The 108,268-nt window shown below is 69.0% G+C and carries 86 protein-coding genes and 20 pseudogenes; 53 read left to right on the top strand and 53 right to left on the bottom strand.

The window, feature by feature from the left end; translation table 11 throughout:
* The 5 genes and pseudogenes from ACIPSA_RS42540 to ACIPSA_RS42520 all read left to right on the top strand — a co-directional run.
* Positions 1-493: pseudogene (locus tag ACIPSA_RS42540) on the top strand (transposase family protein); the annotation flags it as partial.
* A 76-nt stretch (positions 494-569) separates the two neighbouring features.
* Positions 570-836, top strand: coding sequence for a hypothetical protein (locus ACIPSA_RS42535; protein WP_402645285.1), 267 nt, complete (start codon positions 570-572; stop codon positions 834-836).
* A gap of 336 nt (positions 837-1,172) precedes the next feature.
* Positions 1,173-2,222: an NADP-dependent oxidoreductase gene (locus tag ACIPSA_RS42530; RefSeq protein WP_402645283.1), complete on the top strand. Its 1,050-nt coding sequence runs from the start codon at positions 1,173-1,175 to the stop codon at positions 2,220-2,222.
* 46 nt (positions 2,223-2,268) lie between these two features.
* Positions 2,269-2,661: a MerR family transcriptional regulator gene (locus tag ACIPSA_RS42525; RefSeq protein ID WP_402645280.1), complete on the top strand. Its 393-nt coding sequence runs from the start codon at positions 2,269-2,271 to the stop codon at positions 2,659-2,661.
* A 603-nt stretch (positions 2,662-3,264) separates the two neighbouring features.
* On the top strand, positions 3,265-3,789 hold the full coding sequence (locus tag ACIPSA_RS42520; protein WP_402645279.1) for a hypothetical protein: 525 nt from the start codon (positions 3,265-3,267) through the stop codon (positions 3,787-3,789).
* Positions 3,790-3,808: 19 nt separating this feature from the next.
* Here ACIPSA_RS42520 and ACIPSA_RS42515 read toward each other — a convergent pair whose 3' ends face one another.
* Complete coding sequence (locus tag ACIPSA_RS42515) at positions 3,809-4,696, bottom strand: hypothetical protein (RefSeq protein ID WP_402645277.1); 888 nt, start codon at positions 4,694-4,696, stop codon at positions 3,809-3,811.
* Positions 4,697-5,136: 440 nt separating this feature from the next.
* Between ACIPSA_RS42515 and ACIPSA_RS42510 the strand changes: the two genes are divergently transcribed.
* The 4 genes and pseudogenes from ACIPSA_RS42510 to ACIPSA_RS42495 all read left to right on the top strand — a co-directional run bounded on the left by ACIPSA_RS42510 (position 5,137) and on the right by ACIPSA_RS42495 (position 7,022).
* Positions 5,137-5,418: a hypothetical protein gene (locus ACIPSA_RS42510; protein ID WP_402645274.1), complete on the top strand. Its 282-nt coding sequence runs from the start codon at positions 5,137-5,139 to the stop codon at positions 5,416-5,418.
* 352 nt (positions 5,419-5,770) lie between these two features.
* Positions 5,771-6,277 (top strand): annotated as a pseudogene (locus ACIPSA_RS42505) (DUF4238 domain-containing protein); the annotation flags it as partial.
* Positions 6,274-6,843: a transposase family protein gene (locus tag ACIPSA_RS42500; RefSeq protein WP_402645271.1), complete on the top strand. Its 570-nt coding sequence runs from the start codon at positions 6,274-6,276 to the stop codon at positions 6,841-6,843. The pseudogene ACIPSA_RS42505 and the gene ACIPSA_RS42500, both read left to right, overlap by 4 nt.
* Entirely contained in the window at positions 6,726-7,022 is a 297-nt protein-coding gene (locus ACIPSA_RS42495; protein ID WP_402645268.1) for a transposase family protein, read from the top strand. Before ACIPSA_RS42500 ends, ACIPSA_RS42495 begins: the two co-directional genes overlap by 118 nt.
* Here ACIPSA_RS42495 and ACIPSA_RS42490 read toward each other — a convergent pair.
* Positions 6,997-7,365, bottom strand: a complete 369-nt coding sequence (locus tag ACIPSA_RS42490) for a VOC family protein (protein WP_402645265.1) — start codon at positions 7,363-7,365, stop codon at positions 6,997-6,999. The two genes, ACIPSA_RS42495 and ACIPSA_RS42490, sit on opposite strands and share 26 nt — an antisense overlap.
* Positions 7,366-7,854: 489 nt before the next feature.
* Entirely contained in the window at positions 7,855-8,028 is a 174-nt protein-coding gene (locus ACIPSA_RS42485; protein ID WP_402645263.1) for a hypothetical protein, read from the bottom strand.
* Positions 8,029-8,247: 219 nt separating this feature from the next.
* On the opposite strand from ACIPSA_RS42485, the pseudogene ACIPSA_RS42480 reads away from it, so the two are divergent.
* The 7 genes and pseudogenes from ACIPSA_RS42480 to ACIPSA_RS42450 all read left to right on the top strand — a co-directional run.
* Positions 8,248-8,995 (top strand): annotated as a pseudogene (locus tag ACIPSA_RS42480) (MFS transporter); the annotation flags it as partial.
* A gap of 161 nt (positions 8,996-9,156) precedes the next feature.
* Positions 9,157-10,449 (top strand): ABC transporter substrate-binding protein, encoded by a 1,293-nt coding sequence (locus tag ACIPSA_RS42475; protein ID WP_402645261.1) that lies wholly within the window; start codon positions 9,157-9,159, stop codon positions 10,447-10,449.
* A complete protein-coding gene (locus ACIPSA_RS42470; RefSeq protein WP_402645258.1) occupies positions 10,446-11,414 on the top strand; it encodes a carbohydrate ABC transporter permease in 969 nt (322 codons plus the stop codon). The genes ACIPSA_RS42475 and ACIPSA_RS42470 overlap by 4 nt, the downstream gene beginning before the upstream one ends.
* Positions 11,411-12,235: a carbohydrate ABC transporter permease gene (locus ACIPSA_RS42465; RefSeq protein WP_402645257.1), complete on the top strand. Its 825-nt coding sequence runs from the start codon at positions 11,411-11,413 to the stop codon at positions 12,233-12,235. Before ACIPSA_RS42470 ends, ACIPSA_RS42465 begins: the two co-directional genes overlap by 4 nt.
* Positions 12,236-12,246: 11 nt before the next feature.
* Positions 12,247-14,496, top strand: a complete 2,250-nt coding sequence (gene yicI / locus ACIPSA_RS42460) for an alpha-xylosidase (RefSeq protein WP_402645255.1) — start codon at positions 12,247-12,249, stop codon at positions 14,494-14,496.
* Positions 14,496-15,506 carry a LacI family DNA-binding transcriptional regulator gene (locus tag ACIPSA_RS42455; RefSeq protein WP_402645252.1) on the top strand — a complete coding sequence of 337 codons (1,011 nt, stop codon included), beginning with the start codon at positions 14,496-14,498 and terminating at the stop codon, positions 15,504-15,506. The genes yicI and ACIPSA_RS42455 overlap by 1 nt, the downstream gene beginning before the upstream one ends.
* 42 nt (positions 15,507-15,548) lie before the next feature.
* Positions 15,549-18,449 carry a glycoside hydrolase family 3 C-terminal domain-containing protein gene (locus ACIPSA_RS42450; protein ID WP_402645250.1) on the top strand — a complete coding sequence of 967 codons (2,901 nt, stop codon included), beginning with the start codon at positions 15,549-15,551 and terminating at the stop codon, positions 18,447-18,449.
* A 451-nt stretch (positions 18,450-18,900) separates the two neighbouring features.
* Here ACIPSA_RS42450 and ACIPSA_RS42445 read toward each other — a convergent pair.
* The 5 genes and pseudogenes from ACIPSA_RS42445 to ACIPSA_RS42425 form a co-directional block, all read right to left on the bottom strand.
* Positions 18,901-20,055 (bottom strand): annotated as a pseudogene (locus ACIPSA_RS42445) (alginate lyase family protein); the annotation flags it as partial.
* Positions 20,035-20,916 (bottom strand): annotated as a pseudogene (locus ACIPSA_RS42440) (ISL3 family transposase); the annotation flags it as partial. The pseudogenes ACIPSA_RS42445 and ACIPSA_RS42440, both read right to left, overlap by 21 nt.
* 178 nt (positions 20,917-21,094) lie before the next feature.
* Positions 21,095-21,730: a hypothetical protein gene (locus tag ACIPSA_RS42435; protein ID WP_402645247.1), complete on the bottom strand. Its 636-nt coding sequence runs from the start codon at positions 21,728-21,730 to the stop codon at positions 21,095-21,097.
* 1,417 nt (positions 21,731-23,147) lie between these two features.
* Positions 23,148-23,339 (bottom strand): annotated as a pseudogene (locus ACIPSA_RS42430) (transposase); the annotation flags it as partial.
* A gap of 192 nt (positions 23,340-23,531) precedes the next feature.
* A pseudogene (locus ACIPSA_RS42425) lies at positions 23,532-24,284 on the bottom strand (NADP-dependent oxidoreductase); the annotation flags it as partial.
* A gap of 1,108 nt (positions 24,285-25,392) precedes the next feature.
* Here ACIPSA_RS42425 and ACIPSA_RS42420 point away from each other — a divergent pair.
* A complete protein-coding gene (locus ACIPSA_RS42420) occupies positions 25,393-25,809 on the top strand; it encodes a peptidoglycan-binding protein (RefSeq protein ID WP_402645244.1) in 417 nt (138 codons plus the stop codon).
* Between the two features lie 498 nt (positions 25,810-26,307).
* Here ACIPSA_RS42420 and ACIPSA_RS42415 read toward each other — a convergent pair whose 3' ends face one another.
* The 3 genes and pseudogenes from ACIPSA_RS42415 to ACIPSA_RS42405 all read right to left on the bottom strand — a co-directional run bounded on the left by ACIPSA_RS42415 (position 26,308) and on the right by ACIPSA_RS42405 (position 27,552).
* A complete protein-coding gene (locus tag ACIPSA_RS42415; protein ID WP_402645242.1) occupies positions 26,308-26,481 on the bottom strand; it encodes a hypothetical protein in 174 nt (57 codons plus the stop codon).
* A gap of 27 nt (positions 26,482-26,508) precedes the next feature.
* A pseudogene (locus tag ACIPSA_RS42410) lies at positions 26,509-26,864 on the bottom strand (PRC-barrel domain-containing protein).
* A 454-nt stretch (positions 26,865-27,318) separates the two neighbouring features.
* A complete protein-coding gene (locus tag ACIPSA_RS42405) occupies positions 27,319-27,552 on the bottom strand; it encodes a hypothetical protein (RefSeq protein ID WP_402645239.1) in 234 nt (77 codons plus the stop codon).
* Between the two features lie 330 nt (positions 27,553-27,882).
* Here ACIPSA_RS42405 and ACIPSA_RS42400 point away from each other — a divergent pair, with 330 nt between their 5' ends.
* The 4 genes and pseudogenes from ACIPSA_RS42400 to ACIPSA_RS42385 all read left to right on the top strand — a co-directional run bounded on the left by ACIPSA_RS42400 (position 27,883) and on the right by ACIPSA_RS42385 (position 30,201).
* Entirely contained in the window at positions 27,883-28,380 is a 498-nt protein-coding gene (locus ACIPSA_RS42400; RefSeq protein WP_402645236.1) for a hypothetical protein, read from the top strand.
* Positions 28,381-28,572: 192 nt separating this feature from the next.
* Positions 28,573-29,274, top strand: a pseudogene (locus ACIPSA_RS42395) (DDE-type integrase/transposase/recombinase); the annotation flags it as partial.
* Between the two features lie 310 nt (positions 29,275-29,584).
* Positions 29,585-29,929, top strand: a complete 345-nt coding sequence (locus ACIPSA_RS42390; protein WP_402645316.1) for a Mu transposase C-terminal domain-containing protein — start codon at positions 29,585-29,587, stop codon at positions 29,927-29,929.
* The gene (locus ACIPSA_RS42385) at positions 29,926-30,201 is read left to right on the top strand and encodes a hypothetical protein (protein ID WP_402645319.1); all 276 of its coding nucleotides are present in this window, start codon (positions 29,926-29,928) and stop codon (positions 30,199-30,201) included. Before ACIPSA_RS42390 ends, ACIPSA_RS42385 begins: the two co-directional genes overlap by 4 nt.
* 145 nt (positions 30,202-30,346) lie before the next feature.
* Here ACIPSA_RS42385 and ACIPSA_RS42380 read toward each other — a convergent pair.
* From ACIPSA_RS42380 to ACIPSA_RS42370, 3 genes and pseudogenes are all read right to left on the bottom strand, one after another.
* Positions 30,347-30,658: pseudogene (locus ACIPSA_RS42380) on the bottom strand (transposase); the annotation flags it as partial.
* A gap of 121 nt (positions 30,659-30,779) precedes the next feature.
* Positions 30,780-32,624, bottom strand: coding sequence for a caspase family protein (locus ACIPSA_RS42375; RefSeq protein WP_402645233.1), 1,845 nt, complete (start codon positions 32,622-32,624; stop codon positions 30,780-30,782).
* Positions 32,608-32,961 (bottom strand): hypothetical protein, encoded by a 354-nt coding sequence (locus ACIPSA_RS42370; RefSeq protein ID WP_402645231.1) that lies wholly within the window; start codon positions 32,959-32,961, stop codon positions 32,608-32,610. Before ACIPSA_RS42370 ends, ACIPSA_RS42375 begins: the two co-directional genes overlap by 17 nt.
* A 350-nt stretch (positions 32,962-33,311) precedes the next feature.
* On the opposite strand from ACIPSA_RS42370, the pseudogene ACIPSA_RS42365 reads away from it, so the two are divergent.
* From ACIPSA_RS42365 to ACIPSA_RS42340, 6 genes and pseudogenes are all read left to right on the top strand, one after another.
* Positions 33,312-33,479, top strand: a pseudogene (locus ACIPSA_RS42365) (IS6 family transposase); the annotation flags it as partial.
* Positions 33,480-33,483: 4 nt separating this feature from the next.
* Positions 33,484-34,005 (top strand): annotated as a pseudogene (locus ACIPSA_RS42360) (WYL domain-containing protein); the annotation flags it as partial.
* Positions 33,965-34,966: an NAD(P)H-dependent glycerol-3-phosphate dehydrogenase gene (locus tag ACIPSA_RS42355; RefSeq protein ID WP_402645229.1), complete on the top strand. Its 1,002-nt coding sequence runs from the start codon at positions 33,965-33,967 to the stop codon at positions 34,964-34,966. The pseudogene ACIPSA_RS42360 and the gene ACIPSA_RS42355, both read left to right, overlap by 41 nt.
* A 48-nt stretch (positions 34,967-35,014) precedes the next feature.
* Positions 35,015-35,368 carry a hypothetical protein gene (locus ACIPSA_RS42350; RefSeq protein WP_402645226.1) on the top strand — a complete coding sequence of 118 codons (354 nt, stop codon included), beginning with the start codon at positions 35,015-35,017 and terminating at the stop codon, positions 35,366-35,368.
* Positions 35,355-35,996 carry a hypothetical protein gene (locus ACIPSA_RS42345; protein ID WP_402645223.1) on the top strand — a complete coding sequence of 214 codons (642 nt, stop codon included), beginning with the start codon at positions 35,355-35,357 and terminating at the stop codon, positions 35,994-35,996. The genes ACIPSA_RS42350 and ACIPSA_RS42345 overlap by 14 nt, the downstream gene beginning before the upstream one ends.
* A gap of 9 nt (positions 35,997-36,005) precedes the next feature.
* Positions 36,006-36,221, top strand: coding sequence for a hypothetical protein (locus tag ACIPSA_RS42340; RefSeq protein WP_402645220.1), 216 nt, complete (start codon positions 36,006-36,008; stop codon positions 36,219-36,221).
* Between the two features lie 25 nt (positions 36,222-36,246).
* Here the strand turns inward: ACIPSA_RS42340 and ACIPSA_RS42335 are convergent, their stop codons facing one another.
* The 8 genes from ACIPSA_RS42335 to ACIPSA_RS42300 all read right to left on the bottom strand — a co-directional run bounded on the left by ACIPSA_RS42335 (position 36,247) and on the right by ACIPSA_RS42300 (position 47,038).
* Positions 36,247-36,951 carry a transposase family protein gene (locus ACIPSA_RS42335; RefSeq protein ID WP_402645217.1) on the bottom strand — a complete coding sequence of 235 codons (705 nt, stop codon included), beginning with the start codon at positions 36,949-36,951 and terminating at the stop codon, positions 36,247-36,249.
* Between the two features lie 1,380 nt (positions 36,952-38,331).
* Positions 38,332-38,622 carry a hypothetical protein gene (locus tag ACIPSA_RS42330; RefSeq protein WP_402645214.1) on the bottom strand — a complete coding sequence of 97 codons (291 nt, stop codon included), beginning with the start codon at positions 38,620-38,622 and terminating at the stop codon, positions 38,332-38,334.
* 449 nt (positions 38,623-39,071) lie between these two features.
* Positions 39,072-40,922 carry an RICIN domain-containing protein gene (locus ACIPSA_RS42325; protein WP_402645212.1) on the bottom strand — a complete coding sequence of 617 codons (1,851 nt, stop codon included), beginning with the start codon at positions 40,920-40,922 and terminating at the stop codon, positions 39,072-39,074.
* Between the two features lie 74 nt (positions 40,923-40,996).
* Entirely contained in the window at positions 40,997-42,733 is a 1,737-nt protein-coding gene (locus ACIPSA_RS42320; protein ID WP_402645209.1) for an amylo-alpha-1,6-glucosidase, read from the bottom strand.
* A gap of 87 nt (positions 42,734-42,820) precedes the next feature.
* Complete coding sequence (locus ACIPSA_RS42315; protein WP_402645207.1) at positions 42,821-43,645, bottom strand: carbohydrate ABC transporter permease; 825 nt, start codon at positions 43,643-43,645, stop codon at positions 42,821-42,823.
* Positions 43,642-44,622, bottom strand: coding sequence for a carbohydrate ABC transporter permease (locus ACIPSA_RS42310; protein WP_402645205.1), 981 nt, complete (start codon positions 44,620-44,622; stop codon positions 43,642-43,644). Before ACIPSA_RS42310 ends, ACIPSA_RS42315 begins: the two co-directional genes overlap by 4 nt.
* 19 nt (positions 44,623-44,641) lie before the next feature.
* Positions 44,642-45,889, bottom strand: coding sequence for an extracellular solute-binding protein (locus ACIPSA_RS42305; RefSeq protein ID WP_402645203.1), 1,248 nt, complete (start codon positions 45,887-45,889; stop codon positions 44,642-44,644).
* A 135-nt stretch (positions 45,890-46,024) separates the two neighbouring features.
* Positions 46,025-47,038: a LacI family DNA-binding transcriptional regulator gene (locus tag ACIPSA_RS42300; RefSeq protein WP_402645201.1), complete on the bottom strand. Its 1,014-nt coding sequence runs from the start codon at positions 47,036-47,038 to the stop codon at positions 46,025-46,027.
* Between the two features lie 408 nt (positions 47,039-47,446).
* Between ACIPSA_RS42300 and ACIPSA_RS42295 the strand changes: the two are divergent.
* The 3 genes and pseudogenes from ACIPSA_RS42295 to ACIPSA_RS42285 all read left to right on the top strand — a co-directional run.
* A pseudogene (locus ACIPSA_RS42295) lies at positions 47,447-48,589 on the top strand (LamG-like jellyroll fold domain-containing protein); the annotation flags it as partial.
* A gap of 153 nt (positions 48,590-48,742) precedes the next feature.
* Positions 48,743-48,904, top strand: a pseudogene (locus ACIPSA_RS42290) (Tn3 family transposase); the annotation flags it as partial.
* A gap of 13 nt (positions 48,905-48,917) precedes the next feature.
* Complete coding sequence (locus ACIPSA_RS42285) at positions 48,918-49,232, top strand: Tn3 family transposase (protein WP_402645313.1); 315 nt, start codon at positions 48,918-48,920, stop codon at positions 49,230-49,232.
* A gap of 156 nt (positions 49,233-49,388) precedes the next feature.
* Here the strand turns inward: ACIPSA_RS42285 and ACIPSA_RS42280 are convergent, their stop codons facing one another.
* Positions 49,389-49,823 (bottom strand): MarR family winged helix-turn-helix transcriptional regulator, encoded by a 435-nt coding sequence (locus tag ACIPSA_RS42280; protein WP_402645310.1) that lies wholly within the window; start codon positions 49,821-49,823, stop codon positions 49,389-49,391.
* Positions 49,824-49,891: 68 nt separating this feature from the next.
* Here ACIPSA_RS42280 and ACIPSA_RS42275 point away from each other — a divergent pair, with 68 nt between their 5' ends.
* The 4 genes from ACIPSA_RS42275 (at position 49,892) to ACIPSA_RS42260 (ending at position 52,933) form a co-directional block, all read left to right on the top strand.
* On the top strand, positions 49,892-50,680 hold the full coding sequence (locus ACIPSA_RS42275) for an oxidoreductase (RefSeq protein WP_402645198.1): 789 nt from the start codon (positions 49,892-49,894) through the stop codon (positions 50,678-50,680).
* 72 nt (positions 50,681-50,752) lie between these two features.
* The gene (locus tag ACIPSA_RS42270) at positions 50,753-51,208 is read left to right on the top strand and encodes an SRPBCC family protein (RefSeq protein ID WP_402645195.1); all 456 of its coding nucleotides are present in this window, start codon (positions 50,753-50,755) and stop codon (positions 51,206-51,208) included.
* Between the two features lie 93 nt (positions 51,209-51,301).
* Positions 51,302-52,192 carry an MBL fold metallo-hydrolase gene (locus tag ACIPSA_RS42265; protein ID WP_402645192.1) on the top strand — a complete coding sequence of 297 codons (891 nt, stop codon included), beginning with the start codon at positions 51,302-51,304 and terminating at the stop codon, positions 52,190-52,192.
* Positions 52,193-52,408: 216 nt separating this feature from the next.
* The gene (locus ACIPSA_RS42260; protein ID WP_402645190.1) at positions 52,409-52,933 is read left to right on the top strand and encodes a hypothetical protein; all 525 of its coding nucleotides are present in this window, start codon (positions 52,409-52,411) and stop codon (positions 52,931-52,933) included.
* On the opposite strand, the gene ACIPSA_RS42255 is transcribed toward ACIPSA_RS42260, so the two are convergent.
* The 4 genes and pseudogenes from ACIPSA_RS42255 to ACIPSA_RS42240 form a co-directional block, all read right to left on the bottom strand.
* Positions 52,845-53,759: an ATP-binding protein gene (locus ACIPSA_RS42255; protein ID WP_402645307.1), complete on the bottom strand. Its 915-nt coding sequence runs from the start codon at positions 53,757-53,759 to the stop codon at positions 52,845-52,847. The genes ACIPSA_RS42260 and ACIPSA_RS42255 overlap by 89 nt on opposite strands.
* 52 nt (positions 53,760-53,811) lie before the next feature.
* Positions 53,812-54,489: a response regulator gene (locus tag ACIPSA_RS42250; protein WP_402645187.1), complete on the bottom strand. Its 678-nt coding sequence runs from the start codon at positions 54,487-54,489 to the stop codon at positions 53,812-53,814.
* Between the two features lie 12 nt (positions 54,490-54,501).
* Positions 54,502-55,290, bottom strand: a complete 789-nt coding sequence (locus ACIPSA_RS42245; protein ID WP_402645185.1) for a hypothetical protein — start codon at positions 55,288-55,290, stop codon at positions 54,502-54,504.
* Positions 55,287-55,415: pseudogene (locus ACIPSA_RS42240) on the bottom strand (IS5/IS1182 family transposase); the annotation flags it as partial. The pseudogene ACIPSA_RS42240 and the gene ACIPSA_RS42245, both read right to left, overlap by 4 nt.
* 118 nt (positions 55,416-55,533) lie before the next feature.
* On the opposite strand from ACIPSA_RS42240, the pseudogene ACIPSA_RS42235 reads away from it, so the two are divergent.
* From ACIPSA_RS42235 to ACIPSA_RS42225, 3 genes and pseudogenes are all read left to right on the top strand, one after another.
* Positions 55,534-55,933: pseudogene (locus ACIPSA_RS42235) on the top strand (helix-turn-helix domain-containing protein); the annotation flags it as partial.
* A gap of 99 nt (positions 55,934-56,032) precedes the next feature.
* Complete coding sequence (locus tag ACIPSA_RS42230) at positions 56,033-57,253, top strand: NAD(P)/FAD-dependent oxidoreductase (protein ID WP_402645305.1); 1,221 nt, start codon at positions 56,033-56,035, stop codon at positions 57,251-57,253.
* A gap of 10 nt (positions 57,254-57,263) precedes the next feature.
* Positions 57,264-58,202: a sigma-70 family RNA polymerase sigma factor gene (locus ACIPSA_RS42225; RefSeq protein ID WP_402645183.1), complete on the top strand. Its 939-nt coding sequence runs from the start codon at positions 57,264-57,266 to the stop codon at positions 58,200-58,202.
* Here ACIPSA_RS42225 and ACIPSA_RS42220 read toward each other — a convergent pair.
* Positions 58,189-58,533: a hypothetical protein gene (locus ACIPSA_RS42220; RefSeq protein WP_402645180.1), complete on the bottom strand. Its 345-nt coding sequence runs from the start codon at positions 58,531-58,533 to the stop codon at positions 58,189-58,191. The two genes, ACIPSA_RS42225 and ACIPSA_RS42220, sit on opposite strands and share 14 nt — an antisense overlap.
* A 111-nt stretch (positions 58,534-58,644) precedes the next feature.
* The gene (locus tag ACIPSA_RS42215) at positions 58,645-59,157 is read right to left on the bottom strand and encodes a carbonic anhydrase (RefSeq protein WP_402645178.1); all 513 of its coding nucleotides are present in this window, start codon (positions 59,155-59,157) and stop codon (positions 58,645-58,647) included.
* A 172-nt stretch (positions 59,158-59,329) separates the two neighbouring features.
* On the opposite strand from ACIPSA_RS42215, the gene ACIPSA_RS42210 reads away from it, so the two are divergent.
* Positions 59,330-59,701, top strand: a complete 372-nt coding sequence (locus ACIPSA_RS42210) for a tetratricopeptide repeat protein (RefSeq protein WP_402645302.1) — start codon at positions 59,330-59,332, stop codon at positions 59,699-59,701.
* Positions 59,702-59,824: 123 nt separating this feature from the next.
* Positions 59,825-60,466, top strand: a complete 642-nt coding sequence (locus ACIPSA_RS42205) for a transposase family protein (RefSeq protein WP_402645175.1) — start codon at positions 59,825-59,827, stop codon at positions 60,464-60,466.
* Here ACIPSA_RS42205 and ACIPSA_RS42200 read toward each other — a convergent pair.
* Genes ACIPSA_RS42200 through ACIPSA_RS42180 form a run of 5 tightly spaced genes read right to left on the bottom strand, consistent with a single transcriptional unit; the run spans position 60,448 to position 64,444 of the window.
* The gene (locus ACIPSA_RS42200) at positions 60,448-60,858 is read right to left on the bottom strand and encodes an LLM class flavin-dependent oxidoreductase (protein WP_402645173.1); all 411 of its coding nucleotides are present in this window, start codon (positions 60,856-60,858) and stop codon (positions 60,448-60,450) included. The two genes, ACIPSA_RS42205 and ACIPSA_RS42200, sit on opposite strands and share 19 nt — an antisense overlap.
* The gene (locus ACIPSA_RS42195) at positions 60,855-62,060 is read right to left on the bottom strand and encodes a flavin-containing monooxygenase (RefSeq protein ID WP_402645171.1); all 1,206 of its coding nucleotides are present in this window, start codon (positions 62,058-62,060) and stop codon (positions 60,855-60,857) included. The genes ACIPSA_RS42200 and ACIPSA_RS42195 overlap by 4 nt, the downstream gene beginning before the upstream one ends.
* Positions 62,050-62,778 carry a CE1759 family FMN reductase gene (locus ACIPSA_RS42190; RefSeq protein WP_402645169.1) on the bottom strand — a complete coding sequence of 243 codons (729 nt, stop codon included), beginning with the start codon at positions 62,776-62,778 and terminating at the stop codon, positions 62,050-62,052. Before ACIPSA_RS42190 ends, ACIPSA_RS42195 begins: the two co-directional genes overlap by 11 nt.
* Positions 62,775-63,257: a MarR family winged helix-turn-helix transcriptional regulator gene (locus tag ACIPSA_RS42185; protein ID WP_402645166.1), complete on the bottom strand. Its 483-nt coding sequence runs from the start codon at positions 63,255-63,257 to the stop codon at positions 62,775-62,777. Before ACIPSA_RS42185 ends, ACIPSA_RS42190 begins: the two co-directional genes overlap by 4 nt.
* On the bottom strand, positions 63,257-64,444 hold the full coding sequence (locus ACIPSA_RS42180) for a CE1758 family FMN-dependent luciferase-like monooxygenase (protein ID WP_402645163.1): 1,188 nt from the start codon (positions 64,442-64,444) through the stop codon (positions 63,257-63,259). The genes ACIPSA_RS42185 and ACIPSA_RS42180 overlap by 1 nt, the downstream gene beginning before the upstream one ends.
* A 665-nt stretch (positions 64,445-65,109) precedes the next feature.
* On the opposite strand from ACIPSA_RS42180, the gene ACIPSA_RS42175 reads away from it, so the two are divergent.
* Together ACIPSA_RS42175 and ACIPSA_RS42170 are read left to right on the top strand one after the other, a co-directional pair.
* On the top strand, positions 65,110-65,979 hold the full coding sequence (locus ACIPSA_RS42175; protein WP_402645160.1) for a hypothetical protein: 870 nt from the start codon (positions 65,110-65,112) through the stop codon (positions 65,977-65,979).
* 713 nt (positions 65,980-66,692) lie between these two features.
* Positions 66,693-68,087 carry a M1 family metallopeptidase gene (locus ACIPSA_RS42170; protein WP_402645158.1) on the top strand — a complete coding sequence of 465 codons (1,395 nt, stop codon included), beginning with the start codon at positions 66,693-66,695 and terminating at the stop codon, positions 68,085-68,087.
* 24 nt (positions 68,088-68,111) lie between these two features.
* Here the strand turns inward: ACIPSA_RS42170 and ACIPSA_RS42165 are convergent.
* Both ACIPSA_RS42165 and ACIPSA_RS42160 read right to left on the bottom strand, forming a co-directional pair.
* A pseudogene (locus ACIPSA_RS42165) lies at positions 68,112-68,491 on the bottom strand (transposase); the annotation flags it as partial.
* 159 nt (positions 68,492-68,650) lie between these two features.
* The gene (locus ACIPSA_RS42160; protein ID WP_402645156.1) at positions 68,651-72,436 is read right to left on the bottom strand and encodes a hypothetical protein; all 3,786 of its coding nucleotides are present in this window, start codon (positions 72,434-72,436) and stop codon (positions 68,651-68,653) included.
* 451 nt (positions 72,437-72,887) lie between these two features.
* On the opposite strand from ACIPSA_RS42160, the gene ACIPSA_RS42155 reads away from it, so the two are divergent.
* Together ACIPSA_RS42155 and ACIPSA_RS42150 are read left to right on the top strand one after the other, a co-directional pair.
* Positions 72,888-73,463, top strand: a complete 576-nt coding sequence (locus ACIPSA_RS42155; RefSeq protein ID WP_402645154.1) for a hypothetical protein — start codon at positions 72,888-72,890, stop codon at positions 73,461-73,463.
* Positions 73,464-73,746: 283 nt separating this feature from the next.
* Positions 73,747-74,193, top strand: a complete 447-nt coding sequence (locus ACIPSA_RS42150; RefSeq protein WP_402645151.1) for a hypothetical protein — start codon at positions 73,747-73,749, stop codon at positions 74,191-74,193.
* 63 nt (positions 74,194-74,256) lie between these two features.
* Here the strand turns inward: ACIPSA_RS42150 and ACIPSA_RS42145 are convergent, their stop codons facing one another.
* Together ACIPSA_RS42145 and ACIPSA_RS42140 are read right to left on the bottom strand one after the other, a co-directional pair.
* Complete coding sequence (locus ACIPSA_RS42145; protein WP_402645149.1) at positions 74,257-75,246, bottom strand: helix-turn-helix domain-containing protein; 990 nt, start codon at positions 75,244-75,246, stop codon at positions 74,257-74,259.
* Between the two features lie 360 nt (positions 75,247-75,606).
* Complete coding sequence (locus tag ACIPSA_RS42140) at positions 75,607-75,930, bottom strand: hypothetical protein (protein ID WP_402645147.1); 324 nt, start codon at positions 75,928-75,930, stop codon at positions 75,607-75,609.
* Between the two features lie 670 nt (positions 75,931-76,600).
* Here ACIPSA_RS42140 and ACIPSA_RS42135 point away from each other — a divergent pair.
* Positions 76,601-76,753 (top strand): annotated as a pseudogene (locus tag ACIPSA_RS42135) (winged helix-turn-helix transcriptional regulator); the annotation flags it as partial.
* A gap of 424 nt (positions 76,754-77,177) precedes the next feature.
* On the opposite strand, the gene ACIPSA_RS42130 reads toward ACIPSA_RS42135, so the two are convergent.
* Positions 77,178-77,345 carry a hypothetical protein gene (locus ACIPSA_RS42130; protein ID WP_402645145.1) on the bottom strand — a complete coding sequence of 56 codons (168 nt, stop codon included), beginning with the start codon at positions 77,343-77,345 and terminating at the stop codon, positions 77,178-77,180.
* 230 nt (positions 77,346-77,575) lie between these two features.
* Between ACIPSA_RS42130 and ACIPSA_RS42125 the strand changes: the two genes are divergently transcribed.
* Positions 77,576-78,685 carry an FAD-dependent oxidoreductase gene (locus ACIPSA_RS42125; RefSeq protein WP_402645143.1) on the top strand — a complete coding sequence of 370 codons (1,110 nt, stop codon included), beginning with the start codon at positions 77,576-77,578 and terminating at the stop codon, positions 78,683-78,685.
* Positions 78,686-78,996: 311 nt separating this feature from the next.
* Here the strand turns inward: ACIPSA_RS42125 and ACIPSA_RS42120 are convergent, their stop codons facing one another.
* From ACIPSA_RS42120 to ACIPSA_RS42110, 3 genes are all read right to left on the bottom strand, one after another.
* Positions 78,997-80,490 carry a tryptophan 7-halogenase gene (locus ACIPSA_RS42120; RefSeq protein ID WP_402645140.1) on the bottom strand — a complete coding sequence of 498 codons (1,494 nt, stop codon included), beginning with the start codon at positions 80,488-80,490 and terminating at the stop codon, positions 78,997-78,999.
* Positions 80,491-80,521: 31 nt separating this feature from the next.
* Positions 80,522-88,456: an SDR family NAD(P)-dependent oxidoreductase gene (locus ACIPSA_RS42115; RefSeq protein ID WP_402645139.1), complete on the bottom strand. Its 7,935-nt coding sequence runs from the start codon at positions 88,454-88,456 to the stop codon at positions 80,522-80,524.
* Between the two features lie 143 nt (positions 88,457-88,599).
* Positions 88,600-89,208, bottom strand: a complete 609-nt coding sequence (locus tag ACIPSA_RS42110) for a hypothetical protein (protein WP_402645137.1) — start codon at positions 89,206-89,208, stop codon at positions 88,600-88,602.
* 111 nt (positions 89,209-89,319) lie between these two features.
* On the opposite strand from ACIPSA_RS42110, the gene ACIPSA_RS42105 reads away from it, so the two are divergent.
* The gene (locus tag ACIPSA_RS42105; protein ID WP_402645134.1) at positions 89,320-90,219 is read left to right on the top strand and encodes an NAD-dependent protein deacetylase; all 900 of its coding nucleotides are present in this window, start codon (positions 89,320-89,322) and stop codon (positions 90,217-90,219) included.
* Between the two features lie 440 nt (positions 90,220-90,659).
* Here ACIPSA_RS42105 and ACIPSA_RS42100 read toward each other — a convergent pair whose 3' ends face one another.
* Positions 90,660-91,571: an SDR family oxidoreductase gene (locus tag ACIPSA_RS42100; protein WP_402645131.1), complete on the bottom strand. Its 912-nt coding sequence runs from the start codon at positions 91,569-91,571 to the stop codon at positions 90,660-90,662.
* 122 nt (positions 91,572-91,693) lie between these two features.
* Here ACIPSA_RS42100 and ACIPSA_RS42095 point away from each other — a divergent pair, with 122 nt between their 5' ends.
* The gene (locus ACIPSA_RS42095; protein WP_402645128.1) at positions 91,694-92,281 is read left to right on the top strand and encodes a TetR family transcriptional regulator; all 588 of its coding nucleotides are present in this window, start codon (positions 91,694-91,696) and stop codon (positions 92,279-92,281) included.
* Between the two features lie 295 nt (positions 92,282-92,576).
* On the opposite strand, the gene ACIPSA_RS42090 is transcribed toward ACIPSA_RS42095, so the two are convergent.
* The 4 genes from ACIPSA_RS42090 to ACIPSA_RS42075 all read right to left on the bottom strand — a co-directional run bounded on the left by ACIPSA_RS42090 (position 92,577) and on the right by ACIPSA_RS42075 (position 96,504).
* Positions 92,577-93,023, bottom strand: a complete 447-nt coding sequence (locus ACIPSA_RS42090) for a hypothetical protein (protein WP_402645125.1) — start codon at positions 93,021-93,023, stop codon at positions 92,577-92,579.
* Between the two features lie 540 nt (positions 93,024-93,563).
* Entirely contained in the window at positions 93,564-94,013 is a 450-nt protein-coding gene (locus ACIPSA_RS42085; protein WP_402645122.1) for a hypothetical protein, read from the bottom strand.
* The gene (locus tag ACIPSA_RS42080; RefSeq protein WP_402645119.1) at positions 94,010-94,567 is read right to left on the bottom strand and encodes a SigE family RNA polymerase sigma factor; all 558 of its coding nucleotides are present in this window, start codon (positions 94,565-94,567) and stop codon (positions 94,010-94,012) included. The genes ACIPSA_RS42085 and ACIPSA_RS42080 overlap by 4 nt, the downstream gene beginning before the upstream one ends.
* The gene (locus tag ACIPSA_RS42075) at positions 94,567-96,504 is read right to left on the bottom strand and encodes a Xaa-Pro dipeptidyl-peptidase (RefSeq protein WP_402645116.1); all 1,938 of its coding nucleotides are present in this window, start codon (positions 96,502-96,504) and stop codon (positions 94,567-94,569) included. The genes ACIPSA_RS42080 and ACIPSA_RS42075 overlap by 1 nt, the downstream gene beginning before the upstream one ends.
* A 445-nt stretch (positions 96,505-96,949) precedes the next feature.
* Between ACIPSA_RS42075 and ACIPSA_RS42070 the strand changes: the two genes are divergently transcribed.
* Positions 96,950-97,522, top strand: a complete 573-nt coding sequence (locus ACIPSA_RS42070) for a YceI family protein (protein WP_402645114.1) — start codon at positions 96,950-96,952, stop codon at positions 97,520-97,522.
* 168 nt (positions 97,523-97,690) lie between these two features.
* Here the strand turns inward: ACIPSA_RS42070 and ACIPSA_RS42065 are convergent, their stop codons facing one another.
* Complete coding sequence (locus tag ACIPSA_RS42065) at positions 97,691-98,290, bottom strand: TetR/AcrR family transcriptional regulator (RefSeq protein WP_402645111.1); 600 nt, start codon at positions 98,288-98,290, stop codon at positions 97,691-97,693.
* Positions 98,291-98,504: 214 nt separating this feature from the next.
* On the opposite strand from ACIPSA_RS42065, the gene ACIPSA_RS42060 reads away from it, so the two are divergent.
* The 4 genes and pseudogenes from ACIPSA_RS42060 to ACIPSA_RS42045 all read left to right on the top strand — a co-directional run bounded on the left by ACIPSA_RS42060 (position 98,505) and on the right by ACIPSA_RS42045 (position 102,261).
* On the top strand, positions 98,505-99,476 hold the full coding sequence (locus tag ACIPSA_RS42060) for an NAD(P)H-quinone oxidoreductase (protein ID WP_402645108.1): 972 nt from the start codon (positions 98,505-98,507) through the stop codon (positions 99,474-99,476).
* Positions 99,477-99,980: 504 nt separating this feature from the next.
* Positions 99,981-100,691 carry a type 1 glutamine amidotransferase domain-containing protein gene (locus tag ACIPSA_RS42055; protein WP_402645106.1) on the top strand — a complete coding sequence of 237 codons (711 nt, stop codon included), beginning with the start codon at positions 99,981-99,983 and terminating at the stop codon, positions 100,689-100,691.
* Positions 100,692-100,834: 143 nt separating this feature from the next.
* A pseudogene (locus tag ACIPSA_RS42050) lies at positions 100,835-101,344 on the top strand (transposase); the annotation flags it as partial.
* Positions 101,345-101,997: 653 nt separating this feature from the next.
* Positions 101,998-102,261, top strand: a complete 264-nt coding sequence (locus ACIPSA_RS42045) for a hypothetical protein (RefSeq protein ID WP_402645103.1) — start codon at positions 101,998-102,000, stop codon at positions 102,259-102,261.
* Between the two features lie 113 nt (positions 102,262-102,374).
* Here the strand turns inward: ACIPSA_RS42045 and ACIPSA_RS42040 are convergent, their stop codons facing one another.
* From ACIPSA_RS42040 to ACIPSA_RS42025, 4 genes and pseudogenes are all read right to left on the bottom strand, one after another.
* Positions 102,375-102,647, bottom strand: a complete 273-nt coding sequence (locus ACIPSA_RS42040; protein ID WP_402645101.1) for a hypothetical protein — start codon at positions 102,645-102,647, stop codon at positions 102,375-102,377.
* A 6-nt stretch (positions 102,648-102,653) separates the two neighbouring features.
* Positions 102,654-102,929, bottom strand: a complete 276-nt coding sequence (locus ACIPSA_RS42035; RefSeq protein ID WP_402645099.1) for a hypothetical protein — start codon at positions 102,927-102,929, stop codon at positions 102,654-102,656.
* Positions 102,926-103,678 carry a hypothetical protein gene (locus ACIPSA_RS42030; RefSeq protein WP_402645096.1) on the bottom strand — a complete coding sequence of 251 codons (753 nt, stop codon included), beginning with the start codon at positions 103,676-103,678 and terminating at the stop codon, positions 102,926-102,928. The genes ACIPSA_RS42035 and ACIPSA_RS42030 overlap by 4 nt, the downstream gene beginning before the upstream one ends.
* Before the next feature lie 527 nt (positions 103,679-104,205).
* Positions 104,206-104,621, bottom strand: a pseudogene (locus tag ACIPSA_RS42025) (erythromycin esterase family protein); the annotation flags it as partial.
* Here ACIPSA_RS42025 and ACIPSA_RS42020 point away from each other — a divergent pair.
* Positions 104,562-104,852: a TOBE domain-containing protein gene (locus ACIPSA_RS42020; protein ID WP_402645094.1), complete on the top strand. Its 291-nt coding sequence runs from the start codon at positions 104,562-104,564 to the stop codon at positions 104,850-104,852. The pseudogene ACIPSA_RS42025 and the gene ACIPSA_RS42020 overlap by 60 nt on opposite strands.
* 349 nt (positions 104,853-105,201) lie before the next feature.
* Here the strand turns inward: ACIPSA_RS42020 and ACIPSA_RS42015 are convergent, their stop codons facing one another.
* Positions 105,202-108,033, bottom strand: a complete 2,832-nt coding sequence (locus ACIPSA_RS42015) for a lectin (protein ID WP_402645091.1) — start codon at positions 108,031-108,033, stop codon at positions 105,202-105,204.
* Between the last annotated feature and the right edge of the window lie 235 nt (positions 108,034-108,268).

Raw genomic sequence — 108,268 nt, 5'->3', positions numbered from 1 at the left:
TCAGGCTGCCCTCAGCTTCAACCGCCCTGCTGCGACAGGACGATGGCGGTGGTCTTTCACCTCCGCTCGAACAACAAGCGCCTCACGGCGCACACTCCGGGAAACACAAGCGGCACGGCATGAACGTGCAGGTTCTTGCCGATCCCTTCGGGCGTCTGATCTGGGCGTCTGCGGCGCTGCCCGGCTCGACCCACGATCTGACCGCCGCCCGCAACCACGGGATCATCGACGCGCTTGCCGCCGCGGGATTGAAATGCTGGGCAGAAAAGGGGTACCAGGGCGTCGGCCGGTCCGTCCGAGTCCCGTTCCGGGGCGCCGCCTCAAGCCATGGAAGCGGCGCCACAACACCACCCACGCCAAGATCCGCTGCCTCGGCGAGCGCGCCATGGCCACTCTCAAGAGTTGGCGCCTGCTGCGCAAAATCCGCTGCAGCACCAACCGGATCACCAACATCGTGAAGGCTGTCCTCGTCCTCCGCCACACCTCAACGTGAGGTTGGAATAGGCTCACTGTCCACATGGTGCCGACGACATAGACCCTCGCCGATCCGGTGTTGCGGAACTCCACATGTGCCGGAACGTGAAGCGCGGTACCGTCCGCACCTGCGTGGCGGCGCCGTGGCCGCCTTCGTTGAACACCCGTCCCCGTGGGGCGTGGCCGGCATCCTGCACAACCCCAAGACCCTCACCGCACTCCCGTCCAGGGAAGACGAGGACCTCGACCACGTGCCCTACGGTCACCCAGGCCTGCGCTGGATCATCGCCGCGCGGGATGTCATCTCCCTGCACGGCTGTACCCCCGTTTTCCTCGACGAACTCATGACCCTCGCAACATAAGGCCCGTCAGCGATCCGGCGTTCCTTGCGGCCCGGATCGTCGGCGTCACAATCCCCGGCGCGGGCGGCAACTTGCACCCTCCTCTTGTGGGGCGAGTTGTCCCCGCGCCGCGCCACCTACTCCTACGACCGTGCAAGGAGCCACCCCCGTGAATGCCATCCTGCCCGCCTTCGTCGTCCGGTTGCTTCAGCAGGGCCCCAGACAGTTGACCGTCGAAGTTGTGGCCGGAGTCGCGTCACCATGCGAGGGATAGCCGGCGATCGCCGGTCGGCGCCGAGGTCTCAGCGGTGGGACGGGTTGACCTTCACGCATGGGTCAATGCCTAGCGTCGACGGTATGAAGTCCTTTGAGACGAGCGCAACGTTGCCCGCCTTTTCCAGCCTGCCCAGTACAGCTCTGGAGGTCCGACTCGCCGCCCGGCCCGTTGGGCGCCCGGCCCGCGACCACTTCGAGATTGTCGAGGTTGGCGTCCCGGCCCCCGCGCCGGGCCAGGTGCTGGTTCGCAACCTGTTCATGTCGCTCGATCCCGGCATGCTCATGTTGATCGCGGGCGGGTCCGCGCTGCCGATGCCAACCTATGAGGTGGGCGAGGTGCTGTACGGGGACGCGCTCGGCGAGGTGGTCGCCTCGGCAGACCCGTCGCTGGGCGAGGGAGAGCTGGTGATGCATCGGCTCGGCTGGCGGGAGTACGCCGCTGCCGAGGCCGGTGCATTCCGGCGAGTGGACAAGGCGGCCTACCCCACTCCTTCCATGCACCTGGGGTTCGGCCTGGTCGCCTACACAGGGCTCATGGACGCGGCAAGGCTGCGACCAGGTGACACCGTTTTCGTCTCCAGCGCGGCAGGGGCCACCGGGAGCATGGCAGGCCAGATCGCCCGGCTCAAGGGAGCCAGCCGGGTGATCGGCAGCGCTGGCTCGGCTGACAAGGTGGCCCACGTGACCGGCAAGCTCGGGTTCGATGCGGCCTTCGACTACCACGACGGCCCAGTGCTCGACCGACTGCGCGAAGCGGCCCCGGACGGCATCGACGTCTACTTCGACAACGTCGGAGGCGAGCAGTTGCGCGCCGCCATCGAGGTCATGAAGGTGCACGGCCGTGTCGCGGTCTGCGGAGCCCTGAACCGGCAGAGCACCGCCCGCCCCGACGAGGGCCCCGGTGACCTGCTGAGTGTCCTGGGCAAACGCCTGACCATCCGCGGCTTCACCCTGTGGGACCACCTGGACCGGGCCGCGGAGTTCGGCGAACAGTTTCGCGACTGGCTGCGCGAGGGATCCATCGTCTACGACGAGACAGTGATCAACGGGCTGGAGAGCGCACCCGAGGCACTCCTCGATCTCGTCCGCGGCCGGTACACCGGGAAGACCGTGGTCCGCCTCAGGAGTTGACCACAAGGTATACGTCATACCTGACAACCAGCCCGAAGGAGGCCACGTGTTGATCGGTGAACTGGCCACACAGACGGGGACCACGACCCGCGCCCTGCGCTACTACGAGGAGCAGGGCCTACTGGAGTCCGACCGGACAACCTCGGGCTACCGCGACTACGGCCCGCACGCGGTGACCAGGGTCCGAAACGTCCGTAACCTGCTCGCCTCAGGGTTCACCGTCGAAAACGTCAAGTCCTTCGTGCGCTATCTCGACACCGATCTGCCCGAGGTCTTCGCATACTCGCCCTTGTGCGCCGACGGCTACGTCGTCGGCGCACAACGGGTGGCCGAACTGGAGGAGAAGATCACAGCTCTGACACGGCTGCGCGACATCCTCGTTCATCGGATGCCCTGGTTGGCGACGCCCAGTGATATGCCGCAGAGAGAGGCCGCCTGAACCAGCATCCCCCTGACTGCTGCTGACCTGACTCAGGAGCGGTCTGTCCACGGGTGGGGAATCAAGGCGAGCATGTCTGTACGTCGGATGAGCGAGGGTTGGGGAAATTCAAAGAGCGCCAACACCTGCGCACGGCTCTTGCGGCTGTGGACATGTTTCCCCTGAGAAACCGTCTTCCCCCGGCCCCACACCGGCACCCACGGTGTGCAAGCGCATCGGTCGCACCAGGTCAATCGGCCCATCGTCTTACAACCGAGGCGCCGGGTCACTCGTCCGCGTACCGGAAATCCGCTGCGTGCGGGTGCCGCAGGGACCGTCCGCACGCAGGCCCGTGGGTCCCCCATTGGGTGATTTGGGTGATCAGGCGGTGTGCCGCAAGGTCATCACCCGGCTCGTCCGCACATTCGTGTCAGGCTCGCAAGCCTCGTCGAGTTCCCAGCGGAGGCCGCAATGTCTGGTGCCCCGGAAGCCCTTCGGTGTCCCCGGTGGCTCGCGCCGAACGCTCTGCGGGCCTCGGTCGTCCTGGCCGTGGTGACCGGGATCGCCGGCTGCGGCGCCGGTGGCACCACGCCCCACAGCGGGGCTGGTACGAAATCGCCCCAAATGGCGGGCAGCGCAACCCTGTTCCCGGGTACGCAGGGCCAGTCCGGTGACGCCCGGATCAAGTTTCCGCGGGCGGATCCGGGCGAGTCGGCCAAGGTGAACGTCAGCGTCGCCAACACCACGGACAAACCGATGAAGGTGGAAACGGCAAAGCTGGTCGGCCCCTCGCCGACCAGCGCCTCTAACGCACCGGCCGTCGCCGAGGACACCTGCGGGGGCACGACTCTCCAGCCGCACCAGACCTGCAGCTTCGCCCTGCTCATTCCGCCCGGTACAGCTGAGGGAGGTCTTCAGGTCGAAGTCAAGACGGACCAGGGCGATGTGACGGCGTCCGTGGGACAGCGCGAGCCCAGTCCGGCAACGTCGGCTGAGCACACCGGGACGCCCGGGACGGGCGAGACGGGTACGCCGACGCCCGCGCCGCAGCAGACGAGCACGCCGGCCGGCCCAACGACCGGTCCGGGCGGCACACCCACGCAGCAGGAGACCACCCCGGACGAGGTGCCGTCGGCCTCCCCCACCTGACCGAGGACGCCGGTGCGGCTCACTCCTGGCCGCGGACCTCAACCCGGACGGAGTTGTCGTCGTTCAGGACCAAGGTGATGTCCCCGTCGGCCAGACGCTCAGTGGGCACCAGGTAGTACCGCGTGCTCGACTTCGCCAGCACGCGGAACCCGATGCACCGGTACCGGTAGGGCAGGTAGGCGGCGCCCCGGTCCACGCAGTGCACGTTGGGGGCCGACGGGAAGATCGGCTGCCGCGAGTGGATCAGAACACGCGTCGTGTCGCGGAAGTTGTTCTCGGCCTCGTCCCGCGCCGCCGACGTGCCCGCTCCGTGGGCGTAGCGAGCCAGGGCGAAGAACACGATCAGCGCTGTCGCGGAGACGAGGAGTCCTTCCGTTATGCCCCAGAACCGCCCGCCGCGGCGCTGCGGATCGCGGGTCAGGTACATGACGCACAGCACAAGGAGCGCGCCCACGGCCACGAGGACAGCGGGCAGGAGGACCCGTAGCCAGCCGACGGGCAGAAGGACCCACATCGTGGTCCGCCACCACGCCGGCTCCAGGAAGACGGGGAAGCTCAGCAGCAGCAGGCCCACGCCCACCGCGCCGAGCACCCGGGTCACCGGGCCACGCCGCTCCGCCGCGTCCGGCTGCGAGAGCCACCGCTCCAGTGCCCGGAAGGCGAGTACGCCGATGATGCCGAGAACGAGCAGCATCCACAGGGGGAGAAAGACGGCCGCCGGACTGCCGAGCAGGTAGTCCTGTGGCGTGAACCCCAGTTCACTGACACCGAGACCGAAGTAGGCGTAGTAGGCGCTGCGGTAGGTATAGCCGAAGTAGTACAGGAGGGCGAAGACGACCGATCCCGGGGTGACGATGTATGCGGCCTTCTCGAAGAAGGACTTCTCCGTGGTCTGCTGTCCGCTCACCCGCACTCTCCCCGCTCTCTCCCGGCAGGCTGAACCTAATGTCGGGGAACCGTCCGCCCAGCGCATCGACACGCGGACACAAGGGGGTAGCCTTCGCTGACCTGGAACCGGCCTCCCGGCTCTGGAAGGTGAAAGAGCAACAATGCCCCTTCCGAGCGTCCTCGCGGTGTTCGCGCATCCGGACGACGAGTCCCTGTCGGCGGGCGGGGTGCTGGCCCGCCACCCCGACGGCGGTCTCGGCGGACGCCTCATCTGATACCGCATACGGACCCGGTGCCCGCCCACGCCATCCGACAGCTGGAGAGGCGGGCTAGCGCGCCATGACAACGAGCCGCTGTGCTGGTTTTCATGCGTCTGGCAACACCAGGCGTGCGCAAAGTGGAGATCAGTGACCCGTCCCGCGGCTGACCCTTCCGAGAGAAGTGCAGAGAAGGCCGAAGGTGAGGCACGCGGACACGGTCGACGTCGCCGTGGTCGGGTTCCCCGGCACACCCCGGCATCCGAAGACGCTCGCCGTACGGCCGCCCGACGGAAGGGTGGCGCTCTCGCAGCGGCTGACCACGGCGCTCGCCTCCGTCGTCGGCTTGCGCCTGGTCCCCCAGGCCGGGCGGGCGTTCACGAAGGCCAGCGACTCCTACACGCCCGCCGTCGGTGATGTGGTGATGGAAGTTGTGGCGGGCACGACCCGGCACGCGGTCGTCACCGTGACGCGGCTGCGATGACCAGCGACGATGTCGGTCGGCGGTCTGGAAACCCGTGGCGGCTGGAGAGGGCACTTGGCAGAATCCGGCGTGTGGCAACGGCACAGCAACCATCGCGGCAGCACCTCATCTCGCAGGTCCTGCTCAAGCAGTTCACGATGCGCGCGCCAAAGGGCAATAGCTGGCAGTTGCTCCCGTTCGACCTGCGCCACCCCGGACGCGTGCACAAGCTGAGGAGCACCAGCGCATGCGGCTATGCCGAGAACTTCGTCGCCTTCGACTCCCCATCTGCTGAAGCGCTGTGGGGTGACGTGGAGAGGCGGGCTCCCGCAGCGTTCGCCGCCGTGCACGCCGGACTCCGTTCGCCAACCCGCTTCACGCGGCCGCGCTCCGCGACCTGGTCGTGCTCCACTACGTCCGGTCCCACCACTACCGCGATGTGCACACCAACGCGTTCGCGCGTGCCCGCGCGAGCACGACAGACAAGTTGATCAGCATGTTTCCGGAGCAACTGCGCCGCGAGGCACTGCGCGAGACGGGCCTGCATCTGTCCGGCCCGGGTCCACTGGGCGCCTTCGCTGAGCGTCTCATCGAACAGTCCTCAGTCGTCCGCGACCACCAGAGCGGCAAGCTCTTCCGCGCCAGCATCGAAAACACCTTCTACAAGATGCAGGCCATGGCGTCGAAGTGGCAGCTGGAAGTGCTCATGCCCAAGACAGGCCAGTTCCTGATCGGCGACAACCCGGCCGTGACCATACGTACGGAGGGGGACACCACCACGTACGGCATGGCCTTCGGCGACGCTCACACCCTCGTACTCCCCATCGGCCCAAGGCACCTACTGGCCCTGGGCCCGGACAACATCAGAGGATCGCGGTGACCGTCCCGACCGTGCTCCGGGACGACCAGCGCCTGGCCGACATGGCCGGCGGCAACGATGTCTACGCCACCACAGTCCGCCGCTGGCGGGACGAGCTGATCGCCCTCCTCGCCCCGAGGGCCCCGCGTCTGGACCGTGCCCTGAAGAAGATCGCCAAGCGGGGCGGAGAGGTCGTCCTGATCGACGGCACCCTCATCCCCACCCAGCGCCGCACCGGCAAAACGAACCGCCCGAACTACTCCGCCAAGCATCGCCGCCACGGCCTGCACGTGCTTGCCCTGACCGACGAGCGGGGCCGTCAGATGTGGATATCGGCCGCCCGGCCCGGCCGCACCCACGACATCACCGCCGCCCGCCGCGACCCTAGCCCGGCCCACCTGCGCACTGCCGGTCTCGGCGCCCTGGCCGACCTGGGCTTTGTCGGCTGGACGACGATGGGGACGACCCTGTGGTCGTCACCGGCTTCAAGGGCGCCCGTGCCCGCAAGCTCACACCCGCCGACGGGGAGGCCACCCGCATCCTGGCCGCCAGACGCGCCCCCGTCGAACGCGGCTTCGCTCATCTGAAGAACTGGCGGATCCTCACCAAGCTCCGCACTGACCACGCTCGCGCCACCCACCTGCTTCGCGCTGCTCGTGCTGACGCACATCGAGGCCACTACCGGAAATTGATCTCTACCGCAGTCAGCCCACGACCAGCACAAGCACCCCGGAACAGCGTTACTGAGCCGGGATCGCCTGGGTGAGGTTCACCGGGTTGCCGTCGGGGTCCTGGATGTGGGCGACGCGCTGCCCCCACGGCATGTCGTTGGGGCCGCCGCGGACCGAGCCGCCCAGCGCCGTCACCCGGCCGAGCATCTCGTCGACGTCGTCGACACCGATGCTGAGCAGGATCCGCGGTGCCGCCCCGGTCCCCGGGTTCGTCCTGGCCACCAGCCCGAGGTCGGTGTCGCCGATGCGCAAGCCGACGTAGAAGGCCGGGCCTTCCGCCGGTACCCGGAAGATCTCCTCGGCGCCGAACAATGTCGTATAGAAGCCGAGCAGGACTTCCTGGTCGGCAGTGATGATCACTGGCTGGATGGTGGACATAACACTCCTGTCGAGAACGGTCGCGTCGCTGGGTAGACCGTTCGAGGACGGTGAACTCATCGGCAAAACCGCCCCGCCAGGCGATCTACACCCCAGACTGCCGCCCGCGACCAGTACGAGCAGCCCGAAACAGGGTCACACCACCCCTGCTGAACAGCTACTTCAAGATGGCGCAGCCTCATTGCAGGGGCACACGCAAGTGCGCATCGGCGCTCGCATGGCCAGAGCGCAACGGTCGATGCCTGACTCTCGCACCGCAGCGCCGCCCCCACGGGCGCAGGGATCAGAACGACGGGGCAAACATGCGCAGTGGGAAACGGATTCATCCCACGCCTGGCCTCGGCGACGGTGTAGGGACCATCCCCGCGGGCGCGGAAAGCAGTTGTCGATCTTGTCGGCAGCGAAGTGCTCAGACAGATGTGGTGGTGATGCACTTCTGCTGGTGCAGCTTCCTCGAGTTCCGGGAAGTGCTTCTCGGCCTGTCGGACTTCACGCCGGCTGACCTGGTGATCCCGGCTGTTGAGGGCGGAGGAGGAGCAGGTCAAGAACGGGTCCGCCGGGGCCGGTCCTGTACTGCCCGGCGTACTGGTACCCGAGGTTGCGGTAGAGCTGCTGGGCGGGAGCGCCGGGCAGGGCGAGCAGGGAGACCCACCTAGGACGCATGGCGTCGAGGAGGGCCTGGTGGATCTGGGTGCCGATGCCCTGGGCCTGCCAACCGGGACGGCGGCGGCATCTTCAAAGCCTCCGGTGCGCTGACGCTGAACAACACCGTGGTTGAGCGGAACAAGCCGAACGACTGTGGTCCACCGGGTCAAGTTCTGGGCTGCTCCGGCTGAGCGAGTCGGTCGGCGGTTTCCATATCAGGTGTGGTGCGGGCACGGCCAGGTGTCACACGAGCTGTGCTTCATGCTCGGCCCGGTGCTGGCGTCCTTCCTGACCGGGACGTTCTTCCCGGAGGCGGGCACGCTCGTCGGCGCCGTGCTGCTGGCCGGGATGTTGCTGTTCACGGCGCAGCGTGCGCCCGAGCCGCCGCCCCGGGCGCGCACCAGGGCCGGGTCTCCCCTGCGCGCCCCCGGCATCCCTCCCCTGCTGGGCTGTTTCGTCGCCACCGGAGCGGTGTTCGGTTCGATGGAGGTCATCACGATCGCGTACGCCGACGCGCAGGGTCACCGCTCGGCGGCCGGGGCGGTGCTCGCGCTCCAGGCAGCGGGTTCCTGCGTGGCGGGCCTGCTGTACGGGGCGCTGAAACCGGCCGGCCTCCGCCTGTCCCGGTGCCTGCTCGCGATGACCGCGCTGATGCCCCTGCCCCTGCTCGCGGCCCGTACGGCCGGATCCCACTGGGTGCTGGCCGCCGCCCTGCTCGCGGCGGGCGTGGCCACCGCCCCGACGATGGTGACCGCGATGACGCCGGTACAGCGCCGCACCCCCTAGGACCCGGCTGAACGAGGCATGAGCCTCGTCGTCACCGGCCCGCTCACCGGCATAGCCTGCGGTTCGGCGCTCGGCGGGTGGGCGACGGAGCACACCTCGCCGAACGGCCGCCTTCGCGGTGCCGGTCGCGGCGGCCGCCGTGGCCCTCTCGATCACCATGGCTTCGACCAGCCTCCGTTCGCTTCGTCGAACCGCTTGAACAGCGCGTGCGTCAATTCGGCCAGAACCATTGACGCGCCCACAGGCCCCACATACCTTCCTGCGTCGAAGCGCTTCGACGGCACGCATCGAACCGATTCGACGAATCGGCCAACGCTGCGTGACGCCCCGAAAACCGTGCGACTCCCCTGGAGGCACTGGATGTTGACGGCACGAAGGCGTGCGGCGGCCGCGGCGGTGATCCTCTCCGGATCGCTGCTCCTGACCTCCTGCGGGGGCTCGGACAGCGGGTCCTCCGACGCCAAGACACTCACACTCTGGCACTACGAGGCCCCCAACAGCGCGATGGGCGCCGCCTGGAACGAGGCCATCAAGGAGTTCGAGGCCAAGCACCCGGGCGTGAAGGTGAAGTTCGAGGAGAAGGGCTTCGAGCAGATCCAGAAGACGGCGTCCATGGTCCTGAACTCCTCGGACGCGCCCGACATCATGGAATACAACAAGGGCAACGCGACCGCGGGCCAGCTGTCGAAACAGGGCCTGCTCACCGATCTGACCACCGAGGCCACCAAGCGCGGCTGGGACAAGAAGCTCAGCGCGGGCGTGCGCACGACCAGCCTGTACGACACCAACGGGGTCATGGGCTCCGGCAAGTGGTACGGCGTGCCCAACTACGCCGAGTACACGATGGTCTTCTACAACAAGGACCTGTTCAAGAAGTACGGGATCGCCGAGCCGAAGACGCTCGACAAACTGACCGCCGCCATGGACACGTTCGTCAAGAAGGGCGTCACCCCGCTCGCCAACGGCGGCGCCGAGTACATCGCCCAGCAGTACCTCTACCAGCTGGCCCTCTCCAAGGCCGACCGCTCCTGGGTCGACAAGTACGAGCTGTACAAGGGGAAGACCGACTTCCACGACGCGGCGTGGACGTACGCGGCGGACACCTTCGCCGACTGGGTGAAGAAGGGCTACATCAGCAAGAAGTCCACCAGCACCAAGGCCGAGGACGCCGGTGTCTCCTTCATCCAGGGCAAGGCGCCGATCCTGTTCTCCGGCAGCTGGTGGTACGGCCGCTTCCAGACGGAGGTGAAGTTCGACTGGGGCTCCTTCCTGTGGCCCGGCTCGAACCTGACCCTGGGCTCCGGCGGCAACCTCTGGGTGGTCCCGAAGAACGCCAAGAACAAGGAGCTCGCCTACGACTTCATCGACATCACCATGTCGAAGAAGATCCAGAACCTGCTCGGCAACAAGGGCGGCATCCCGGTCGCCGCCGACGCGAGCGCCATCACCGACCCGAAGTCCAAGATCCTCATCGAGAACTTCAACACCCTCTCCACCCGGGACGGCCTGGCCTTCTACCCAGACTGGCCGGTCTCCGGCTTCTACGACGTCCTGGTCTCCGAGACGCAGAAGCTGATCACGGGCAGTGAGAATCCGGACGACTACCTCACCGCCCTGCAGCAGGCGTACGACAAGGGCGCGCCGAAGCAATGACGATCACCGTCGAACGGGGTGCGCGGGCCGTCGGCAAGCACCAGCACGCCGGCCCGCGCCGCCCCCGCCCGCGCGACTCGTACGCCCTCTTCCTCCTCCCCGGGATCCTCGCCTTCCTCGCCGTCATCGTCGTCCCGTTCCTGATGAACACGGGCGTGAGCTTCACCGACTGGCAGGGGGTCGGCAGCCCCGAGTGGTCCGGGCTCGCCAACTACCGCGAGCTGTTGGACGACTCGGAGTTCTGGGCGTCCTTCCGGCACAGCGTGTTCATGGTCGTCGCCATGGCGGCCGTACCGACGATGATCGGTCTCGTCCTGGCCGCCGCGCTGTTCGACTACATCGGCAAGCACTTCGGGACGAAGTGGACCGCGGTCCTGCGCGCCTGCTTCTACCTCCCACAAGTGCTGCCGATCGCAGTCGCCGGCATCGTCTGGAGCTGGATCCTCGCCCCCGACAACGGCTCTCTCAACGAGCTGCTGAAGGCGATCGGGCTCAGCGGATGGCAGCAGGACTGGCTCGGCGACCCGGACATCGCGCTCTACAGCGTCATGGGGGTCATGGTCTGGGTGCAGATCGGCTTCCCGCTCGTCGTCTTCATGGCAGGCCTGCAACGCGTCGACCCGCAGCTGCACGAGGCGGCCGAGCTGGACGGCGCCGGCTGGTGGCGCCGCTTCTGGCACATCACGCTGCCGCAGATCCGGCCGGAGATCTACGTCGTGCTGACCTGGTGCACGATCGCCGCGCTCAAGGTGTTCGGCGCGGTGTACGTGCTGACCAAGGGCGGCCCGGGCGGGGCGACCGACGTGCCCTCCTACTTCTCCTTCACCACGTTCTTCGAGAAGACCCAGGTCGGCTACGGCGCCGCGATCTCCACCGTGCTGACCGTGATCATCCTCGTCCTGGCCCTGGTCGGGCTGAAGCTCCAGACCCGCGCGGAGGACGCCGAGGAAGGGGTACGCGCATGACCACCGCACTGCGCCGGTATCCGGTACTGATCGCCCTGTGCATCGCGGCCCTGTTCATGGTTCTGCCGTTCCTGATCGTCGCGGTCAACGCGGTCAAGTCGCCCGCCGAGTACAGCCAGCACGGCCCGCTGAGCCTGCCCAGGGGCGTCTACCTCGACGGCCTGAAGGACTTCTGGGAGCGGGTCGACTACGGCCAGAAGCTCGTCAACTCCGTGCTGATCAGCGGCTCGGTGGCCGTCCTGGCAGCGATCTTGTCGATCCTGAACGCCTACGCGATCGGCATCGGCCGGATCCGGGGCCGCGCCTGGGTCCTGGCCTTCTTCGTCCTCGCGAACATGCTGCCGCAGGAGGCGCTGGTCTACCCCGTCTACTACCTGAGCAAGCAGGCGGGTCTGTACGACACCCGGCTCAGCGTGATCATCGTGTTCACGGTGATCCAAGCGGCCTTCGGCACGTATCTGCTGTCCTCCGTGCTGGGCCAGTTCCCCCGCGAGATCATCGAGGCGGCCCGGATCGACGGCGCGAACAAGTGGCAGGTCCTGTGGCGGATCGTGGTCCCCGTCAGCCGCCCCACCCTCGGCGTGCTCCTGGTCTTCTTCTTCATCTGGACCTGGAACGAGTTTCTGCTCCCCTTGGTCATGCTGATCTCCAACGACAACCAGACCGTGTCGGTGGCCCTCGGCGTCCTCCAGGGCCAGCGCCTGATGGACGCCACGATGACCAACGCGGCCGCCCTCCTCGGCGTCCTCCCGGCTGTCGTCTTCTTCCTCCTCTTCCAGCGGACCCTCACCCGCGGCATCGCCGTGGGCGCCGTCAAGTAAGGACCCCCCACGTGAAGTTCACCGATGGTTACTGGCTGCTGCGCGAGGGCGTCACCGCGGCCCACCCGGTCGAGGTCCTCGATGTCACCGCCACGGACGGCGCGCTGGAGATCCACGCGCCGACGCAGCCCATCCGCCACCGCGGCGACCTGCTGAAGGGACCGGTCGTGACGATCAGCGCACACGCCCCGATGCCCGACGTCATCGGCGTCACCTTCACCCACTTCGAGGGCGAGCAGCCGAGGGGACCCGAGTTCGAGGTGAGCGGTGAGGGGTGTGCCGCGCAGGTGTCGTACGACGACGAGCACGCGACCCTGATCTCCGGTGAACTGTCCCTGAAGCTGGTCCGTACGGGCCCCTGGCACCTCGACTTCCTCGCCCACGGCCGCACCCTCACCTCCAGCGGCCCCAAGGGCATGGGCATCATGCGGGACGCGAACGGGGGGCACTACCTGCGGGAACAGCTGGGCCTGCGGGTCGGTACGTCCGTCTACGGCCTCGGCGAGCGGTTCGGCCCGCTGGTCAAGAACGGCCAGGTGGTGGACATCTGGAACGCCGACGGGGGCACGGCCACCGAGCAGGCGTACAAGAACGTCCCCTTCTATCTGACGGACGCGGGCTACGGCGTCTTCGTCGACCACCCGGGCAAGGTGTCCTTCGAGGTCGGCTCGGAAGCCGTGTCCCGGGTGCAGTTCAGTGTCGAGTCCCAGCAGTTGACGTACTACGTCATCTACGGACCCACCCCGAAGGAGATCCTGCGCAAGTACACGGCGCTCACCGGGCGCCCTGCCCTGCCACCCGCCTGGTCGTTCGGCCTGTGGCTGTCGACGTCCTTCACGACGTCGTACGACGAGGAGACAGTGACGTCGTTCATCGAGGGCATGCGGGAGCGCGAACTGCCGCTGTCCGTCTTCCACTTCGACTGCTTCTGGATGCGGGAGTTCAACTGGTGCGACTTCCAGTGGGACCCGCGCGTGTTCCCGGATCCGGAGGGGATGCTGGCCCGGCTGAAGGAGCGGGGCCTGCACGTCTGCGTGTGGATCAACCCGTACATCGCCCAGCGGTCGCCGCTCTTCGCGGAGGGCAAGGCGCTCGGACATCTGCTGAAGCGGCCGGACGGAAGTGTCTGGCAGTGGGACCTGTGGCAGCCCGGCATGGGCCTGGTCGACTTCACCAGCCCGGCCGCCCGCGACTGGTACACGGCCAAGCTGGAGGCACTGCTCGCGCAGGGCGTCGACTGTTTCAAGACCGACTTCGGGGAGCGCGTCCCGCTCGACGTGGCGTGGGCCGACGGCTCCGACCCGGAGCGGATGCACAACTACTACAGCCACCTCTACAACCGCACCGTCTTCGACGTGCTGCGCAAGCACCGGGGCGAGGGCGAGTCGGTCGTCTTCGCGCGGTCGGCGACGAGCGGGAGCCAGAGCTTCCCCGTGCACTGGGGCGGGGACTGCGAGGCGACGTACGAGTCGATGGCCGAGTCGCTGCGTGGCGGACTGTCGCTGGGGCTGTCCGGCTTCGGCTTCTGGAGCCATGACATCGGCGGCTTCGAGGGGACGCCGACGCCCGCGCTGTTCAAGCGGTGGCTGGCGTTCGGGCTGCTGTCCTCGCACAGCCGGCTGCACGGCAGCTCCTCCTACCGCGTGCCGTGGCTCTTCGACGAGGAGTCCGTGGACGTGCTCCGGCTGTTCACGCGGCTGAAGCTGAGTCTGATGCCCTACCTGTACGAGGCCGCACGCGCCGCCCAGGCCGAGGGCCTGCCGGTGATGCGGGCGATGGTGCTCGAGTTCCCGGAGGATCCCGGGTGCGCGCATCTGGAGCGGCAGTACATGCTCGGCCCGGATCTGCTGGTCGCACCGGTGTTCGGCGACGAGGGGGACGTCACCTACTACGTGCCGGAGGGAACCTGGACCCACTTCCTGAGCGGGCGGACCGTGACCGGGCCGCGCTGGGCGCGCGAGAGGCACGGGTTCCAGAGCGTGCCGCTCCTGGTCAGGCCGGGGGCGGTGATCCCGGTGGGGGCGGTGGCGGACCGGCCCGACTATCCGCACGCGGACGGGGTGACCCTGCGGGCGTACGGGCTGGAGCGGGGCGCGCGGGTGACGGTGCCGGTCGGGGACGTGACCTTCACCGTCGTACGCGAGGGGGACACGCTGCGGGCGTCGTCCAGTGACCCCTCGGCGCCGTGGGCGCTGGCGGCCGGGGAGCGGGTCGCGCGGGCGCGGGCCGGTACCGGCTTTCTCACGCTGGAGCTGGATTGATGGTCAAGATCACCGATGTGGCGCGGCACGCCGGGGTCTCCCCTAGCACCGTCTCGTACGCCCTGAGTGGCAAGCGCCCGATCTCGGAGGAGACCCGGCGGCGCATCGAGGCCTCCATCCGCGAGCTGGGCTACCGGCCGCACGCCGGCGCGCGGGCCCTGGCGAGCAGCCGGTCGAACGTGCTGGCGCTGGTGATCCCCTTACGGACGGGCATCAACGTCCCGGTCGTCATGCAGTTCGCGATGTCCGTGGTGACCACCGCCCGCAGGCACGACCACGACGTGCTGCTACTCACCCAGGAGGAGGGCGAGGAGGGGCTGCGGCGGGTGGCGGACACCGCGCTGGTCGACGCGCTGATCGTGATGGACGTACAACTCCACGATCCGCGGCTGTCGTTGCTGCGCTCGCTGGACCGGCCGTGCGTGATGATCGGGTTCCCGCTCCAACCCGGTGGGCTGACCTGCGTCGACCTGGACTTCAAGACGGCGGGCGAGCTGTGCGCGGAGCGGCTTGCCGGGCTCGGGCACCGGGTGGTCGCGCTCGTCGGGTCGCCGCCCGAGGTGTACGTGCGGGAGACGGCGTTCGCCCAGCGGGTGGTCCAGGGGTTCACGGCCGCCGCCGACCGCAACGGGCTCGCCTCCTCCGTGCACCCGTGCGAGGCCGCTCCCGCCGCCGTCCGCCGGGTCGCCGAGCAACTGCTGCGCGAGCAGCCGGCGCTGACCGGGGTCGTCGTACACAACGAGGCGGTCCTGGAGCCGCTGATCGACGCCTTCGAGCAACTCGGCCTGCATGTCCCCGGCGATCTGTCGATCACCGCGATCTGCCCCGACGAACTCGCCGCCTCCCTCCGTGTCCCCGTGACCTCGGTCGCCCTGCCGTCCACCGAACTCGGCGAACGAGCGGTCGAGTTGCTGATGCGGAAGCTGGGCGGCGCGGACGTACCCGAGGCGACGCTGCTCGCGCCCCGGCTCACGGAACGCGCGAGCACGGCGCCGCGCAACGCGCCCTGAAGTCCCGTACGAGCAAGGCCCCCTACGCGAAGGAGCCATGACGTGAAAGGCAAGAGAAGAAGACGCAGAACGACGCTCGTGGTGGCCCTGGCCCTGGTCGCGGGCCTCGGCGCCACCGCCCCCGCGCACTCCGAGTCGGCGTACCCCTTCCGCGACCCGAGTCTCTCCGTGGACGCGCGGGTGACCGACCTCCTGTCCCGCCTCACCCTCGACGAGAGGATCTCCCTCCTCCACCAGTACGAGCCCGCGATCCCCCGCCTCGGCATCCAGTCCTTCCGCACCGGCACCGAGGCCCTGCACGGCGTGGCCTGGCTCGGCAGGGCGACCGTGTTCCCGCAGGCGGTCGGACTCGCCTCGACCTGGGACCCGGCGCTGATCGAGCGGGTCGGCTCGGCAGTCGGCGACGAGGCGCGCGGCTTCCAGCAGCAGCGGCCGGCAGGCTGGGGCCTCAATCTGTGGGCGCCGGTGGTGAATCTGCTGCGCGATCCGCGCTGGGGCCGCAACGAGGAGGGCTACTCCGAGGACCCGTACCTGACCGGCTCCATCTCCACCGCGTACGGCACCGGTCTGACCGGCGGTGATCCGGACCACCTGAAGACGGCTCCCACGCTCAAGCACTTCCTCGCCAACAACAACGAGGAGCACCGCGACACCACGTCCTCCGAGCTGCGCCCGCGCGTGCTGAAGGAGTACGACGAGCAGGCGTTCAAGCCCGCGATCGAGGCGGACGCGGCCACCGGCGTGATGTCCTCGTACAACCTCGTCAACGGCCGCCCGGACACGGTGAACCCGGCGATGGACGACACCGTGCGCACCTGGACCTCGCAGAACCTGCTGAACGTCACCGACGCGTTCGCGCCGGGCAACCTGGTCGGCAGCCAGAAGTACTACGGCACCCAGGCCGAGGCGGACGCGGCGGCGCTGAAGGCCGGCATCGACAGCTTCACGGACAACGACACCGACTCCGCGGTGACCACGACCGCGATCAAGGCGGCACTGTCCACCGGCCTGTTGAAGGAGTCGGACGTCGACGAGGCCGCGCGGCATGTGCTGAGCATCCGCGTTCGGCTGGGCGAGTTCGATCCCGGCGGCGGCACGTACGGCTCCATCGACGCCTCCGTCATCGACAGTCCGGCCCACCGGAAGCTGGCGCGCGAGGCGGCCACCGAGGCGGCGGTGCTGCTGAAGAACGACGGCGCGCTGCCGCTGAAGAAGTCCGGAAGCGCCGCCGTGGTGGGCCCGCTCGCCGACACCCTCTACACCGACTGGTACTCCGGCACCCTCCCGTACGCGGTCACCCCGAAGGAGGGCATCGCGGCAAAGCTCGGCACCTCCGTGGCGAGCAGCGAGGGCGTCGACCGGATCGCGCTGAAGGACACGGCGACCGGGAAGTACGTGACGGCGGGGACGGGGGACGCGGGCGCGCCCCTGAAGGAGACGACGGACTCGGGCCCCGGTTCCCAGTTCGACGTGTTCAACTGGGGGTCGGGCATCGTCACCCTGCGCTCGGCCGCCAACGGCAGGTACGTGGGCTACAACTGGTCGAACTTCGTCAACGACCAGGCCCAGCCGAACGGCTGGTTCGTGCAGCAGCAGTTCAAGCTGGAGCGGCAGGACGACGGCTCGTACCTGCTGCGGTACGCGGGCTACGAGACCGGCGAGTCGTGGTGGTCGAACCCGGTGTACCTGGGCCCGACGGGCGACGACGGCACGCTTGGCCTGGTCGGCAAGGACAAGGCGGCCCACTACACGAAGGACGTCGTCCGCGACGGCGTCGACGAGGCGGTCGCCGCGGTCAAGGGCAGGGACACGGCGGTCGTGGTGGTCGGCTCGATGCCGGCGATCAACGGCCGCGAGGCCCACGACCGCACGGACATGGGCCTCGCCCCGTCGCAGGAGGCGCTGGTCAAGGCAGTCCACAAGGCCAACCCTGGGGCGGTGGTGGTCGTCGAGAACAGCTACCCCACCACGCTGGGCGCCCTGCAAAAGGAGGTCCCGGCGCTGCTGTGGACCACGCACGCGGGCCAGGAGACGGGCAACGCGCTCGCCGATGTCCTCTACGGCGACGTGAACCCGGCGGGCCGCCTCACCCAGACCTGGTACCGGTCCGGCTCCGACCTCCCGTCGATCCTCGACTACGACATCATCAAGTCCGACCGCACCTACCAGTACTTCCAGGGCAAGCCGCTCTATCCCTTCGGATACGGGCTGTCGTACACAACGTTCCGCTACGGGGACCTCAGGAAGGTGACCGGCGGCTACGAGGTGCGGGTCACGAACACCGGGAAGCGGGCGGGCGACGAGGTCGTCCAGATGTACGTCCATCAGCGCACCTCCCGCGACAAGCAGCCCCTGAAGCAGCTGAGGGCTTTCGAGCGGGTGTCGCTGAAGCCGGGCGAGACGAAGACGGTACGGCTGAAGGCACGACCGTCGGACCTCGCGCACTGGGACGTCACGCGCTCGAAGTGGGTGGTGGAGACGGGGACGTACGACGTGATGGTCGGCGCGTCCTCCGCGGACATCCGGGCACGGACTGCCTGGCGGGTGAAGGGCGAGACGATCCCGGCCCGGGATCTGTCGAAGGTCACGCGCGCGGAGAACTTCGACGACTACGGCGGGATCGGCCTGGTGGACGAGTCGAAGGCAACCGGGACGGCGGTGGCGGCTTCCGCGGACGGGGCGTGGCTGAAGTTCGCGGACACTCAGCTCGGCTCGGGCGCTTCTTCGTTGACCGCCCGGCTGGCGGGCGCGTCCGGCACAGTGGAGGTCCGGCTCGGCTCCCCCACGGGCACGCTCGTCGGCACGGCGCACTTCGACGGCACGTCGTCGCCGTACACGTACGGGACAGTGACGGGGGGGTTGAAGGCCGCGGCGAAGGGCCGCCAGAACGTGTACCTGGTGCTGAGTAAGGGCCTGCGCCTGTCGACGTTCAGTCTGCGCTGACCGGCGACCGGTCGGTCAGCGGCGGATGACCCAGGTGAGAGGACGGCGCTGGATGGGCCCCGACGTGCGGGACCCATCCGCGACCCAGTGCTGTGCCACTGCGGTGACCGGCGTAGTCGCCGTCCTCACTGTCGGGCCGTGGTCAGCCGGTCGTGGTCTTGAGTGAGACCGTTCGTGTGGCGGTGGCGGGCGCGTAGCCGTAGTCCCCGCCGAACGTCACGGTGAAATCGGTGTTGGCGGTGACCTTGTAACTGGCCACCAGGTTGCCGCTGCTGTCCACGGTGCCGGCCTTGACCAGGGTCTTGGTACCCCCGGCGGGCTGGGCGTAGATCGAGACCTTGCGGTTGCCGGCGGTCCGGCCGAGGTGTGCGGTGAGCGTGGCGGTCGCACCCCGGGTGTACGACGAGGCATTGGTGGTCAGGGTCAGCACAGTGGCGGGCTGTCCGGCGCTGTTCCCCGCGTCAGTGAGGGTCTCCCAGGCGATGAACAGATTGTCGGTACCGGCCGGGCGCATCTTCTCGGTGAGCAACTGCGTGTTGGTCATGGGTATGCCCAGCCGGGTGTGAAGAGCGTTGCAGCCGATCTCGGTCATCGGGTCCATGCTGCGCTTGAGGGTTCCGCCGCACAGCCAGGACGGCCCCGTCGCGCCGAGCTGGTACTTGGCGTGGAAGCCCAGGGCCTGGCGCAGGCGCTCGCCGACCTGGGGGTAGAGGTTCTGCTTCTGGATCCAGGAGGTCTCGGCGATGTGGGAGATCGCCGAGATGCCGTAGTTGGTGTGGGCCAGGTCGCGGCAGGTCTCCTGGGTGAGTCCGGACACGAAGGTGGACTGCCCCTGCCAGTAGTTGATGATCTTCTGGGAGGTGTCCAGTCCGCTGCCGGGCACGGTCTTGGGCAGGGCGCCGTCGCTGCTGAGGTAGATGTAGGCGGGCACCCGGTTGAGGTAGCGGGCGATGGCCTTGTCGTTGGAGGCGTGGTCGTCGAGGAAGACGGAGATGCCGACCGCGGCCTCCATCATGCTCAGCTCCCAGTTGCCGTTGCTGTTGGAGCCGTTGATGACCTCGGGCAGGTAGACCTTGCGCAGCATCGTCTTGAAGCGGTCGGCGTTGGACCAGCCGGGGGTGTACGTGTAGCGGATGATCTCCGCCGCGCGAGGCCAGACGGAGCCTGTCCAGCCGGTCTGCAGCGGGGCGTTGCTGTTGGTGTGGCCGGTGATCGTACCCGACCAGGCGTCCATGATCTCGATGGACTTCTTGGCGTACTGGTCGTCGCCGCTGATGTACCAGGCCAGCGCGTCGGTGTACGCCGCGATGGCGTCCTCACGCTCGTCGGTGCAGCCATGGTTCGGAATGGACACCGGGCCGCAGTCCGCCACGGCCCACGGCTTGGCGGTGCGGGACAGAGAGCCGTACGGCACCGTCGGCGCATCCGACGGTGCCTTGGTCAGCATCGCGTCATACGCACCCTTCCACGGCTCGGCACCGGCCTGCACCTTGCTGCGCACAAAATCAAGCTGCGGTCGGCTCACCAGAACACCCGGGTGGGCGAAGGTGGTCGGACAGGCGGCCACGGACACCGCGCCCGAAGTCGAGCTCAGGGCCAGGCCCAGGCGGCGGGAGCAGTCGAGCAGGCCGACGCCCTGGCCGAGGAGATCGTGGATCTTGTTCCAGCGTTCACGGGTGGTCTGCTCGCGTACTCCGCCGGGGCGGGGCGGGTTGATGGTGGCCCAGCAGCCGGCGTGCGCGCGGACCTCGAGCAGGACCTTGTCGCACAGGTTGCGCCAGAAGTGCCAGCGGTCGCTGACCTGCACCGCGTCGGGCAGGGCACGGCGGACAGCCTCGGCATAGGTGGCCGATCCGTCCCGGCACACGACCTCGACACCGCTGCCGTGCTCCCGCAGCCAGTATTCCAGGGTGGCCGCCTCACGGTCGGGCAGGACCGCGACGCGTCTGCCGGTCTCGGCGTCCGTGATGATCGTGGCGTATCGGTGCCGGCGGCGCAGGGCGAAATCGTCCACGCCGATGACCCGCGGGACCGCCTGTTGCGGCAGCGGCAGGCGCCGCAGATGGCGCAGCGCAGTGCTGCGGGAAACGGGCACGGCCAGCAGGCCGGTGAGGCGGGCGGCCGCCCGGCCGCGTAACTCCCGCGCCACCTGGGATATCTGCCCGGCAAGCCGCACTGTGCGGCGCTGATGGCGCTCCGGCAGTCCGGGAATCTGCTCGCGGAAGGTCTGCCGCCGGCAGCCCGGGACGGGGCAGACCTGCCGCCGTACACGCAGGTGGACGACGGCCTGGCGGCCGTCGACCGGCACGTCCGTCACCGTCCGGCCGTGGTACCCGCGCACCTTCGCCGTCGGCGTCCCGCACACCGGACACGGCACCGCCACATCCGGAGTGCGGGCCATGATCACCACCGCGTCACCGCCGTCCACCACGTCCTCGACGACCAGCACCGACAGCCCGGAAAACACCGTGACCACAAGGGAGTTGACATCCATCACGAGATCATGATCACGGATGGCTACTCGGCGTCGCCACCGACTACGGGCCAGAGCCGAACGTCTTACAGTCCCCTTCCAGATGATCAAGGAAGGACGCTTGACAGCGACAACAAGTCGTAAACGCAACGGTGTTGCACGACAAGGGACCTCAGTCGGTGAACACCGGCTCCATCGTGTGCCACCAGGCGGCGAGGCTCGTCTGGTCGGGGCCGGAGATCTCGACCAGCGCGGGGCGGTCGTAGTAGCTGCACAGGAAGACGTACTGCCCTGTGCTGGACAGGAAGCAGACCGCGTCTCCGGCGGCCTCGCTCGTGTTGTTCTCGCGCCAGCTGCTGGACACGTTCGTCTGCGAGTCGCAGTTCCCCGCCGGCATGCCGGCGGCGTAGCTCTGGAAGACGGCGTCACGGTCGGCCTTCGTGTCGTACATGACGACGCTCGCCTTGCCGGTGCCGGAGACGCCGTACTCGTCGACGGTGGTCACCGTGCAGTACAGGGCCGCCTTGGCGCCCTGCCAGACACTGTGCGAGCAGCTCTCGTGCGACCACTGGTCGCTGTTGAGGGAGTCGCGCAGGTCGTGTTCGGCGGAGGTGAGGCCGTCGTCGGTACTGGTGCCGGTGTCGAGGGTGGTTGCGGAGTCCGTGGGTGTGGGTGTGGGGGTGTCGCCCCCCGGGCCGGGGCCGACGGCCGCGCCTCGGCTCGTGGTGCGGGTCGGTTCCGGGTCCGGCTCGGGCCGCGCGGCCTGGAAGTACAGGCTCACCAGGGCGATCACCGTGCTCACCACCACGCCGATGATGGTCCAGCGAACACCCCGGGGATCGTGGGGCGGCACCGTGGGCCCGCCGGGTGGTCCGGGTGGCGAGTACGGGCCGTGGTGACTCATGACGCTCCCCCGCTTCCCCCGGCGTACGCGGCCCGTGCGCGGAGCGGCCGTGTCGGAATTATCGGAAGTGCAGAAGGGGTCGCGAGAGCCGAAGGGGCGAAGATCGGCCCCGCCTACGTCAGGTCGAGGTCAGTGGCGCAGCTCATACGCGTACTCGCCCTCGCCTTCCCCGACCTGGACGAACCCGGCCCTTTCGAGTACGGCCCGGGAGGCGGCGTTGGCGTGGTCGCCGGTGGCGCAGAGGCGCCGTACGTCGTCCCGGGCCAGCGCCCAGCCGGCCAGGGGCCTGTCAAACGAGCGGCTCTGGCCCGTAGTCGTTGGTGACGCCGGGTGTCCGTCAGGGCAGGAGGATGCGGTGGCGGAGGAGGTCGAATCCGGCGCGTCCCGTGAGCGTCCACACGTGTCGAGGCCCTCGAGGCCGCGGACCGGACCGCAGAGCCCTTCCTCCAGCTCTTGACGCTGTGGGTGCACAGCCGCCGGCTCCTGGACAACTCGACTACATTCGCGGCCTGGCAAGACACCCGTGTCATCGCACTGCTCTCCGCTTACTCCACCCTCGTCGAAAACGCTCCCGACGCGTGGTTGGAGGAACTGGCCGTGCAGCTGATGCTCCTGTCTGAGCACCTCGCCGACGTCCCCCGCATCGCTGACGCCGCCGGCGCCGCCGCACTGGCCCTGACGCCCTACCGGCGACTGGTCGCTGCCGATCCCGACTGGACTACCTGGCCGTTGCCTCGTCCTACAGTGAGACCTCGGCCGTGCACGCCCGCGCCCAGGAGACCCTGGCCACATGCCTGACCCGCGTCGGACGCCGGCAGGAAGCCGAACAGGCCGCCCGCCCCTGCGTCGACGTGTGGGCCGATCTTGCCGAGGCTGACGACGGTGATCTGGAACTCCGCCTCGGCCTGGCCCACGCCTGTAACAACCTGGCCAATCGGCTGCTCAGCCTGGACCGCCCCGAACAGGCCGCCGCTGCGGCCACGCGCGCCACCGCCCTGTGTCCCGCTGACAGCGTGGGCCGCGCCAGCGCCCTGTACTTCGTCGGCGTCAGCCTGGCCCGGCTGGCGCCACCAGCAGGCAGTCGAACGCTTCCACGAAGCCGTCATCGTCTACGACGACCACGCGCCGCTCGCGCCGCACCAGGAAACCCAGCTGAGCAACGTGGTCCACAACCTCGCCCTCAGCTATGCCCGGTTGGGGGACTACGCCGAGGCCTTCGCCTGTGCGCGTCGCGCCTCAGCGATCCTGCACTGTCAGTGGCAGACCGATCCCATCGCCCACCACACGCACCTGCTGCGAGCCCTTCAGGTGCTTAGAGGTCCTAACAAAGCCGTCGGACGTGTCTGTAGGTGATGAGGCAGGTGGCGAGGCCGAGGAAGGCCTCGTGGATGTCGTCGCGGCGTTCCCATCGGATGCGCAGGCGGCGGAAGCCGTGCAGCCACGCGATGGTTCTTTCCACGACGTACCGGAAGATGCCCAGGCCGGAGCCGTGCGGTTGGCCTCGTTCGGCGACGTGCCGCTTGCGGCCGTTGATCTGCTTGCCGCCGTCGAAGCCGCGGCTATCGACGACACGCTCGTCGCCCGCGCCCTTGCAAAGCACGAGAGGAGACGGCTGTCGCTCACGCCGTAACGCCGTGACGGCGTGAGCGACCGAGTCACGCGGCTGACGCTGATCCACGAGGCCCGGTCACTAATCCCTGAGCCCTTATGGACGAACACGGACGATCGTCTTGCCCTTGATCCGCTCGGTCGGGTTCAAGGCGGCGACGGCATCGTCGAGGGCAGCCACGTTGCCGATGTTTGTCCGCAGCCGGCCATCCCGGACACGCTGGACGACCTCACCCAGTTGGGCGCGATCGGACACGACAACGAAGTCGATTGCCAGACCGTCGGCGGGGCGCGCCTCCGGCGGCCCGGCGATGGTCACCAGCGTTCCTCCGGCGCGAATCACGCCCGCAGACCGCCTCCCGATGTCTCCGCCGATGACGTCGAACACCAGATCGACTCCGCCGACGTCTTCCAGGGCGTCGTTATCGAGGGCGACGAACTCCTTCGCGCCGAAGTCGAGCGCCGTCTGACGGCCGACAGCGCGCCCGGTGCCGATGACGTACGCACCCGCCTCTCGTGCGAGCTGAGTCACCATCGATCCGACTCCACCGGCCGCACCGTGCACCAGGACGCTCTGCCCCGCTTGCAGGCGGCCGTGCTCGAACAGCCCTTGCCACGCGGTCAGGCCGGAGATGATCGGTAGGGACGCGCCCACCGTGAAGTCGACATCGCCCGGCAGCGGCGCGAGGTTGCGTGCCTCGACGGCCACGTACTCCGCGAGGGTGCCGTCGCGAGTCCAGTCCGCGAGACCGAATACCCGCTGTCCCACCGACAGCCCCCTCGTGCCGTAGCCGAGGGCGGTGACCACTCCGGCCAGCTCGTGTCCGGGAATCGAAGGCGTCCGGTCACGGCACCGCATGCCTCCGGGGTACCACCCAAGCCGGACGCCGTCACCAGCTCCGACGAAGACCCAGACCCTACGACGCCAAAGTCAGTAACGCCACTGACCTCCGCGAAACCTCCTGCGTGCGCGACGGACCGGCACACCGCGGCTGTGTGGAACTTCTGTTCAACGAGACCGGTAGGAGGACGCTGGCGGAGCAGAGTGGGATCGAACTGGAGGTCCTGGTCAGGGTGTTGTTGGTCAATTGTTGGCGCAGGCCTTTAAGTTGATCAACGCGCAAGGCAGCTGCGCTGACCCAACTCAAGGGGGATTTCGATGATCCGTCGCTTCTTCACCGTCTGTGCAGCCACCGTGCTGTCCCTCATCGGCTTCGGCGTCGCGGCCACCGAGGCCTTCGCGGGCAACATCACAAACTGCCCCTGAACCACCCGCCCGCAACCAAACCAGAAGGGGGAACCGATGATCCGCCGTATCCTCACCGTCACAGCTGCCACTGTGCTGTCGCTGATCGGCATGGGCCTGGCTGCCGGCGAGGCGTTCGCAGGCAACGTCTCGAACTGCCCGTGACGTAGTACACCCCCACGGCACGAACCGCTGTGGACTGCGCCAGGCCCGACGCCAACGGATCAGTTACGACCCCTGCCGCGACCGGACGGACGCCAGGAACCGCGACCAGCAAAAGGACCGACGGGGGCTGTGAGACGCCGGTGCGGTGTTCCCACCCGCGGCGACAGGCCACTGCCGTGCCCAAGCGGCCGGAGCCGCACGTGCGCGCCGAGCGCGCCGAGCGCGCCTCCGCGCACGTGCGGGTGACCGCCACCGCCCCAGGTCGGCGCGTAGGACAGCTTCACCGGGATCCTCCAGCACTGACCAAGGCAGCCCCAACGCGGCGTCCCGTGCCCACGCCTCCCGCCGGGAGGTGCGGGCACTCGCCAACCCAGACCTAGGCGGTACCACCGCCCGGGCCTCCACCTGGAAGCGCCGAACATGCGCTGCCGCGCGATGCCTGCGGACTGGGGCTGCGGTCGTAGCCAACCGGTGTGCCGGGCCGATGAGTTCAGGCCTGACCGCTACGATCACCGTTCCATTTACATGAGCACGTAAAGAGGTTGAAATGCAACACACCTACATTGTCCGGCACGGCACCACGGTCCTGGCCGCGGTCGCCTTCCTGGGGCTCGGCACGACAACAGCCCACGCCGACCCCGGCATCCCCGCGGTCGGCTACGGCTACCCCAACGTCGCCGCATCGGTCCGCTGCGTCCAGTACTACGTCAACCAGCTCACCGATGTGCACATCCTGGAAGACGGCAAGTTCGGCCCCGAAACCCAACTCGGGATCAAGAGGATCCAGAAGCTCGCGGGTACCACCTGGGCTGCGGCCCCCCTGAAAGTCGACGGAATCTTCGGCAAGAAGACGGGCCAGGTCGTACTGGAACGCGTCAAGCAGTACCCCTGGCTGGTCAACAACTACCAGGCAGCCTCCACCTGCGGCCACTACGTGCCCTCGTACACTGTCGTCCTCAACTGATCCGAAAACCGCACCCTCGAGTCCGGCACCATCGGGCGGCCGACACCGTGGGCACCACCTCCCGCCGAGCCGCCGCGGCCCTGAAAGCCATGGACGAGGAATGGCCGTTCACTCCGGGGCATGCGTCAGCTGCCGGCCAGTGCTGGCCCCGGCGGTAGAGGGACGCCCCCAGGCCTCACCCCCGGCCAGCACTGCCCCCAAGCCGTCGAAGAAGGCAGCACGCCGGCGGGCAGCTCCAGGCGGGAACCGAGCGTTCGCCGCTCGGAGGGTGCCCGGCGGCAAGCGCGGGCCGCAGGTGTGACGTGGATGCGCGCGTACGGCGTCGACGCCAAGCCCAGCAAACCACCGAACCCGGTTCGGGTAGATGGGTTGTACGAACTGACGATGTGGGCGTTTTCCTCAGCCTAGATGCCGTCAAGCGTGCCCACCGCGGCTACGGTCTGACCCCGGTCCCGCAACTCCTGTCCGGATGACGCGAGGCGCCCCCTGGCGTCGGGATCAGCGGACAACGTGATGCCGGTACGAGCGCCGGGACCAGCGCATGCCGAACAGCACCACGGCGGCCACCAGCACTACCGCGCCGATGATCAGGAGGTAGAACAGCCCATTCACTGCCACGCCGATGAGTCCGAGGATGATCGCCACGAGGATCAGGAAGAGGAAGAGCGCCACGGGTGACCACATCCTCCGACGGGCCGGTCAGCCACGCGCGAGACGGCGCCCGTGTTCAGCACCGGACCTGTACGGCTGCTCGTAGAGTTCGAAGATCTCGTGTTCCCGCTCGATCGGCAGGACGTCGTCCATGCCGATGGACGGTACCTTCTTCACCTGCCCTCTCGCGTGGGCGACTTTCACATGGCCAGGGCCCAGGGTCGCCTCGTCGAGGGGACGAAGACCAGCCTGTGCCTGGTCGGCAGCCCGGTGCGAACGGTGGCCGTGGCAGGTGCGTCGGTGATGGTGTCCACGTAGACCGCTTCCAGAGCGCCGATCTTGCGGCCTCTGGGATCGATCACGTCGCGGTTGCGCCACTCGCGGATGTCAGCTGAGTGGATCATGCCGTGCTCCTCGCGGCCCGTGTCGCACGGGCAACTCCACACGCGAGTGGAACCACACCTTCGCCTTACTCCGGCCGCCAGCGCGTCCGGCCGATCATGCGGCGGACGCGGGGCTTGGCACGCCCTCCCCCATACTCGCGCGAGGGGCGCCGTCCAGACCTCAGCCGTTGCCGACGGCCACCCACCGCTCCAGCATCCGCTTCGCCGCGCCCGAGTCGATCGACTCCGCCGCCTTGGCCATCCGGGCGCTCACACAGCCAGCAGACAGGCCCCCACGCCATGCCCGTCCAACACTGACGCGACATCTTGGCCGACGCTTGGCCTCCGTGTGAGGGCCGCCAAAAACGCGGCCGGAGGAGAATGCCGCCGCTCGAGCATTCTCCTCCGACCGCTGACCAGGACACCGTTCGCCGATGTCCATGATGATGATCGCCTCACCAAGATGGGGCCACCCTCACTCGCCGTCGGACGACTCCTCCTCGTCCGTTGAAGCCTCCGTTTCCTCGGAACTCGCTTCGGCCGCAGACTCCTCGCCCTCAGGTTGAGTCGCCTCGGGTTCCGCGCTCTCGCCGGTCGCAGGGGCTTCCGCCTCCGCTCCCTCCACGGCCTCCGCCGCCTCAGCCGCAGACTCCTCGCCCTCAGGTTGAGTCGCCTCGGGTTCCTGGGGTGTCTGTTCGGTGTCGTTCATGTGTTCACCTCCTCCCCGCAGCGTGCAGTTATGGGGTCCTGGTGTCGGTCGCTAAGTTCCACCGACCCAGAAGCGCGCAGATTTATGCGTTTTGCTAGTTTTGTCCTATTCCTCGAGGGTGAGGATGTCAACGGACTTTGGAACAAAGGTGCAGACGCAAGCATCAGTGGACGGCGATGGCCGCCGGCCCCGGGCTGTTGGACGACTCTCTGCGTGAGCACGTAGCCGGGGGCTGGCGACGCTCGCGGTGGACATGAGTGCTGATCTTGGTGGGCAGTCTGATCTTGCTTCGTGCACGACGACACGGTGTGCACGAGGTGGAGGTGTGGGGTGCTCATCGTCGACACCGATGTCGTCTGCGTGGAACGCCAGCTGCGGGCCCAAGAGTTGATGTGTCCTGCGTGCAGGGCTGTGCTCGCGCCGTGGGGACACGGTCGGCCGCGGGAGATCCGTGGCGATCTCGGGGCTCGGCTGTTCGTACGTCCTCGTCGTTCACGCTGTACGGGTCGCCAGGTCACGCACGTGCTGCTGCCGGAGATGATGTGGCCGCGGCGGATGGATGCGGCCGAGGTGATCGGGACCGGGCCGGAGATAGCGGCTTTGGGTTTGGGACACCGCCAGATCGCCGCCCGTCTGGGACTGGCGGACGGCACGGTCCGTGGCTGGGTCCGCCGGTTCCGCCACAGGTCGGAGGCCGTGCGGCGGTACTTCATTGTCGCCCTGGTCGCGCTCGCGGACGATCCGGTGATGCCGGAGCCGGCGGCCTCACCGCTGTCGGATGCGGTCTCGGTGATCGTGGCCGCCCATCGCATGGCCACGATGAAGTAGCCGGAGATGAACATGGTGTCGCAGTGGGCCTTCGCCGGCCGGGCGATAGACGGCCGGGTGCTGGCCTGCACTCCTTCAGCTAATTGATCAACACGGGCCGCCCCTGGGCGGCGATCGGAGGCGAGGTGAGTCTTGATCGTGTCCGCCCCAAGAGGAGGCGGGCATTGATCGAGATGCGAGGAGAGTCCGCGCATGGCATCGAGCGAGGATGAGGACCGCCGCCGGGCGGAGAAGGCCCGGCAGGTCGGTCTGTTCCGCTATTCCCTGGTCCAGGACCTGCTGGACAACAGCCTGACCACGCGTGAACGAGGCCGTCTGGCACGGGAGTTAGCCCAGAGGGAACACACCGATCCGTTTGGCCGGCAGGTGAAGGTGTCGAGGGGCACGATCGACCGGTGGACGCGGGACTACCGCCGCGGCGGGTTCGCCGCGCTGGTCCCCGAGCCGCGCAAGGTGGTCCCCAGGACACCGCCGGAGGTGCTGGAGCTGGCGGTCGCGCTGAAGCGGGAGAACCCCGGCCGGACGGCCGCGCAGATCCAGCGGATCCTGCGGACCACGCAAGGTTGGTCGCCCACCGAGCGCACGCTCCAGCGGCACTTCGTGACCGCCGGCCTGACCGGCACGAGTGGCGACAAGAGCGTCTTCGGCCGGTTCGAGGCCGCCCGGGGCAACGAGTTGTGGACCGGGGACGCCCTGCACGGGCCGAAGATCGGCGGGCGCAAGACGTACTTGTTCGCCTTCATCGACGACCACAGCCGGGCGATCGTGGGGCACCGCCTCGGGTTCGCCGAGGACACCGTCCGCCCCACAGCCGCCCTGCGGCCGGCGCTGTCGGCCCGCGGCGTCCCCGAATCGATCTACGCCGACAACGGGAGTGCCTTCGTCGACACCTGGTTGTTGCGGGCCTGCGCGTCCCTGGCGATCCGGCTCACCCACTCCAAGCCGGGACGGCCGCAGGGCCGCGGCAAAATCGAACGCTTCTTCCGCACAGTGAGGGACCAGTTCCTGGTCGAACTCGACGAGGAACGCGTCGGTCAGATCGAGCATCTCGCCGAGCTGAACAGGCTGTTTACTGCCTGGGTGGAGACGGTCTATCACCGCGCGGTGCACTCGGAGACCGGGCAGCCGTCGATCGAGACGCTGGCTGAGTTCGATTCCCAAGCCGCTGCCCCTGCCCTCCCCGGCAGATCTGCGGGAGGCGTTCTTGTGGTCGGAGTTCCGTACCGTAACGAAGACCGCGACGGTCAGCCTGCACGGCAACTCCTACGAGGTCGACCCGTCGCTGGCCGGGATGAGGATCGAGCTGGTCTTCGATCCGTTCGACCTGACCGACATCGAGGTGAGGGCCTCCGGCAAGACCCTGGGCAAGGCAGTCCCGCACCACGTCGGCCGCCATGCCCACCCCAAAGCCAGCCCGGAGACGCCGGCCGAGCCGGCGCCGCCGACCGGGATCGACTACGTCAAGATCCTCGACGAGGCGCACACCTCGAACACCGCGAAGGGCATCAACTACTCGTCCCTGATGGACGATTCACGGGGCCGGCAGTGAAGCCGACCCGAGCCGAGGAGTTGTACTTCGGCCCCGAGTCCGACCTGTTCATGCTCACGCCCCGCGAGCTGGCCGACCGGGCCCTGGCCCTGGCGGAGGTCTGCTGCCACCGGGCCGAACAGGACGCCGCCCTCGACACTCCCGCCGTCCGCACCGCTTTCCGCGCGATCCGCCTTGCCGTCCGGCTCGGGCAGCGGACCGAGGCCGACGAGTCGGCCGAACTCGCCGCCGCCCAGGCGGCCTTCTGCCCCTGCCCGAGGAGGATTCCGTGATCGACCGCGTCCAGGGCTACTACGGATTCACCGAGCCGACGGGGCGGCACATCGGAGACAAGCCACCGCATACGGGGCAGCAAAATAGCGAGCCAACCCCGCCGACTCCACCAGAGTGCCACTACGACGGGCCTCCGGCACCGCTCACACTGCCATTGAGGCGAAATAGGCCGCTGCCCGGCGCAGGATCCCGCGATCCAGCTGCCAATCCTGCTCGGCCTTGAGCAGCTGGGCGTTCTCGGCCCGCAGCCGGGCCAGCTCCTCGGCCGCGCTCACGCTGCCGTCGCGACCCACTGGCGCGGGCTGGGCCTCGTCCTTGCGTACCTACCGTCCGCAGCGACTCCGCGGTGATACCGAGATCCGCGGCCACCGCCGCATACGTCCACTTCCCGGCCGAGGCGCGGTAGAACGCAACGGCGTCCTTCCTGAACTCCTCCAGATATGGAGGTGGCCGCATAGATCGTCTCCACGCTGCGAGGGGATTGACACTCACGGGATGGCCCTCCACTGGGATGGGTGGACGGGCCCGCGGGGCTGCTGACTGCCATGGCGGTCAGGTCAGCACGGGCGAGGGTGCGTCACTGGAGCTTCCACAGCCAGATGCCTGCGTCAGGGCCATCAACGCCGTGGAAGGCCGTACCACGTGCCAGGACTTTGCCGTCGGGGCTGAACGCCACCGAGTCGGTGACGTTGTTGGTGACTGTATGAGTGGTGCGGCCGGTGGCCACGTCCCACAGCCGGACGCCGCCTTCGCCACCAGTGGCAAGCGACCTTCCGTCCGGGCTGAACACCACCGAGTACGTGATCCCCCCGATGAAGGTGGTGATGGAGTGGCCGGTGGCCACGTCCCACAGCCGGACGCCGCCATCACCGCCGGTGGCAAGCGACTTTCCGTCCGGGCTGAACGCCACCGAGTACGTCGGCTCCTTGATGAGCGTGACGGTGGTGCGGCCGGTAGCCACGTCCCACAGCCAGCACCCAACCACCTTTCCGTCTATGTAGACCCAGTCGCTGCCCGCGAGCGTCTTGCCGTCGGGGCTGAACGCCACCGAGCGCACAGATCGTTCTTGTCGGTTCAAGGTGGTGATGGTGCGGCCAGTGGCCACACGCCACAGCTGTACGCCACCTTCGTCGCCGCCGGTTGCGAGGGTCTTGCCGTCGATACTGAACGTCACCGAACTGAAGTCCGATTCAGTTTGGGGGGTATTCAGCTTGACGGTGGTGACCCCGGTGCGCGCGTCCCGCAGGCGTACATCGTGGAAACCGCCGGTGGCGAGGATCTTGCCGTCGGGACTGAACGCCACAGAGCTCAGGGAGTCCTGATCAGAGAGCACGTTGATGGTGTCGCCGGTGGCGACATCCCACAGCCGCAAGGCAGAAGAAGTGGCCTCGACGGAGGCGAGTGTCCTGCCGTCGGGACTGAACGCCACGACGGAAGCGGGTTGGTTGGTGAACTTGTCGGACTCAGGCCAGAACATCACCGACGCCCCGGCGGCTGCGCCGACCACTCCCACTGCAAGCGTGCCGAGGATCATGGTGCGCCGGTGGATTCCTCGCCGGGGCAGCGGCGCTTCCGGCCGCTCTCCCGGCCTCCTGCGCTGCGCCGGGGGTGCCACGTGCGTGGCATGGTCAAGTGCTCTGAGAAGGGTCGGCGGTGCTGTCGGCCCGGCGGTCAGGGTGTTGCTGGCCGCGTTCTTGGCCACCGGGCATTTGTCAGCAGTGTCCGTGCCGCGCTGGTTGGGGTGCGGGAGGTTGCGGGCGATCAGCCTGTGCCTCAGGTGGGGATACAGTTCCGCGAAGGTCAGCACGGGCGGCCCGCCGACGACCCCCGCGCCAATCAGGTCGAGCAGCTCCCCGGTGAAGGCGGTATAGGTGTCGGCTTGCCCCGCGTGCGCGGTGCGGTCGGCTGCGGTGAGGGTATAGGTGCCTCGCACGTCGGTTATGTCGGCCAAGTGCTGCTGATCTCCTGCGAGTACATCGATAGCGCGACCGGAGTAACAGCAGTCCAACACAACGGCTTTAACCTGGGCGGGACTGTCGCGTAGAACGCTCCGGATCTTGGAGTACTCCAGTCCGGTAACGTCCGGTTCGTTGGCGATGGTGTCGCTGACGGCGAGTACGAGATCCCCGTTCGTGGTGACGGTGCCGTGGCCCACGAAGTACAGCAGCAGCACACCGCTGGTGTTCTGGGCATGGCGACGCAGGTCGCTCATCACACGACGGCAGTCGACTGGATCGGGGATGGCAATGACCTGGTCGTCGGGCCAGCCGCCCAACTCGTCGCCGACGAGCATCCGGTGAACGCCCTGCAGGCTATTTCCTGCGGCAGGAACGGACGGGAACCCTGGATCCTGGTAGGTGGAGACACCGATAAGCACGGCATGGGAACCGGACCGGTCGATTCGATCAGTTCCCGGGGGCATCGTCGCCGTCCAGCACCCGAGTGATCAGAGCCATGGGATCGCTGACGCGCCGAGCATCGACCTCGACCGTGCGGCCATTGGCGGTGAAGGTCACCTTGATGTCTGAACGCCGAGTACGCAGCCACGCGGACAGTGACTGGGCCAACGCCGCACCGACACCGCCGGAGCCTACAGCGACGCTGATCACGTCGAACCCGCTGCCGAGCTCCGACTCTGCAATGTCTCTGCGCACGACCTGGACTGCGCCCCCCAACTCACGCTCCGCGCGGAGCCAACCGACAAGCCCGGCCAACTCCCCAACTTCGTCGCCACCCCTGATACCGATTACAGCGTCCATGACATTCATCATTTCAGGCTGATCGCCAACAGACAGGAACTTGGCCTACTGCTCTGTCTACCGGGCGGTGGACAGAGCCGTGAGGTGGGTGAGGTCAGGTCATTGACCCCGGGCTGGTGAGGCGGGCTTCGAGATCGGCGACGCGCTGATCCTGGAAGTGGAGGTTGGAGCGGGCTGCCTTGAGCCGCTCGCCGAGGGCGCGGTTGTCGGTGGTGAGCTGGCCGACGCGCTGTTTGAGGGGTGTTCTCGGTGATGATCCGCTGAATGGCTTCCTCGGGCGCTGTCACGTTGGCTGGCCCTTGGGATGATCTTGCGGTTCATCAGGGTGGAGGGGATTGTCCGTGGGGACCGTGTCGCCGTCGTACAAGGGACACCGGTACCCGGTCGAGATCATCTCCCAGTGCGTGTGGCTGTACTTCCGCTTCACGCTGTCGTTCCGCGAGGTCGAGGAGCTCATGCTCGAGCGCGGCGTGAACGTCTCGCACGAGACGGTCTGCCGCTGGTGTACCAAGTTCGGGCAGCGCCGACGCGGTGCGCCACCACCGACCGGTTTCCATCCGCTACACCGATCGCGACGGACGGCGCAGCGAACGCACGCTGCACGCGTACGGGATCGTCGCCCATGGGGGCCGGTGGTACGTCACGGGCAAGGACGCCCAGATCGACGAGGACCGAACCTTCCGGCTCGATCGCATCGCAGACGCGCGGACCCTGCCCGGCTCATTCGAAACGCCAGTGGGGCCCGGTCCGGCACAGCGCGTGTTGTCAGGGTTCGCCACGGCCGAGTACCGGCATCAGGTGACCTTGCGGATCCACGGGACAGTTGAGCAGATCCGCGCCCGCCTTCCGGCCAGCGTCGCGAGCCTGGAGGAGCACGAGCCCGCGGCCGGCGAGGACCGGGCGACCGAGCGCTGGCTGCGCGTCGAGCTGCGGGCGGAGCGGCTCGACTGGTTGCCTCCGGTACTCACCTCACTCGACCGGCCGTTCGTCATCGAGCGCCCCGGTGAACTCCGCGACCTCGTCATCGCACTCGCCGATCGCCTCAGGCACCGCCGCCTCGAAGATCCTGGCCGACTCCGGCACCAGCGTGGTCCTGCACGCCCGTCGCAGCGAGATCGCCGACGGGATCAACACCCGCCGCCGCAACCGGGACTACTTCCCGGACACCGAACTGCCCGCCCGGCTTGCTGCCACGACCGATCCGGCCGCCGCGCTGGACGGTGCCGACTACCTCGTGCTGTCCGTCCCCGCGCAGTCGCTGTGCCAGTGCCTGGCGGCGTGGACGGCGTACATCGGCCCTCAGACGGTGATCGTGTCGCTGATGAAGGGCATCGAGACCGGGACCGGGCTGCGGGCCAGCGAGATCATCCGCGAGGTGACCGGCGTGCCCGGCGAGCGGGTCGCGGTGCTGTCCGGCCCGAACCTGGCGCGGGAGATCATGGCCGGGCAGCCCGCGGCCGCCACCATCGCCTGCCTGGGCGAGGACACCGCCCGCCGCTTCCAAACGGCCTGCCACACTCCGTACTTCCGGCCCTACACCTCCACCGATGTGATCGGCTGCGAGATGGGCGGCGCGCTGAAGAACGTCATCGCGCTCGCCGTCGGCATCGCCACGGGCATGGGTCTGGGCCACAATGCCACGTCCCTGATCATGACCCGGGGCCTGGCGGAGAGCATCCGCCTGGCCACCGCGATGGGCGCCCAGCCGGCCACCCTCGCCGGGCTATCCGGCATGGGCGACTTGGTGGCCACCTGCTCCTCCCCGCTCTCCCGCAATCGCACCTTCGGCACCCACCTCGGCCACGGCCTGAGCGTCACCGAGGCCGCCACCGAAACCCGTCAGACCACCGAGGGCGTCAAGAGCGCCGAAGCAATCCTCGACCTCGCCCGCGCCCACGACGTCACCATGCCGATCACGACCGTGGTCACGGCCGTGCTGCACGGCAAGATCACCCTCGCTGAGGCGGCCGCCGAACTGATGCAGCGGCCCACCAAGCCCGAGTAGCGGCCCCACCGCCCCTTTGTCCCTCCCGTCCCGGAGGTGGCCCCCGTCATGCCCGCAGCCTTACTGTCCGCTGCCCAACTCGCCCTCACCGCGGCCCTGGTGGCATGGATGCTCTGCAACTTCACCCACAGGCCCGGCCGCTGGATGCGCTATCCCCTGTTCTCCCGGGGCACCTTCGTGATCGTCGCCCTCACCGGCACCAAGGACGGTCGCGCCGAGCCCGTCAACCCGTACGTGTTCCTCTCGCCGGGCACGTGCCTGCTTCCCCCGCCCCAGCTGCAGACGTTCATCGCCCACCTGATCCGCACCGGCCGGTACGACCGGATCGACGGCAGTGGCCGTGTCCTGTCCGTCAAGGGCGAGCAGCCGATCGAGGTGAGGGACAGCCGTGTGGTTCTTTGAGGCCCTCACGTCCGGCTTCCGCAGCCCCACCGACCCCGGACGGCTCCAGCTGTTCCGCGTCGTCTACGGCACCGTCCTCGCCCTGCGGTTCGCCCTCTCCATCGGCCAGGGCGGCTGGAGGCGGTTCGCGTCCGGATCACTCAGTCTGAACCTCACGCAACAACGCTTCGGCCCCAGACGCGGCCGCATCCTCGCCGGCGTCTACCGGCCCGCACTGATCGCCCGCACCACCGCCGCCGCCCTGGCCGCCGGGCTCGTCCCCCGCCTCGCGCTGCTGGTCGTACTGGCCGGCGCCGCCATGGAACTGCTCTACCTCAAGAGCCCCAGCGCCGTCCGCTTCACTCTCCTGACCGGCGTGTGCCTCCTAACCGCCGGAGACCTCGGCCACGGCCTGACCATCGAGCACCACCCCAGCACGGCCAACACCTGGGCCCGGGCCCTCCTGGCGCTCGTCACCACCGATCTGTACTGGAACAGCGCCTTCCAGAAACTCCGCTCCCGCCAGTGGCGCACCGGCCTCTACCTCGCCCAGTGGATGCACACCTACACCCAGCTCAAGGACCAGCTCCCCTACCCCCGCCAGCACCGACTTCGTCCACCGCCACACGGGCAACCTCACCACCCGTGACATCCGCCTGTGGCACCTGGTCGCGGTCACCGTCATCCTCGCCGAGATCGCCCTGCCATCGCGCTGCTGATCCCGCAGACCACGCCGTACGCCGTCGCCGTCGGCGTCGGCGTCGGCGTCGGCGTCGGCGTCACGATGCACGCGGCGTTCAGCTGCCTCAAACCCCGCCAGCTCATCACTTTCTCGGGCCTCACAGTCGGCTCCTACCTTGCCTACGCTTCCTGACTCGGGGCGGAGAACCAGACAGGGGTCAGGCCTCATAGCCGCCACCGCCCCAGGGTCTTTGCGTGAAGTGATCTTGTCTGGTTTCATCCGGTGAGGCCGAGGAGGACCAGGGGCCGACGGTAGTCGCGGGCCGTTCGTCGGAGGGCGGCTGCAATCTTCTTCTGGCCGCCTTGCCGATGGAGGCCGACGGCCAGGTTGCGGAGACTGTGGTGTGCAGGGCGTCCGCCGTGACCACGGCATGGGTGAGGTCGACGCCGTTCAACAGCGGGGCGAAGGAGGAGATTTCGTTGCTCTTGTCAGCGACCTGGCGCTGGGCGAGGACCTCTCCGCTGTGCGCCATCGCGGCCAGCAGCGAGATCGCCACGGTCCGTGTGGACAGGAAGGCGCCGATCGCGGCATCCAGCGCATCGCCGTCCAGACGGGCGAGCAGACGGCGCACCGTCGCCTCGTGCGGTACCACCACCTGCCTGGTCAGGGGATCCGGGGCGAAACCGAGGACGTGCACGGCCCAGCGCGGTGCGTCCGTGATCCACTCACCGATCGCAGTCAGGGAGCGCGCGCCGGCCAGCACGGCAGCTGCTGCCGCAGCCAGTAACGCGGAGAGCGGATGCCGGCGGCCCCTGCGATCCCGTGGGTCGGGCACCGCGTCCAGGAAGGGACGCAGACCGGCTGCATCGATGAGGGGCGCAGAAGAAGGAGCGTGGGCCAGGTGCTCCAGCGCGACGGGCATGGGGGATGATGCAGGGGCAGGCGCGGTCTCGTTCGGTTCTCATGGGTCTCGACAACCACATGATCACCGACGCCGTGTCTGCGCTGCTTCCCGGCCTCAGAACGGGACATGACGCAATGTCACGGACGAAGCACACGAACCGAACCGATCCACTTCCTGCAATGCCCCTGGGTAGGGAAGACTGTGCGCTTCGAGTAGATCGCCGAATTCTTCACTCGACGGATCGTGTTCTACTCATTGCTAGGTCTATGCGATAGAGGCATATTGGCGCCATGTCGCCTGATGTCTTGATCGGTGTCGCCTCGTTAATCGTTGCTGTCATCGGCGTAGCGGATCAAATATTCATGATAAGCGAGCGCCGAAGGGGTACGAGGGAGGATTCTGGCACAGGAGAGAATGCGACGGCCAGTTCGAGTTCAGGGTCGCCACAGGGTCAAATCCAAACCCAACCCCCATTGATGCCTCGGTCGATCTCGAACCGTCCTGTAACGGCAACGCCGGACTCCGTTCGCCGTATCCGCGCCTCCGCCCGCCGGAGGGAATTTCGCCAAAATCTGGCTTTTGCGGGCTTTCTGATCTGGTGTGTCTTTTGTGCGCTGCTGTATCCATGGATGTTAATGGATGGAACGCTGCAGGAACCCGGAACAGCGATGACCGGACGCGTTATTCTTCTGATAGATGTGGCCAATGTGATAGTTGCATGCGTTCTTCTTTTTAGGCCTGGATCCACGAAACCAAAGAACTTCATGTACGGCGTCTTGGTTTTGATCAACATTTCCGTGGCTGTAGGCACTGTTCAAATGATGTCTTAGCTTGGCGTTTATCATCCGTGGTCGAACAGGGCCTCGAACTCTGGAGGGTCTCTCGGTAACCGAAGCGCTGGATCAGTCCAGCCGCGAGGACGGAAGTGGCCGCGATCAGAGCTGGTCCGTCTTCGGCAAGATCGTCGATGTCGAAGACGGACTCCGCCTGGGGCGGTTCGGTCAGCAGGTGAGTTCCCAGCGAGCCGCCGAAGCTTCGCGGGTGGCGCGGTTCGGCCAAGGAGGTCGGAGGTGACCGGCCAGACGGCGGCCCGGACCGTCGCGGGCCCGCCCGCAGCCGCGCGATCCCGCGCGTAGCGGGCCAGGAACCGAAGGCCGGACCAGATATCGAGGACCAGGTCCTCGTCCTCGATCCGGCTGGCGGTTGTGTTCTCGTCTACCTGGCTCTGTGGGGCGAGGTCGCCGCTCCCGGCACAGGACGGAGCTACGCCGGGAATCTCCGACCAGAACTGCACGATCTTCTCCACGTTGATCGCCTGAACGTGGATCTCCACGCCTCTGCCCTCTTGTAGACGAGCCGAAGCCCCCGTCGGCCTCATGGGTCGAGCGGGGGCTCCTTTCACGCTGCGAGACGTTCCAGGACCCAGGTGACCGCTAGCGACGCCATCTCCTGCGCCTGCTCCTCACCGAAGTTCTCCGGCAGCGGCTCCCGCTCGTCCGCGATGTCGCCGATCTCGAATGCCGTCTCCCAGCGTCGGCCGGCCGCCGAAAAAGCAACCTGGATCGGCCAGCAGGTTCCGTCGGCCTCGACGTCGGTGACGGTGACAACGCCCCACGTCGGATCGATCACCATGCGGCCTTCCAGGGCGACGGCAGTACGCCGGGCTGCGTCCGCGCTGGAGAACGTCATGGACGCAGGGTACGACTCAGCAGCGCCTGGCAGACCCCGCTTTGGGCTGGTCAGCCACGGCTGGCAAAACGCGTCAGTGTGAGAGGAGCCTGCACACAAGCGCCCCGCTTTCAAGGGGTGGGCATGCTGTCGCCACGACGATTATCCCTGGTCACAGCCCCGTTCGCGGATGGGGCCTTCGGCTCATGGATAGACTGGACGGCGCCAGTGCACCGGCACCCGTCGGCCTAGATCGCCGACCGGATGGGCCTTCACTTGCGAGGGCTCTCCTCGGATGTTCAGCCACCTGTGTTCGGAGTGCTGTCGGATGATGCTGTTCGGCAGGCAGACGGAGGAGGGGGAGCCACTGCAGCGGTGCTCCGACCTCGTGGTTGCACAGACCTGCGTGGCCGTCCGGCGGAGTGCGGGACGGCCACGCATGGCGGGGGGACTCGTAGATGCGTCGTACGTCAGCTCCTGCCGGCCAGCCTCCAGATCTGGTTCTTCTTGGTGGCGAGGGCGCTCGCAGGGTCGCAGGTCCATTGGTGGACCAGGACGCCGGCCGTGGTGGAGACGTTGCTGACGTCCACGCACTTGCCGCTGTGGACCGCGACCAGCTGGTAGTCCTTGCTGTTGCCCAGCGCGGTGACGGGATTGAGGGTGAACTGCTGGTTGGTGCCGCCGCTGCACGTGTACTGGATGACGGCGGCGCCGTCGGCGGTGGAGGCCCCGGAGACGTCGAGGCACTTGCCGCTGAGCTCGTTGACCACGGTGTAGGTGTTCGTCTTGCCGCTGACCGGCTTCAAGTCGAGCATCTGCTGGTAGCCGCCCTCGCAGTACCACTGCTGGTACTGCGTGCCGTCGGCCTTGCTCAGGTTGGTGTCGTCCAGGCACTGCCCGCTGTTCTCGCTGACGGCGACCGTGGAGATGGTCGAGTTGGACGGCGGAAGCAGGGTGACGGTGTAGCCGTCCTTGGCGTTCGACCACGGGATGCTCACCGAGGCCGCATTGTTGCTGACGGTCAGGGTGGTGTCGGAGATCGTCTCGGGTCCGGCCAGGGAGGCGCCGCTGTTGTACGGGACGCGCTGGACGACCGCACGCACCCTGCCGTTCTCCACCACCGACGTGGTGTTCAGGCCGGTGAGGTTGACGGTGACGGTTCCGGTGTTGCCACTGCTGCCAAGCAGGATCCTGGCGTTCTTGGCGGTGTTGTCCTTGGTCGCCAGGCCGTCGGTGCCCGTTCCGGGAACGAGGTTGACGATGTTGCCGGTCTGGGAGCCGTAGTAGCGGTACATGAACCACTCGCCCAGCGGCAGGTACTGGCCGGCGCTGTTCTTGGTGAGGAGGTTGGCCTCGTCGTCGTGCAGGCCGGTGCCGGAGGCCCAGTTGCCGCGCAGGCCGTCGGCGCCGGCCCGTTCCAGGCGGCCGATGAACCAGGCGCCGCCGCCCGGGGACTGCATGGACAGGGTGGCGTACTCGTTGATCTGGTAGGCCCGGGTGTTGGTCAACCCGGCTGCAGCGAGGGTGGAGTTGGCGCGGCTGACGTCGGTGGCGGGGTCGCCCGGTTCGTCGTGCCAGCTGTAGATGTCGGGGGCGACGTTGTTGGCCTTGACGTAGTTGAGGTAGGTGGTCCACCAGGTGTTGGAGGAGTTCGGCTGGCCGGCGATGCTGGGGCCGACGATCAGCTGGTTCGGGAACGCGGCACGCACACGGGCGTAGAAGCGGGACCACATCTGCAGGTATTGCGCCTGCGGAGGCTTCCAGAAGCCAGCGCCGTCGGGCTCGTTCCACAGGTCCCACTCGACGGTCATGTTGTTGGCCTTGACGTCACCGATGAGCCGGGTGACGAAGGCGTCGAACTGCGTCCAGTCGCCGTTGTCACCGGGGAAGGACTGATTGGTGGTGCCGTCGGCGCCCCACAGGTCGTGCGGCAGCAGCACGAAGGTGCCGCCGAGCGCGGCCGTGCGCTTGTACTGGGCCAGCGTCGAGTTCCAGCGGGTCTGGTAGTCGGCGAGGCTGGTGGCGTAGCCGCCGGTGTTGAGCTGCGCGCCTCCGGCTCGCATGAAGTGCCACTTGATGTCCGTGAAGAAGTGGTCCTGCGGGAGTGAGCCGTCCGGCGTCATGCCGTAGATCATTCCGGAGGCGTGGTAGGTGGGGGCGCCGCCGGCCGTGGCGAAATCGACGGTGACGCTGGTGTCGGCGGCCTGTGCGGGGGCGGGGACCAGGGTTGTGGCCAGGGCAGCCATCAGGACGGCGACGGCCGAGAGTGCTCGGCGTCCGGTGCGGGGTTTAGGACTGGGGGGTGTTGTGGGCGACTTCATTGTGCGGCTCCTGCAGGGTCGGGTTGGAGGGACCGGGGCCCGATCGGTCCCGGGACTGTGCGGGAGGCGACCGCTCAGTGGCCGTCTCGGTGTGCGTATGCCTCGGCGAGGAGGAGGTAGCTGCTGGCGGTCCAGGTGTAGGCGCGGTCGCGCAGGCCCGTTCCGTCGAGGGCGTCGAAATTCTCTGCGAAGCCGTGGATCTCGCAGAGGGCACGGAAGCGGGCGCTGATGTCGTCGGCCAGCCGGTGGTGGCCGGCGCGCCGCAGGCCGTCCTCGACGAGGACGGTGGCGGGGGCCCAGATCGGGCCGCGCCAGTAGCCGTCGGCCAAGTAGTGCGGTGAGGTGGGCAGTTCGGTGGCCAGGCCGTACGGGGTCAGGTGGGCCTTGATGTGGTCGGCCAGTGCGCTGCTGACGCTGCCGGGCAGGTGCTCGCCCAGCACTATGGGCATCAGGTCGAGCAGGCTGGCGCTGCTCCAGGTGTTCCCGGTGGCGACCGACCGGGCGACGAAACGGTCACCGGTCCAGAGCTGGTCGAGCAGCGCCGACTGGGTCTGTTCCGCGGTTCGCGTCCACCGGCGTGCCTCGTCCGGCTTGCCCAGATCGCTCGCCAGGGTGGCCAGCTCACGCAGTTGGAGGACGAGGAAGGCGGCCAGGTCGGCGGTGGCGACGACGCGTTCGGGGTCGAAGGTGGTGGCGTTGTCCCAGCCGCTGTCGTTGCCGTGCTGGTAATGGGCCAGTTCGGTGCCTGACACTCGCCGCGCCGTGAGCCAGAAGTCGGTCCAACGTTCCAGCCGCTCGTATGTCTCGGCCAGTTCGGCCTGGCTTGGCGGGGCCGGCAGGCGACGGCGCAGGTGACCGAAGGCCCAGCCGTGGATGGGCGGCTTGACAAAGTTGTACAGGACCTCGGAGTGGGTGACCGAGTCCGGCAGGGCACCGCCGTCGTCCTGGTGGTCGAAAGGCAGGTGGTACTGGTCCAGTGCTAGTTCAGGGTGTCCGGGCGCTAGTGCCAGGGCGTTGAAGCAGTGGTCCCAGCTCCAGACCTTGTCCATCCAGTGCTTGGACATCAGTACGGCGGGCCGGGTGACCAGGCCGCTCGGCCGTACGGTCGCCGACCAGACGACGTAGGCCGCGAGTTCGGCCGCCGGTGTGGCAGACGAGCGCCAGGGGGCAATGGCGTCGACGAAGTCAGCGAACGAGCCCCGTGCGGTCTCCGCGATGCTCTCAAAGGCGACCGAGGAAGCGTAGGGCGGCCGGGAGGTGTCGAACTCCTCGATCGCGATCTCCCAGACTCCGTCCGCCTCCGCGGTGACGGCGAGTTCGCGGTCACCGCTGCCCAGAGCCTGCGTTCCGGCCGTGTCGATGAACGCGCCGGACACTGCGGTGACGCGGTACCGGCGTCCTGTCTCGTAGGAGGTGAACACGTGCGCGTCCGCCGCCGGGTCGTGGAAGAAGTACGTCCCGCTGAACGGGGTCAGGGTCTGCGCGGCCGCATGAACACCCATGCCCAGCCCGCTCCCCCGCAGACGTACGGTGTCCGGCGACTCGTAGGCCAGGTCGATCCGCCCGGCCGAGCCGATCCAGCTGAGCAGGCCTGGGGTCGCCTCGACGCGGGACTCGGCACGCGCACCCGTCGACGGATCCACGGGAACCAGGCGCAGGACGCCGTGCATGCCGTTCTGGTGCGAGACGAGGTGGAGGTCCTCGGCGTACGTCTTCTCCGCCACCACGGGTGAGATGTCGAACCAGGATCCGTAGGTGCTGAACGGGATGTCGTGGACGGAGAAGGCCGGGCCGGACAAGGCGGCGGTCATGTGGCGTGACTCGTTTCTGGGGCAGGGGCGACGGTCGGCTGAACACGCGGGCGGAGGCGGTTCAGCCGTCGTGGCAGGCTGGGGGGCTCAGTCCTTGACCGCGCCGGCGGTCACGCCGGCGGCGACGTAGCGCTGGGCGAGGACGAGAATCACCGCGGCCGGCAGGGAGGCGACGACGGCGGTGGCCATGATGGCGTTCCACTGCTGGTTGTTGTTGCCGATGTAGTGGTAGATGCCGAGCGTGATCGGCTCGTGGGCGCCGCCGTTCACGAGAGTGCTGGCGAAGACGAAGTCGGACCAGGACCACAGGAACGCGAACAGGGAGACGGTGACGACGGCGTTGCGGCTCATGGGCAGCACGACGGAGCGGAAGGTGCGCAGGGGACTTGCTCCGTCCATCTGCGCGGCCTGGAGCAGTTCGCCGGGGATGCCGGACATGAACGCGGTGAAGATCAGGACCGCGAAGGGCACGGCCAGGGTGGAGTCGGCGACGATCAGTCCGGGGACGGACTGGAGCAGGCCGAGCTGGAGGTAGATGGCGTAGAAGCCCATCGCCATGATGATGCCGGGGATCATCTGGGCGGCCAGCAGGACGAAGCTGAGGATGCCGCCGCCGCGTGGGCGCAGCTTGGCCAGGGCGTAGCCGGCGGGGGCGGACAGGAGCACGGTCAGCGCGACGGTGCCCAGGCCGATGACCAGGCTGGTGCCGAGGTAGGGCAATTGCTCGTCGAGGACGGTGCGGTAGCCGGTCAGGGTGCCGTGAAGCGGCAGCAGGTCGGGAGGGCTCTTGCGCATGTCCTGGTCGCGGGTGAGGGACACGTTGAGCATCCAGTACACCGGGAAGAGCATGATCGCGGTCAGCGCGATACCGATCGTGGTCTTCACCCACGTACGCCTGCGCATTCGGCTCATGACAGCGCCTGCTTCCTCTGGACGCGGACGTAGACCAGGCCGAAGGCCAGTGCGGCGACCACGAGCAGGTTGCCGACGGCGGCCCCCGGGCCGAAGGCCGGCAGGAGGTTGCCGAAGCCGAGCTGGTAGGACCAGGTTGCGAAGGTGGTCGACGAGTCTGCCGGGCCACCCTTGGTCATGATCCAGATGATGTCGAAGACCTTGAGCGTGTAGACCAGCCCCAGGAGCAAGGTGATCGCGGACACCGGCCGCAGCAGCGGGAAGGTGATGCTCCAGAACCGGCGCCAGGCACCCGCCCCGTCGAGGGCGGCGGCCTCGTACAGGCCGGCCGGGATGGACTGCAGGCCGCTGTAGAGCACGACCAGGTTGAAGGGCACGCCGATCCAGATGTTCGCGATGATCACCGAAAGCAGAGACCAGGACGGTGAGGTCAGCCAGTTCACCGGTCCGATACCGACGGCGTGCAGGGCGGCGTTGACGATTCCGGAGTCGCTGTTGAGCATCCACGACCAGGTGGAGGCCGACACGATCAGGGGCAGCAGCCAGGGGACGAGGAACAGGGCGCGCAGGGTGGCGGAGAGCCGGAAGTGCTGGTTGAAGAAGACGGCGAGGGCGAGCCCGATGGCGTACTGGAAGAGCAGGCAGACGGCGGTGAAGACCGCGGTGTGCAGCAGGGCCGGGGCGAAGGTCGGGTTGTCGAAGACCGCGCGGTAGTTGGCCAGGCCGGTGAACGGGGCGTCGCCCTGGACGAAGGAGCGGACGGTGTAGTTGCGCAGGCTCAGGTCGAGGTTGCGGTAGAGCGGATAGGCGTAGAAGAGGGCGAGGTAGAGCGTCACCGGTGCCAGGAATCCCCAGGCGGCCCACTGGCTGGAGGCGGGCCGACGCTTCCTGCCGCTGACCGGGGGCGGGGCGGTGGCGGCAGCCCCGTTCCGGACGCGCTCGGACCGGTGGTCCGGGAACTTTGTCGTGTGGTTCATCAACGGCCTTGTGGTCGGGCTACTTGGCAGCAGACTGGGCCTCGGACAGCGCGTCCTTGGGCGACTTGGAGCCGCTCAGGGCGGACTGGACGGCTTTCCACAACTGCTCGGAGATCTTGGGGTACTTGGTGCCCAGGTCGTCGCTGGTGCGCCCCTTGGCCGCCTTGACCGCCTCGACCCACGGCTTCAGTTCGGCGGTCGCGGCCACCTGCTTGTCCTGGACGTCACTGGTGGGCGCCACGTAGGACAGCGTCGTGTCGGTGTTGTAGAGGTTGTCGGTGCTGGTCAGGCAGGTCACCAGCTTCTGGGAAGTGGCGTAGCGGCCGGAGTCCTTCTGGACCGGGACGGTCACGAACTCGCCGCCGGTCGGGGCCGCCGCGTTGCCGCCCATTGCCGCCGGGACGGGCAGTACCCCGTAGTCGAAACCCGCCTTCTTGGCGTTGGCCAGCTGCCAGGTGCCGTTCTCGCTGAACGCGTAGTCACCGCTCGCGAACTCCTGCCAGCTGGTGGTCTGGGTGTTGTTGAGGACCGAGTTGGGGGCGTAGCCGTTCTTCAGCCAGTCCTTCCACAGGGTCAGCGCGGACCCGGCCTGGGAGGAGTCCAGTTCGGTCAGCTTCGCGCCCGCCCCCCAGAACCAGGGCAGGAACTGGAAGCTGCCCTCTTCCGTGCCGATCGCGGAGAACGTGATGCCCTTTTTGCCCGCCTTCTTGACCTTCGCCAGTGCCGCCGTCAGTGACGTCCAGTCCTTGACCGAGGTGATGTCCACGCCGGCCGCCTTCAGGACCTTCTTGTTGTAATACAGGGCGAGGGTGTTGGCGCCGATGGGCGTGCCATACGTCTTGCCGCCCGACTGTCCGGCCGCCAACAGGTTCGGGTCGACCTTCGAGGTGTCCAGCTTGTTGTCGTCCGTCGTCGTGAGTACGCCCGCCTCGGCCAGGGTGGACACCACCGGGTTGTCGACGATGAGGACGTCCGGCGAGTTGCCCTGCTGTGCCGCCAGCAGCGTCTTGTTTCCCAGGTCGCTGGTGTCGAAACCGGTCCGCTTGATCTTCACCCGGGCCTTGGTGCCGCACTGGTCGAGCAGCTTCGCCCAGGCCGAGGTCTTGTCGAACTGCGGGTAGGGGTCCCAGATGGTGTACGTACCGCCGCCGGCGCCCTTGGTGTCGGTGCTGTCGGAGCCGGAGGAGCAGGCGGTGGCGGTGACGGCCACGGCGAGCGCGGTCACGGCCGCGGCGGTCAGAAGGCGCTGTCTGGAGGAGCTGTTCATCACGAGGGTTCCTTTGTTCTGGACATGCGGGTGCCGAGGGCACGGGGTGGTGAGGAGACGCGGGCACGGCGGACGGCGTCGTCGAGCGGTCCGGGTGTCCGGTGAAGTGAGGAGACGAGAACTACGCGGGTGCGGTCAGGAGGCCGAAGCGGGTCCGGTGCTGGCGCGGAGCGAGATCGGCGGCGCGAGGAGACGGTGCCGGGGCGGCGCGTCGGGCTGGTCGAGCCGCTCCACCAGCAGGTCGACGGCGCGCCGACCCATCTCCTCCGCCGGTACGTCGGCCGCGGTCAGCTGCGGGGTCACCGTCTCCGCCCACCGGGCGGCCACGACGCCCGTGACGGAGAAGTCGCGCGGCACATGGCGGCCCGCCTCGGCGAGCCCCCGGTACAGACCGCCCAGGGCGGCCTCGTTCAGAGTGACCAGGGCGGTGGTGGCGGGGTCGTCGTGGAGGATCTGTTCCAGGCAGGCCTGGCCCGAGGCAGCGTCGTCCCCGCAGCAGTAGGTACGTACGGCCAGCCCGCGTTCGGCGGCGGCTTTGGTGAAGCCGTCCAGGCCTCGCTGGGCGGACTCGTATCCGGCCCGCAGCAACTGCGCGGGCCGGTTGACGAAGGCGACTCTGCGGTGGCCGAGGTCCGCCAGGTGGTGGACGCAGGCCGCGGCGAGCGCGGTGTGGTCCAGGCCGACCCACCAGCCGCCCTCGGGGTGGGCGGTGCGGCCGATGGCGACGAAGGGGAAGCCGAGGTCGGCCAGGTGGTCGACCCGGTCGTCCTCCAGTCTGATCTCCATGAGGATGGCGCCGTCGACGCGCCGCTCCCCCAGCAGTCGCTGGAACGAGCGGTCTCTGTCCACGCCGCTCGGGGAGAGCAGGACGTCGTAGTCGTGGGCGGCGGCGGCCTCCACCACGCTGCCGATGAAGTCCAGCTGCATCCCGGTGTAGTGGTTGCCGGCCGGCGGGAAGACCAGGCCGATGGTGCTGGTGCGGCCGTTGGCCAGGGCGCGGGCACTGGCGTTGGGGCGGTAGCCCAGCTCGTCGATGACCTCCTGGATCTTCCGGCGTGTGTCGTCCGAAACAGGGCGCTTGCCGCTCAGCGCGTACGACACGGTGCTCCGCGAGACACCAGCCCGCCGTGCGATCTCACCGATGTTCACGGGTGGCTCCTAGGTCGAACCGGTTCGGATTTCTCAGCAGCCAGAGTGCCTGCCGGCCCTGAGGGTCTGGGGTGAAACGGAGAGCGAGGGCCAGTTGTCGAACCGGTTCGCGTGAAGTGAAGGTAGGAATTGCCCCAACGCCTGTCAACACCCCTGACCGTACTTTCCCGACCCGCAATATGGCCACTGGAACCTTGCGTCGAAGGGATTGCTGGCCAAGGGCCCCAGTGCTAGCTTCCCCGAACCGGTTCGATGAAGTGATCCTTCCGACAGTCAGGCCCCCCGACTCCGCCTCCTCAGGGCGGGCGAGCCCCCACACCCACAGATCAGACGCTCCCCGCTTCTCCCTGTCGGCCACAAAATCGAACCGGTTCGAGTACGCTGACACAAGGATTGAGGACGCAATCCATGCCATCCGCAGAAAGATCCGCCCGTCGCCGGGCCCCGGCCGCCGTGGCGCTGGCGCTCGGCGCGGGCCTGCCGGCCGTACCGGCCGTCCCCGCGCAGGCAGCCGACCTGCCGCAGCCCACCGCCCACTACACCTTCGACCAGGACGACCCCGCCTCCGGCAGGATCACCGACAGCTCCGGCAACGGCCTGACGGCGACCCTGGTGAACGGCTCGACCGCACAGCCCGTTGCGGGCACGGACGGCGGCAAGGCGCTGGCCCTGCCCGGCGGATCGCCCACCTCCGACGGCGCGTATGTCCGTCTGCCCCGCGAAGTGCTCGACGGGGCAACCGACTTGACGGTCTCCGCCCGGGTGAAGTGGAGCGGCGACAAGTCGTCCTGGCAACGGATCTTCGACCTGGGCACCGACACCACGAAGTACCTCTTCACCACCCCGTCCAACGGCGGAGTGCTGCGCACCGCCGTGACCACCGGCGGAGGAGGCGCGGAGGCCCAGGTCTCAGGCTACGGGGCCCTGCCCGCCGACGGATGGCGGACGGTCACCGTCACCCTCGACACCACCGCCCACCGGGTCACCACCTACCTCGACGGCGTGGCGGTCTCCTCCACCGCGACAACGGTCAAAGCCAAGGACCTGCTGGACAGCTCGGCCACGGCGGCCGGTTGCATCGGCAAGTCGTTCTACCAGGACCCGCTGCTCAAGGGCGCGGTCGACGACTTCGCGGTCTGGCACTCGGCGCTCACCGCCGAGCAGGTCGCCAGCACGGTCGGAACTCTCCCCACCCTCGATCAGCTCTCGCAGACGTCCTTCGAGGTCCGTACGACGACCGGGACCGCCCCGTCCCTGCCCGCCTCGGTGCGCTCCACCTTCTCCGACGGCTACGACCGCGACACACCGATCGCCTGGGACGCCGTACCGGCCGAGAAGTACGCCCGGCCGGGCACGTTCACCGTGGCCGGAACAGCGGCCGGGCAAGCCGCGCAGGCGACCGTCACCGTGGTCCGCGAGGGAGCGCTCACCGTCGACCTCGCCTCGGACACCGGCAAGTTCCACGGCGGCGCCTCCGGCACCCTCTACGGCGTGTACGGACCGGATGTCCCGACCAACAACCTCACCGAGGGCATGGGCCTGCGCACGGTCGAGGCTGCCCCTTTGGAGTGGGCACCCTGAGAATGGATCTTGATGGTCCAGGGAGGGATGTCCAGGTGGGACGCAAGCCCGTATCCGGAGGAGTTCAGGAAGGACGCCGTTGCGTTCTACCGCGCCTCGGCCGGGAAGCGGACGTATGCGGCGGTGGCCGCGGATCTCGGCAGGCTGTCGCGCGACGGGTGCCCGACCGGCCTGGGCGACGTCTTCGCCCACTACGGGCGGATCTTCAAGACCCTGCACCTGCTGCAGTTCGTCTCCGACGACGGCTACCGGCGCATGATCGGCAAGCAGCTCAACATCACCGAGGCCCGCCACCGCCCTGGCCCGGCGGATCTTCTTCGGCCAGCGCGGCGAACTGCGCCAGCACTACCGCGAGAGCATGGAGGACCAGCTCGGCGCGCTCGGCCTGGCCCTGAACGCCGTGGAGCTGTGGAACAGCCTCTACCTGGACCGCGCCGCCAAGCAGCTCGCGGCCGACGGCTTCCCCGTGACCGACGACCTGCTCGCGCGCCTGTCGCCGCTCCAGTTCGACCACATCAACTTCCTGGGCCGCAACGCGTTCTTCCGCCCCGCGCAGGCGGGGTACCGCCCCCTTCGCGAGCCATCGACGGACGGAGAGGACGGCGAGGCGTAGCGCCCGCCCGCCGCACGCGGTCACGCCCTGCCATCGGCGCTCGGCGGCAGGGCTGCTCCATCCCAGGCCCAGGCCATCTGGCGCCCTCACGCGCTCACAGGTATCCGAGCAAGCCCCTCGCACACCCGTCCGTGCGCGTTCCGCTGTCCGACGCCGTCAGGCCCGGAGGACTTCATCGCGGAAAAGGGCCCGCTTGAGCAAACCCTGCAGCGCGTCCTGCTCGTCCTGCGTCAGGCCGGCGAACAGGGGTTCCTCGGTCAGGACCTTCAGTAGCCGTTCCCGCAGTTCGGTGCCCTCCGGCGTCAGGACAAGCTGCTTGGCCCGGCGGTCGGTGGGGTGGGGACGGCGCTCTATCAGCCGCAGGCTCTCCAGCTTGTCGATCACGACGGTGGCATTGGAGGGTTCGCAGCTCATCCGCCCGGCCAGCTCGCGCATGGTCATCGGACCGGTCATCTCGCGCAGGGCCGAGGCCTGCGCGACGGTCAGACCGAGTCCGGCCACCCATTCACGCATGCGCGCATTGCTCTGCATGTCCAGGTCGTGGACCAGCTTGCCCAGCTCCCACTGCGCTTCCGCCTGCGCCTCCGTCATCGTCATGGGCTCCAGACTAACAAACTGCTTCAACCCATGATAGATATAACTTGAAGCATTAAAGTCATATGCACCGGAGGAGCCTCAACCTCACGGGCAAGACCGCCGTCGTCACCGGCGCCAGCCGGGGCATCGGACTGGCCACCGTCCGCACCCTGATCGACGAAGGCGTCCGCGTCGTGGGCGCCGCCCGCACCATCACGCCCGAGCTGAAGGAAACCGGCGCCCACGCCGTGCCGGCGGACCTGAGCACCGCGGAAGGCGTCGCCGCCCTCATCGACGGCGCGCTGACCGAACTGGGCGGCATCGACCTGCTGGTGAACAACGTGGGCGGCGGGGACGAGGCCGTCATGGGCTTCCTCGACGCCGACGACACCCAGTGGACCCGCATGTTCGACATCAACGTGCTCGCCACCGTCCGCGCCACGCGCGCCGCCCTGCCCAGCCTGATCGAGCGTCGCGGGGCGATCGTCAACATCTCCTCCACCGTCGCCCGGATGCCCCTGGGCGTCCCGGCCAGCTACAGCGCCGTCAAGGCGGCGGTCACCGCGCTCGGCAAGTCCCTGGCCGAGGAGTTCGGCCCCCAGGGCGTGCGCGTGAACACCGTCTCCCCCGGCCTGGTCCGCACCACCGTCTACGAGAACCCCAACGGCCCGGTCGCCCAGCTGGCCGCGGCAGCGGGCGTCAGCCTCGCCGACTTCGTCCAGCAGATCGCGAAGTCCCAGAACATCACGACCGGCCGCATGAGCGAAGCCGAGGAGGTCGCGGCCCTGGTCGCGTTCCTGCTGTCCGACGTGGCCGGCAACATCACCGGCGCCGACTACGTCATCGACGGCGGCACCATCAAGACGGTCTGAACCAGCCGTCAAGCCCGCCGCGGCGGCAGACAGAATCCAGCACCTCAACCCACAAACACGGAGGTCAGACCCATGGCTCACATCGTCGTCGCGTCCGCCGAGCGCACCATTGACGCCCCCGCGGACGAGGTCTACCGGTACCTGGCAGACACGCAGCTTCACTCCCGGTTCCTGCCGCCCCCCTTCTACGACTTCCACGTCGAGGAGAGCGGCGTGGGCACGGTCGGCGCCGTCCGATTCAAGATCGACTTTGCTGGAGGCGTCCGGGAGCTGCGGATGCAGGTCACCGAGCCGGAGCCGGGCCGAACCCTGGTCCATACCGACACAGGCGACTCCGGCCTCGTCACGACGTTCACCGTGACTCCGCACGGCGAACAGGCGCTGGTGAACATCACCTCCAGCTTTGACGGCGAGAGCGGCGTCGCCGGCTTCGTCGAGCGGATCATCGCGCCGCGCAGGCTGCACCGCGTCTACGGCAAGGAACTCGCCCGCCTCGGCGCGCACGCCCGCGAGCAGCGCGTCGGTTAGCAGCGGCACGTCGGCTCGAACGGGGCCCACGGCCTCACCACTTGCCGGACGGCCTGCACCAGTTATCAGTTATCAAGGAACAGGAGTTCAACCATGAAAATGCTTACCTTCAAGACCACGACCCACACGGCAAAGCCTGCCCGTATCGGCGCGCCGATCAGCGCGGCGGCCATGGAGTCCGTGATCGACGAGCCAGGGCCGGTCGAGGTCAAGACGATCGGCGCGGACTGGGAGGCCCCCATCACGGGGCTGCTCAACATCAAGCACCCGAAGGCCGTTGCGGCGGGGATCACCGACCACAAGGAGCCGATCAAAATCTACGCCCACGTCGTGCGGCACCCCACGCAGGGTTTCTTCCTGGTGGACACGGGCGTTTCACGGCGGCTGGTGGAGGACCCCGTGGGCGTGGGAGTCGGAATGATGCTGAGGAAATACGGCGGCATCGAGAAGATGCACCCACAGCAGAGCACCGTGGAGATCATCGAAGCGGAGGGAGTTCCCCTGAACGGGGTCTTCATGACCCATCTCCACCTCGATCATGTCTCCGGGCTCCCGGACGTTCCCAAGGACGTCCCCATCTACACCGGCGCCAACGAGGCGGAGGCGTCGCTCTTCCTGAACCTGTTCGCCCAGGGAACGAACAACCACCTCCTGGCCGGACGGCCGCCGCTCGAGGAACTCCAGTTCACGAAGGATCCGGGCGGAAGGCTCGAAGGCGTCAACGACGTATTCGGCGACGGCTCGTTCTTCGCGATCCTCACCCCCGGGCACACCACCGGACACGTCTCCTACCTCGCCCGCACCGCGGCGGGTCCGGTGCTCATGACCGGTGACGTCAGCCACACGCGCTGGGGCTGGGACAACAGCGTCGAGCCCGGAACCTACCTGCAGGAGCGCGAACCCAGCATCAAGAGCCTGCTCGCTCTGAAGGCGCTCAGCGAGCGCCACCCGAACATGATCGTGAGACTGGGTCACCAGGAGTAGGCAGTGCGGCCTGCGCGGCCGACAGCAACCGAGGCCGAGCCCCCCTGGCTGACGAGTGGCGGGGGCCGGCAGCGGTCTGCCGTTAGGCCCTACTCGCCGTCGACTTTCTCCGCAAGCGCATACTCCTCACGCCCTGACCCGGCAGCGTCACAAGATCAGCGCCAGAGCCCGTTATTCCCCAGGTCCTCGCCCCAGTGCGGGTCTAGGTTGGCGAGCATGACCATGCGCGGGTGGAGCTATCGCTATGTCGGGCCGGCCGAGTTGAGGAATCTCGTCCGACCGGACGGCGAGGGGCAGAGCATGCGTTCGCAGGCGGACTTCGACGAGTGGGTCTCGGCTCGGATGGTGGAGGAGTTGGCCGAGCCCTTCACCTTCGTTGTCGATCGGGCCGGGGTCCTGCGTCTCGCGCCGCGTCACAGTGAGCACGTGGTGTGTGCTGGTGGAGAAGCGGTCCTGGGTGCCGGCGAGATCGGCTTCCGCGAGGAGTCCTGGCGGTGGGTGGTCGACGAGGTCAGCAATCAGTCGACCGGCTACTGCCCGGACGTCAGCTCGTGGTCGGCCGTAGTCGAGGCCCTGGACCAGGCCGGGATCGTTTGCCCGTCCGGTTTCACGCACGAGGTGGTGTTCCGCCGCTGCCTCTCCTGCCAGCAGCTCAACATCGTGCGTGAGGAGCACTTCGTCTGCGTCTTCTGTGACGAGGCCCTGCCGCGGGAGTGGAACGTCGACCAGCCCGGACGCTAGGCGGTCGGCGGCTTGTCGGTCGGGTTCTTGGGCCGCTTGTTCGGCCGGCAGCTGGTCCGTTCATGATGACCTGGTGACTGGTGTTGATCAGCCGGTCCAGGAGCGAATCGTCGACGACGGGGTTGGGGAACAGCGGATACCAGTCGCTGGGAGCCCGGTTGCTGGTGATGATCAGGGACCGGCCCTGCCGCTCGCTGACCAGCTCATAAAGGTCGTCGGCCTGGGCCGCGGTGAGCTGCCGCATCGCGAAGTCGTCGAGGATGAGCACGTCGGGGCGGATCAGCCCGCGGATTCGCTCGTCCCAGGTGCGGTCCGCGTGGCCGCCTGCCAGCTCGGCCAGAATTCGGCTGGTCTTGGTGAAGCGGACGTTGGCGCCCTGGCGGACGGCCAGATGTCCGAGAGCCTGGGCGACGTGTGTCTTTCCGACCCCGACGGGACCGAACAAGATCCCCGATTCGCCTGCGTGGAGCCAGCGCAGGGCGGCCAGGTCGCGGATCTGGGCCGCGGGCAGTTTCGGGGAGGCCGTGAAGTCGAACTCTTCCAGGGTGACCTGTTGCTCGAACTTGGCCTTCTGCAGGCGTCGTTGGTGCAGGCGGCCTCCAGCCTGGTGTCGCCGTACTTCTTCCGGAGGCCAAGGATTCTGGGCGGCGCGGAGCCGGTAGAGCACGTTGATCTCCAGGAGCTGGTCGATTACCTCCCGGCAGGCGTCGCCGACCTCGGATGCCTGGGTCCGACACCAGATCCTCGACCTCCTCCGCGCGGACAGCAGCTTCCAGCCCGTCGCCCCTTGGGCCTGACGGCCGAGCCCACCGCGACAGGACCGCATGGTCCAAGGCATGCGCCAGGCGTCCTCGTCGTGTTGTAGTCGTCGGTCCCGGTCACTCTGCCAGCAGCAGACCCGGCTCATGGGCGAGGATCGCGGCTTGGACGCGGTTGGCGCAGGATAGCTTGGCCAGGATGTTCCGTACATGCGTCTTGATCGTGCCCTCCCCCAGGTAAAGCCTTCTGCCGACCTCGGCGTTGGACAGACCGAGACCGACCAGCACGAGAACCTCCCGTTCGCGTGCCGTCAGCAAGTCCACCAGCCGGCGCGCCTCGGCGCTCCGCCGGGCATGCGTGACCACGTAGTCCTCGATGAGGCTGCGGGTGATACGCGGAGAGAGGATCGCCTCGCCGCCCGCAGCAACACGTACCGCCTGGATGAGCTCTTGCGGTCCGGTGTCTTTGAGTACGAAGCCCGCCGCTCCCGCGCTGAGCGCGCGGGTGATGTACTCGTCTTCGCCGAACGTGGTCAGCATGACGACCCGCCCTGACGGAGCCTGGCCGGCCAGTTGCTCCGCGGAGGTGAGGCCATCCATGCCCGGCATCCGGATGTCCATCAGCACCACGTCGACGCGATGACGGACCGCGAGGTCGACCGCCTCCGCGCCGTCAGTGGCCTCAGCGACCACGTCGATGTCGTCGGCGTGCCCCAGGACGAGACGCAGGCCCGCACGCAGGAGTGCCTCGTCGTCGGCCAGCAGGACTCTGATGCGTCCGGTCGAGTGCTCGGTCATACTCGTCGCCTCCTATGGGCCTTCGAGACCGTCGCCGCGGCCGATCTCGAAGCGGTCCACGCTGATCAGCCTGTCCTGGACGAAGCAGTACCGCAGGACACGGGCCTGACGTTGGTTCGGCCATTCCTGCGCGTACAGACAGCCGCGGGCTGACGGCGGGGGCGACGACTCGACGGATCGTGCGGCCAGCCGTGCCAGTGCGTCGTCCGGGCCGATGATGCGGCCTACTTCCTCGCGGGTCATGCCGACGGCCACGGCATCCGTGGGCGGCTTGTCCACGTTGCTCCGGTACTCGGACGAGTACCAAGGCAGAGCAGCCGCTATGACGGCGACCAGCACCGCGATGCCGACCAGGCAGACGGCGAGCACGGCGGAGGTGGCCTGGCGCTCCCAGAGGCCGAACTGCGTCCACGGCACAGTGGTACGAGGCGCGGCGGTCGACGGTGCGCTGTCCTCCGCGGCTGTCTCGTCCTTCCGAACCTGCTTGTCCTGCCGGGCACGCCGGGTGTCCGGTCCGGGTCCGGTCGGCTCGCGCAGAGGCAGCTCGGCTGTCATCCGGAAGCCTCCGTCCAGCGTGGGTCCGGTGGAGAAGCCACCGGCGAGCAGGGTCACGCGCTCCCGCACTCCGACGAGGCCCAGCCGCGTACCGGCCGAGCGCGAGGTCTCGCCGGGAGCCGCTTGTGTGCTCCTTGTGTTGAGGATGTTCACACGGACGTTGTCCGGACCGCGCTCGACCACGACCGAGGCGGCCGCGCCGGGGGCGTGCCGGTGCACGTTAGAGGGCCCGGCAGTAGGCGTCACTTGAGCCTCTTGGTGGTCGGGCGACCGTCCCAGCGGTAGAGCGGGGTGGCGCGGCGGATCAGCATGCGGAGCGTGACGATCGTGGCGGACAGGTAGAGGTAGAAGTCGACTGCCTGGCCGCGCTTTGTCCCCGCAGCCCATCTCGGCGACGGCTGAATGCTGGCTTTCTGGCGGCGGATCAAAGTGACCTACTTGGTGATCTTCGTCTGACTCTGGTCTTGCTGATCAAGGTCAGGAGGGAAGGTGTTCCTCGTTGAGGACTGGGCAGAGATCCGCTGGCTGCACCGGGCCGAGCAGATGCCGATCAGGGCGATCGCACGGCATCTGGGCATCTCGAAGAACACCGTCAAGCGTGCCCTGGCGAGCGATCGGCCGCCGCAGTACCGGCGGCCGGCCAGCGGCTCGGCTGTCGACGCGGTGGAGGTGCAGATCCGTGAACTGCTGCGGGAGACCCCGACGATGCCCGCGACGGCGATCGGCCGAGCGGATCGGCTGGGAGGGAGGTATGACGATCCTCAAGGACCGGATCCGGGAACTTCGGCCTGCCTGTCTTCCCGTCGATCCAATCTCGCGCACGGTCTATCGGCCCGGTGAGCTGGCCCAGTGCGACCTGTGGTTTCCGGACGTGGACATCCCCCTGGGCTCTCGTTCTAGTTCGGTGACCCGCGTCACATCCGGCTCCTGTCAGCAATCGGGGCGCCGTCTCGTTCAAGGAGCACGCGAACGAGACAGGAGCAACACCATGAAGCACCGCATCGTCGTCCTCGGCGCTGGATACGCCGGGGCCTTCGCCGCCGGAAACCTGGCCCGTCGGCTCTCCCCCGCTGACACCGTGATCACCGTCGTCAACGCCGTGCCCGACTTCGTTGAGCGGATGCGGCTCCACCAGCTCGCGATCGGCCAGGACCTCGCGTTCCGCAAGCTCGCCGACGTGTTCGCGGGCACCGGGGTGCGGCTGCGCCTGGCGCGCGTCACCGGCGTCGACCCCGGGCGCAGGACTGTCGGCGTGACCGGCGAGGACGGCGACGGCGACGGCGACGGCGACGGCGACGGCGACGGCGAACTCGCGTACGACACGCTTCTCTACGCGCTCGGCAGCTCCGTAGCCCACCACGGCGTGCCCGGCGTGGCCGAGTACGCCTTCGATGTGACCGGCCTGTCCTCGGCGCTGCGTCTGCGCGAGCGTCTGGCCGGCCTGGGCGAGGGCGGCACCGTGCTGGTCGTCGGTGAGGGGCTGACCGGCATCGAGACCGCCACCGAGTTCGCCGAGTCCCGGCCCGACCTCTCGGTCGCGCTCGCCGCCCGCGGCCAGCTGGGCGCCTGGCTCTCCGCGAAGGCCCGCCGTCACCTGCACCAGGCCTTCGACCGGCTCGGCATCACCGTCCACGAGCACACCAGCATCGAAGCCGTCGAGCCGACACGGGCGATCGCCGCCGACGCAACAACCATCCCGGCCGACGTGACCGTGTGGTCGGCCGGGTTCGCCGTGCACTCCATCGCGGCAGCGAGCGGCCTGGAGGTCGCCGAGACCGGCCAGATCGTCGTCGACCGCACCATGCGCTCGGTCTCGCACCCGGACGTCTACGCCGCCGGTGACTGCGCCTACGCGATCGGCGAGAACGGCCGGCCGCTGCCGATGTCCTGCGCCTCGGCCGGCTTCACCAACATGCAGGCGACCGCCGCGATCGTCGCGCGCCTGACGGACAGCGAGGTCCCGACCATCGGGCTGAAGTACCACGGCAACCACATCAGCCTCGGGCGGCGGGACGCGATCTTCCAAATGGTGGACGGGGACGTCCGGTCGAAGTCCTGGTACCTGGGCGGCCGGACCGCCGCGCGGCTCAAGTCGGGCGTGCTCAAGGGGGCCGGGTGGGGCATCGCCCACCCGACCTTCGGCATGCCGAAGCGCAAGCGCCGCCTGGCCACCGCGCCTGACCGGGTCGGTGTGAGGGCCGGCGCATAGGCTCCTCCGCATGGACAGCGCAGCCATCGATCGGTTCGAGGCCAGCCGGAGCCGGCTGGCCTCGCTCGCGTACCGTCTGCTCGGCTCGGCGGCCGACGCCGAGGACGCCGTGCAGGACGCATTCCTGCGCTGGCAGGCCGCGGACCAAAAACGTATCGAGGTGCCGGAGGCGTGGCTGACCAAGGTCGTCACCAATCTCTGCCTCGACCGGCTCCGCTCGGCGCAGGCGCGCCATGAGCGCGCTGTCGGAGACTGGCTGCCCGAGCCACTCCTCGAGGGCGACCCGATGCTCGGCCCTGCCGATACCTTCGAGCAGCGCGAATTGGTGTCCTTGGCCGTACTGACCCTCATGGAGCGCCTCTCGCCGGTCGAGCGGGCCGCTTACGTCCTGCGCGAGGCCTTCTCGTACCCCCACGCCGAGATCGCCGGGATCCTCGACATCACCGAGTCCGCGAGCCAGCAGCATGTCCACCGGGCCCGACGCCGGGTCGTCGCCGAGCGTCGCGGCGGCGACGAGGTGGACCCCGCGTCCGCGCGCCGGATCGTCGAGGAGTTCCTCGCCGCCGCCACGTCGGGGCGCACCGAACGGCTGGTGGCGATGCTCACTGCCGATGCCACCGCGGTCTCGGACGGAGCCGGACTGGCCAGGCGGCTGCTACGGTGCACGACGCGCGAGCGCGTCGCCTCCTACGTGCGGGCCGGCTTCAAGCCCACTCCGGCGAAGCGGCGGCTGGCCGGCGGCTCCCCCGCGTTCCACATCGCGCTGGTCAACGGCTCTCCGGCCGTCCTCGCCGTGGTCGACGACCGGGTCGTGGGCGCCGTGGCGTTCGAAGTCAGCGACGGCAAGGTCGCGTCCCTGCGCGGCATCGCCGCCGCGGACCGGCTCGCGCGCCTCAATGAGACCTGGCGGCAGCACGAACCCGACGCGCCGGTCATCAACGCATGGTGACCGGCGCCACCGGAATCCAGTGACCTGAGTCGGAGCGAGGACCGCACCCCTTCCGCCCCCGCGCTGCACAGCAGCACGGGGGCCGAGACACGTCCGTCTCCCGAACCTCGCCGTCGGCGAACTGCCGCGCGGCGGTCCGCCCGGCGCCCATCGGCGCCCGGGTGACGCCTTCGGCGGAGGCCAGCAGGGCGTCGAAGGTGTTGTCGACCATCGTCGTGATCCTGACCTCGTCCACCTCGGGCAGCGTCACCGGGTCGACAGCCGGTCCCTCCGCGACACGAGGCGCTGACCACGCCGCCTCCGCCGCCGAGTGCCCGTGATCGTCGCACATGCTAGAAAGCGCCTCCCCGCCGATACGACCGGCCAGGGAAGCAGATCCCGGTACAAGCCGCAGGCGCACGGCGGTCGCGCCGGCCGGACCGGCCGCAGGCGCCGCGCGGTGTCATGCTTCCACTCGCGCGTGCGGGACGACGACGTCGCTGAGCCCGGTGGCCACGTCGTACACGAGCCCTGAGACGAAGACTCCGGCCGGAAGCTTCTGCTTGAGGATTTCGACGTCGACGCGGACGGCGGCGACCGGGTCGGTGACCGCCTTGGCGTCCAGGTCTCCGGCCGGAACTTCGCAGTAATCGGCCAGCAGCTCGGGGAACGCGGCCAGGTCCGTGATCCCGCAGTCGGTGTGGTGCAGGACCGCATGGTGGACGTCGCCCGGGCGAGGGCCGCCCGTGCGGGCCTGGACGACTTTCGAGAGCATCTCCAGCGTCCGGAGTGTCGCGGGCGTGACCCGCCCTCCGACGTTGCGGATCACCGCTGCCTCGCCGAGCTTGAGCCCGAGCACGTCGGACGGGTCGACACGAGGGCCGACGCATCCCATGACCGTCAGACTGCCACTGGGCATGAGCTTGAGGTCGGCGAACCCGGCGTTCCGCTTGGCTAGCTCGTCCGTGTCGATCACTGTGACGGTAGGCCCTTCTTGCTCTGAGCCCAGGCCCCGGTGACACCGACGGCGACCTCCAGTTGCCGCCAATCCTGGCCCACCGCTGCCTCCCATGCCACTGGGGTGTCCAACCGGGTGAAAGGTGAGTTCCGGACGAACCCGCTCCCTTCGGGAGGGCGTCGTGCCGGTGATGGATGTGATTCACGAGGTGCAAGACCGGAAAGGCATCACAGTCCTGGCCTACGGATACGGCCACTACGGCCTCGCCGCCCGCGGTTTCGCGCAGGCATATCAGACCGACGTCGCTGCCCTGGGAGCTGAGCATCCCTCTACGTTGATCGACCGGGGCAACCGCGCCGTGATGCTGGTCCGACTTGGCGAGCTGGACGAGGCTGAAGCGGAGAACCGCGCGGTACTGGAGATCCGCACCCGGACACTCGGCTTGGAACACCCCGACACTCTCACCAGCCGCATCGACCTCGGCAGCCTCCTCAGGGGCCCACGAGGCCCTGGGCGTGATCTACGAAGTGGGTTCGTCCACCGGCGGCCGTGCGATCGGTGAGATCCGTCCCTCCTCGCGAGCCGCGGGTTCGCCGTCCCGGACCGACCCGAGGTGCGGCTGCGCACCTCGGAGGAGGTGTTCGCCTATGCCGAGGCCGAGCAGGACACGTAGCGGACCGACGGGATGGAAACCCAGGTCCGCCGCCCGAAAGCGGGCATGCCAGGCCGGCGCGCGTTCGTCTCGGGCAAGCGCAAGCACAACACCATCAAGACCACAACCGTCAGCGACGGCCACGGACGCACTCTGTGGTCCGGGGCGGAACGGCCGGGCCGGATGCACGACCAGACCTCGGTGCGCACCGAGGGCATCGCCGAGCAGTACCGCCATCACCCAGGCGTGCAGGCCGAGGTCGACGACGGCTACCGGGGCCTGGCCAACGAGTTCCCCGACCAGGTCTCCGTCCCGCCCTGGAGGCCCAAGGAACTCGACGATGACAACGGGTCGCTGACCGAGCGGTACGGCTGGCGCGAGGCCAAGTGCCGGCAGTCCTCCCGCCGGATCTGCGTCGAGCGCGCCACCGCTAACACCGCCAGTGGCGCCCACTTCCGCGGTACACCGGACGCCGCGAAACCTACGGCGAAACCCACCGCGCCGTCGCCTCCCTCGTCTCCGCCCGCGCCGCCCGCAGTACCACCCGCCGCAAGCCCAGCACCGAACTCGTGCACGTCCGCACGATGGCCTGCTGAATCACCCACCAGCCGAACCCCCGGGCCGGCACACCCCAAAATCAATCAGGGGGCAGCCCGTCAGGGCCAGAAGGTCTGAAGGAGGCGCTCGGCGCGCAGCGTGAAACCGACACGGACCATCGCTGCTCCCGCGAGGCTCGCCGAGGTCAGCGTGGTCGCCGACCCGTGCCGTACCCGAGGGCCGCCGGCGAAGGGGCGCTGCAGGCTGGTGACCTCGATCGACAGGACCGAGAGGCCCGTCTGGATCCGGACCCGGCTGGTGGTCGCGGCGATCGCACCGAGCAGGACCGTGACGCCGCTGGAGAGGAAGGCACCGGCGTGCCGTTCGCCCAGCGCGACCGCGTCGAAGCCGAACTGCTCGGCGTAGCGCGCGGAAGTCAGCGCCTGGCAGTACCGCTCGTCGGGACGGACCTCGCGCCCGGCCACCGGGTTCTTGAGGTTCAGCAGGCTGTCGAGGACTTCGCACTTCATGACTGGGCCTCGGGCTCTTCGCTGGACGCGCCCGTCGGGCCAACAAGCGACAGTGCGGTGGCCTTCCACTGCCGCAGCAGGCTGTTGACCGCCTGGCGGCCGGCGCGGTTGGAGCCGACGGTGGACTGGGACGGTCCGAAGCCGACCAGGTGCAGGCGAGGTTCGCCGGCCGCCTGGGTGCCGCGCATGGTGATCCCGCCGAGCTCGTTGCGCAGCCCCAGAGGCTCCAGGTGCGCCAGGGCGGCCTTGAATCCCGTGGCCCACAGGATGGCGTCGACAGCCGTGAACGAACCGTCCGCCTCGCGGACGCCATCGGGTTCGATGGCGGTGAACATGGGACGACGCCTCAGGACCCCGCGCTCCTTCGCCGCCAACGCGTACGGAGTCCAGGCCAGGTCGGTGTAGGAGACGACGCTGCCGGTGGGCCTGCCCGCTTCGACGTCGGCGGCGACCTTGGCGACGATCCCACGGCCGGCGACCTCGCGCTCGAACTCGCCCTCTCGGAAAACGGGTTCACGACGCGTGTACCAGAACGTGGTGGCCACCCGTGAGATCTCCTCCAGTTGCTGCAGTGCCGAGATGCCGCCGCCGACGACCGCGACCCGCAGGCCGGCGAACCGGTCGGCCGAGACGTAGTCATGGGTGTGCACCTGGATACCGGTGAAGGTCTCCTGCCCCGGGTAGTGGGGGCGGACGGGGTTGGTCCAGGTGCCGGTGGCGTTGATGACCGCCCGGGTGGTCCACGTCCCCGCGCTGGACTCCACGACCAGCTCTCCGTCGGGCCGGTCGTCCACGGTCCGTACGGAGGTGACCGTCACCGGACGCAGGATCGGCAGGTCGGTCGCCTGCTCGAAGGCGGCGAAATAGCGCGGCACCGCTGTACGACTGGGCTCGTCGGGGTCGACGGGTGGTTGCGGGAAGTCGGGCAGGTCGAAGATGCCGTTCACGGTCTCCATCCGCAGCGACTCCCAGCGGTGCCGCCACGCCCCGCCGGCCGCCGGTTCGGCATCGAGCACCACGAAGGTCCGGTCGCTGTCGGAGCCGACCGGGCCGGTCAGGGCGCTGGCGAAGCCGCGCCGCTTGAGGTGGTAGCCGGCCGAGAGCCCCGACTGTCCGCCGCCTATGACCACCACCGTCGCGCGCCGGCCTGTTCTCGCGGATCCCGCCCGTCCCCCTTCCGGGGCCCGTCCGTCAACGTACATCGGCCCGGTCACCACCTTGAGGGCGTGCGCTTCCGCCGGTGGCGAGTCGCATGAGATCGGTGGTGAAGTCGACGTCGTCCAGGGACCGTTGTGCCCGTGTGGCGTTGCCGCCGAACCGGTGGTCGTAGCCACTCCAGTTGCTGTCGGCGATCTGTCGGCCGGCTCCGCTGCGCAGCATGACGGAGAGCTCTTGTGCGGCTCGGGCGATGCGCTTGCCGAGGTCGGTCGACGCCCAGTCCTCGGGTGCGGCGTACAGGGAGGTGGGCACCGGGATGGTGCGCAGGAACCCGAACAGCGGCCGGAGCTGGTCGTCGACGACCATGGCGTGTCGTGCGCTTCCGCCCGTCGCGGCGAGGACGACCGGTTTGGCGATGAGCAGGTCGTTGTCGATCAGGTCCGCGAACGACTTGAACAGGCCGCTGATCCCCGCCTTGTAGACCGGGGTGGCGGCGATGACCGCGTCGGCCCGGGCGAGCAGCTCCATGGCCGACTGCACCTTCGGGTTGAGCACGCCGGAGACGATGCTCTGCGCGATGTCCACGGCGAGAGGACCGAGATCGAGCGGGCGCACGGTCGCTGTCGTGCCCGAGGCTACGAGGGCGTCGACGGTCTTCTGGGCTATGCGGTCGGCGAGCAGCCGGGTCGAGGACGGATCGCTGACGCCGGCGTTGACGACGGCGATCGTCACCGCGGTCGCGGCGGGGGTGAGGTCGTTCATGCGGTGTCCCTCGCGGGTGCTTTCCTGGGGTGGGCGGCGGTGGCCGGGGCGGCGGCGACCAGTGCGCGGCCGAGCTCCCGGAGCGTCTCCAGTTGTTCGCGGGTCAGGGCCCGGGTCATCGCGGTCGTGACATGCCGAGCATGTGCGCGGCCGAGGCGCCGTTGCACTTCACGGCCTTCGGCGGTGAGAACGATGCGGCAGGCGCGGGCGTCGTCGGGATCGGGCCGCCGTTCGACGAGCCCCCGCTTGTCCAGGCGGGCGACGAGCCGCGACACCCCAGCCTGGGTGAGCAGGGCGTCGTCGATCAGGTCGGTGATCCGCAAGCCGTCCCTCGCTCCGGCCAGCGCGTAGAGCACGCCGTACTCGCGCGGCGGGAAGCCACCCCAGTCGCCCTCATACTCGAACTCTCGCGCGAGGGTCGCCTGGGCCCGGAACATCGCCTCCCAGGCCTCGTTCGCCAGTCGGCTGACGCCGGCCATCAGAACGCCGCCGGGAAGCCGGCTTCGACGGCCGGGTCGCTGTCCTGGTACGGCGAGGTGCCCGACAGGTTGTCGCCTCGGTTCGGGTTCGGGCGCGGCTGACGCGGCTCGGCGTCGCCGTACTTCGCTCTGACCAGGGAAGCGTGCGTGGGGGCGTCCGGGACACCGGGCTTGCGGCGGGCCGCCATCTCCTTGCGCAGCACCGGCACCACCTCGGTGCCCAGCAGTTCGACCTGCTCCAGCGCCATGTCGACCGGCAGGCCGAGGGCGTCGACCGAGAAGAGCTGGCGCTGGTAGTCGCCGAAGCCCTCCTGGAAGGTGAGGACCTTCTCGATCACTTCCTGGGGGCTGCCGACGGTCAGCGGCGTGCCCGCCATGTAGTCCTCCAGCTTCGAGCCGCGGAAGACCGGATAGTTCTCGAAGTAGGGCCGGTAGGTGTTGACCGCGTCCTGGGAGCGCTTGGCGACGAACGCCTGGCCGCCCAATCCGACGATGGCCTGCTCGGCGGTGCCGTGGCCGTAGTGCTCATACCGTCGCCGGTAGAGCTCGACGATCGGCTTGAAGTGGAAGTTCGGGGCCAGGATGTGGTTGGCGAAGAACCCGTTGCCGTAGTACGCCGCCTGTTCGGCGGTCTCAGGGCTGCGGATCGAGCCGTGCCACACGAACGGCGGGACGTCGTCCAGCGGGCGAGGGGTGGAGGTGAAGCCCTGCAGCGGGGTGCGGAACCGTCCTTCCCAGTCGACCACGTCCTCGCGCCACAGCCGGTGGAGCAGGTTGTAGTTCTCCAGGGCGAGGGGGACACCCTGGCGGATGTCCTTGCCGAACCACGGATACACGGGCACGGTGTTCCCGCGTCCGAGCATCAGGTCCAGCCGCCCCTTGGCGACATGCTGCACCATCGCGTAGTCCTCGGCGATCTTCACCGGGTCATTGGTCGTGATCAGGGTCACCGCGGTGCTCAGGATGATCCGTTCCGTCAGCGCCGCGATGTGGGAGAGCAGCGCCGGCGGCGAGGACATCACAAACGGTGGATTGTGGTGCTCACCCAGCGCGAAAACATCAAGGCCCACCTCGTCGGCCCGCCGGGCGATCTTGATCAGGTTACCGATCCGCTCCGCCTCGCTCTGAGTGTGTCCCGTGGTCGGGTCGGGCGAGATGTCACCGACCCCGAAGATGCCGAACTGCATGCTGCGCTCCCTGCTGATACATGACTTCGCATGCAAATCAAACAACATGACTGAGCATGTATTCCCTGGGGCCGACCAGCAGCCCCGTGACCCCCGTCACAGCTCGTACGACGACTCGGGCGCCGACAGCAGGCACCGGACGGGACGGGACGGCATGGATCGGCAGCGAAACGGCGACCGGGGAGAGGGACGACGGCGGGACGGACGAAGGCTCCGCACACCGACGGCACTGCCTCGACCTGCTGATCTCTTGGGAGAGCTACCCCTCAGGCGCGGGGACTGAAGCCTCTTCCGCTCTGCTGCCGGCGAGCGCGCACCGGCGTGCCCTGGACCAAAACGCGACTACACATCCGGCGACGCCTTCGCCGCCGGATCCCGTCGCCGGGTGGGCGGCGGTATGACGTTGAGGTGCTGGTCCTCGCTGAAGGGGGTGCCCCGGTTGCGGCCGCCGCCGGAGCTGCTGCAGGGTGAGTGCGTGGGGGGCTTCGCCGGGGAAGCGCAGGTCGTACACGCGGCGGGCGACGGCCTGCTCTGTTGTGGTGGGTTCGATCATGACGGATCATGACGGCATGTCCGTCCTGGATGCGGGCGGTCAGAGGTTGGGCGGTTTCCCGGCGGCCCCCACGACTCGTGCGGTGGCGTCGTGTGGCACTACGGTCGCGTGCATGCCGGGGTGGGAGACGAGTGGGGAAGCGGCGAGCGGGACCGCCGCCGCGTGGAGCGCCGAAGTGGTGGACCACCGGCGCGCGGTGGGGCGGCCTCCCTACGAGCGGGTCAGGCTTCCGCAGGAGCCGCTGGCGCGCCGGGACGAGCTGCGCATTCACGGCGATGTCGGGTCGGTCAGCTGCGTCGACGCCGCCGGCGGCACCGTCTGGATGCACCGCTGTGCGGGACGGCCCAACGCCGCCCATGTGTCCGGTGACCGAGTGCTCGTCACCACGGACTCCCTGGAGTACACGCCCTGGGGCATCCTCGGACCGGCCCTGCTCCTCGACCTCGCGAACGGGCGGCTCGTCGCCGAATTGCGCGGGGAGCGCGCCGCTGCGCGTGGAGGCGGCCGCTTCGTGCTCGGGCTGGAGGGCTATGACGTCTTCGACACCTGGGAGTACGACCGCGACGGCAACGAGACCGACACCTGGCGCTCCTACGGCCACTACGTCGTGGGTACCGGTGTGCGCGTCGTCGAGACCGACCGCAATGCGCCGACCGACGGCCGGGTCGTCCGGCTGCTGCCCGGCGGCGTCGTGGAACGCGGCCCGCGCCTGTCCGACCCGCAGCCGCCCAAGCCGCTGGTCCTGCGCGACGGCACGATCCTGGTCCTGGACGGCGGGGCGGTCCGCGCGGTGGGCCGACGGCTCGACAGCACAGTCCTCGCCGAACTCGGCGGTGACGCGGCAGACCTGAGGGCACGGACGATACGGGCACTGCGGTGGGACGGCGACCGGGTCGCCGCGATCGTCGCCGAGCAACACGCAAACGAGCCCACCCGCTACACGGTGGACACCTGGACGCTCACCCTCCGCCACCGCGCCTGAGCCGGACACCCCACGGATGGCAACACGGCCAGGGCTCGGGACCGCCTTCGGAAGCTCTGCACCGGCCCTAGGTCCTAGAGGCCCCACCCTCGGTGGCGGGGAGAACCTCCGGGCGCCCCCGGCGCCACCCGGCCGGAGCCGCTCACCGCGCTGCAGGGCGCGCAGCGTGAGGGCGAGAACGTGGACGGCGATGCCGTGCACGTCGCGGGCGAGTGCCGCCAGACGGTTGTCGAGCAGGTGCTCGGGCTTGCCCGCCAAGACTACGTGCAGGGCGGGAAACGGCTGGCTGCTGGTGTAGCGGTAGCGCTGCGTATGGCTCGCCGGGTACCGCTGCGTCGGCTGCGAGGCCTCCCGTCCCGAGCAGTGGGCGGAGGTGATGCGACGCCCTGAGAGGACGTCTGACGGCGTCGTGCGAATGCTGTGCTCAGACCGTCACGCCGATTCTCGTCTCCATCGCTGCCCTGCTGTGGGGCGGTGGTCGAAGGAGCAGCGTGAAGACGCCTCCCTTGTCCGCAGTCTAACGGCGGCCGGGATCGCCCCCTGCCCGCTGTGCCGCCGACCGCTCCGGATCAAGTACAGCCGCAGCCGCCCCTCCGCCCAGCAGGACCATCCGGCCCCATGCCCGCTCGACGCGCGGTGGGAAGTGGAGCCGCCCTTTCGAGTTTCCCACTGGGGGGATGAAGGGCGGAGGTGTTGTGGCATGATCCGCTGCCATGTCGCTGTTACCCGCGTGGTGGTCGAGAACCCGTCGCCGTCTGCTCGTCGTCCTGCTCGCACCGCTCGTGGCGTCGGGCGCCACCGTGGAGCATGCCGTCGCGGCACCGCCGGTCCGGGCGTCCGCCGAGGCCGCGACGCCCGACGGTCTGCGCTACGACGTGACACTTCGCTCCGACGCAGACGGCTCGCGTTGGACGGGCCGCCAGCGGGTGTCGTTCCGCAACGCCTCCCACCGGCCCCTGCGCGAGGTGTACGTACGGCTGTGGGGCAACGGCGAGGACGCGTGCGGGACACCCGGCAAGCCTTCCCCCGTCGCCGTGACCCATGTGAGCGGTGGTACGGCGGGTCGCCTCACGGTGAACTGCACAGCACTGCGCATCACGCTGCCCAGGCCGCTCGCGCGCGGTCAGCGGGCGGCTGTGGCCTTCGATGTGTCGATCACCGTGCCCGGGCGCAACAGCCGCTTCGGCCGCGAGGGCGACTTCCGCTTCCTGGGCAACGCACTGCCCGTACTCGCCGTACACGACGCGAAGGGGTGGCACCTCGACCCGTACGTGTCCCCAGGTGAGAGCTTCTACGCACTCGCCGGCGACTTCCGGGTACGCCTCGACCACCCCTCCGCTCTCAAGGTCCCCGCGACCGGCCGCACCGTGACCGGGCCCGGCGGCCCCGGACGCACCGTCACCCTCAGCATCGCGCACCGGGTACGGGACTTCGCCTGGGCCGCGGGCCCCTTCCGCGCCGCGACCGACACCTCGCCGGGCGGCGTGCGCGTCAACTCGTACTGGGCACCCGGCACATCCGCCGCGGGCGTCCGCCTCAACCGGAAGGACGCCACCGGCGCCATCGACCGGTTCGGCAAGGAGTTCGGCCGCTATCCGTACGGCGAGATCGACCTCGTCATGACGCCGAAATTCGGCGGCGGCATGGAATACCCCGGCCTCGTCCTCCTCGGCACGACCGAAGAAGGCGGCGCCACCGTCCATGAAATCGCCCACCAATGGTGGTACGGCATCGTCGGAAACGACGAATACAACGCACCCTGGCTCGACGAGAGCTTCGCCCAGTACGCCAACGCCCGCTACTACGGCTGGGACACCCACGACTGCTGGGAACAGGAGAACTGGCCCAGCAACGAGGCCCGACTGACCAGCTCCATGGCGTACTGGAGCCGGCATCCCGACGAATACCACCTCATCTACACCGCCGGCCCGTGCGCCCTCGCAGACCTTGAACGCACCCTCGGCAGCGGCACCATGGCCCGCCTGCTCAAGCGGTACGCCCGCGATCACTGGCACGGCGTCTCCACCACCGCCGACTTCAAGAGGGCGGCCCAGAGCATGACCAGCAAAGACCTCGGCCCGTTCTGGAAACAGCACCGCATCCGGTGAGGAAGCCGGCTTTCGGCGGCGTCCACGGCAGGTCGTCAGGCTCGGGGTCCGGACAAAGTTTTCGGAGATGAAGTCCCAGCGGCAGGGGCTCACTTCACCTCCCGGGCGAAATAGGCCGCTGCCCGGCGCAGGATCTCGCGCTCCAGCTGCCATTCCTGCTCGGCCTTGAGCAGCCGGGCGTTCTCGGCCCGCAGCGGGGCCAGCTCCTCGGCCGCGCTCACGCTGCCGTCGCGACCCACGGGCGCGGCCTGGGCCTCGTCCTTGCGTACCCACGTCCGCAGCGACTCCGCGGTGATACCGAGATCCGCGGCCATCGCCGCATACGTCCGCTTCCCGGCCGAGGCGCGGTAGAACGCAACGGCGTCCTTCCTGAACTCCTCCGGATACGGAGACTTGCGTCCCACCTGGACATCCCTCCCTGGACCATCAAGATCCATTCAAAGGGTGTCCACTCCAAAGGGGCAGCCTCAATGTGGATCACGGCCTCGGAGCTGGCGGGGAGGGCCTCGTACAGGCGTGATGCGTGCTCGGATCACGCCTGCCCCTCTTGCTGACCGTCCCGTTCAGCAAGAGGCGGCGTACGGCACGTCGCGGATGTACCTCTGCCAGTCGGCACGTGACAGACCGGATCCGACGCGTCGGCATACATCGGTGGCCATCCGCGATGCATCGACGCCGTAGGTCAACAGAGGCATGTGCTGGGCGGAGACGTACAGGGTGCGGTCGTCCTTGCTGAAGGCCAGCGCCATGACCCCGCCCCCGGGGTCGGAGAAGGCGGATCCGACCGGGCGCCGGGAGGCGACGTCCCACAGCCGGACCGAGCCGTCCGCTGTTCCGACGGCAAGCGTTTCGCCGTCGTGAGAGAAGGCCAGCGCCGAAACGCCGATCGCCGAGCTGGCGGCGTCGGCCGGTTCGGGAGGAAACTCGGCCAGCCACTGCCGGGCGTGACGGCCCCATAGAGTCACCCAGCCCGACTCGTCGCCTCCGGCCAGATAGCCGCCGCCATGGCTGAAGGCCAAGCGGGCGGGGATTCCCTGCATGAGCGCACGGTGGGTGACCGCCCGGGAGGGCAGATCGACCAAGTCGCCCTGGGTGGTCGCCAGGAAGCGGTCGTCGTCCGCGACCGTCAGGCTCTCTCCCCAGACGCCGGGCAGCCGACTGGATCTCGCCCTCCGGCGTACGTCCCACACCTCGGTGCGCTCCTCGGACAGCGACACCAGGAGGCTTCGGCCACCGGGCGCGAGTGCGATCGCGTCGATGGTCTCGATGTCATCCGCTGTGGGCGGGAACCGCAGTGTGGTCGGCCGGTTCGGATGGCGGGTGTCCAGCACCTTGACCCAGGGCGGTTCGGCGGATGCGGTGTCCTCACTGGAGTAGGCGAAGGTCCGGCTGTCCGAGGCGAACGTCATGACGTCGGAGCACTGTGGCTCGCAGGGCGCGGTGGGCAGACGGTCGGCCAGCACCTTGCCGGTCGGTACGTCCACCAGCCGCATCCGGTGCCTGCCTCCGGCCTGCCGGGTCTGTGCGAGCAGGCGGCCGTCGGGGCTGAAGCCCGCGCTCACGGTGATGTCCTGCTGCCAGGCATGATCAAGGGCGTGTCCCAGCGAGACCATCCACACGGTTGTGCTCGAACTGCCTGTCACATAGCGGAGCACGCCCGCCTTGAGATCGATGCGGATGGCTCCGAGGCCCTGGCCGTCGGCCCATGGGATCCGGAACACCGGGGTGGCCGGGTCGTCCGTCCGCCACAGCTGGATCTCGTTGTCGTCCGCCGTGGCGACGAACCGCCCGTCCTGGCTGAACTCGGCCTGTGTCAGGCCGCGGTGCTTGATCTGGCGCAGTTCACGCCCCGACGCCACGTCCCAAGTACGCAGGCCGTTTCCGGAGGCCACGGCCACCCTGCGGCTGTCGGATGTGAAGGTGATGGTGCCGGTGCGGCATTCGTCCCTGTGGAACGCCGTCTCCCACGTACCCGGCAACCGACGGCGCCGCGCTACGTCCCACACCTCCAGCTGGTGGTCGGGGCACATCGCGGTAAGACGGTCGTCAGGGCTGACGGTGTCCAGGCTCATAGTGGTGAACTTGACGTCGGTGAAGGCCGAGCCTGTCGCGACATCACTTATCGCGCCACTGGAGCCCAGCCTGTTCTTGAACACCTCGCGCCAGTGCCGCAGGTCCCACAGCCGTGCCACGGATCCTGTTCCGTCGTCAGGACCGGAGGCCGCCAGTGTGTGTCCGCTGGGACCGAACCAGACCGTGTCCGCGTCGTGCCCGGGCAGTTGTCCGGTCTTCTTGCCGGCATCCAGGTCCCAGACCTGGATGCCGGAACTGGTGGACGCGAACGCCAGGATGCGGCCGTCCGGGGAGACGTCCGGCCATGAGGCATCGGCTATGCCCGGAATCCTGAACGAGGACAGTTGCCGATGGCTGCGCACGTCCCACCGAGTGACCCGCTCTCCGGAGACGGAGACCGCGGTCCGGCCGTCGCGGTCGAGGTACACCTCGGGACCGTCCGCCTGGTCCGGGATCCGGAACGCGTCCTGTTCCTTCTGCGCCATCGAACCCATCAGTGCCGATCGGGTCTCCGGCAGTTCGGAGATCTTCCACGCCGCGAGGCTGAGCCGCATCGCGATGGCCGGCTCGGAGGAGCGCAGGCTTTCCGCGACGGCTGCGATCCGGCGGGCCTCGTCCTGGACGCGTTGGCGCTGACCTGCCCGGTTCTGCTGCCAGGCGACCAGGCCGGCCATCAGGGCCAGGACGACCAGGCACGACAGGGCCACCACGAAGGTACGCAGCCGCCTGGCGGAACGCGCTGCCGACCGCTGCTCCCGGTCACGGGCCGCGAGGCCGGCGGACAGGAACGACTGTTCCAGCGGGGTGAGGCGAGCGCGTGGTTCCGCCGCCCCCAACACTTCCTTGGCGGTGGCCAGCCGAGTGCCCCGGTAGAGGGCTCCCGGGTCGCGGTCCAGGTCCTGCCAGGCTCGTGCGGCCTCGGTCAGATGGCGGTGGGTTCGCAGGCGGTCACGTTCGGCATCGATCCATCCGCTCAGCCTGGGCCACGCGCTGATCAGCGTCTCGTGAGCGAGGTCCACCGTGTCGTCGTCCAGGATGATCAGCCGGGCGCGCGCCCATCGCTCCAGGACCACGTCGGCATCGGCTTGTGCGACGTCCGAGGCGCTGCTGACGAGTTCGGCGCGCTCGGTCGGCCGTCGGGTGTCGGGCGTACCGTCGCCAGGGGTGATCAACCGCAGCAGCATGTGCCTGGCGAGGTCGGCCTGCACGGGGGTGAGCTTACCGAAGGCGTCTTCGGCGGTGCGGGCGATGGCGCCCTGTAGGCCGCCGGCCGCTTCGTAGGCCGCTTCGGTGAGGGCTCGGCCGTTGCGGCGGTACCAGGTCTCTAAGAGGACGTGGGACAACAGGGGCAGTGCGCCGGGCTCGTCGGAGACCTCCTCGATCAGCCTCGCCGTCAAGGAGCGTTCGACGATCAGCCCGGCGGCCTGTGCAGGTTTGACGATGGCCTCGCGCAGCTCGTCGCGGCTCATCGGCCCGGCCAGCACGGTCCCGTCCTGCAACGCGGCGGTCAGGGCGGGGTGTTCGGCGCAGCGGCCGAGGAAATCGGCCCGCACCGCGATGACCACGCGCAGCCGGCTCGCGGCATCGGTGGCCGCCAGGAGCCGGTCGATGAACTCCCTGCGTTCGGCGGGGTCGGTGCAGAGCGTGTAGAGCTCCTCGAACTGGTCGACGATCAGCCAGGTCTCACCGTCGGCGTCCTTGGGGGTCAGCCGCGGCCCGTGGACGCGCAGGGGATGCTCGCCGGGGGTGAGGACGCGTACGGCGGCCGGCCGCGGACCGGAAGCCTCCGGGTTGCTCAGGCGCGGGATGAGGCCGGCGCGTAGCAGCGAGGACTTGCCGCTGCCCGACGTGCCGAACACCGCCGTGAACCGGCGGGAACGGGTCAGTTCGAGTAGGCGGTCGGTGAGCTGGTCGCGACCGAAGAACAGGTCGGCGTCGCCGGGCTCGAAGCGGGCCAGTCCTCGATACGGTGGCGCAGCATCCTCACTCTCGGTACGCGGCTCGGCCGCCGCCTCCGCAGCCGCCTCACGCCACCGCGCCTCCCACTCCTCCAGGTCCCCACCGCAGGCCTGGACGTAGGCCAGGACGACCGGCAGGGTCGGCAGCCGCTCACCCCCGGCCGCCTGCGACAGCGTGCTCGCCCCCTGATTCGTGCGCCCGGCCATCACCCGGTACGTCGGACTCCCGGCCTCCGCCCGCAGCTTGCGTAACTCGGCAGCAAGCCGCGCCCCTGGCCCCGCACTCGGATCGAGCGGGCTCTCCGGACGCCCCGCCATCGACAGCTCACCCCCACAGCCGCCCGCCTCCCCCGTGGATGCGGCGCAACGGCCCGACACGCTACGCACGCACGTGACCGGAGGGCAAACCTGAGGCGCTTTCTTTGGTCAGCGCCGCTACGTCGTGCCCCTGACCTGCATAGCGGTCATTGATCAGGTTGGCGAAACCGGCTGCCCATTCAATCCCCATAGCGCTGAACTCGATGACGTAACCGCCTCCGGTATCACGAACGCGCCCGCCCCCTGAGCGCCCGTACACCGCAGGAGAAGCAGTGCCGAAGAGAGGGAAAGCGTGAACACGCGCATCAGCATCGCACCGGCGATGACCACCGCTATGCCGCCGAGCGCTCGTCCGCAACAAGGAGAAAGGAGCATGCCTAAGGCTGCACCAAGGGTGGGAACGACCCGACAGCCAGGTCTGCTTGCCGGGGCACGGGTCCGCTTCGGGGCCGTGCTCGTCGCAGCGTTCGCCACTGCCACCCTGGCGACCTCGGCGGGATCCGCAGTCGCCGACCCGCCCAGCCACGTCCACTACGTCAAGGGTTCCGACGTCTGGGTGCGCGGCTGCCACGGCTACCTCAACGCCTATGGGATCGGCAGGAACTTCCACGTTCAGGCCGTCGTCTACAACCAGACCAGCACGTCCAGCAACGTCGACAACTGCAGCGGCTACTTGCTTCGAAAGCACGGCCGCCACGGCCGCTGGCTGCGGTATGGCCAGCAAGCGGATCCCAATAACGACCTGTCCGCGCAAGATGTGGGCAGCTGGGACGCCACCGGGTTCTACAAGGACCCGAAGAACTGGTGGGCAAAGGCCTGCGTGTACGCCTGGATTGGCGAGAACACGACCGCCGTCCGGCTCATGACCGTGCTCATCGCCCACCGGATCACCGCTCCGAGGTGTCGGTGCGCGTCTCGTAGTCGCGGGCCAGGCGTCGTGAGTGCAGAGCAGCTCGGGCGTCCGCGGCTCGGCGCCGGCGAACTCGCGGGCTCTTCGACGTCGTCGGCCTGGACGGCCCGGAGGTAGCCGCACGCGCTGATGGCGGCGCCTGGAGTCCTCGGGGCGAGCGGCATGGTTGGTCGACCGGGCCCGGGCGCGAGGCCTGCAGCTCCGACCGGCGAGGGCATGGACGAGGCACGAAATATCAAGAGATCTTGCACGCCACGTCAACTCCGTCGCGCGGGCCGTTGGCATCTTCTACGAGGGAGCTGTGGCAGCGACAGGCCTTCACTCGCGTGACGAGCCGGTCTGCCGGATGCCCGCACCCAGTACCACAGCCCTGGAACGTTTCGAATGGAGGACCGTGAGTATGAGCATGACCCGCTGGCTTGCGACGGCTACCGCGGCGGTCGGTCTGGCCGCATCCGCCCTCATCGGCACCGCCGGAACCGCATCGGCGGCCGCGGGCCAAAGCTTTCTATACCGGGGTGAGGCCCTGCACGTCGGGCAGATGATCTATCGGTACCACGCCCCCCAAGGCTGGCAGATCCAGCTCGTCATGCAGAGCGATGGCAACCTGGTCGAGTACCTCCGGTTCGACGACGGCAGCCGCTATGCCTGCTGGTCGACGAACAGCTGGGGCTCCGGGAACAACAACTGGGCGGTCTACCAGATGGATGGCAACTTCGTGGTCTACAACAGCAGCGGCGGCGTGGTCTGGGCCTCGAACACCAAGGGGGGTGGGGGCTCGACCGTCGACATGAACTCGAACGGCGTCCTCTACGTCGGCACCAAGGCTATCAACAACGGCTGCTGACGTCATCGGGAACATCCGTCCGCGGGCAGTCTCAAGCCCGCGGACGGATGCGCTGATCGTCCGTCACACTGAACGCTCGGCACAGAAATCGTTGACACACAGCGCTCGGAACTCGGTAGGGCTAAGTCCGTACGCCTCGCGGAAGGAACGACTGAAGACCACTGGTCCGCTAAAGCCCCAGCGGGCGGCGATGGCGCTCACATGGCGGGCGCGGAGACCGGGGTCTGCGAGGTCGCTGCGGCACTGCTCGAGGCGGCGTCGGCGTATCCAGGCGCGGACGCTCTCGCCCTGGTCGTGAAAGAGCTGGTGGAGAGTGCGCACCGATATGTGGTGGTGGGCGGCGACCACCGACGGATTCAGCTCCGGGTCGCCGAGGTTGTGCTCGATGAAGGCGTGGATCCGCTGCACCAGCGCCTGCGTCCGGACTTCGGCAGGAAGCTGGTCCTCGGTGTCCAGGTACTGGGCCAGGCAGGCCGTCGCGAGGTCGACGGCGACCGTGCCGAGACGACGTAGCTCTTCCGGACTGCATTCGGCGCCGTGGTCTTCGAGTGCGGTCATGAAGGATGACAGGATCGAGGCCATGCCCCGGTCGCCCGGGATGCGGCGGGCCAGCACCTGGTCGAGGCGCTGGGTGCGCAACGGCATGATGTTCCGGGGCAGCAGCAGGATCGTCGCCTGCACCTGGCCGCCTGCGGCGGGCATCTGGTTGTAGGAGGGACGCGAGGTGTCCCAGAGCATGAGGTCACCGGCTCCGATGGTGCACTCGTTCCGGTGCTGCGACAGCGACGTGGCTCCCTTGCGCAAAAGGGCCAGCTGGTACTGCTCCGGGTCGCCACGCCGGATCATCGCGGCCGTACGCCGAGAGCGCAGGGGCGACAAGGAGAACCTCGACACACGGATCTCCCCCAGGTCCAGCACGGCGGCCTCGCCATGGAATTCGGCGGGCCGCTCGCTGCTGAGTGCGGCGGGCATCACCTCACGCGAGACGATGTCGGAGTACCAGTCGAACCGTTCCCCCGCCGGTACCTCGCCCGTTGACAACACTGACCACATCCAGCGCCCCCTGTTGGATCTCTTCGGTAAGAGCCAGGATGCAGCAACAGAACCGCTGTTGGCGCATGGTGATCCAACGGGCGGCTTCAGGAGGCGAGGGCGGTCGCTCGCGGGCTCATCCTGGCCATGGCGCAGGGGAACGATCCGGCGGGCCGGGTCTCCTGCGCCATCTTCTGCCGTTGACAACTTGGGCGGTGTGCCAGACCGGTATCACCGACCCCTGTGGCTCAAATACCCGTCATGCGCCCTGATCGAGTGGGTCACCATGCTCATCGTCGCCCGTGAGGGTGACCGCCACTGCAAGGTCCCACCCCCGTCTTGCGTCAGCAGACCTGGATGCCCTGCGCCTCCTTGAGCCAGTTACTCCGTCGGGCGCCCCTCCGGTTCCCGCTGACTGGCAGCCAGCGCCCGCGCCAGTACCTTCGCCCGGTACGGGTTCGCTGTGCCGAGAGCCGTCGCCACCGCCACCGCCTCGTCCAACAGGGCCAGCCGTCGCTCCGGCAGCTCCCGCACCAGGGGCGAGGCGCTGGCCTCCACCAGGACGTACGCCAGCTTCGACCCGTACACCTCAGGCTCGACCTGTGTCAGCAGACGGTAGATCCACAACCCCTCGACACCGCGCACCACCCGCCGGTTGGCGCTGAGCAGCTTGACCCTCGCCATCACAACCAAGTCCTGATCCATCGATCCCCCTTCATTCCCTCACCTCCGACCGCACCCGTCACACGACGAGGCAGCACGACGAACGCACCGGCAGCCGAGAAGGGATGCCGGCACGTTTGCCGGAGAGTGGATGTCGACGAGTCTGAGGGCGGACCACGGCTTGCGACAAGCCCGGACGGACGTGCGCTCCGTCCTACCGCAATCGCCTCCGAGCAGGCATGATGGACTTGACACTCACTCAGGAACGCCCTGCGTACCGGCTTTCCCCACGTCGAGGCGATACCACCGCAGTAGCCCAGGGTCTTGGCTACCGAACCGTCGCGGTGACCATTACCGCAGCAGCCATACCCAGGTCAGCCCCGGCACCGACGGCTACAGCGGGTGGATAATCACCGGCCTCGACTGGCCAGTCGGCGACGCGGCTCGAACCGAGTACGCCCTGACTATCGGTTCCGACGGCTTCGCCCTGCTCACGGCGGTCTACAGGCAGGACGCTCCCGGCTGGCTACGTGAGCTGCCCGCCGTCGACGTGCTCCGGCGTATCTGGGTTCAGCGCTACGCCGTCCAGAACAGTGAGGTGCGCTGGCGCCAGGACAAGCAACTGCCGCCGGGGCGGGTGCCGCGCGCGGCAGGTCGTCGCCGCGCGCATCGGCGACGTCGGGGTGCCGATCATCGATCCGGCGGACATCGCCTCCAGGACGGCCTGGTCTGGCGGGAGGTCGAGCCGACGACGCCGCCTCAGGTCACCTACGGGCTGACCGAGTTCGGTCGGGACGTCGGCGAGCCGCTGACAGAGCTGTTCGACCGGATCACACGGCGGCTGTCGCCGCGCAACGCGGGATAGCGTGGCAGCGGCCGGCCAAGAAGAGCATCCCGCGCGGGCCCTCGGCTGCGAGATGCACTGCTACTTCCACCGTTGCCCTACCCCTCACTGGGACCAGGTACGGCAGCATGTCGAGCGGGACACAGCAAGCCGGGCGCGCACTGTGACACGTGGTCGTCTACGTGCCGACCGTCGTGGCCGGATTGCCGCTGAGAAGCTGTGTCGAGTCCTGACGCGACAAGGTGAGCGTGCCTTCGGTGGAGGTCAGGGTGTCTTGAATCCTCCGCCGCTACTTCACGCAGTCCCCGGAGGCGATCGCCCAACTCACCGGTCTGCGCGCGCCCGGTGACAGTCGCCGCTGAGCGCCGGAAGGCCCCGGGGCGGCCCGAGCGCTGGAGTGAGGTCGCAGGCAGAGCGGGTTGGTTCTTTGGGCCGGTGCCACTCGTTAGGGCTGCCGGGGCGACGGTTTGCTCGTGGATTTGGCGTCCTGGTCCTGTCCGGTTGTGGCGGACCAGTTGGCGAGCAGCTTCAGGCCGTCCTCGACAGGGGTTCCGGGTGGCGCGCTGTAGACGACCACGCTCAGGCCGCCTTCGTCCGGCAGGCTGCGCTTCACTTGGCGGGTGAGCGCTTGAGTTGGCCGGCCGAGCGTTTCGCCGTGGTCGAGAAGGAGCTGGGGTGCGTCGCCGGCCAGGGACTGGCAAGTCTGAGCCTCTTGGGCTCGCAGCGCCTGGTCTGTTCGGTACCGGCAGACCGTATTTCAGAGGCACTTTCTTGGTGACTGTGCTTTCTTGGTCACGCGCCGGATCTCCTGGCAACTCACCCACCTTTCGAGGAGACACTCCCATGAACTCCGCTCACGGCCGCCGCATCGTGGTCGTCGGCGCCGGCCTCGGCGGCCTTGCCTTAGCTCGCGTTCTGCAGCTCCACGGCCGCTCCGTCACCGTCTTCGAATCCGAGGCTGCCACCGGCGCCCGCCCCCAGGGCGGCAGCCTCGACATACATGCCGACACCGGTCAGATCGCTCTGCGCGCGGCGGGCCTGCTCGACCGGTTCCGCACCCTGTCCCGCCCCGAAGGCCAGGAGTGGCGCGTGGTTGACCCCGTCACCGCCACCGCCCTGCCCGTCCCGGGGCCCGGCCACGACGACGACAGCCCGGAGATCGACCGCGGCCAGCTGCGCAACCTGTTCCTGGAATCCCTCGCCGAGGGCACCGTCCGCTGGGGCTGCACTGTCACCGGGGCCACCCCGCTCGGGGACGGCTCCTGGCGCCTGCTCCTCGACGATGGCACCGCTGAGGACGCCGACCTGGTGGTCGGCGCCGACGGCGCCTGGTCGCGCATCCGCCCGGCCCTCTCAGACGCCACACCCGGCTACACCGGTGTCACCTTCATCGAGACCGGTTTCGACGACTGCGACACCCGCCATCCCGCCCTCGCACGCATGGTCGGCAACGGCACCCTGCTGGCGACGGCCGACGGCAAGGCCCTGCTCGCCCAACGCAACAGCAACGGCCACATCCGCGTCTACGTCGCCTTCCGCGCCCCACATGACTGGCACGTGGCCGCCGACGTGGAACCCGACGACACGGCGGCCGTGCGCGCACATCTGCTGAAGATGTTCGACGGCTGGGACGAGAACCTGCTCGACCTCCTGCGGCACCACGACGGCGATTTCGTCAACCGGCCCGTGTTCGTACTGCCTGTCCCGCACACCTGGGAACACGTCCCTGGCATCACCCTGCTGGGCGATGCCGCCCACCTGATGCCCCCCGTCGGGCTCGGTGCCAACCTCGCCATGCTCGACGGCGCCGACCTCGCCCACGCCCTCATCACCGAACCCAGCATCGCCGACGCCGTCCGCGCCTACGAGAACCTCATGCTGCCGCGCTCTGCCCAGGCCGCCCAGGCCTGCGCCGAGGCTCTCGACAACCTCATTCCTCCCACTGACTCCTGAGCACACCCCACCACGGCGAGTCGCCTCGCCTTCAACTCGAGACGGTCCAGGACAGCGAGCTGGCCGCGGCGGCATCGTCGAGCGGGGAGCTCGCCGACTGCTCCGCGGTGCACATCGACGAGCTGGTCAATGCCGCGTGGATACGTCGCCTTCGTTGTGGACACCTTCTCCCGGCGCATCGTCGGCTGGTCCGCCGCCACCGCTCAGCCATCCCGACTCCACACAACTCGCGGCAGGCCGGGATCTCTACCGGGGCGGTTCACTCAGGGCCGGCCCGGTTCCCGTACACCCACTACCAGCCGGTTCCGCCCCTACGACCCAGGTTCGACCCAGGCCAGCCCATCCTCCGACGCCACCAGACCACCGGGCCGCAGCGGCGTCTCCTCCTCCAGCGGCCCGCCGAACAGCCCACGTTCCTGCAGGACAGTCCCCTCCTGGAACACCTGCCGGAAGCTCTCGGACTCGTAGAGCGGATTGCGCAGGTCGTCGGCGTCGGGAAGGCGGCGCACGGCACGCTCGAAGTCGTCGGCGACGGCGGTCAGCCGTGCGCCCGAGGGCCCGGCTCCGGTGAGCGACGCGTCGCCCGACGCCAGACCGCCCACCAGCTCGACGAACGCTTCGAGTTCCGTCGTGCCGACGTTGGTGACCTTGCGCGCCTTCCAGAAGTACGACCGCTCGTCCTGGTGCATGTCGTAGAAGGAGACCAGGAACTCGTGGAACAGGCGGTACTCGTGCCGGTAGCGGGCCTCGAACTCGGCGAACAGGCGGTCCTCGTCCAGGGTTCCGGCGAGGCCGCTGTTGATGGACCGGGCGGCGAGCAGCGCACCGTAGGTCGCGAGATGGACTCCGCTGGACAGCACCGGATCGACGAAGCACGCCGCGTCTCCGACGAGCACCATGCCGGGCCGCCACAGCCGTGACTTCCAGTACGACCAGTCCTTGCGGACGCGGACCCGGTCGTACGGCGGCTCGGTGGCCTGCGGGACGCCGTCGAGGAAGCCGCGTACCTCCGGGCAGGCGTCGATCAGTCGGTGCCACGCGGTCGCCGGGTCGCGCTGGATCGCCTCGGTGTTCTCGCGGGCGACCACGGCTCCGACACTGGTCAGGTCGTCCCGGAGCGGGATGTACCAGAGCCAGCCCTCGTCGAAGGCGGCGCAGAAGATGTTGCCGTCGTTGGGTGCCGGGAGCCGCGCGCCGCCGGCGAAGTATCCGAACACCGCGATGTTGCGGAAGAAGTCGGAGTAGGTCCGCTTCCCGCCGACGTGCGGGTGGATCCTGCTGCCGTTGCCGGAGGCGTCCACGACGTACCGGGCGCCGGCCTCGCGGATCTCGCCGTCGGACCCGGTCCAGCGCACTCCGCGGACCCGCTCCCCGTCGGCGATCACGCCGGTCACGCGGCAGCCCTCCCGTACGTCGACGCCGACCCGGCGGGCGTTGTCCAGGAGGATCGCGTCGAACCGGGACCGCTCGACCTGGTAGGCGAACGAAGTCGGATCGGCCAGGCGGGGCGACAACGCGAAGGAGAACTGCCAGGGGTCCCGGTTCCGGCCCCACCGGAATGTGCCACCGCGCTTCAGTTTGAAGCCCGCATGTGCCATCTCGTCCTCGGCACCGAGGATCCGGCACACGCCGTGCACGGTGGAGGGGAGCAGGGATTCGCCGATCTGGTACCGGGGGAAGGTCTCCTTCTCGACGAGGAGGACACGATGGCCGTGCAGGGCGACGGCCGCCGAGACGGTGGCCCCGGCCGGGCCGCCGCCGACCACGATGACGTCGAAGTCCTGCTCGGAATTGGCGGAACTCACTGGTCTCCCTTCGCTGTTCCTGCGTCGATGCTCATGGGGTTGCCTTCGCGGTGCGCGCCTCGATCCAGGCGCGGATCGCCGACACGGTCGTGTCCGCGTGTTCCCGCATCATCGTCAGATGGTCGCCGGGGACGTCCACCACGTCGTGCGCCGACGGCCAGGACGTCCGCCAGTCGTCCTCGTCCGCGGAGGCCGCCATGGCGGGCGTGGGCCGCAGCGCGCGCACAAGGAGCATGGGCGTGGCGACCGGCTCCGGGTCCCAGCCGAGGAAGATCCGGTTGTAGGCCCCCGTCGCAGCCAGGGCGCTGTCGTCGTCCCCGGTGAAGTCGGGCCGTGCGGTGTCCTGCGGCGGCGGGGCGGCCAGGGACAGCAGCCAGTCCTTGCCACTGTTGTCCGGCGTGATGTGGTAAGTGTCCAGCAGCACCAGGCCGGTCGGTGCCCGGCCCATGCGTTCCAGCTGGTGGGCCACCAGGTGTGCCACGTTGCCGCCCGCCGACCGTCCTACGATCACGAAGGGCCCGTCCCCGACGTGTCGCAGCACGCTCTCGGCCTGGGTACGCGCCAGCGCGGCGCGGTCCTCCGGTACGGCGGTACCGGCGCCGATACCGGGGTGCGGGAACTCCAGGACGTCCAGGTCGTCCTGGAAGGCGCGGTGGAAGCGCGGGAAGTCCCCGCCGTTCGACGCGAGCGAGGGATGGTAGGCCGGGAAGTAGACGACCGTCGGCCTTCCGGCGCCTGGGCGGCCGTGGGCGCGGCGGATCGGGGGCAGAGCGTGCTCGCGGCCTTGGGCGGCGGTGAAGGTGGGCAGCGCCCAGGACGCGGTGACGAGCAGGTGCATCGCCGCCACCGGTTGTCCGGAGGCACTGACCGTCCGGAACAGCGAGGAGAGGGTGTGAGCGGGCCGCTCGGCCTCTGTGGCCTCAGGGGCGGCCACGACGGCCGGTTCACCGTCCAGCAGGCCGAGCAGATGGCGTGCCAGGTCCTCGGCCGTGCGGTGCTCGAAGACCACCGCTACCGGCAGCCGGATCTTGAGCGCCAGGCTCAGCTGGTTGCGGATCTGCACGGCGGTGAGGGAGTCGAATCCCAGGTCGGCGAGGGTCCTGCCGACCGGGAGCGCGTCGGCGTCCGGGTATCCGAGCACCGCGGCCACGTCGGCCCGCAGCAACTCCACGAGCGCCGCCTCCCGATCGCCCGCGGGCAGTCGGTCCAGCCGCTTCCGCCAGGCTCCCGGCTCCAGCAGCTCCTCGGAGCCGGAGGGCGTCGCCGCGGCGGTCGGCCGGTTCTGACGGACGAGTCCGCGCAGCGGCGGTGGCAGGTGCCCCGCACCGGACCCAAGCGCGGCCCGGTCCAGCAGGATCGGGGCCAGTACCGGCTCCGTCGAGCGCAGCGCGGCGTCGAACAGGGCCAAGCCCTGCTGTGTGGACAGCGGCACGAACACGTCACGTGGATGTGGCCGCTGCTGGGGCTGCCCCGCCGCCATGCCGCCGGTGTGCTCCCACGGGCCCCACGCCAGGGATACCGTCGGCAGCCCTTCGGCGGCGCGGCGGTGGGCGAGGGCGTCGAGGAAGGTGTTCGCGGCCGCGTAGTTGCCCTGGCCCGCCCGGCCCAGCAGACCGGAGACGGAGGAGAAGAGGACGAACATCGACAGGCCCATGTCCCGGGTCAGTTCGTGCAGATTCCAGGCCGCGTCGGCCTTCGGTCGCAGCACGGCCGTCATCCGTTCGGGGGTCAGCGAGTCCAGCACGCCGTCGTCAAGGACCCCGGCAGCGTGCACGACTGCGGTCAGCGGCGGCTCGCAGCGCTTGATCACCTCGGCCAGCGCAGCACGATCGGCCGCGTCACAGGCGATGATGCCGACCTGCGCCCCCGCCCCCTCCAGTTCGCCTCGCAGGTCCTCGGCTCCGGGTGCCTGAGGCCCACGGCGCCCGGTCAGCAGCAGGTGTCGTACTCCGTGTTCGGCGACCAGGTGACGTGCCAGCTCCGCGCCCAGCGCGCCGGTGCCTCCGGTGATCAGCACCGTACCGTTCGCACCGAAGTCGGTCCGCGTGCCTGCGGCATCATCGGTCGCGGCCAGTCGCGGAACCGTCACCTGCCCGTCCCGCACACGGAGTTGCGACTCACCGGCGGCGACGGCCGCGGGCAGCATCCGCAGCGACTCGGGCCGCCCGTCCACATCCACCAGGACGACACGACCGGGCAGCTCCGACTGGGCCGTACGCACCAGTCCCCAGACCGCCGCACCCGCCAGGTCCGGCAGCGGCGCGGTGGCGTCCCGCGTCACCACTACGAGCCGTGAGCCCGCCGAGCCCGGATCGTTCTGCCAGTCCTTCAGCGTCTTGAGCACCCTGCCGGTCAACTCGTGTACGGCGGACAGCAGATCGGAGTCTGTCGCACGGGCGACGGCTGTGACGGCGACGAACTCGGGGTCGGCGGCGCAGGTCAGGAACTCGGCGAGGTTCAGCTCGTCCGTCCCACGCACCGCCCAGGCACGCTCACCGGCGTCGCCAAAGAGTCCGGGGGCGGCCCATTCGGGGCGCAGCAGGGCCCTTCGTACGATGTCGTCCGTCATGTCGGCCTGGTCGGCGGGGAGTTCCCTGGTGGTCAGGGAGTCCACGCGTGCCACGAGCCGACCGGACGGGTCGGCCAGGGTGAGCGAGACCGTGTCCGGGCCCATTGATGTCACCCTGACCCGCAACTCGGTGGCTCCGGAAGCGTGCAGGCTCACTCCGCTCCATGCGAACGGCACCCGGACAGTGCTCGTGCCGGGGGGCGCGGCGAACAGCGGCGCGTGCAACGCGGCGTCGAACAGTGCCGGATGGAGTCCGAAGCGGCCCGCTTCGGAGGTGTGCGACGCGGGCAGCCGGACCTCGGCGAAGACGTCGTCGCCGCGCCGCCAGACCGCACGGACCCCCTGGAAGGCAGGCCCGTAGGCGAGTCCGGCGTCGGCGAGGGCGGCGTACGCGTCGGTGAGATCCAGCGCCTCGGTGCCCTGGGGCGGCCACTGGGTCAGCTCATCCTCCACGGCACGACCTCGGCCCAGCTGTCCGGAGACGTTCCGCATCCACGGGACGTCCTCGGCGGATTCCTCCGGCCGGGAGTAGATGTCGACCGGTCGTCGGCCCGAGTCGTCCTGCGCGCCCACGACGACCTGGACACGCACCCCCGTGGAATCCGGCAGGGCGAGCGGTGACAGCATCACGAGGTCGTCCACCGCACCGCAGCCCACCTCGTCGCCCGCTCGCACGGCCATCTCCACGAACACCGTCGCCGGCACGATCACGTTCCCGGCGACGACATGGTCCGCGAGCCACGGGTGGGTCGCGAGGGACAACAGCCCTGTCAGCACCGTCCGCTCGGTGTCCGGTACCGGGAATGCCGGGCCCAGCAGCGCCTGAGCATCGGCCGGCGCCGGGCGCGGTGCGTCCAGCCAGTACCGCTGCCGCTGGAAGGCGTACGTGGGCAGGTCGACGCGCCGCGCGCCCGTACCCGCGTACACCGCCGCCCAGTCGACAGCGGCCCCGGCCACATGCAGCCGCCCCACGGCAGAAAGGAGTGTCTCCGGTTCGTGCTCACCGACTCGTGTCGCCACGGCGAGCACGGGACCCCTCGTGACCCCTTCCGTCAGGCAGTCGGTGGCCGCCGCGGTGAGCGCGGGCCCGGGGCCGAGTTCCAGGTAGGCCGAGACTCCATCGTCCGCGAGCCTGCGCACGGCGTCGGCGAAGCGCACGGGCAGCCGGGCGTGCCGCACCCAGTACTCCGGCGAGCACAGGTCCGCGGCCTCGGCGGGCCGGCCCGTCACGGTGGAGACGAGCGGGATGCGCGGCGCCCGGAAGGACAACTCTCGGGCGATGTGCAGGAATTCGTCGAGCATCGGCTCCACCAGAGGCGAGTGGAAAGCGTGACTCACCCGCAGCCGTAGGGCCCTGCGGCCACGCGCCTCGAAGCCGGCGGCGACCGCGAGCACCGCGTCTTCCGCGCCCGAGATCACCACCGAACGGGGCCCGTTGACGGATGCGATCGCCACCCGTGCCCCGAACTCGGCCAGCACCGGAAGGACTTCCTCTTCGGCCGCGTCCAGGGCCACCATCGCGCCGCCCTCGGGCAGCGCCTGCATCAGCCGACCGCGAGCGGCGACGAGCCTCGCCGCATCGGGCAGATCGAATACGCCGGCGACATGCGCAGCCGCCAGCTCGCCGACGGAGTGGCCCACAAGGCGGTCGGCTCGAACGCCCCACGACTCGAGCAGCCGGAACAGCGCCACCTCGAAGGCGAACAGTCCGGCCTGCGTGAAGTCCGTACGGTCCACAAGAGCCGCTTCCGACGAGCCCGCCTCGGCGGACAGCACCGCGCTGATTGGCCGTGGGAGACGGTCGTCCAGGTAGTGGCAGACCTCGTCGAAGGCCTCGGCGAAGACGGGGAAGGCGGCGCGCAGTTCGGCGCCCATCCGGGAGCGCTGGGGACCTTGTCCGGTGAACAGGAAGGCCGTACGGACCTCCGGGTCCGCCAGTCCTCGTGCGACTCCGGGTACGTCCCGGCCCTCCGCGAGTGCGCCCAGCGCGTCCAGCATCCGTGTCCGGTCACCGGTCGGCACGATCGCCCGATGGGTGAGAGCGGAGCGCGACACCGTCAGCGAGTAGCCGACGTCGGCAGGCGACAGGCCCGGCCGGTTCGCCACTTCGGCCGCGAGCCGTCGGGCCTGGGCGCGCAGGGCGGTTTCGCCGGCGGCGGAGAGCAGCCACGGAACGGGCGACATCGCAGCCGTCTCCTGGGAGACCGCCGTCTCTGTCTCCGGTGCCTCTTCCAGAATCACATGCGCGTTGGTCCCGCCGATCCCGAAGGCCGAGACCCCCGCACGCCGTGGCCGGTCCGAGGCCGGCCAGGGCCGGGGGGCGGTCAGCAGCTCCACGCGGCCCAAGGACCAGTCGACCTGCGGCGTGGGCGAGTCGGCGTGCAGGGTCATGGGCAGTTCGCCATGCCGCATGGCCTGCACCATCTTGATGACGCCGGCGACTCCGGCCGCCGCCTGCGTGTGCCCGAGGTTGGACTTGACCGACCCGAGCCACAAAGGTTGCTCGCGGCCCTGTCCGTACGTGGCCAGGAGGGCCTGTGCCTCGATGGGGTCGCCCAGTTTGGTGCCCGTGCCGTGGGCCTCCACCGCGTCCACGTCATCGGCGCGAAGCCCCGCGTCTGCCAGGGCCTGCGTGATCAGCCGCTGCTGTGCCGGGCCGTGGGGAGCGGTGAGCCCGTTGGACGCGCCGTCGGAGTTGACGGCGGAGCCGCGGAGCACGGCCAGGACCGGATGGCCGCGGCGCCGCGCGTCGGACAACCGCTCCAGAAGGACGAGTCCCACGCCCTCGCCCCAGGCCGTACCGTCGGCCGCGGCCGAGAACGACTTGCAGCGCCCGTCCAGCGACAGCCCGCGCTGTCGGCTGAAGGCGAGGAACGGCTTGGGCGTCGACATCACCGTGACCCCGCCGGCCAGCGCCAGCGAGCACTCGCCCGAGCGCAGCGCCCGCACCGCCCAGTGCAGTGCCACCAGCGAGGACGAGCAGGCGGTGTCGACCGTGATCGCGGGACCGCGCAGACCGTACACGTACGAGATCCGGCCGGAGGCAACGCTGCCCGTCGACCCCAGGCCCAGTTGCGCCTCCAGCTCGTGGTGGTGGGTGAAGCGGGCGGAGTAGTCGCCGTGCATCACGCCGACGAATACGCCGGTGTCGCTCTCGCGCAGCGACGCCGTATCGATGCCGGCCCGCTCCCACACCTCCCAGGATGTCTCCAGGAGCAGCCTCTGCTGCGGATCCATCGCGAGCGCCTCGCGGGGCGAGATCCCGAACAGCCCGGCGTCGAACTCCGCGGCCCGGTGCAGGAATCCGCCGTGGCGCGTGTACGACGTGCCGATCCGGTCGGGATCGGGGTCGTACAGGGCGTTCAGGTCCCAGCCGCGGTCGGTCGGGAACTCCGAGACGGCGTCCCGGCCCTGCGACACCAACTCCCACAGATCTTCGGGGGAGTTGACGTCACCGGGATACCGGCAGCCCATGGCGACGATCACGATGGGATCGTCGCCACGGGAGCGGCTCCGTCCGCCGTACGACTGCGGGTGCCTCATGGGCTCGCTCTCGAAGAGCGCAACGCGCAGGTGCCGAGCCACCGCAGTCGGAGTCGGGTGGTCGAAGACCAGCGTCGTCGGCAGGCTCAGTCCGGTCAGCGCACCGAGCCGGTCCATCAGCTCGATCGCGCCGACGGACGTCATGCCGAGATCGGCGAACGAACTGTCCGCGTCCGGCAGATCGTCCGGCGTGTACCGGCAGACCTCGGCCGTCTCGGTGAGCACTGTCTCGCGTAGCGCGCGTTCCTGCTCCTCGCGTGAGAGAGCGAGAAGCCGCTCGCGCAGGGCGGTCTCGACAGCCGCCGGGGCGGCCGGAGCGGGGACGACCAGTGCGTGACGGGCGATCTTGCCGGATGCCGTACGCGGCACGGCGGCGATCTCCCGGATCTCGACCGGGACCTTGTAGTCGGCCAGCCGGGTCCGGCACTCGCCGAGCACCCGTCGCGCGTCGATCCCGTCCGGGCCCGGTACGACGAAGGCGACCGGCACCTCACCGAGCACGTCGTGCGGCACACCCACGACCACGGCGTCGGACACGCCGGGGCACTGCAGCAGCACCTGCTCGATCTCCGTCGGGTGGATGTTCTCGCCCCCGCGGATGATCAGCTCGCTCACCCGGCCGGTGAGCTTGAGATGGCCGTGTTCGACCCGGCGGCCGAGGTCGCCGGTGCGGTACCAGCCGTCCCGCAGCGCGGCGGCCGTCGCCTCGCGCTGCTCGTGGTACCCGGTCATCAGGCTCGGCCCCCGCACCCAGACCTCGCCCTCGGCCCCGTACGGGACGTCCGCGCCGCTCCCCGGATCGACGACGCGTACGTGCATGCCCGGAACAGGCGTCCCGCAGGAACCTTCGACCCTGGGCCCCTCGGGACGATTCACCGCGATCATGCCGCAGGTCTCCGTGCTGCCGTACGCGTCGAGCAGTGGTGCCCCCAGGGTCTCCTCCACGGCCGTGCGCAGAGCGGGACCACTCGGCGCACCGGCCACGACACACATCCGCAGCGACTGCGGGGCCTCACCGGCCGAGTCGACCAGCCGGTGATATGTCGCGGGCACGCCGGCCAGCATGGTGAAGGGCCCGCCGAGCCCCTCGTGCGCCGTGAGCAGCTCCTGCCGCAGACCGCCCGGCGGCAGCTCACCGGCGATCCGAGCGCTCGCGCCCACGGCCGTCACGCCCAGGATCGCAAGCGAGTGACCGAAGCTGTGGAACAGCGGAAGCGGCCAGAGCAGCCGGTCGTCGGGCGAGAGACCGAAGATCGGGGCGTAGCAGGCGGCCACGGACCACAGCGCGGCTCGCTGCGTGGACAGTACGCCTTTGGGCCGGTGGGTGGTACCGGAGGTGTAGAGCATCCAGGCCGGATCGTCGAGCCCGAGCATGTCGATCTCCGAGGCGGCCCGGTCGCTCTCGGCCGCGCTCTGGAACAGCTGGGCGCCGTCAGGGATCGGACCGGTCCCGGTGACCAGGACGCCCAAGCGGTCGTACGACGGTCCCAGCCGCCGCAGTTGTGCGAGGTGCGCGGCGTCCGTGATGACGAAGGCGGCGCCGCTGTCCTGGAGGAAGTGAGCCAGTTCGGCGTCGGAGCACCGCGGATCGAGCGGGACCCCGACCATCCCGGCCCGCAGGACGGCGAGGCAACTCTCCACCATCTCAACACAGTTGCCGAGGCGGATCGCGACGCGGTCGCCGCGGCCGAGTCCCGTCCGGGTGAGGTATGCGGCCAGCGCGCGGGTGCGACGCTCCAACTCGAAGTAGGTGACGCTGCGCGAGGAGTCGGAGTACGCGACCCGTTCCGCCGCCAGCTCGGCGTGCTCCTTCAACAGTTCCGGCACCGGTCGGATCAGCTCGTCACGCCTCACGTTCCCGCCTTCCAAATCCCTCGCGCTGCAGCGATGTTGAGCCTACGCGGACGCGTAGCCGCCATGTTCCGGACGATTCCGGGCGCCGCCTCACCGTGTCCATCGTTGATCGCGGGGATAACGGCGTGGCATCCGTGGGTGTCTCAGTGGCGGTTCACCCAGGCGGCGAAGTAGTTGGGGTTCTCGTTCGTCCGGCCGGTGGTCATGGCGGCGTCGCGGCGTCCCTTGTGGTATCCGGGTCCGTGGTCGAGGCGGCTGAAGAGGTGATCGACGTCGGCGGCTGCAGGGTCTCGAACACGGTGATCGCGCTGGCGACGGGCTCGCGAGGCTCCCGCCGTGGGGTGCCTGCGGGCGTGGAGTTCGGCCAGCGCCTTTCGGGCGTGGTGCCGGCTGGATTTGTCGTTGGCGAGGCGGGCGAGCAATTCGGTGCCGGGCGCCCGGTATCCGTCCAGCCAGGCCAGGAACTCGGCAGCCTCTACGCGGGCGAGTGCGTCCCAGTGCGTGCTGTCAGTGGCGATTCGGGTGAGCGCTTCGGCTGCCTTCTCCCGGTGCCGGGGCAGACAGGACAGGACTTCGGCTGCCCGTACATGGCCGTGGATGTCACCCCTGGGGTCGTCGTAGTCCGCCAGGTCAACGAGCGTCGCCGCAATGCGTTCGTCACCGCGCCGGGCCAGGCCGCGAGCGGCGTGCACGCGGCCGCAGGCCCGGTCGGCGGTGAGGCGGCCGGTCTGCTTGCCGAGCAGGCGCTGCACCGTGACCGGGAAGACGGCGGCAAACAGGCCGCCGCGGGGCAGCCAGTGAATCGCGAAATCCGGGCCAACGGCGGAAGCGGATCGTGGCAGCCTGTTCCGTACCCTGGCTGCATGCACATGCGGCCCACTCTGAGCTGGACCCCTACCGAGGACCTGCCGCCGGGCACCACGGATCCGGAGCCGGTCGCCGATGCCCTGCGCACCGGCGGTGTGCTGGTGCTCAGCGGCGCGGGCATCTCCACGGAATCGGGAATCCCCGACTACCGGGGCGAGGGCGGGAGCCTGAGCCGGCACACACCGATGACCTACCAGGACTTCACCGCCAGCGGCCAGGCCCGGCGCCGGTACTGGGCGCGCAGCCACCTCGGCTGGCGCACCTTCGGCCGCGCCCGCCCCAACGCCGGGCACCGGGCGGTGGCCGCGTTCGGACGGCACGGCCTGCTCGCGGGTGTGATCACCCAGAACGTCGACGGTCTGCACCAGGCCGCCGGCAGTGAGAGCGTCGTGCAACTCCACGGAAGCCTGGACCGGGTCGTCTGCCTTTCCTGCGGCGCCTCCAGCCCGCGCCGCGCACTCGCCCGACGGCTGGAGGCGGCCAATCCAGGCTTCGAGCCGATGGCCGCCGGCATCAACCCGGACGGTGACGCCGACCTCACCGACGAACAGGTCGGGGACTTCCGCGTCGTGCCCTGCACCGTCTGCGGCGGCATCCTCAAGCCGGATGTGGTGTTCTTCGGTGAAGCCGTTCCGCCGCAGCGGGTCGAGCACTGCCGCAGGCTGGTCCGTGAAGCGGCCTCGCTGCTGGTCCTGGGCTCCTCACTGACGGTGATGTCCGGGCTCCGGTTCGTCCGCCAGGCAGCCCAGGCCGCAAAGCCGGTACTGATCGTCAACCGGGACCCGACCCGGGGCGACCGGCACGCCCTCACCCGGGTCGCGCTCCCCCTGGGAACAGCCCTGACCACCGTGGCCGACAGACTGGACATCCCCGTCGACGACCAGGAGGTGGACTGAAACACCCCTATCGAGGTCGGCGGCGCGGCCCGCTGGTCGCCATGCCACCTGTCACCAGTTCCCGTGATGGACCGGCACGCACCGTGGGCACGCCGTCGTGAAGGGCGATCGCGTACGCGGCGATGCGCTCCGCAGGGCTTCAGCCGACGATCGTCCCCGCAGTCAATGGGCGACGCCCGGGCACACCGTCCCCTCCACAACCACGCCCCGCGCAACACCTCCAGTCCGTGCATGGTCCCCCCTGCCACCAACGGCCGTGCGTGCGGATACGGGTTCCCGCCTCGGCTCGGGGGGTACGCGGGACGGGAACCCTCCCGATCAGATTCCCGCCGCCGACGCCGACCGCAACTCACAGCACGTCGCCCGGTTGGCCGCACTCGCGGAAGCGGACACTTCTCATGGTGGTGTTCACGGCCGGGTTCCGGATCGGTGTCAGGACGTCAGGAGGCCGGCATGGCGAAGTAATCGCCGTGCTCCAGGTCATCGAGCAGTGTCGGGTGGGCGGGCGACCAGCCGAGCAGCCCCTGCGTGTAAGAGCTGGAGACGGGCGCATCGAAGCCATAGACAGTGGCCATGAACGGGCTTGGGAAGTGCTCGGCAGCCTCGTCCGGCGTCAGAGAGACCGCGGGCAGATCGAGGCGCCGAGCGATCGTCTCCGCAATGCTCTTCAGCGTGACGCCGCTTTCGGCTGCTCCGTGCAGCACGCTGCCCGCAGGAGCCTTCTCCAAAGCCAGGCGGAACAGGGTCGCCGCGTCGAACCGATGTACCGCAGGCCACCGGTTGCCGCCGTCGCCGACGTAGGCCGACATGCCGGTCCTTTGCGCGTTGGCGACGAGCATGCCGATGAACCCGTAGTCCGCGGGGCCGTGGACGGTGGGAGCAAGTCGGACCACGCTCGCGCGTACTTGCTGGGCGGCGAAGCCCAGGCAGGCACGCTCGCCCGGGATCCGGAAGCCGGCGATCCCGGCCGGGTCGGGCTCGTCGTTCTCGGCGCTCTTCCGGCCGACGGGCATGACCAGCGTGCCGGAGGTGCTGACGAAGGGCTTGCCCGAGTGTTCCAACGCCTGGCCGAGCGTCTCGATCGCGGTCCGGTCGCGCCTCATCATCTCGTCGGGGTCGGCGAAGTCGCCGCCGAAGGCCATATGCAGGACACCGTCGGCGGCCTCGGCGCCGCTGCGCAGGCTGTCGAGGTCGTCCAGGGAACCACGGTGCGGTGTGGCGCCCAGCGACTCCAGCCGGGCGGCGGCGGCGTCCGAGCGCGCCAGACCGGTGACGGTGTGTCCGGCCGCGACGAGCTCGGCGACGACGGCGGGGCCGGTCAGGCCGGAACCACCGGTAACAAATACATGCATGAACTCTCTCCCACTCAACGGCAGTGACCGGCGCCACTTAGCGCCAGTCACTGACACTACGGTAGCGCCAGTCGCTGACGCAACGTAGTGTCGGTCACTGGCATATGCGGTAACCTCGAGGGGTGCCACGGAGCGGAGCAGAAGCGCGCCGCCGCCTTCAGCAGGCGGCCCTCGAGCTGTACCGGGAACGCGGGTTCGATCAGACGACCACGGCTGAGATCGCCGCCCGCGCCGGCGTCAACGAGCGCACGTTCTTCCGGCACTTCCCGGACAAGCGCGAAGTGCTCTTCGGCGGCGAAGCCGACCTGCGCGCCGCACTGATGCAGGCGGTGGCCGAAGCGCCCGATGGTCTGCAGCCGCTCGAGACACTGCTCTGCGCCTTGCGGAAAGCCGGACGGATCCTTGAGGAAAACCGCCCGTTCTCCGAACCGCGACTGGAAATCATCGCGGTGACACCAGCGCTCCGCGAACGCGAGTTGGCCAAGGCCGCGTCGCTCACCGACGCCGTAGCGGAGGCGCTGCGGCAGCGCGGTGTCGCCGGCCGACTGGCCAACCTGGCTGCTCAGACCGGCTGGGCCGCCTTTCACCAAGCGGCCCAAGCCTGGATCGACGACCCCTCACAGAGCCTGGACGCGCATCTCCTCCAAGCGTTCGACGATCTACGCGCCCTCGCGACCGTCCCACGGACGAAGGCATACCCCGAAAGCTGATACGGCTCCAGGGTCCGTCTTCAAAGATCGTTTGTCGATGGATCATGGTGGGGTGATACGTCGTCATGCACTCGACGGAGCGTTCACCCAGGCCCTCCGGCAGTTCCAGGCCCTGTGCCGACGCGGCCAGTGACATCGACTGGCTGGTGCAGCCTGGCGTCCCGGCCAACGTGCCGCACCAACGACGGTGCGTTGACGTGCACGAACAACGCGCTGGTCGGCACGTAGAAGCGGCGGTACAGACTCACCTCCCCTTTCCCGTTCGTGACGGCGTCGACCCGGTCCGCCAGGGCGATCACATTGGGGGCGTGTGCCGTCGCGCCCATCGCCGCCGGGGACGGGTCGACGAGATCCTGGGGAACCAGATCGTCGTCGACCAGGTGGCCGAGCATGGCCGCATGCTCTTCAGTTGCCTGCCCTTCAACTGCTCGACCGCATCCGGCTCGTGCAACGCGCACATGCCGAGCAGACAAGTCGCGATCGAGGAGCGGGCCAGCCGGACCGCTGTCTCCCTCTTCCTGTACGAGACCTCCTTGCGGGTCCGGCTCTGCAGATAGAGCAGGTGCAGGCGGGCGAGCTTGGCGACGTCGGCTCCGGTCGTAACATCGTCCGCCGGTCCCGGATCCCAGTTCACCAGCCGCCGGGCGGCCGCGCATGCCCTGCGTCGCCACACCGGGTCCGGGGAGGGAAGCAGGGTGCGCGCCATGGTCACCAGAAGGCGCGTACGTTCGGGTCCACGCACACAGGATCCTCACGAGCGCACCTGGCCACAACGCCGGCCGAGACAGTGTGCGTCGGGCGCCGGCAGACAGTGCGGGTGTCCGTCCCTTGGCGGCCACGCCTGACAAGGTTCCACGGCTGATCCACTCGGCTCTCAACCGAATCGCCGCAGCCTTTGGGGCAGCAGCGTCAGACAGTTGGTGCGGTGACACCCTGGGGCCGTTGCCGGTGGTCGCGCCGGTCGGTCCCGGTGGGCAGACCGGGACACCGGCCGAAAGATCCGACGTGCCGCCCGGGTCCGAACCCGTCAGAAGCCCTGGGTCGCCGTCTCGAGAATCTCCGTCGCCTGCCGGACCACCGTCGGTGCGGCGCCCTTCAGGCAGGCGTAGCCCTTGGGTGCCATCCGCTGCGACACTTCCCTGGACGGTGGCGCCGTGCTGGCCGGTACGCGTACCAACTCCTGGGTTCCGCCTGCCCGTTCGCACCAGTCGTCGACCGGGGAGATCCAGCGCACCGTCGCACGCGGCGTCCGGGTCTCGGCCTGGACGTAGAAAACCAGTACTCATCCGTCGGAGAGGGACGCCGGCGACGCGCTGGTGGGGTGCGGACTGTACGTCGCGACGACGCGTGTGCCCGGGTATGCGTTCGGACGCAGTACGGTGTGCCATCCGGTGGATGGGGCCGCGGTCAGGTCGGAGGTCCGCAGGTCCGTGAAGCCGGGTGGTGCCCAGGAGGAGGAGCCCGGTGCTGCCGCGGTGCGTTCGCCGCAGGGCAGCGGCACCCTGATGTACGCAATGACGGCCGCCGCCACCGCGAGCACCGCGGCACCGCCCATCACCATGCGCCTGCGGCGCCGGGCCACCGCCACACGCCGCCGGATCTCCTGGACGCGCCGGGGGTTCGAGCCCGACGGAGTGCCCTGGGCCAGCGCGGCGCGCAGCAGATCCTCTTCCATTCCTTCCCTCTCTTCCTTGCCGCCCTTGTCTTCCTCGTCTTCTTCCGTGTGAGTCACCGCTGCTCACCGGCCTCCAGCAGATGTGAGGGCGCAAGGTAGTGCCGCAGGACCCGCAGCGCCTTGGCGGCCTGGCTCTTCACCGCACCGGGACGACAGTTCAGCACCTGGGCGGTCTCCTCGACGATGAGGTCCTCGAAGTAGCGCAGAACAACGACCGCCCGCTGCCGCGGCGGCAGCCGCCGCACTGCGCCGGCCAGCGACTGCTCCAGGTCGACATCGGCGAAGACGTCCCGGGCCAGAGTGAGTTCCGGCAGGTCCTGGGTGGGCGTCTCGCCCCGCCAGCGCCTTCGCCACCAGGAGGCGTGCGTGTTGACCAGCGCACGCCGTACGTATGCTTCCGGGTTGTCCCGCGCGATACGCGGCCACTTGGGCCACACCCGCGCGAAGACCGTCTGCAGGAGGTCCTCGGCGGCGTGGGCGTCACCCGTCAGCAGCCACGCGGACCGGTACAGACGGTCGCCGCGGGTGGCGACGAACTCGTCGAAGTCCGGGAGATCCGGCTCGTCCGGCTCGCCGTGCGCCCGCTCGTCCTGCGCTTGACCTAGTGACATCAGCCGACGGCCCTGAGGGCCTTGCCGCCGCCGACGACCGGCATCCGCAGGGATGTGCGGGCCAGGTCGAGGGTGAGCGTCGGCCGGTCGGCGGGCGGGTTGATCAGGTTCTTGTTGGTGCCCGCGACGACCAGCGCGAGGCGGTGGCCGGCCGGCACGACGTGGTCGGTGACCGCAAGGTCGAGAGTGAGGGTGCAGGCCTTGCCAGGGGTGAGCGGTCGGCTCTTGCGTGCGTCGGCACAGGTGCCCAGGTCGGCCCAGCCTCTGCTGACGACGGTGGCGGTGACGTCCGTGGAGTCAGCCGCCGTCTTCCTGTAGCAGGCGCTGTCCCCGCCCGTGCTCGAGCCCCAGCAGTCGCGGCCGGTGCGCGTGGTGATGCCCAGGCTTCCGCCGTCGTAGTCGCGGATGGTGGCCGGGCCGAGGTCGACGAGGACCGCTGACAGGTGTGCGGTCGCCGTCGTGGGAGTGGCGGTGACGGTCACCTGCGCGGAGCCGGACAGGCGCAGGTCCTTCGTGAGCGGTGGGGTGGTGAAGCCGGCCTTCTCCGGCGTCGAGGTGCCAATGTGTGCGGCCCACTCGGCCTCGCCGCGGCTCGGGTCGTCGGTGAAGGTCTCGTTCCCGGTGCCGGTCTGCGTTCCGAGGATGCCCACGCCCGCCTGGGCGCCCCTGGCGGGGTGCAGGGTCGCGGTGCTCGTGGTCTTCGGGGGCCAGACGACGTCCGTGGTCCAGTGGCCGGGGGTCCGTTCAATGTCGGCCATGGGCTCACGGTCGATGCCGTTGTCGTAACCGAGGAGTTCATGGTCGAACCAGCGGTGCAGAGTGTCCACCCACTGCGCACGGCGGTAGTCGAAGGGGTCGACGTGCCCTGTCTGGGAGAGCCAGATCTTGCGCTCCACGCCGTTGTCGGCGAGAGCGTCCCACCATTTCCCCAGCTGGTTGGGGCGGACGTCGACGTCCTGCAGTCCGTGCACGACGAAGACGCTCGCCCCGACATTGCGAGCGTTCGCCGTGTAGTCCCGCTCGCTCCACAGCGGGGCCCAGTCCCCGGAGCCCAGAGCCGGGTCATTGAGCCGCTTGTTGACGGCTGTGCAGCGGGGCGTGGCGTCTTCGCGCTCGACCATGCGGGCCAGCATGCCGGAGTTGGGGGCGCTGCCCGCCAGCGGGACCCCCTGCTCGAAGTAGGCCTCGTACCAGGAGGAGATGGAGCTGATCGGGACGATCGTCTTCAACCCTCGTACACCGGTGGCGGCGACACCGTTGGCAATGGAGCCGTCCCAGCTCTTGCCGATCATGCCGGTCGCGCCGTTACTCCAGGAGGCCCGTGCGCGAGTGGTTCCGGTGCGGGCGGTGTAGCCCTTGGCGCGGCCGTTCAGCCAGTCGACCACCGCCTTGGCGGACAGCACGTCGCCTAATCCTCCAGCGTCGGTGCAGCCGTCGGAACGGCCGGTTCCGGGCAGGTCGACGGCGACGAAAGCGTAGCCGCGCGGTACGAAGTAGTTGTCGTAGAAGAGCGGTATCCGGACCGGGCGGCCCTTGGCGTCGTACGTCTTCTTCTGGTTCTCGTTGCCTCGCCCGCAGCAGGAGTAGTAGGGGCTGGCCTCCATGATGACCGGTATCTTCCGGCCCGTGGCCGCGGGTTCCCGTGGGCGCACGATGTCGGCGGCGACTCGATCGGTCTTTCCGTCACGGTCCGCGTCGAGCCCGGTGTCGACCCAGACGGTCTCCCGGACGGCCTTCGCATACGAGTAGACCGGCTTGCTCTCTCCGGTAGGGCCCGATGGTGAGGCTGCCCTGCCGTCACCCGCGGCCGTGGGGCCTGCCGACAAATGGGAGCCGACCAGCAGAGCGGCGGCCACGGTCGCGGCGACTGCGGCGGCCGTCGGCAGTCTCCAGGGCCGGCGCTTGCGGGACGGAGCCACAGATATGTTGGAATGCACGAACGGATAACATCCTGGCCGCCGTGGCAGGTTGCCCTGTCGCACGGACCTTTTCCGTCGGGCCCCGTCCACCGACTCGAACCACCGACGATGGATCGAGCAACAGGGCACGGCAGTGGCCGTCAGCCCCGGGCGGTACGACGGCCACTCCCGCCCTTCACGCCCGACCGGCGCTCTCCCCAACCCGTCCGAAGAAGGCAGCGCATCGGCGGGCGGCTCCCGGCGGGGCCGAGGGCTCGCCGCTCGAAGGGCGCTGAGCCGCACACGCGGGCGGCGAGCCTGCCTCGCCGCACCGCGCCCGGCCGGTCCCGTGGTTCGCCGGCGAAGGCGGGCCGTGACCGCGAACCGGGATTTGGCTTCGCAGCGACGTCACCCCCGCGCGTGGACGGGGACACACCGGCAAGTCCGCCTTGACTGGCCGCCTCCGCGCCGTACCCTCGGCGCTGTGACGCTGACAGACGGAACGTACCGGCTCGGGCCGTCCACCGGTCGCCTCTTGATCAAGACTGGCCGCGCGGGGCTGGGCCGCCGGGCGGGGCACGACCTCACGATCGAAGCCACCCGATGGTCAGGGGAGGCCGTGGTGGTCGTCGGCGCCCCGGACAGGGCGTCGGTGAGCGTGACGGTCGAGACGGGCTCGCTGCAGGTACGAGAGGGAACAGGCGGGCTGAAGGCGCTCACCGGAGCCGACCGGGCCGAGATCAAGCAGACACTGGGGAAAAAGGCCCTGCTGGACACTTCGGAGCACCCCAGGATCACCTTCCGTTCCACCCGCATCACGGGAACTCCGCAGTCCTTCGAGATCACCGGGGACCTCACCATCAAGGGCCGGACCCACCTGGTGACGGTGCACGGGAACGAGAATGGCGACGGGCAGTTGCGCGGCTGGGCGACCGTCTCGCAATCCATCTGGGGAATCACGCCCTACACCGCGTTCTTGGGTGCGTTGCGGCTGGCCGACGAGGTCCGGGTGGAGTTCGAGATGACCGGTCTCGAACCGATGGACGGCCCTCGGTAGCCGCTGCCGACTGCCTGATGAGGCCCCAGTGCTCGCCGCGGTCCTGGCCCAACGTTGTTTCGGCAGTTGCCACGGATGGGCCGGGATCGGGGTACGAGTCCTTGTGTCACCGTAGCGCCGCCCGACGGGTCGGCACCCCGGCCATCGGCCTGGTTCCGAGGCGTCGGATCAACCTGCGGTCGCGGGCTGTGAGCCGCTCATCGCGGCGACCGCGCCGTGCACCAGCTCGTCCACCTCCTGGATGGCGGCCTCGCCGCGTGGAAGTTTGCCGTAGAGGACCAGCGAGGCCAGGCCATGAACCAGCGACCAGCATCCGGCCACGCGCGCCTCCTGCGATTCCGCGGGAACACCGGCGACAACGTGAGGGGAGATGACGGCATACGCCGCGTCTCCGGCGGCCTTGACTTCCGGGTGCGACGGATCGCAGGGCCGATTGAACATGAGCCGGAACAGGGCGGGGTGTTCCACCGCGTACCGCACGTACGACTGGGCCAGGCAGACGAGTTCCTGCCCGGCGAGCGCCGAATCCTGCGCATCGACGAGTCGGCCGCGCAGCTCGTTGAAACCGTGTGTGGCGAGCGCGGCGAGCAGGGCGTCCTTGTCCGGGTAGTGGCGGTAGGGCGCATTGGCCGACACGCCTGCCCGGCGCGCGACCTCACGTAGTGACAGCGCGGCCTCGTCGCCCTCCTCCAGCAAGGCCAGAGCCGCGCTCAGGCACGACGCCCGCAGATCGCCGTGGTGGTACCCGCCACCGCCCGATGTTGACACTGCACACTCCCGTCTCTTAATGTATACAGCGTACACATCGGCTACGTGGGCAGCCAGTCCCGCAGCCGCGCCGAGCCGAAGCCCCAGACCGCTCCGGCCGCCCGCGCGGCGAGCCCCGTAGGCCGGGCCGATCCCCGCGCGCTCGCATCAGCATCTCGGCGACGGCCGGCAGGCGCATGCATCGTCACCGGTCAGGCATGCGAGAAGGAGAGACATGAAAGCAATTTCGATCAAGGAACCCGGCGGGCCGGAGGTCCTGGAATGGACCGAAGTCGAGGACCCCTCCCCAGCCGCAGGCGAGGTCGTCGTCGACGTGGTGGCGGGCGCGGTCAACCGGGCCGATGTCGCACAGCGGATGGGGTGGTACCCGGTCCCACCGGGAGCATCGCCCTACCCGGGACTGGAGGTCTCCGGCCGGATCGGCGCCATCGGCGAGGGCGTGACCCACTGGCAACCAGGCGACGAAGTATGCGCGTTGCTCGCCGGAGGCGGCTACGCACAGAAGGTCGCCGTCCCCGCCGGGCAACTGTTCAGGGTCCCCAAGGGCATCAGCCTCATCGAGGCGGCGGCCCTGCCGGAAGCCGCCGCCACTGTGTGGTCCAACGTTTTCATGACCGGCGCCTTGAAGGCGGGCGAGACCTTCCTCATGCACGGCGGAGCCGGCGGCATCGGCGCGATGGCCATCCAGATCGCCAAGGCCCACGGCGCCCACGTCGTCACCACCGTCGGCGGCCCCGAACAGGCCACCAAGGTCAGAGACCTCGGCGCCGACCGCGCGGTCAACTACCGCACCGAGGACTTCACCGCGCACGGCCCTTACGACGTGATCCTCGACGTCATCGGCGGCGACTACCTCCAGCGCAACGTCCACTCCCTGGCCCCTGACGGGCGCCTGGTCGTCATCGGCCTGCAGAACGGCCTGGAGGCCGAACTCAACCTCGCCGAACTCCTCTTCAAGCGTGCGTCCGTACACGGGACCACCCTGCGCTCCCGCCCGACCGGGCAGAAGGCAGCCATCGTGACCGAGGCCCAGGACCATGTATGGCCACTGATCGAGAATGGATCCGTGCAGGTGGTCATCGACCGGACCCTGCCCATGACCGAGGCCGCCCAAGCGCACCGAATCCTGGACTCCCACCACATCGGCAAAATCGTCCTGGTCAACCCCGACGTCGCACAACGCTGACCTGCCGCCGCCCATGAAGCCGACAGCAGGGCGAAGTGCGTGCCGGAGAACGACCAGAGGAGGATGCTCGGCGCTCCCCGGCCGAAGAGGGTGGCGAGCGAGTCGGCCATCAGCCCGGACCCGACCGTCTCGGCGGATCGAGACACTCGCCCACGTGCACCGCGAAGAGGGCTTGGCAGTGCCCGCCGTCAGCCCCTGGTCCCACCCGCACGAAGTTCTGCGACGTGGCACGAGTGGCGGAAACGGCTGCGGGCCTCGATCAGACAGCCGAGCAGGTCATCACCCGAACCCTGTGCGAACTCGACCGTTTACGGCCATGGCCCCAGCCCTGTCTTCTGGCCGTTGAACGCCGCGACGGCACACCCGTCCCGGTTCCGGCGCGTCGGCAGACCCTCACCCTCAGCCGCCGCGTCCTCCTGCAATCGCACCCGCTCCACGATCAACCGGGCCGTCCGGTCCGGCGCAGCCAAGCAGCACAACGCATGACGAACTGAGAGCAAAGAGATGACCAAGATCCTGTTTGTGGTCTCCGCAGCCGATCACTGGACGCTGAACGACGGAACGACCCATCCCACCGGTTACTGGGCCGAGGAGCTGGCGACGCCCCACAAGATCTTCGCTGAGGCCGGCTGGGAGATCACCATCGCGACCCCTGGCGGTGTCGCGCCCACCCTTGACCGCCTCAGCCTCGGCCTCGCCGGCGGCACACCGTGGAAGCGTCGCGAGGTCGAGCGCTACCTCGACTCGATCAGCACCCAGCTCACTCGCCCCGTGTCCCTGGACAGCGTCGACCACGACGACTACGACGTCGTCTTCTACCCGGGCGGCCACGGCCCGATGGAGGACCTCGCCCACGACGAGACCTCCGGGCGACTGCTCACCGACCGTCTCGCCTCGGGCAGGCCGTTGGCTCTGCTGTGCCACGCCCCTGCGGCGATGCTCGCGGCGCGCAACGAAGACGGCACCTGGCCGTTCAAGGGGTACCGACTGACCGGGCTCTCCAACCGTGAGGAGCTGTTCAACCGCTTCGCCCGCAAGGCGCGCTGGCTTCTCGAGGACCGCCTCCGCGAGGAGGGTGCCGACTACGTCAAGGGCACCCTGCCGCTGCGTCCCTTCGTCACCAGCGACCGCAGCCTCTACACCGGCCAGAACCCGGCCTCCTCCGAGAAGCTCGCCCACCTCCTCATCGACGAGATCAGCAAGAAGGCAGCCTGACCCCGCGGGCGGGCGACAGCCCGCCGATCAGCCACAGGTCAACCGCTGGGCCGTGTCTCGGCGACCATGTGACTCATTGTTCTGGCCATGCTCGGCAGCCGGGATCTGGCCGACGGCGCGTGGGCCGTGCTGGAGCCGTTGCTGCCGAGGTCGTCGAACTCGACGGCGACTGTCTGACCGGCCGGACCAAAGGGATGCGGCTGATCCTCGGCAAGGAACGCCCGCACTCCGGTGCCCAGTTACGCTTCACCGACGCCGACGGCATGCGCCTTGCCTGCTTCGCCTCCAACACCAGGAACGTCCCCATCGCCGCGCTCGAACTGCGGCACCACCAGCGCGCGAGGGCCAAGGACCGCATCCGCGCCGCCCACGCCACCGGCCTGTGCAATCTGCCCCTGCACGACGCCGCGCAGCACCAGATCTGGCTGGAGATCGTCCAGATCACCCTCGACCCGCTCGCCTGGATGCCCATGCTCGCTCTGGCCGGCACCGCCCGCCTGTGGGAGCCCAAACGCCTGTGGCTGCGGCTGTTCTCCATCGCTGCCCAGTTGGTCACCACCGGCCGCCGCCGCATTCTCCGGCTCGCGAGGCACTGGCCCTGGACCAACCTGGTCACCGACGCCCTGGCACGACTCGAAGCCTTCCAAGCCCCGGCTGACCAGCACTTCTCTCGTCCCTGCGAGCAGTACCACCCCACCGGAGCCGTGGCACCTGGCGCCCACCCGACGCGACTGCCGGGCTGACGTCATGCCGGAAACCCTCAGCACAGACAGAAACAGCCCGCCGGATGAACTGGCGAGCTGTCATAAGAGCCCGAGACTAAGCGCCAATTGCTGTTCCAGTCCCAAGGCCGTGTCACCCTCCTTCCCCAACCACCTACTTATTTCAGCACGCCGTTGTGTCACCACCCGATAGCCGCCCCAGCCGCTGCCAAACCTCTGATACGGACCAGACCACACCTACGCATTCTTAATTGATAGATCCCTGACTTCTCGAATTTCGCACTTTTGCATCACCACAGGTCAGCGAGGCATGAACTCGCCCGGGAGCAGTGAAATTTAGCCTCGATATCGACCGACCTGTCACACATTGGAAGACCGGCTTAGGGGCGCTGCACTACAACCAGTACGAATTCTCTGGTGACTTGTGAACGAACCCGCTCCGGACCACGTGCCATGGCAGTCCTGCGCAACTTCGCGATCGTATGCCCGACCAGAAGAAACTCTGCGATCAAGTTCGGTAAGACAGCGACTCCTAAAGCAAACCGCCAATTTCAGCCGAGCGTGTTCCGCTATCGTGCGATGGCATGGCGATCAACAACTGGTCAGTGACTTACACCTCAGCCCACCCATTCCCCGGATCCGACGACCGGGTTCCCGTTGGGAGCAAGCTGGTGAACAGCCTTGCGGCCGCGATGAACGAAGAGCCCGTAACGGACTGGGTTTTCGAGGTCCGCGGCGAAGCCGTCGATGGCATCGCCGAGTTCCAGCGACTGGTCGACGAGGCAGGAAGCGCCTCACCCGGCGAGTTCATCGCCCGCACGAACGGTGTAGTCATCGCCTCCCGCTGACTGCCCCAGGCGTACCCCGACTTCGCCTCCCTGCAGGCCGGTCAACACCTGACCGGGAACAAATCGGCCCTGGCGGCGGGCGGGTAGATCAAGCGTCTTCGGAATCGCGGAGTTTACCGCAGGGCGTCCTCGGCCCGCCGGGGAGACCAGCGGCAGGGATACCGCGGATGCGGGCGGTAGGCGGCGGGCACGAACGCGTCGAACAGATGGGTCCGGACCGCGGCGGGATCGGGGAAGCGGACCGGATCGCACAGGTCCGCGGGCGCGGGGAGGGCGGCGGTCTGTTCTCCTGGACGGGGGTTGTACACCGTCCTGGCCAGGAAGAGCATCAGCGGTGTGGTCAGCGCCCGTGCCACCGGGGCGGCGGTGCCGAGCAGTCGGATCACCGGTTCCTACCGGGCAGCGGCCACCGTGTCCTGTCCCCCGCCGTCCCTGCGCAGGTAGTCGGCGATGTCCGGCGCGTCCAGCGGTCGCAGTTCCACGGCGGCAGCACCACAGAGCCTCACCGGTACCCCGCGGGCCGGGCCCAGCGTGTCCTCGTACTCCGTCACCCGGCTGGACAGCACCACGGGCTGCCCCAGGGGCAGGGCGGCATTGATCGAGTCCAGCGCCGCACCGCGGAACCCTTGGGGAATCTCGTCGAAGCCGTCCAGGATCGGCAGGATCAACCGGTGCTCCAGCAGGGTCCGGGCATGACCGACCTGTCCGGGTGCCCTGCCTGTGGCTCGCCGAAACCGGTGTAGTCACGCGCGAGCCGTTCCGCCATCCAGTCCTCGAGCATCTGTTCCGCAGGATTCCATGAGGCCAGCGCAAACAGCACCGGCACCGCTCCACCCTCTTCGCGCTCGGCGACGAGGGACAGCAGCAGGCGGATCAGCAGCATCGTCTTCCCGCTCTCGGGACCTCCGAGGAGCAGAAGGCGGCGTGTCGGCACCCGTCGCAGGAACACCTTGGTGATCTCCCCGCCGGAACCGGCCAGTTCGGCGGGCTCGGCGGCCCAGCCGTCGGGATCGGACGCGTGGCCGGACGGCCAGTTCTCGGCCATCTCCCTCAGCAGCGGCCACGACTCGGCAAACCGCCCATCTGCTGCCCGCCAGGACACCGGAAGCGGATAGGGGTCGTTCAGTCGACGCACCCGGGCCTCGGCGTCCCATTGCCCGCGCACGGCGACCGCCAGCCGATCGGCGATCTCGGCCGCACTGTGTCCGCGCTCCTCGGCCGCGTCCCGCCGATCGGCGCGGAACGCCGCCCAGGACAAGGACAGGTAGAGACCGCCCACCGACGGAAGCAGTGTCGCCACGGTCTCGGTCACGGGCAGGCCGAACCGGGAGGCCACCCACACGGCCCCCGTCATGCCACCGGCCGCCAGCAAGAGATAGAGCACACCGACCCGTCGGGTCCGCCCACCAGTACCCATGGCCGGATTGTCCAGTGGCAGGACCGGAACGCCCGGGAAGAACGGTGCCGCTCCCCCGTATGAGTGAGTGGCAGCTGGTGGAGGTCCTGCTTCGAGGGGGCGGCGTCCGCGATGTGGCGGCGCAAGAAAGGAGGCGGCACCGGCTGTGGGCCCAAGCTCGCACGCCTGGTGCGGCTGGGTTGCGCGTGGCGCAGGCCAACCCGCGGCCCCGCGGATGCGCACCCCCACCTGACTGGTGGCGGTGGTGGCTTCGGCTGGCCCATGGTCCACCGACTGGCCCTCCCTTGGCGTCACCGTCATGGCCGCGGCGGACGACGGCAGAACTGTGCGCGCCGTTCTGCCCCGGTACCTCGGTCGCCGAGTCGTCCGCATGGAGCATCGGCGGTCACCGCTGTGGGGACCAGCAATCGGCGTTGAGGGTTGCAGGCAGCGCGGGGCCAACCATCCTGGAGTAGATGTGGGCCTGCGCCAATTCATGATCGACGCCTGGTGGTGACTGAACCACAAGCCGGTGATGGCCGAAGTCATCAGCGCTGGATCTGTGGGACGTCCTTGACGAACACGATCCCGTCGCTGTCCGCAGGTGGGCCGGGTCCATCGGGGAGTAGCCGAACCAGGGGGATACGCGGGGCGCGGGCCTCGTGTCGCCCAGGGGGGTGGCCGGCCGCTGGGCGTCGATGACGCAGCGGCCCTCCGGGAGCGCGTACAGGAGTCCTTCGACGGGGTCCGGCGGCGGGGTGTCCACTGCCTGGTGCCGGATCGTGCCGAGGGCCGTGGCCACGAAGGCGTACTCCTCGCTGGGCTGAGCGCTCACCAGCGCACCGGCGCTCCACCACTCCACCGGCCCCTCTCACATCTGCCTCGTGCTCTTCTCCCGCTGCAGGTGGGAGTTGTGGGCGTGGACGAGTGCCGGGCCCCGTTCGGCGAGAGCGAGGAGGCTGTGGGTACGGGATCGCGGGGGGCCAGAGGCGACGCGTACGCGGTCTCCATCCGCCCCGAGCATCTGCGGTTCGTCGACGCCGACCGCACCGAGAACCGCGGCTCCGGCCGAGTGCTGTCGTCCACCAGCCTCGGAGCCATGGTCCGCCACCGACTGCACGTGGGCGGCCAGAACGTTGTCATGCGGGAACTCGGTACGGGCTCGCGCGCGACCGTCACCTCGACACCGAGGTGACGGTCGGCTGGTCCCCTCACGAGGCACAGCTGCTCGTCCCGGAGCCTGAGGGCTGTGGAGACGGACCCCAGCCCACGCCCTCGCTCTTCTTCGCTCCGCCGCCCGGAGGTCAGAAGGGCGAGGGCGCATGGAGCCGTCGCCGGGCATCGGGGAGGACCGCCGTAGTGGCGGCCCATATCCCGCCATCTGCGCCTGTCCGGCCCTCGGGACATCTGGGGCGCCTCGCATGCGGGCAAGGTGCCAAGGCGGGACACTCGCAGCGCCGAGGTCCCACTCACGGTCCAGCCGGCAACGGAACCGCGACCTCACGGGTGATGTGCCGATGAGGCGCTCGCGCGTGACGGAGGCGTCAAGCCGGTGGCAGCGTCCACTTCTGCGCCGCGGTCCCGTTGCACGTGTAGATTTGCAGTCGTGTCCCTTCCGTGGTGGACGAATTGGGGTCGTCCAGGCAGAGACCGGAATTGGGATTCGTCAGGGAGCCGTTGGCGCCGAGCGTCCACTTCTGGGCACCAGTACCGTTACAGGTGTAAAGCTGGACGAGCGTGCCGTTCGTCGTCCCGCTGTTCGTCACGTCGAGGCACTTACCGAGGGTACGCAGGCTGCCGTCCGCCGCGACCGTCCAGTCCTGTGCGTACGTGCCGTTGCAGGTCCACAAACGGATCGCGGTGTGATCGTCGGTGCCGGAGTTGGCGTCGTCGATGCACTGCGCCGCATTCGCGCCGGACTTGATGGGACCCACCCGTGGTTTCGGCGGGGCGGCTGTGTCACCAGGGTAGGAGGGCGGGGCGGCGGACGCGGTCGCGGCCCAGTCGGTGTTCGGACTGGTGCCGAGCGTGTAGCTGAGCGTTCCTCCGGAGCTGATCGCGCTCGTGGGTGCGTAGGCGTTGTTCCACGCAGACCCGTTGAAGGTCGCGGACTGCACGTAGGGCGCATTGTCCGCGGCGCCCTCGCCGTTGATCGTCAGGGTCTTGCCGGAGGGCAGATTGATCACGGCCTGTGAGAACAGAGGCGAGCCGAGGGCGAGGTCCGACGTACCGGGCGTCATGGGGTACATGCCCAGCGCGGACCAGACGTACCAGGCGCTCATCGCGCCGAGGTCGTCGTTGCCGTCGGCGAGGCCGGCGGGGGTGTTGGACCAGATCTCGTCCTGGATCGAGCGCACCGTCGCCTGGGTCCGGTAGGGCCGACCGATGTAGTCGTACTCCCAGGGCAGTTCAATGCTCGGCTCGTTGCCGACCCACGCGTAGCCGTTGGCGCCGGTGTAGCTGCGCAGCACGGTGTCGAGATAGTCGCCCATCACTCTGTCGCCGCCCCTGGCGGTGGCGAGCCCGGCTACATTGAAGGGAACCATGCCGGAGTAGATCCACGAGTCGGCCTCCACCATGTCTGTACCGCTGGTGGGATCGAATCCGCTGGTCCAGGAGCCGTTCGTGTTGCGGGGCTGTACGAAGCCGGAGGCCGGATTCAGCATGTTGCGCCAGTCCTGCGCGCGATGGGCGTACGTCTGCTGGCTCCGGGTGTCGCCGAGGGAGCCGGCGAAGGCGGAGAGGGCGAAGTCCGCGGTGTCGTATTCCAGGGTCGTGGCCACCGGGCCGTAGAAGTTGCAACAGCCGTAACTGCCGTCGTGGGGTTCGTAACCGGGGCTGTCCAGGTAGTTCAGGCCCGGTCGGTCGTTGTTCGCGGTGCTCGCCTGTTTCAGCAGGCCGACCAGCGCCTTCGACGTGTCGAAGTTCCGCGCGCCGAAGGCGTAGTAGTCGGGGATGATCGCCGCCGCCGGGTCGCCGACCATGACGAAGGACTCTCCGTTGTTCTCCGACCATTTGGGGAAGATCCCGGTCTGGGCGTAGTCGTCGGTCATCGATTGGGCGGTGTCGGAGGCGACCTGAGGGCTCACCAGCGCCTCGAGCTGGGCCTGGGAACGGTAGATGTCCCAGCCGGAGTAGTTCGCGTAGGCGGCGTCGTGTCCGGTATCGACCGTGTGCGTCTTTCCGTCGAAGCCGTAGTATTGGCCGTTGGTGTCGCTGATGACATTCGGGTGCAGCAGCGAGTGGTAGAGGGCCGTGTAGAAGATCTTCTGCTGGTCTGCCGTGCCGCCGGCGATCTGCACCTTGCCCAGCAGCGTGTCCCAAGCCTTGTGGGCCGCGGCGCGCACGCCGTCGAAGTTCCAGTCGGCGTTCTCGGCGGTCCGGTTGGCGACCGCGTTGGCCACGGAGACGTAGGAGATGCCGACCTTGGCCTGGACGACCTGGTTCGCGCTCGTGTTGAACGTGACGTGCGCGTTCGAGGCTGCGGCGCCCGGGGAGGCGTCGTGGGGCACCGCCTTGTCGGCGCGAGGCTTCGACATGGATCCGTGCAAGCGTGGCTTGTTCGGCTTCTCCGGGGCATTCTTACCAGCCCGGTCGGCAGACGGCTCGGGCGTGTTCGTCGAGTGGGCGAGCGTGCTGCCGCTGGAGGTGAACGGCCGGTCGAAGACCATGTCGAAGTAGACGGTGTAGGTGTTCCCGGCGCCGCAGAATCTCCCGCTCGTGACCTGGCCGCTGACCTCGGTACTGGAGACGACGTTGAACTGTGTTGATGTCCCGCCGTTCTGACTGCTGGTCAACTTGAGGACGAGGTTGGCCTGGGCGGTCGCGGGAAAGGTGAAGCGAGCCATGCCGCTACGTGTGGTGGTGGTGAGTTCGGTCGTCACCTTGTTGTCGAGGGCGACCTTGTAGGAGCCGACCGAGGCGGACTCGTTGGCGTGTGAGAAGGAGTCCGTCGCCGTGTTGCTGACGGCGCCCACCGTGGGCAGCACCGGTATGTCACCCGCGGCTCCGCAGCCCGGTCCCGCGATGTGGGTGAGGCTGAATCCCGTGATCGAGGAGTCCTTGTACTCGTACCCGCCACCGGGCGGCCGCGACGAGGTGTCCGGGCTCCACTGCACCATGCCGAAGGGGACGTCCGCACCGGGGAAGTCATTTGCGTCGTTGGACGTGCCGATGAAGGGATTGACCAGGTCCGCCGGTGACGACACGAGTTCCGCCGCTTGCGCGGGCTCCGCCCATGCGACGGGGACGACTAATGCGTGCGCGCCCAGAAGGGCGACGCCAGCGGCGGCACCCAGGGCCGTGCGGATCCAGTGGCCGCGGCAGGGTCGTCTGCGCGTACCATGCCAGCGGCCGCCGACAGGGGTCGAGAACATCGCGATCTGCCTCCTGAGGGATGCGTTCGGGAGCACACCGAGCCGGACGGACGAAGAAGGACCCCGGTGAGGGGTGTTGGTCCGGTCGGGGAACGGGCCGCGGTCCGCTCGGCGGCGGGAGGTCCCGTTCCCTCGTGCGTGAGGACGACAAGAGGGGCGTGTTGGCAACGTTGTCGTCGGACCCGTGTTCTCCGGCAGGCCGTCACAGGGGAACACCCGCTCGCACACCGCCGAA

This window comes from Streptomyces sp. NPDC086549 (genome assembly GCF_044746205.1).
In the GTDB taxonomy this organism is placed as follows: Bacteria; Actinomycetota; Actinomycetes; order Streptomycetales; family Streptomycetaceae; genus Streptomyces.
Note: the sequence above shows the minus strand (reverse complement) of the source record. Positions and strands in the feature narration are given on the sequence as shown.

Coding starts and splice junctions, on each gene's coding strand:
- ACIPSA_RS42530 (WP_402645283.1), top strand. CDS start 1,173: ATGAAGTCCTTTGAGACGAGCGCAACGTTGCCCGCCTTTTCCAGCCTG.
- ACIPSA_RS42520 (WP_402645279.1), top strand. CDS start 3,265: ATGGCGGGCAGCGCAACCCTGTTCCCGGGTACGCAGGGCCAGTCCGGT.
- ACIPSA_RS42490 (WP_402645265.1), bottom strand. CDS start 7,365: ATGTCCACCATCCAGCCAGTGATCATCACTGCCGACCAGGAAGTCCTG.
- ACIPSA_RS42485 (WP_402645263.1), bottom strand. CDS start 8,028: ATGCGTCCTAGGTGGGTCTCCCTGCTCGCCCTGCCCGGCGCTCCCGCC.
- ACIPSA_RS42475 (WP_402645261.1), top strand. CDS start 9,157: ATGTTGACGGCACGAAGGCGTGCGGCGGCCGCGGCGGTGATCCTCTCC.
- ACIPSA_RS42470 (WP_402645258.1), top strand. CDS start 10,446: ATGACGATCACCGTCGAACGGGGTGCGCGGGCCGTCGGCAAGCACCAG.
- ACIPSA_RS42465 (WP_402645257.1), top strand. CDS start 11,411: ATGACCACCGCACTGCGCCGGTATCCGGTACTGATCGCCCTGTGCATC.
- ACIPSA_RS42455 (WP_402645252.1), top strand. CDS start 14,496: ATGGTCAAGATCACCGATGTGGCGCGGCACGCCGGGGTCTCCCCTAGC.
- ACIPSA_RS42420 (WP_402645244.1), top strand. CDS start 25,393: ATGCAACACACCTACATTGTCCGGCACGGCACCACGGTCCTGGCCGCG.
- ACIPSA_RS42405 (WP_402645239.1), bottom strand. CDS start 27,552: ATGAACGACACCGAACAGACACCCCAGGAACCCGAGGCGACTCAACCT.
- ACIPSA_RS42375 (WP_402645233.1), bottom strand. CDS start 32,624: ATGCCCCCGGGAACTGATCGAATCGACCGGTCCGGTTCCCATGCCGTG.
- ACIPSA_RS42370 (WP_402645231.1), bottom strand. CDS start 32,961: ATGGACGCTGTAATCGGTATCAGGGGTGGCGACGAAGTTGGGGAGTTG.
- ACIPSA_RS42350 (WP_402645226.1), top strand. CDS start 35,015: ATGCCCGCAGCCTTACTGTCCGCTGCCCAACTCGCCCTCACCGCGGCC.
- ACIPSA_RS42335 (WP_402645217.1), bottom strand. CDS start 36,951: ATGCCCGTCGCGCTGGAGCACCTGGCCCACGCTCCTTCTTCTGCGCCC.
- ACIPSA_RS42330 (WP_402645214.1), bottom strand. CDS start 38,622: ATGACGTTCTCCAGCGCGGACGCAGCCCGGCGTACTGCCGTCGCCCTG.
- ACIPSA_RS42325 (WP_402645212.1), bottom strand. CDS start 40,922: ATGAAGTCGCCCACAACACCCCCCAGTCCTAAACCCCGCACCGGACGC.
- ACIPSA_RS42320 (WP_402645209.1), bottom strand. CDS start 42,733: ATGACCGCCGCCTTGTCCGGCCCGGCCTTCTCCGTCCACGACATCCCG.
- ACIPSA_RS42315 (WP_402645207.1), bottom strand. CDS start 43,645: ATGAGCCGAATGCGCAGGCGTACGTGGGTGAAGACCACGATCGGTATC.
- ACIPSA_RS42310 (WP_402645205.1), bottom strand. CDS start 44,622: ATGAACCACACGACAAAGTTCCCGGACCACCGGTCCGAGCGCGTCCGG.
- ACIPSA_RS42305 (WP_402645203.1), bottom strand. CDS start 45,889: ATGAACAGCTCCTCCAGACAGCGCCTTCTGACCGCCGCGGCCGTGACC.
- ACIPSA_RS42280 (WP_402645310.1), bottom strand. CDS start 49,823: ATGACGGAGGCGCAGGCGGAAGCGCAGTGGGAGCTGGGCAAGCTGGTC.
- ACIPSA_RS42275 (WP_402645198.1), top strand. CDS start 49,892: ATGCACCGGAGGAGCCTCAACCTCACGGGCAAGACCGCCGTCGTCACC.
- ACIPSA_RS42270 (WP_402645195.1), top strand. CDS start 50,753: ATGGCTCACATCGTCGTCGCGTCCGCCGAGCGCACCATTGACGCCCCC.
- ACIPSA_RS42265 (WP_402645192.1), top strand. CDS start 51,302: ATGAAAATGCTTACCTTCAAGACCACGACCCACACGGCAAAGCCTGCC.
- ACIPSA_RS42260 (WP_402645190.1), top strand. CDS start 52,409: ATGACCATGCGCGGGTGGAGCTATCGCTATGTCGGGCCGGCCGAGTTG.
- ACIPSA_RS42255 (WP_402645307.1), bottom strand. CDS start 53,759: ATGCGGTCCTGTCGCGGTGGGCTCGGCCGTCAGGCCCAAGGGGCGACG.
- ACIPSA_RS42250 (WP_402645187.1), bottom strand. CDS start 54,489: ATGACCGAGCACTCGACCGGACGCATCAGAGTCCTGCTGGCCGACGAC.
- ACIPSA_RS42230 (WP_402645305.1), top strand. CDS start 56,033: ATGAAGCACCGCATCGTCGTCCTCGGCGCTGGATACGCCGGGGCCTTC.
- ACIPSA_RS42225 (WP_402645183.1), top strand. CDS start 57,264: ATGGACAGCGCAGCCATCGATCGGTTCGAGGCCAGCCGGAGCCGGCTG.
- ACIPSA_RS42220 (WP_402645180.1), bottom strand. CDS start 58,533: ATGTGCGACGATCACGGGCACTCGGCGGCGGAGGCGGCGTGGTCAGCG.
- ACIPSA_RS42210 (WP_402645302.1), top strand. CDS start 59,330: ATGGATGTGATTCACGAGGTGCAAGACCGGAAAGGCATCACAGTCCTG.
- ACIPSA_RS42205 (WP_402645175.1), top strand. CDS start 59,825: ATGGAAACCCAGGTCCGCCGCCCGAAAGCGGGCATGCCAGGCCGGCGC.
- ACIPSA_RS42200 (WP_402645173.1), bottom strand. CDS start 60,858: ATGAAGTGCGAAGTCCTCGACAGCCTGCTGAACCTCAAGAACCCGGTG.
- ACIPSA_RS42195 (WP_402645171.1), bottom strand. CDS start 62,060: ATGTACGTTGACGGACGGGCCCCGGAAGGGGGACGGGCGGGATCCGCG.
- ACIPSA_RS42190 (WP_402645169.1), bottom strand. CDS start 62,778: ATGAACGACCTCACCCCCGCCGCGACCGCGGTGACGATCGCCGTCGTC.
- ACIPSA_RS42185 (WP_402645166.1), bottom strand. CDS start 63,257: ATGGCCGGCGTCAGCCGACTGGCGAACGAGGCCTGGGAGGCGATGTTC.
- ACIPSA_RS42180 (WP_402645163.1), bottom strand. CDS start 64,444: ATGCAGTTCGGCATCTTCGGGGTCGGTGACATCTCGCCCGACCCGACC.
- ACIPSA_RS42175 (WP_402645160.1), top strand. CDS start 65,110: ATGCCGGGGTGGGAGACGAGTGGGGAAGCGGCGAGCGGGACCGCCGCC.
- ACIPSA_RS42170 (WP_402645158.1), top strand. CDS start 66,693: ATGTCGCTGTTACCCGCGTGGTGGTCGAGAACCCGTCGCCGTCTGCTC.
- ACIPSA_RS42160 (WP_402645156.1), bottom strand. CDS start 72,436: ATGGCGGGGCGTCCGGAGAGCCCGCTCGATCCGAGTGCGGGGCCAGGG.
- ACIPSA_RS42150 (WP_402645151.1), top strand. CDS start 73,747: ATGAGCATGACCCGCTGGCTTGCGACGGCTACCGCGGCGGTCGGTCTG.
- ACIPSA_RS42145 (WP_402645149.1), bottom strand. CDS start 75,246: ATGTGGTCAGTGTTGTCAACGGGCGAGGTACCGGCGGGGGAACGGTTC.
- ACIPSA_RS42140 (WP_402645147.1), bottom strand. CDS start 75,930: ATGGATCAGGACTTGGTTGTGATGGCGAGGGTCAAGCTGCTCAGCGCC.
- ACIPSA_RS42125 (WP_402645143.1), top strand. CDS start 77,576: ATGAACTCCGCTCACGGCCGCCGCATCGTGGTCGTCGGCGCCGGCCTC.
- ACIPSA_RS42105 (WP_402645134.1), top strand. CDS start 89,320: ATGCACATGCGGCCCACTCTGAGCTGGACCCCTACCGAGGACCTGCCG.
- ACIPSA_RS42100 (WP_402645131.1), bottom strand. CDS start 91,571: ATGCATGTATTTGTTACCGGTGGTTCCGGCCTGACCGGCCCCGCCGTC.
- ACIPSA_RS42080 (WP_402645119.1), bottom strand. CDS start 94,567: ATGTCACTAGGTCAAGCGCAGGACGAGCGGGCGCACGGCGAGCCGGAC.
- ACIPSA_RS42060 (WP_402645108.1), top strand. CDS start 98,505: ATGAAAGCAATTTCGATCAAGGAACCCGGCGGGCCGGAGGTCCTGGAA.
- ACIPSA_RS42055 (WP_402645106.1), top strand. CDS start 99,981: ATGACCAAGATCCTGTTTGTGGTCTCCGCAGCCGATCACTGGACGCTG.
- ACIPSA_RS42045 (WP_402645103.1), top strand. CDS start 101,998: ATGGCGATCAACAACTGGTCAGTGACTTACACCTCAGCCCACCCATTC.
- ACIPSA_RS42030 (WP_402645096.1), bottom strand. CDS start 103,678: ATGGGTACTGGTGGGCGGACCCGACGGGTCGGTGTGCTCTATCTCTTG.
- ACIPSA_RS42015 (WP_402645091.1), bottom strand. CDS start 108,033: ATGTTCTCGACCCCTGTCGGCGGCCGCTGGCATGGTACGCGCAGACGA.